At 67.9% G+C, this 111,681-nt stretch carries 107 protein-coding genes (2 of these 107 only partly in view); 64 read left to right on the top strand and 43 right to left on the bottom strand.

Going from position 1 to position 111,681, the window contains the following annotated elements:
• The 3 genes in view from E5P3_RS09835 to E5P3_RS09845 are tightly spaced (at most 31 nt apart) and all read left to right on the top strand, a layout consistent with a single transcriptional unit that may run on beyond the window.
• Positions 1-540, top strand: partial view of a tripartite tricarboxylate transporter substrate-binding protein gene (locus E5P3_RS09835; RefSeq protein WP_162585799.1) — the 3' portion only. The gene continues 432 nt to the left of window position 1, outside the view; the window shows 540 of its 972 coding nt (coding positions 433-972); its start codon lies beyond the left edge, outside the window; its stop codon occupies positions 538-540.
• Between the two features lie 14 nt (positions 541-554).
• Complete coding sequence (locus E5P3_RS09840; RefSeq protein ID WP_162585800.1) at positions 555-905, top strand: hypothetical protein; 351 nt, start codon at positions 555-557, stop codon at positions 903-905.
• Positions 906-936: 31 nt separating this feature from the next.
• Positions 937-2,412 carry a hypothetical protein gene (locus tag E5P3_RS09845; protein WP_162585801.1) on the top strand — a complete coding sequence of 492 codons (1,476 nt, stop codon included), beginning with the start codon at positions 937-939 and terminating at the stop codon, positions 2,410-2,412.
• A gap of 6 nt (positions 2,413-2,418) precedes the next feature.
• Here the strand turns inward: E5P3_RS09845 and E5P3_RS09850 are convergent, their stop codons facing one another.
• Positions 2,419-2,910: a YybH family protein gene (locus E5P3_RS09850; protein ID WP_162585802.1), complete on the bottom strand. Its 492-nt coding sequence runs from the start codon at positions 2,908-2,910 to the stop codon at positions 2,419-2,421.
• The gene (locus tag E5P3_RS09855; RefSeq protein WP_162585803.1) at positions 2,900-3,382 is read right to left on the bottom strand and encodes a hypothetical protein; all 483 of its coding nucleotides are present in this window, start codon (positions 3,380-3,382) and stop codon (positions 2,900-2,902) included. The genes E5P3_RS09850 and E5P3_RS09855 overlap by 11 nt, the downstream gene beginning before the upstream one ends.
• A gap of 276 nt (positions 3,383-3,658) precedes the next feature.
• Between E5P3_RS09855 and E5P3_RS09860 the strand changes: the two genes are divergently transcribed.
• The 3 genes from E5P3_RS09860 (at position 3,659) to E5P3_RS09870 (ending at position 7,404) form a co-directional block, all read left to right on the top strand.
• Positions 3,659-4,228: a hypothetical protein gene (locus E5P3_RS09860; protein ID WP_162585804.1), complete on the top strand. Its 570-nt coding sequence runs from the start codon at positions 3,659-3,661 to the stop codon at positions 4,226-4,228.
• Positions 4,229-4,285: 57 nt separating this feature from the next.
• Positions 4,286-6,427, top strand: a complete 2,142-nt coding sequence (locus tag E5P3_RS09865) for a hypothetical protein (RefSeq protein ID WP_162585805.1) — start codon at positions 4,286-4,288, stop codon at positions 6,425-6,427.
• A gap of 80 nt (positions 6,428-6,507) precedes the next feature.
• Complete coding sequence (locus E5P3_RS09870) at positions 6,508-7,404, top strand: LysR family transcriptional regulator (protein WP_162585806.1); 897 nt, start codon at positions 6,508-6,510, stop codon at positions 7,402-7,404.
• An 87-nt stretch (positions 7,405-7,491) separates the two neighbouring features.
• On the opposite strand, the gene E5P3_RS09875 is transcribed toward E5P3_RS09870, so the two are convergent.
• From E5P3_RS09875 to E5P3_RS09910, 8 genes are all read right to left on the bottom strand, one after another.
• Positions 7,492-8,451 (bottom strand): CobW family GTP-binding protein, encoded by a 960-nt coding sequence (locus E5P3_RS09875; RefSeq protein WP_162585807.1) that lies wholly within the window; start codon positions 8,449-8,451, stop codon positions 7,492-7,494.
• Between the two features lies 1 nt (position 8,452).
• The gene (locus E5P3_RS09880) at positions 8,453-10,129 is read right to left on the bottom strand and encodes an amidohydrolase (RefSeq protein ID WP_162585808.1); all 1,677 of its coding nucleotides are present in this window, start codon (positions 10,127-10,129) and stop codon (positions 8,453-8,455) included.
• A gap of 53 nt (positions 10,130-10,182) precedes the next feature.
• A complete protein-coding gene (locus E5P3_RS09885) occupies positions 10,183-11,214 on the bottom strand; it encodes an ABC transporter ATP-binding protein (RefSeq protein ID WP_162585809.1) in 1,032 nt (343 codons plus the stop codon).
• Between the two features lie 145 nt (positions 11,215-11,359).
• Positions 11,360-12,418: an ABC transporter ATP-binding protein gene (locus tag E5P3_RS09890; protein WP_162585810.1), complete on the bottom strand. Its 1,059-nt coding sequence runs from the start codon at positions 12,416-12,418 to the stop codon at positions 11,360-11,362.
• A 2-nt stretch (positions 12,419-12,420) separates the two neighbouring features.
• Complete coding sequence (locus E5P3_RS09895; RefSeq protein ID WP_162589620.1) at positions 12,421-13,290, bottom strand: ABC transporter permease; 870 nt, start codon at positions 13,288-13,290, stop codon at positions 12,421-12,423.
• A 38-nt stretch (positions 13,291-13,328) separates the two neighbouring features.
• Positions 13,329-14,297 carry an ABC transporter permease gene (locus E5P3_RS09900; protein ID WP_162585811.1) on the bottom strand — a complete coding sequence of 323 codons (969 nt, stop codon included), beginning with the start codon at positions 14,295-14,297 and terminating at the stop codon, positions 13,329-13,331.
• A gap of 15 nt (positions 14,298-14,312) precedes the next feature.
• Positions 14,313-15,917, bottom strand: coding sequence for an ABC transporter substrate-binding protein (locus E5P3_RS09905; RefSeq protein WP_162585812.1), 1,605 nt, complete (start codon positions 15,915-15,917; stop codon positions 14,313-14,315).
• 227 nt (positions 15,918-16,144) lie between these two features.
• Positions 16,145-17,098, bottom strand: coding sequence for a Bug family tripartite tricarboxylate transporter substrate binding protein (locus tag E5P3_RS09910; protein ID WP_162585813.1), 954 nt, complete (start codon positions 17,096-17,098; stop codon positions 16,145-16,147).
• Between the two features lie 34 nt (positions 17,099-17,132).
• Between E5P3_RS09910 and E5P3_RS09915 the strand changes: the two genes are divergently transcribed.
• From E5P3_RS09915 to E5P3_RS09925, 3 genes are all read left to right on the top strand, one after another.
• Entirely contained in the window at positions 17,133-18,098 is a 966-nt protein-coding gene (locus tag E5P3_RS09915; RefSeq protein ID WP_162585814.1) for a LysR substrate-binding domain-containing protein, read from the top strand.
• A gap of 213 nt (positions 18,099-18,311) precedes the next feature.
• Positions 18,312-19,466 (top strand): zinc-dependent alcohol dehydrogenase, encoded by a 1,155-nt coding sequence (locus E5P3_RS09920; RefSeq protein WP_162589621.1) that lies wholly within the window; start codon positions 18,312-18,314, stop codon positions 19,464-19,466.
• Between the two features lie 30 nt (positions 19,467-19,496).
• A complete protein-coding gene (locus E5P3_RS09925) occupies positions 19,497-19,982 on the top strand; it encodes a hypothetical protein (RefSeq protein ID WP_162585815.1) in 486 nt (161 codons plus the stop codon).
• A 19-nt stretch (positions 19,983-20,001) separates the two neighbouring features.
• Here the strand turns inward: E5P3_RS09925 and E5P3_RS09930 are convergent, their stop codons facing one another.
• Entirely contained in the window at positions 20,002-21,450 is a 1,449-nt protein-coding gene (locus tag E5P3_RS09930) for an NAD(P)/FAD-dependent oxidoreductase (protein WP_162585816.1), read from the bottom strand.
• A 21-nt stretch (positions 21,451-21,471) separates the two neighbouring features.
• Complete coding sequence (locus E5P3_RS09935; RefSeq protein ID WP_162585817.1) at positions 21,472-21,879, bottom strand: nuclear transport factor 2 family protein; 408 nt, start codon at positions 21,877-21,879, stop codon at positions 21,472-21,474.
• 118 nt (positions 21,880-21,997) lie between these two features.
• On the opposite strand from E5P3_RS09935, the gene pdxR reads away from it, so the two are divergent.
• From pdxR to E5P3_RS09960, 5 genes are all read left to right on the top strand, one after another.
• On the top strand, positions 21,998-23,533 hold the full coding sequence (gene pdxR, locus E5P3_RS09940) for a MocR-like pyridoxine biosynthesis transcription factor PdxR (RefSeq protein ID WP_162585818.1): 1,536 nt from the start codon (positions 21,998-22,000) through the stop codon (positions 23,531-23,533).
• Between the two features lie 111 nt (positions 23,534-23,644).
• Positions 23,645-24,400, top strand: a complete 756-nt coding sequence (locus E5P3_RS09945; RefSeq protein WP_162585819.1) for an SDR family oxidoreductase — start codon at positions 23,645-23,647, stop codon at positions 24,398-24,400.
• 151 nt (positions 24,401-24,551) lie between these two features.
• A complete protein-coding gene (gene tauA, locus E5P3_RS09950) occupies positions 24,552-25,568 on the top strand; it encodes a taurine ABC transporter substrate-binding protein (RefSeq protein ID WP_162585820.1) in 1,017 nt (338 codons plus the stop codon).
• A 16-nt stretch (positions 25,569-25,584) separates the two neighbouring features.
• Positions 25,585-26,373, top strand: a complete 789-nt coding sequence (locus tag E5P3_RS09955; protein ID WP_162585821.1) for a taurine ABC transporter ATP-binding protein — start codon at positions 25,585-25,587, stop codon at positions 26,371-26,373.
• Positions 26,366-27,271 (top strand): ABC transporter permease subunit, encoded by a 906-nt coding sequence (locus E5P3_RS09960; protein ID WP_162585822.1) that lies wholly within the window; start codon positions 26,366-26,368, stop codon positions 27,269-27,271. The genes E5P3_RS09955 and E5P3_RS09960 overlap by 8 nt, the downstream gene beginning before the upstream one ends.
• Before the next feature lie 7 nt (positions 27,272-27,278).
• Here the strand turns inward: E5P3_RS09960 and E5P3_RS09965 are convergent, their stop codons facing one another.
• From E5P3_RS09965 to E5P3_RS09975, 3 genes are all read right to left on the bottom strand, one after another.
• Positions 27,279-27,992 carry a glutathione binding-like protein gene (locus E5P3_RS09965; protein WP_162585823.1) on the bottom strand — a complete coding sequence of 238 codons (714 nt, stop codon included), beginning with the start codon at positions 27,990-27,992 and terminating at the stop codon, positions 27,279-27,281.
• Positions 27,993-28,410: 418 nt separating this feature from the next.
• Positions 28,411-29,739: an MFS transporter gene (locus E5P3_RS09970; protein WP_162585824.1), complete on the bottom strand. Its 1,329-nt coding sequence runs from the start codon at positions 29,737-29,739 to the stop codon at positions 28,411-28,413.
• A gap of 62 nt (positions 29,740-29,801) precedes the next feature.
• Positions 29,802-31,445, bottom strand: a complete 1,644-nt coding sequence (locus tag E5P3_RS09975; protein ID WP_162585825.1) for a GMC family oxidoreductase — start codon at positions 31,443-31,445, stop codon at positions 29,802-29,804.
• Between the two features lie 93 nt (positions 31,446-31,538).
• Here E5P3_RS09975 and E5P3_RS09980 point away from each other — a divergent pair, with 93 nt between their 5' ends.
• Entirely contained in the window at positions 31,539-32,384 is an 846-nt protein-coding gene (locus tag E5P3_RS09980; RefSeq protein ID WP_162585826.1) for an IclR family transcriptional regulator, read from the top strand.
• 19 nt (positions 32,385-32,403) lie between these two features.
• On the opposite strand, the gene E5P3_RS09985 is transcribed toward E5P3_RS09980, so the two are convergent.
• Positions 32,404-33,309 carry a LysR family transcriptional regulator gene (locus E5P3_RS09985; RefSeq protein WP_162585827.1) on the bottom strand — a complete coding sequence of 302 codons (906 nt, stop codon included), beginning with the start codon at positions 33,307-33,309 and terminating at the stop codon, positions 32,404-32,406.
• 106 nt (positions 33,310-33,415) lie between these two features.
• Here E5P3_RS09985 and E5P3_RS09990 point away from each other — a divergent pair, with 106 nt between their 5' ends.
• From E5P3_RS09990 to E5P3_RS10035, 10 genes are all read left to right on the top strand, one after another.
• Positions 33,416-34,198 (top strand): enoyl-CoA hydratase-related protein, encoded by a 783-nt coding sequence (locus tag E5P3_RS09990; protein ID WP_162585828.1) that lies wholly within the window; start codon positions 33,416-33,418, stop codon positions 34,196-34,198.
• Positions 34,199-34,243: 45 nt separating this feature from the next.
• Positions 34,244-35,452, top strand: coding sequence for a thiolase family protein (locus E5P3_RS09995; protein ID WP_162585829.1), 1,209 nt, complete (start codon positions 34,244-34,246; stop codon positions 35,450-35,452).
• Between the two features lie 2 nt (positions 35,453-35,454).
• The gene (locus E5P3_RS10000) at positions 35,455-35,898 is read left to right on the top strand and encodes a Zn-ribbon domain-containing OB-fold protein (RefSeq protein WP_162585830.1); all 444 of its coding nucleotides are present in this window, start codon (positions 35,455-35,457) and stop codon (positions 35,896-35,898) included.
• Between the two features lie 47 nt (positions 35,899-35,945).
• Positions 35,946-37,124, top strand: coding sequence for an acyl-CoA dehydrogenase (locus tag E5P3_RS10005; RefSeq protein WP_162589622.1), 1,179 nt, complete (start codon positions 35,946-35,948; stop codon positions 37,122-37,124).
• Between the two features lie 34 nt (positions 37,125-37,158).
• Positions 37,159-39,303, top strand: a complete 2,145-nt coding sequence (locus tag E5P3_RS10010; protein WP_162585831.1) for an acetate--CoA ligase family protein — start codon at positions 37,159-37,161, stop codon at positions 39,301-39,303.
• 52 nt (positions 39,304-39,355) lie between these two features.
• A complete protein-coding gene (locus tag E5P3_RS10015; protein ID WP_162585832.1) occupies positions 39,356-40,366 on the top strand; it encodes a Bug family tripartite tricarboxylate transporter substrate binding protein in 1,011 nt (336 codons plus the stop codon).
• Between the two features lie 591 nt (positions 40,367-40,957).
• Positions 40,958-41,599, top strand: a complete 642-nt coding sequence (locus E5P3_RS10020; protein ID WP_162585833.1) for a hypothetical protein — start codon at positions 40,958-40,960, stop codon at positions 41,597-41,599.
• Entirely contained in the window at positions 41,596-42,114 is a 519-nt protein-coding gene (locus E5P3_RS10025) for a GTP-binding protein (protein ID WP_162585834.1), read from the top strand. Before E5P3_RS10020 ends, E5P3_RS10025 begins: the two co-directional genes overlap by 4 nt.
• 10 nt (positions 42,115-42,124) lie before the next feature.
• The gene (locus E5P3_RS10030; RefSeq protein ID WP_162585835.1) at positions 42,125-42,538 is read left to right on the top strand and encodes a roadblock/LC7 domain-containing protein; all 414 of its coding nucleotides are present in this window, start codon (positions 42,125-42,127) and stop codon (positions 42,536-42,538) included.
• A gap of 69 nt (positions 42,539-42,607) precedes the next feature.
• Positions 42,608-42,967, top strand: coding sequence for a hypothetical protein (locus tag E5P3_RS10035; protein WP_162585836.1), 360 nt, complete (start codon positions 42,608-42,610; stop codon positions 42,965-42,967).
• 19 nt (positions 42,968-42,986) lie between these two features.
• On the opposite strand, the gene E5P3_RS10040 is transcribed toward E5P3_RS10035, so the two are convergent.
• Positions 42,987-43,583 (bottom strand): VOC family protein, encoded by a 597-nt coding sequence (locus E5P3_RS10040; protein ID WP_162585837.1) that lies wholly within the window; start codon positions 43,581-43,583, stop codon positions 42,987-42,989.
• On the bottom strand, positions 43,580-44,461 hold the full coding sequence (locus E5P3_RS10045; protein ID WP_162585838.1) for a fumarylacetoacetate hydrolase family protein: 882 nt from the start codon (positions 44,459-44,461) through the stop codon (positions 43,580-43,582). Before E5P3_RS10045 ends, E5P3_RS10040 begins: the two co-directional genes overlap by 4 nt.
• Positions 44,462-44,600: 139 nt before the next feature.
• Between E5P3_RS10045 and E5P3_RS10050 the strand changes: the two genes are divergently transcribed.
• Entirely contained in the window at positions 44,601-45,491 is an 891-nt protein-coding gene (locus E5P3_RS10050) for a LysR substrate-binding domain-containing protein (protein WP_162585839.1), read from the top strand.
• Positions 45,492-45,599: 108 nt separating this feature from the next.
• Here the strand turns inward: E5P3_RS10050 and E5P3_RS10055 are convergent, their stop codons facing one another.
• From E5P3_RS10055 to E5P3_RS10075, 5 genes are all read right to left on the bottom strand, one after another.
• The gene (locus E5P3_RS10055) at positions 45,600-45,977 is read right to left on the bottom strand and encodes a helicase SNF2 (protein ID WP_162585840.1); all 378 of its coding nucleotides are present in this window, start codon (positions 45,975-45,977) and stop codon (positions 45,600-45,602) included.
• Between the two features lie 183 nt (positions 45,978-46,160).
• Complete coding sequence (locus tag E5P3_RS10060) at positions 46,161-47,684, bottom strand: AMP-binding protein (protein ID WP_162585841.1); 1,524 nt, start codon at positions 47,682-47,684, stop codon at positions 46,161-46,163.
• The gene (gene sauS, locus E5P3_RS10065; RefSeq protein ID WP_162585842.1) at positions 47,681-49,126 is read right to left on the bottom strand and encodes an acylating sulfoacetaldehyde dehydrogenase; all 1,446 of its coding nucleotides are present in this window, start codon (positions 49,124-49,126) and stop codon (positions 47,681-47,683) included. Before sauS ends, E5P3_RS10060 begins: the two co-directional genes overlap by 4 nt.
• Before the next feature lie 131 nt (positions 49,127-49,257).
• Positions 49,258-50,268 (bottom strand): tripartite tricarboxylate transporter substrate binding protein, encoded by a 1,011-nt coding sequence (locus E5P3_RS10070; protein WP_162585843.1) that lies wholly within the window; start codon positions 50,266-50,268, stop codon positions 49,258-49,260.
• Entirely contained in the window at positions 50,265-51,062 is a 798-nt protein-coding gene (locus E5P3_RS10075) for an IclR family transcriptional regulator (protein WP_162585844.1), read from the bottom strand. The genes E5P3_RS10070 and E5P3_RS10075 overlap by 4 nt, the downstream gene beginning before the upstream one ends.
• A gap of 265 nt (positions 51,063-51,327) precedes the next feature.
• On the opposite strand from E5P3_RS10075, the gene E5P3_RS10080 reads away from it, so the two are divergent.
• From E5P3_RS10080 to E5P3_RS10150, 15 genes are all read left to right on the top strand, one after another.
• Positions 51,328-51,546, top strand: a complete 219-nt coding sequence (locus E5P3_RS10080) for a hypothetical protein (RefSeq protein ID WP_162585845.1) — start codon at positions 51,328-51,330, stop codon at positions 51,544-51,546.
• Between the two features lie 326 nt (positions 51,547-51,872).
• Positions 51,873-52,019 carry a hypothetical protein gene (locus E5P3_RS10085; RefSeq protein WP_174263060.1) on the top strand — a complete coding sequence of 49 codons (147 nt, stop codon included), beginning with the start codon at positions 51,873-51,875 and terminating at the stop codon, positions 52,017-52,019.
• A 59-nt stretch (positions 52,020-52,078) separates the two neighbouring features.
• Positions 52,079-52,663: an A24 family peptidase gene (locus E5P3_RS10090; protein ID WP_162585846.1), complete on the top strand. Its 585-nt coding sequence runs from the start codon at positions 52,079-52,081 to the stop codon at positions 52,661-52,663.
• Positions 52,664-52,706: 43 nt separating this feature from the next.
• Positions 52,707-53,552 carry a Flp pilus assembly protein CpaB gene (gene cpaB, locus E5P3_RS10095; protein ID WP_162585847.1) on the top strand — a complete coding sequence of 282 codons (846 nt, stop codon included), beginning with the start codon at positions 52,707-52,709 and terminating at the stop codon, positions 53,550-53,552.
• Positions 53,553-53,599: 47 nt separating this feature from the next.
• Positions 53,600-55,081, top strand: a complete 1,482-nt coding sequence (locus E5P3_RS10100; protein ID WP_162589623.1) for a type II and III secretion system protein family protein — start codon at positions 53,600-53,602, stop codon at positions 55,079-55,081.
• A 12-nt stretch (positions 55,082-55,093) separates the two neighbouring features.
• A complete protein-coding gene (locus tag E5P3_RS10105; protein WP_162585848.1) occupies positions 55,094-55,372 on the top strand; it encodes a hypothetical protein in 279 nt (92 codons plus the stop codon).
• Positions 55,373-55,479: 107 nt separating this feature from the next.
• The gene (locus E5P3_RS10110) at positions 55,480-55,680 is read left to right on the top strand and encodes a Flp family type IVb pilin (RefSeq protein WP_162585849.1); all 201 of its coding nucleotides are present in this window, start codon (positions 55,480-55,482) and stop codon (positions 55,678-55,680) included.
• A gap of 84 nt (positions 55,681-55,764) precedes the next feature.
• Entirely contained in the window at positions 55,765-57,042 is a 1,278-nt protein-coding gene (locus tag E5P3_RS10115; protein WP_162585850.1) for a pilus assembly protein TadG-related protein, read from the top strand.
• 5 nt (positions 57,043-57,047) lie between these two features.
• A complete protein-coding gene (locus E5P3_RS10120) occupies positions 57,048-57,497 on the top strand; it encodes a TadE/TadG family type IV pilus assembly protein (protein WP_162585851.1) in 450 nt (149 codons plus the stop codon).
• The gene (locus tag E5P3_RS10125) at positions 57,494-57,925 is read left to right on the top strand and encodes a TadE/TadG family type IV pilus assembly protein (protein WP_162585852.1); all 432 of its coding nucleotides are present in this window, start codon (positions 57,494-57,496) and stop codon (positions 57,923-57,925) included. Before E5P3_RS10120 ends, E5P3_RS10125 begins: the two co-directional genes overlap by 4 nt.
• Positions 57,926-57,942: 17 nt before the next feature.
• Positions 57,943-59,094, top strand: coding sequence for an AAA family ATPase (locus E5P3_RS10130; RefSeq protein ID WP_162585853.1), 1,152 nt, complete (start codon positions 57,943-57,945; stop codon positions 59,092-59,094).
• A gap of 36 nt (positions 59,095-59,130) precedes the next feature.
• On the top strand, positions 59,131-60,504 hold the full coding sequence (locus tag E5P3_RS10135; protein ID WP_162585854.1) for a CpaF family protein: 1,374 nt from the start codon (positions 59,131-59,133) through the stop codon (positions 60,502-60,504).
• A gap of 24 nt (positions 60,505-60,528) precedes the next feature.
• Positions 60,529-61,521, top strand: a complete 993-nt coding sequence (locus E5P3_RS10140) for a type II secretion system F family protein (protein ID WP_162585855.1) — start codon at positions 60,529-60,531, stop codon at positions 61,519-61,521.
• 12 nt (positions 61,522-61,533) lie between these two features.
• Positions 61,534-62,445: a type II secretion system F family protein gene (locus E5P3_RS10145; protein ID WP_162585856.1), complete on the top strand. Its 912-nt coding sequence runs from the start codon at positions 61,534-61,536 to the stop codon at positions 62,443-62,445.
• Positions 62,446-62,882: 437 nt separating this feature from the next.
• Complete coding sequence (locus E5P3_RS10150) at positions 62,883-63,365, top strand: hypothetical protein (protein ID WP_162585857.1); 483 nt, start codon at positions 62,883-62,885, stop codon at positions 63,363-63,365.
• A 12-nt stretch (positions 63,366-63,377) separates the two neighbouring features.
• Here the strand turns inward: E5P3_RS10150 and E5P3_RS10155 are convergent, their stop codons facing one another.
• From E5P3_RS10155 to E5P3_RS10175, 5 genes are all read right to left on the bottom strand, one after another.
• A complete protein-coding gene (locus E5P3_RS10155; protein WP_232073069.1) occupies positions 63,378-64,067 on the bottom strand; it encodes a response regulator in 690 nt (229 codons plus the stop codon).
• A 9-nt stretch (positions 64,068-64,076) separates the two neighbouring features.
• Positions 64,077-65,765: a sensor histidine kinase gene (locus E5P3_RS10160; RefSeq protein ID WP_162585858.1), complete on the bottom strand. Its 1,689-nt coding sequence runs from the start codon at positions 65,763-65,765 to the stop codon at positions 64,077-64,079.
• Between the two features lie 142 nt (positions 65,766-65,907).
• Entirely contained in the window at positions 65,908-67,641 is a 1,734-nt protein-coding gene (locus tag E5P3_RS10165) for a cobaltochelatase CobT-related protein (protein WP_162585859.1), read from the bottom strand.
• 157 nt (positions 67,642-67,798) lie between these two features.
• The gene (locus E5P3_RS10170; RefSeq protein ID WP_162585860.1) at positions 67,799-68,755 is read right to left on the bottom strand and encodes an AAA family ATPase; all 957 of its coding nucleotides are present in this window, start codon (positions 68,753-68,755) and stop codon (positions 67,799-67,801) included.
• A gap of 12 nt (positions 68,756-68,767) precedes the next feature.
• Positions 68,768-69,598, bottom strand: coding sequence for an IclR family transcriptional regulator (locus tag E5P3_RS10175; RefSeq protein WP_162585861.1), 831 nt, complete (start codon positions 69,596-69,598; stop codon positions 68,768-68,770).
• A gap of 157 nt (positions 69,599-69,755) precedes the next feature.
• Here E5P3_RS10175 and xsc point away from each other — a divergent pair, with 157 nt between their 5' ends.
• Complete coding sequence (xsc, locus tag E5P3_RS10180) at positions 69,756-71,567, top strand: sulfoacetaldehyde acetyltransferase (RefSeq protein ID WP_162585862.1); 1,812 nt, start codon at positions 69,756-69,758, stop codon at positions 71,565-71,567.
• 20 nt (positions 71,568-71,587) lie between these two features.
• Positions 71,588-72,550 carry a bifunctional enoyl-CoA hydratase/phosphate acetyltransferase gene (locus tag E5P3_RS10185; protein WP_162585863.1) on the top strand — a complete coding sequence of 321 codons (963 nt, stop codon included), beginning with the start codon at positions 71,588-71,590 and terminating at the stop codon, positions 72,548-72,550.
• Between the two features lie 30 nt (positions 72,551-72,580).
• On the opposite strand, the gene E5P3_RS10190 is transcribed toward E5P3_RS10185, so the two are convergent.
• A complete protein-coding gene (locus tag E5P3_RS10190) occupies positions 72,581-73,483 on the bottom strand; it encodes a LysR family transcriptional regulator (protein ID WP_162585864.1) in 903 nt (300 codons plus the stop codon).
• An 85-nt stretch (positions 73,484-73,568) separates the two neighbouring features.
• On the opposite strand from E5P3_RS10190, the gene E5P3_RS10195 reads away from it, so the two are divergent.
• The 6 genes from E5P3_RS10195 to E5P3_RS10220 all read left to right on the top strand — a co-directional run bounded on the left by E5P3_RS10195 (position 73,569) and on the right by E5P3_RS10220 (position 81,956).
• Entirely contained in the window at positions 73,569-76,487 is a 2,919-nt protein-coding gene (locus tag E5P3_RS10195; RefSeq protein ID WP_162589625.1) for a molybdopterin oxidoreductase family protein, read from the top strand.
• Complete coding sequence (locus tag E5P3_RS10200; RefSeq protein WP_443083283.1) at positions 76,487-77,374, top strand: 4Fe-4S dicluster domain-containing protein; 888 nt, start codon at positions 76,487-76,489, stop codon at positions 77,372-77,374. Before E5P3_RS10195 ends, E5P3_RS10200 begins: the two co-directional genes overlap by 1 nt.
• Positions 77,371-78,294 (top strand): dimethyl sulfoxide reductase anchor subunit family protein, encoded by a 924-nt coding sequence (locus E5P3_RS10205; protein WP_162585865.1) that lies wholly within the window; start codon positions 77,371-77,373, stop codon positions 78,292-78,294. The genes E5P3_RS10200 and E5P3_RS10205 overlap by 4 nt, the downstream gene beginning before the upstream one ends.
• 217 nt (positions 78,295-78,511) lie before the next feature.
• Positions 78,512-79,369 (top strand): hypothetical protein, encoded by an 858-nt coding sequence (locus E5P3_RS10210; RefSeq protein WP_162585866.1) that lies wholly within the window; start codon positions 78,512-78,514, stop codon positions 79,367-79,369.
• Positions 79,370-79,579: 210 nt separating this feature from the next.
• A complete protein-coding gene (locus tag E5P3_RS10215) occupies positions 79,580-80,770 on the top strand; it encodes a hypothetical protein (protein WP_162585867.1) in 1,191 nt (396 codons plus the stop codon).
• 49 nt (positions 80,771-80,819) lie between these two features.
• Positions 80,820-81,956, top strand: coding sequence for a zinc-binding dehydrogenase (locus E5P3_RS10220; protein ID WP_162585868.1), 1,137 nt, complete (start codon positions 80,820-80,822; stop codon positions 81,954-81,956).
• A 68-nt stretch (positions 81,957-82,024) separates the two neighbouring features.
• Here E5P3_RS10220 and E5P3_RS10225 read toward each other — a convergent pair whose 3' ends face one another.
• Both E5P3_RS10225 and E5P3_RS10230 read right to left on the bottom strand, forming a co-directional pair.
• Entirely contained in the window at positions 82,025-82,798 is a 774-nt protein-coding gene (locus tag E5P3_RS10225; protein WP_162585869.1) for a class I SAM-dependent methyltransferase, read from the bottom strand.
• 49 nt (positions 82,799-82,847) lie between these two features.
• Positions 82,848-83,582, bottom strand: coding sequence for a response regulator (locus tag E5P3_RS10230; RefSeq protein WP_162585870.1), 735 nt, complete (start codon positions 83,580-83,582; stop codon positions 82,848-82,850).
• A gap of 164 nt (positions 83,583-83,746) precedes the next feature.
• Between E5P3_RS10230 and E5P3_RS10235 the strand changes: the two genes are divergently transcribed.
• A complete protein-coding gene (locus E5P3_RS10235; protein ID WP_162585871.1) occupies positions 83,747-84,712 on the top strand; it encodes a hypothetical protein in 966 nt (321 codons plus the stop codon).
• 69 nt (positions 84,713-84,781) lie between these two features.
• On the opposite strand, the gene E5P3_RS10240 is transcribed toward E5P3_RS10235, so the two are convergent.
• Positions 84,782-87,751, bottom strand: coding sequence for a PAS domain S-box protein (locus tag E5P3_RS10240; protein WP_162585872.1), 2,970 nt, complete (start codon positions 87,749-87,751; stop codon positions 84,782-84,784).
• A gap of 263 nt (positions 87,752-88,014) precedes the next feature.
• On the opposite strand from E5P3_RS10240, the gene E5P3_RS10245 reads away from it, so the two are divergent.
• The 4 genes from E5P3_RS10245 to E5P3_RS10260 all read left to right on the top strand — a co-directional run bounded on the left by E5P3_RS10245 (position 88,015) and on the right by E5P3_RS10260 (position 93,425).
• Positions 88,015-89,724: a phospholipase D-like domain-containing protein gene (locus tag E5P3_RS10245; protein WP_162585873.1), complete on the top strand. Its 1,710-nt coding sequence runs from the start codon at positions 88,015-88,017 to the stop codon at positions 89,722-89,724.
• 173 nt (positions 89,725-89,897) lie between these two features.
• Positions 89,898-90,092 carry a hypothetical protein gene (locus E5P3_RS10250; RefSeq protein WP_162585874.1) on the top strand — a complete coding sequence of 65 codons (195 nt, stop codon included), beginning with the start codon at positions 89,898-89,900 and terminating at the stop codon, positions 90,090-90,092.
• 276 nt (positions 90,093-90,368) lie between these two features.
• Positions 90,369-91,151: a hypothetical protein gene (locus E5P3_RS10255; protein WP_162584101.1), complete on the top strand. Its 783-nt coding sequence runs from the start codon at positions 90,369-90,371 to the stop codon at positions 91,149-91,151.
• Positions 91,152-91,478: 327 nt separating this feature from the next.
• Positions 91,479-93,425 carry a WD40/YVTN/BNR-like repeat-containing protein gene (locus E5P3_RS10260; RefSeq protein ID WP_162585875.1) on the top strand — a complete coding sequence of 649 codons (1,947 nt, stop codon included), beginning with the start codon at positions 91,479-91,481 and terminating at the stop codon, positions 93,423-93,425.
• Between the two features lie 60 nt (positions 93,426-93,485).
• Here the strand turns inward: E5P3_RS10260 and E5P3_RS10265 are convergent, their stop codons facing one another.
• The 4 genes from E5P3_RS10265 to E5P3_RS10280 form a co-directional block, all read right to left on the bottom strand.
• Positions 93,486-93,902: a GFA family protein gene (locus tag E5P3_RS10265; RefSeq protein WP_162585876.1), complete on the bottom strand. Its 417-nt coding sequence runs from the start codon at positions 93,900-93,902 to the stop codon at positions 93,486-93,488.
• 29 nt (positions 93,903-93,931) lie between these two features.
• Entirely contained in the window at positions 93,932-94,390 is a 459-nt protein-coding gene (locus E5P3_RS10270; protein ID WP_197893953.1) for an SRPBCC family protein, read from the bottom strand.
• Positions 94,391-94,392: 2 nt separating this feature from the next.
• Positions 94,393-94,707, bottom strand: a complete 315-nt coding sequence (locus E5P3_RS10275; protein WP_162585878.1) for an ArsR/SmtB family transcription factor — start codon at positions 94,705-94,707, stop codon at positions 94,393-94,395.
• A 189-nt stretch (positions 94,708-94,896) separates the two neighbouring features.
• Positions 94,897-97,098: a phosphocholine-specific phospholipase C gene (locus E5P3_RS10280; protein WP_162589627.1), complete on the bottom strand. Its 2,202-nt coding sequence runs from the start codon at positions 97,096-97,098 to the stop codon at positions 94,897-94,899.
• 167 nt (positions 97,099-97,265) lie between these two features.
• Between E5P3_RS10280 and E5P3_RS10285 the strand changes: the two genes are divergently transcribed.
• Positions 97,266-98,177: a protein NO VEIN domain-containing protein gene (locus tag E5P3_RS10285; RefSeq protein ID WP_162585879.1), complete on the top strand. Its 912-nt coding sequence runs from the start codon at positions 97,266-97,268 to the stop codon at positions 98,175-98,177.
• An 18-nt stretch (positions 98,178-98,195) separates the two neighbouring features.
• Here E5P3_RS10285 and E5P3_RS10290 read toward each other — a convergent pair whose 3' ends face one another.
• The 3 genes from E5P3_RS10290 to E5P3_RS10300 form a co-directional block, all read right to left on the bottom strand.
• Positions 98,196-99,401, bottom strand: a complete 1,206-nt coding sequence (locus E5P3_RS10290; protein WP_162585880.1) for a PAS domain-containing sensor histidine kinase — start codon at positions 99,399-99,401, stop codon at positions 98,196-98,198.
• 151 nt (positions 99,402-99,552) lie between these two features.
• Positions 99,553-100,590, bottom strand: coding sequence for a VWA domain-containing protein (locus E5P3_RS10295; protein WP_162585881.1), 1,038 nt, complete (start codon positions 100,588-100,590; stop codon positions 99,553-99,555).
• 173 nt (positions 100,591-100,763) lie between these two features.
• On the bottom strand, positions 100,764-101,738 hold the full coding sequence (locus tag E5P3_RS10300; RefSeq protein WP_162585882.1) for a serine hydrolase domain-containing protein: 975 nt from the start codon (positions 101,736-101,738) through the stop codon (positions 100,764-100,766).
• 292 nt (positions 101,739-102,030) lie between these two features.
• Between E5P3_RS10300 and E5P3_RS10305 the strand changes: the two genes are divergently transcribed.
• Positions 102,031-102,330 (top strand): hypothetical protein, encoded by a 300-nt coding sequence (locus E5P3_RS10305; RefSeq protein ID WP_162585883.1) that lies wholly within the window; start codon positions 102,031-102,033, stop codon positions 102,328-102,330.
• Between the two features lie 107 nt (positions 102,331-102,437).
• Positions 102,438-102,767, top strand: coding sequence for a DUF1090 family protein (locus tag E5P3_RS10310; RefSeq protein ID WP_162585884.1), 330 nt, complete (start codon positions 102,438-102,440; stop codon positions 102,765-102,767).
• Positions 102,768-102,823: 56 nt separating this feature from the next.
• Here the strand turns inward: E5P3_RS10310 and E5P3_RS10315 are convergent, their stop codons facing one another.
• The gene (locus tag E5P3_RS10315; RefSeq protein ID WP_162585885.1) at positions 102,824-103,768 is read right to left on the bottom strand and encodes a LysR family transcriptional regulator; all 945 of its coding nucleotides are present in this window, start codon (positions 103,766-103,768) and stop codon (positions 102,824-102,826) included.
• Between the two features lie 138 nt (positions 103,769-103,906).
• Between E5P3_RS10315 and E5P3_RS10320 the strand changes: the two genes are divergently transcribed.
• Entirely contained in the window at positions 103,907-104,890 is a 984-nt protein-coding gene (locus tag E5P3_RS10320; protein WP_162585886.1) for a Bug family tripartite tricarboxylate transporter substrate binding protein, read from the top strand.
• Between the two features lie 8 nt (positions 104,891-104,898).
• Entirely contained in the window at positions 104,899-106,446 is a 1,548-nt protein-coding gene (locus E5P3_RS10325) for an amidase (RefSeq protein WP_162585887.1), read from the top strand.
• Positions 106,447-106,452: 6 nt separating this feature from the next.
• On the opposite strand, the gene E5P3_RS10330 is transcribed toward E5P3_RS10325, so the two are convergent.
• From E5P3_RS10330 to flgA, 3 genes are all read right to left on the bottom strand, one after another.
• Positions 106,453-106,902 (bottom strand): flagella synthesis protein FlgN, encoded by a 450-nt coding sequence (locus tag E5P3_RS10330; protein WP_232073070.1) that lies wholly within the window; start codon positions 106,900-106,902, stop codon positions 106,453-106,455.
• A gap of 14 nt (positions 106,903-106,916) precedes the next feature.
• Positions 106,917-107,213 (bottom strand): flagellar biosynthesis anti-sigma factor FlgM, encoded by a 297-nt coding sequence (gene flgM / locus E5P3_RS10335; protein ID WP_162585888.1) that lies wholly within the window; start codon positions 107,211-107,213, stop codon positions 106,917-106,919.
• Positions 107,214-107,298: 85 nt separating this feature from the next.
• Entirely contained in the window at positions 107,299-107,997 is a 699-nt protein-coding gene (flgA, locus tag E5P3_RS10340; protein WP_162585889.1) for a flagellar basal body P-ring formation chaperone FlgA, read from the bottom strand.
• A 161-nt stretch (positions 107,998-108,158) separates the two neighbouring features.
• Here flgA and flgB point away from each other — a divergent pair, with 161 nt between their 5' ends.
• From flgB to flgF, 5 genes are all read left to right on the top strand, one after another.
• A complete protein-coding gene (gene flgB / locus E5P3_RS10345; protein ID WP_162585890.1) occupies positions 108,159-108,566 on the top strand; it encodes a flagellar basal body rod protein FlgB in 408 nt (135 codons plus the stop codon).
• A gap of 9 nt (positions 108,567-108,575) precedes the next feature.
• Positions 108,576-108,992 carry a flagellar basal body rod protein FlgC gene (gene flgC / locus E5P3_RS10350; protein ID WP_162585891.1) on the top strand — a complete coding sequence of 139 codons (417 nt, stop codon included), beginning with the start codon at positions 108,576-108,578 and terminating at the stop codon, positions 108,990-108,992.
• 28 nt (positions 108,993-109,020) lie between these two features.
• Positions 109,021-109,704, top strand: a complete 684-nt coding sequence (locus tag E5P3_RS10355; RefSeq protein ID WP_162585892.1) for a flagellar hook assembly protein FlgD — start codon at positions 109,021-109,023, stop codon at positions 109,702-109,704.
• A 71-nt stretch (positions 109,705-109,775) separates the two neighbouring features.
• Complete coding sequence (gene flgE / locus E5P3_RS10360; protein ID WP_162585893.1) at positions 109,776-110,987, top strand: flagellar hook protein FlgE; 1,212 nt, start codon at positions 109,776-109,778, stop codon at positions 110,985-110,987.
• Between the two features lie 22 nt (positions 110,988-111,009).
• Positions 111,010-111,681, top strand: the 5' portion of a protein-coding gene (flgF, locus tag E5P3_RS10365; protein WP_162585894.1) for a flagellar basal-body rod protein FlgF. It continues 72 nt past the right edge of the window; 672 of the gene's 744 nt are visible here — the first part of the coding sequence; it begins with the start codon at positions 111,010-111,012; its stop codon lies beyond the right edge, outside the window.

The following is a 111,681-nucleotide window of genomic DNA, read 5'->3' on the forward strand; positions in this document are numbered from 1 at the left end:
CGCGGCAAGATCAACATCGCCAACGCCGGCGTCGGCTCCGCCTCGCACCTGTGCGGGTTGATGTTGCAGAACGCGCTGAAGATCGAGATGCAAACCATCTCCTACAGAGGCACCGCGCCGGCGATGACCGAACTCATCAGCGGCCAGGTCGATGTCATGTGTGACCAGACCACCAACACCACCGCGCAGATCGAAGGCAAGATGGTCAAGGCCTATGCGGTGACGACGCAGCAACGCCTGAAGACGCCGGTTCTGGCCGCGCTGCCGACGCTCGACGAGAGCGGCCTGAAGGGCTTCAACGTCAGCATCTGGCATGGCCTCTTCGCCCCCAAGGGCACGCCCAAGGCGATCACCGACAAGATCAATGCGGCGCTCAAGGTGGCGTTGAAGGATCCAGCCTTCGTGAAGAGCCAGGAGGGGCTCGGCGCGGTCATCATCAACGACGCTCGCATGAATGGGCCGGAGCACAAGAAGTTTGTCGAAGCCGAACTGGAGAAGTGGGGCTCGGTCATCAAGACCGCCGGCCAGTACGCGGATTGAGCATGAGAGCCGTCATGATGAATCGGTCGCGCCTGCGTGTGATCGCACTGGTCGCGATGGCGACGATCGCAGGCACCGCCGCAGCGGCCGCCTCACAGTCCTTCTCGGTCGAGCTTGCGGGCGGCCGGGTCAAGGGCGACGAGACGCTGAAGGTGCAGCAGGGCGACCAGGTCCAGGTGCGCCTGAGCAGCGACAAGCCGATGGTGCTGCATCTGCATGGGTATGACATCGACACCAAGGTCGCGCCGCCCGCGCAGGCGCTGATGACGTTCAAGGCCAATCTGGCCGGGCGCTTCCCCGTTCACGAGCATCGCGAGGGCGCGGGCAATCACCGCGCCGTGCTGTTCATCGAAGTCCGCCCGTAGGTGCGCTCTGAGCAGATCCGGATCTGAGCGCATGCTGCGAGCGCTGGCCAGGGCCTTCCCGGTTCTTGCCATGGCGTGCATGGCCGCCGGTGCGCATGCACATGGCTTCGGCCAGCGCTTCGACCTGCCACTGCCCTTGTGGCTTTGGCTCACCGGGGCCGGCGCGACCATCGTGCTGACCTTCGTGGCCCTGGCGCTGTTCGCGCGGCAGCGCGACTTCGGCACGGCATTCCTTCGCAGCATGGATCTGCTGCGGTTCTCGCCGCTGCGCCGCGTGGCGCATCCGCTCGCGATCGTGTTGCGCACCATTTCCTGCGTGCTGTTCGTGCTCACGCTGGCGGCCGGCTTCTTCGGCAATCCCGACGCGTATGCGAACCTGATCGTCACGATGGTCTGGGTGCTGTGGTGGGTCGGCATGGCCTTCTTCTGCGCGCTCGTCGGCGACCTGTGGGAAGTGGTCAACCCGCTGCCCGCGATGTATCGCGCAGCCGTTCGCCTGATCGGCTGCCGGGAGTCGCTGGGGTGGGCCTACCCGGCGCGGCTGGGGGCGTGGCCGGCGGTCGCACTGTTCTTCGTCTTCGCGTGGGTCGAGCTGGTCTGGCAGGACAAGGACGTGCCACGCGCCATCGCCACCGCCTTGCTGGCCTACTCGGCGTTGAGCTGGGGCGGCATGCTGCTCTTCGGCGTGGAGACCTGGCGCAGCCAGGCCGATGCGTTCGCGATGGTGTTCCGGGTACTGGGCCGCTTCGCACCGTTCGAGCTGCGCAGCTCGACACCGGCCGAGCGGGCGCGTCTGCGCCTGCGGCCCTACGCCGCCGGCTTGCTGGCGAGCGAGCGGGTGTCGAATTCGATGGCAGCGTTCGTGCTGCTGATGCTCGCGACCGTCACCTTCGACGGCTTTCACGAGACGCCGCTGATGGATCGCATCGGGACCGCCGCGCAGACTTCGCGTCCCGTGGCAGAGACGCTGTTCGCGCTCTCCTCCGCGACAGGCCTGGACGAGACGCAATGGCTGAACACCGTCGTACTGCTGCTGTTCCCGTTCGTCTTCGTGCTGATCTTTCGCGGCGTTGGCGCGTGGATGTTGCGCCTGGCGGGCCACGCACGCAGCGAAGGCAGTGCCGATGCGGACCTGAACGCCATGGTCTGGAGCCTCGTGCCGATCGCCGTGGCCTACCACCTCGCGCACTACGTATCGCTGCTGCTGACCACCGGGCAGTTCATCATCCCGCTCGCGTCGGACCCGTTCGGCTGGGGCTGGAACCTCTTCGGCACGCGCGGCCGTGCCGTCGATCTCGGCATCGTCAGCCCGGCCGTGTATTGGTACGCCGCTGTTGCGCTGATCGTCGTCGGCCATGTGCTGGCGGTCATCGTCGCCCACATCGAAGCGGCGCGGCGCTTCGTGAGCCACCGTGCAGCGCTCTTGAGCCAGTTGCCGATGCTCGCGCTGATGGTGGCCTATACGAGCCTGAGCCTGTGGATCATGGCCCAGCCCATCGTAGGCTGATGGCGGTCAGGGGGCGGGACGCTGCTTCGTCTGGGCCCAGGACTGGAAGTCGTTCTTGTCGCTCGACCAGTGCAGGTGGACGATGCGGAAGCTCTCGCCCACGCGCCGCACGATCGCCGTCTCCAGCATCACCTGATCGATCGCCTTGCCATCGGGCCGCTTGCCGCTGATGCGGTAGGTGCTCAGCACCCAGCGCTCGTTGCCGCTGCCGCCGACGCGCCGGGCCTGCAGTGTCCAGTCGGCGATGGCGGCCATGTCCATGTCGCCCGGCAGATGGCTCAGCGCATAGGCCTCGACCGTCGGGTCCGTGGTGCCGAACTCGAACACGACCAGTGCACGGTCCAGGTGGGACAGCGCACCGGCTGTGTCCTTGCGCTTGAGCGCCGCGTGGAAGCCGTCGACCGCATCGGCCGGCAACTTCCCGACCTGGCCCCACGCGGCGCCGGCAATCGCCAGGCTCGCGGCGACGAGCAGCGGGCGGACCCGCTCAGACCGCACGCTGCAGCCCATCCTCGTCGCGGCGGGAGGTGGCTGACGGCGCATTCGGGTCGAGCTGCTCGGCGACGAACAGGTCGCCCGCGATCATCCCGTCGAGCCAGCCATCCTTGCCGCGCACGGTGATCTCGTTCGCGGTGTTGCCGTGCACCCAGAAGACGCTCCCGAAGCGCGCGCCCTTCAGCACGGTGAGTCGCCAGCCGCGCAGTTCGTTGCGCGCCGGCGGAACCATCCTCGGGCCGATCGGTTCGACGCGCAGCGTGTAGATATGGCCCGCCTTGCCGGCCGCGCCGAGACCGATCACCTTGCCGGTGAAGCGCCGCAGCACCGGGTCGACGAGCGGGTCGTGGCCGGCGAGCCGCATGCCATCGCGCGACAGGGGGTCGGCCGAAGCATGAAGCGCGAGCAGCAAGGCCCCGGCCATCGCCGAGGCCCGGGCACCGGCCGAGAACCATTTCAACAACATCGTCGTCATCCTTCTTGAGAAGCCCGGCAGTATCACCAGCGTTGCAGCCGTGTGCAAGGGATGGCGGCGGCACCTCGAGCGCCGCTCGTGCGCGAAGCAGGCATGGCTCGCGTGCCGCAACGCAAGCATCCGTGCGGGTTTGCGCTGGGCGCGGCGCATCGACGTCAGGGCTTGTGTGCTCACCTGCGATGAACGCATTGACCGTTGATCGTCTTCCGCGCCGCGGGGGGGCGCGACTAACCTACGCCGCTTCCGAATGTGCTGGCGAACCCCGACAAAACCGACATGCAACTTTCCCAGGGACATCGCGCTCGCTGGCCGTGGTGGCTCATGATGGTGCTCGCCGGCGTGCTGGCGGTGATGTGGTGGCAGCACGAGGACGCCGTCATGCCGGTGGCTGCGGCCGCGCCGCCTCCGGTCGCGCAGATCGCGGACCGCGCGCCCGCACCCGCGCCCCCATCCGACGTCTGCAGCGTATCCACCTCCGCACCGATCGAGGCCGCGACGCCCGTGTCCGCGCCGGCGCTCAAGCTCGAAGGGACGGTCATGGCCGGCACCCGCAGCTTCGCGATGGTGCGCCGCACGACGGACTCGCAGCTTCTGCAGCTTCGCGTGGGCGACCGAGTGGAAGGCTTCGTCGTCATCGCGATCGAATCCGACCGTGTCGCGCTGGCCGGCGCGGGGCGCTCCATCGTGATCGAAGCCCAGGCCCAGGCAGCAGCTGCTGCGCCCGCGGTTGTCGCGCCGCTGGCGCAGGCGGTTGCCGCCGTGCCGGCGCCTCACCTCATTCCCATCGAGCAACTCCCCGCAGCGTACCGGGGACCCGCGCCCGAGGAGGAAGTCCTGGGGCATTGACGCGAGATGCCCGCCGCACCCTGCTCATCCATCACTATTCCAAAGAGGAGATAACGCGTGAACATGAAACTTCAGCTGTCGATGGCCGCCCTGGCCACGGCTGTGCTGCTCGCCGCTTGCGGCGGCGGCAGCAACAATTCCGCGGGCGTGCTGCCCATCGCAGGCACCGGGACGCCTGGCACGGAGTCACCTGTCGCCGCCGAGCCCATCCCGGCTCGCAAGATCGACTACTGCGAGGCAGGCCCAGGCGACCAGCCGGAGACCGGACTGCGCGGCGGGATTCCGTTGACGGAGATGAGCCCGACCGGGGTCGTCTCCGGGGCGAGCGCGAACGTCACCTTCAAGGGGTTCTGGTGCGGCGCGCGCAAGGTCGCCCAGCACAAGCTGTTCGACCGCGGCGCCTTCGGCGACTTGCAGCTCAAGGACCGTTGCGCCTACGCCTCCCGGCGCGACGGCACCACCGATGCTCTCAGGAAGGCGATCAATGACTCGGTGCCGTACGTGGGCACCATCGTGTTCGACATGAAGACGCCGACGAAGATGGCGATCACGCCCGATGACGACCAGGTCGGTCACGCCTCCTTCGACCCGGCCGGCCCGAACCCCTACGGGAAGGTCCTGCGCACGCCCGCGATGATCCGCGCCTACTCGGCGCTCGAACTCCAGGGCAACATCATGGTCGGCGCATACAAGGACAACGGTCCCGCCGGTACCAACCCGCTGGACGTCTATGACGTCAGCGACTGCCTGCACCCGGTCCCGCTGAGCACCACCTACAACACGCCCCAGGGCAACCACGACGGCTGGCTCTCGCCCGACGCCAAGACCTACTATGGCATCCCGTTCAGCGGCACGGCGATCATCGGTAGCGGCAACACTGTCAACGGCAACAAGAACCAAGTCGTCGCGGGTGCCGAGAATCGCATCGACATGCACGTGACCGACCTGTCGGACCCGAAGAATCCGAAGCCCCTGCTGACCTGGAACCGGCTGGAACTGCCCCCGGAAGTGCAGGACAACCCCAAGTGGAAGATCCTGAACACGACCCACTTCCACGACGTCAGCACCAACAATGCCGGAACGCGCGTCTACATGGCGCTGTATGGCGGTACCAACTCGCTGGGTGGCGGCAACAAGACCGCACCCGAGGAGCGGACCCAGAGGTGCGGCAACGGCCTGCTGGTCATGGATTCGAGCGACATCGTCAACCGGGTGGCCAACCCGAAGCTGAAGTACGTCAGCTTCACCTCGTGGTGCGACGAGAAGCAGATGATCAACCCCGAGTTCGGCAACGGGGAGACGGCCTCGGCCCACGCCACCGAGTGGGTGAAGCACATCAACGGCAAGGAGTACATCCTCTCGACCGAAGAATCGGGCGGCGGCCTGGGCGGTACGCCCTCGGGCGTCTGCAGTCATCGCTCGTACGCCCGCATGATCGACCTCTCGGACGAGAAGAACCCGCAGGTCGTCGGCACCTATGTGTCCGACGCCAACACGCAAGCTGGCTGCGAGAAGAACCTGGCAACGGGCGACTGGGCCGGCATGACTCACTACCTCAACTTCGACGACCGCAACAACATGCGCCTGGCGATCTACGCGAGCGCCTATGCCGGCATGCGCTTCGTCGACTGGAAGGACCCGACCCACCCCGTCGAGATTGCCTACTACGTCAAGGAGACCAACTCGAACGACCAGATGGACTTCACCCGCCCCGACCCGCGCTATGACGCCGAGAACTGCCTGTACTACACGGGCTGGAACCAAGGCGGCCTGGTGTCCCTGGAGCTGACCAACCCCGAATACAACCCCTGCATGAGCCGCAGCACCAGCGTCAAGGGGCAAGTGGTTTCGGACAAGGGCACGCTGGATGTCACGGTGGAAGCCGGCCGCAACGGCAACGGCGCCCCCGCAGTGGCGAGCATGACGTTGAAGGGCCAGGGCCATACCGCGGAACTGAGCTCGGTGACGCGACTCGGCTCGGCCATCGATGCCGATGGCCAGGTCACGGCGACCAGGAACTCGGTGCAGATCGACGGCGAAGGCACCTTCGACGGCCAGCCGGCGTCGTTCCGCGTGATGGTGCAGGACAACGCCAGCAACAACGGCGTCTTCTCTTTCGCCTGCACGTCGGGATGCTCGTTCAAGTCCAGCGGCTACATGAGCGGCGGCGGCAAGCTGGTGGTGAGTCAGAAGAGCTGACGCACTCCAGCAGTCAGATCATCGTTGCGCCTGTTAGCGTGTGACAATCGAAAGAATTCGGATAACAACAACGGGACAAAGTGCGCAATGCTCATCTGCGAGACCTGATTGCAGTCGTCGAGACCGGCAGTGTTCGATCTGCTGCGCGCAAGCTGGGCCTCGCGCAGTCTGCCGTCAGCAAGAACCTCACCGCACTCGAGAAATCGGTGGGCGTGCCGCTGCTGATGCGCTCCGTGCGGGGTGTCGAGCCCACCGAACTCGGCCGCCTCGTGCTGCGCCGCGCGCGCGTCGTCGATGCGGAGCTGCGCCACCTCCAGGAGGAGATCGAGCGCTTCAGCGGCCAGTGCCAGAACCTGATCACGGTCGGCCTGTCGGCCACTGCCGAGGCGATGCTGCTGTCGGAGGCCGTGGCGCGCTTCCGCGAGTACACGCCGGATGCGCTGATCAGCGTGCTCGGCGGCCGCTCGTCGTCGACGATCGCGGCGCTGCGCGAAGCCCGGATCGATTTCGCGGTCGGCCCGCTGCCGACCGACCAGAGCGTCACCGATCTGCACACCGAGCAACTGTGCAGCTCCGACCTGGCCATCTTCGTGCGCGCGGACCACCCGGCTGCCGGCGCCCGCGACCTGGCCAGCCTGGCGTCCTACGGCTGGGTGTACAGCGTGCGGCAGGCCGGCGAGCCGGCGATCGTCTCGCTGATGCGCAAGCACGGCCTGCCCGATCCGAAGCTGGTGGCGCATTGCGATTCGTCGAGCGCGCTGGTCGACATGCTGCTTCAGAGCGACTATGTCGCGCTGAACAGCCTGGGGGCGCTGGAGCCGCTGCGGCAACGAGGACTTCTGAAGATCCTGCCCATCGATCTCGATCTGCCGCCGGCCGTGCAGTACCTCCTGACTCCGACGATGCGACCGCTGACGGCACCGGCCGCGGCGCTGGCGGCTGAATTCCGGCGCGCCTCGCGCAGGCTGCGGCGGTGAACAGCGGCAGGCGCGCAATGCGCGCGCGGTGCTCGTCGCCATGGCGCACCGGGCTTCCTGCGGGAACCTTGTCCCGGGACTTCACAGTCATGCCGGTGCGGCGAAAGCTGCCTCCAACGCCGCAACGGGCAAGTGCCCCCGCAAGCCGATCGCCACCACGGCCGCGCCGTCCGACGGCGCGTCGGCCTTGCGCAGCGCGCCGTGCCGTCCCGCGAACTGGATCTCCGACCAAGCGGCCTCGCCGGTGCGCAGCACGCCCTTGAGGCGCAGCAACCCGGGTGGCGTGTCGCGCAGCCAGGTGCGCAGCGCATTCGCATCGAAGACCTGCGCGGGCCGGCAGGACCAGGTGTCGAACAGCTCGCCGTGGTCGTGCGCCTCGTGGTGCGAATGATCGTCATGGTCGCAGCCCGGCTGCGGGCAGCCACGGGCCTGGCGCTCCTCGCGCGCCTCGGTCAGGGACAAGCCTTCGCGCAACACCCTCGGCAGCCGTGACTGCGAGGTCTCGTACTGCGGCGTGCGGCCCGCGACGGACGACACCCACTCGCGCACGCGCGCCAGCTCGTCGGCCGTCACGCTGTCGACCTTGTTGATCGCCACCAGGTCGGCTGCCCTGAGCTGGCGCTCCAGCGTGTCGGCCAGCAGCGGATCGCGTGCCTGCGCCATCGCGGCGGCTGCGTCGACCAGCACGATCACGCCCTCCAGCGCCAGTTCGGGCGCCGCCATGCCGAGCTGCGCGATGCGCCAGGGGTCGGACACGCCGCTGGCCTCGATCACCACCGCATCGAAGCGCGTGCCCGATTCCAGCACCTGGATCAGCGCACGCGAGAGATCGTCCCCGATCTGGCAGCACACGCAGCCGTTGGTGAGCGCGATGGTGTCGCCGCGCGCGCCGGCAATCAGCGCCGCGTCGATGTTGAGCGCGCCGAAGTCGTTGACCAGCACCGCGATGCGCTGGCCCTCGGCCTCGCGCAGCCAGCGGTTGACGAGCGTGGTCTTGCCGGCGCCCAGGAAGCCGCCGATGACGGTGAGCGGCAGCCGCGGCTTCACCTCAGCCCTCGCGCGCCTCGGCCTCGAACACGCGGCCCGACAGCACCGTGCCCCACACGCGAACGTCCTTGAGCTTCATCGGATCGACCGCCAGCGGGTCTTCCTCGAGCACGCAGAAGTCCGCGCGCTTGCCGCATTCGATGCTGCCGATCTCGCGGTCGAGCTTCAGCGTCCAGGCGGCGCCGAGGGTGATGGCGCGCAGCGCCTGGGGTACGCCGATGCGCTCGGCCTCGCCCAGCACGCGGCCCTTGGGCGTGACGCGGTTGACGGCGCACCAGGCGGTGAAGAGCGGCCCGAGCGGCGTGACCGGGGCATCGGAATGGATGGCCAGCGGCACGCCGGCCGCCAGCGCGCTGCCGCAGGCGTCGAGCCGGTTGGCGCGATCCGGGCCCATGGTCATCTCGTAGTGCTGGTCGCCCCAGTACCAGATGTGGTTGGCGAAGAGGTTGGCGCACAGGCCCAGCGCGGCCATGCGGCGGAACAGCGGCGCGTCGATCATCTGGCCGTGCTGCAGCGTGTGGCGGTGGTCGGGCCGCGGCGCGCGGGCGAGCACGCGCTCGATGGCGTCGATGGCCGCCTCGCTGGCCTCGTCGCCGTTGGTGTGCGTGTGGATGGTGAGGCCGGCGCGATGGTAGGCCTCGAAGTCGGCCTCGTACTGCGCCGGCGCCGTGACCCAGATGCCGTTGGGCGCGCCGTTGAAGTGGCCGGGCCAGCGCAGCCGCGCCGAGAAGCCCTGGATCGAGCCGTCCAGCATCATCTTCACCAGCCCGTAGCGCAGGCGGTCGGTGTTGCGGGGCATCAGGCTCTTCACATGTTCGGCGCCCATGGCCGCGCCGTGCGTGCCGTGGAAGGCCTGGAAGGCGGGCAGGATGCGCACGCCGAAGCCTTCGTCCCCCGTCACCGTTTCGAGCACGCGGCAGTCTTCCTCGGTCAGCTTGTTGACCAGGTCGGTGGCGGTGGTCACGCCCTGCATGCAGGCCAGGCGGCCGAAGGAGCGCACGCCCTCTGCGGTCATCGGCGCCAGCAGGCCGGCGTTGCCGATCTTGCGCAGCACGAGGAACATCGCGGCGGGCTCCTGCAGCTCGCCGGTGGGCTCGCCGGCCATCTCGCCGCCGGCGAACTTGACCACGCCCTCGACCTCGTTGTCGCGGGTGATCTCGGCCAGCCGCAGCATGGCGCTGTTGACGTTCATCAGGTGGCCGTTGGCATGGCCGATGACGATCGGGCGGGTGCTGCTCGCGCGGTCCACGTGTTCGACCGTCATGCGCTCGCCGCCGAAGTAGATCGGATCGAACCCCCAGGCGATCAGCGGCTCGGTGGCGGGCCGGCCGGCCGCGCTCATCTGCGCGTCGACTTCGGCGAGGCGCCGGACCACGGCATCCATCGAGCGCAGGCCGCTCCAGGTCTTGCCGTCCGGGTCGCGGCGGTCGAACCAGCCCAGGTACGTCCAGTCCCACATGCTGCCTTCCTTCAGGTGGCAGTGTCCCTCGACCAGGCCGGGCATCAGCACCTTGCCGGCAAAGCGTTCGTCCAGCGTGAAGGCGCCCCAGGCCTGCATGTCTTCCAGCCTGCCGACTGCGAGCACTCGCCCATCGCGCACCGCGACGTGCGTGGCCTCTGGCTGCATCGGATTCATGGTGATGATCTTGCGGGCGGGGTAGACGGTGGTGGCGCTCATGAAGATGTGTCGAAGCGAAGGAAAGGGGACGAGGAACGGATGGTGCGCCGGTTTCAGCCCGGCTGCATGCGCAGGGGCGGCTGCGGCTGGCCCTGCAGGATCTCGACGCGCCGGCAGCGCACCCAGTGGTCCGGCGCGACTTCGCGCAGTGGCGGCAGCTCGGCCTCGCAGGCTGGCTCGGCCACCGGGCAGCGGCCGGCGAAGCGGCAGCCTGCGGGCGGGTTGATGGGGCTGGGCGGATCGCCGGTGAGCTTGATGCGCTGCGCCGCCCGCCGGCGCCCGCCGCTGACCGTCGGCACCGCCGACATCAGCGCCACGCTGTACGGATGCAGTGGCCGCGCGAAGAAGCTGCGGCGCGGCGCGCGCTCCACGATCTGGCCCAGGTACATCACGGCGATGTCGTCGCAGATGTGCTCCACCACCGCCATGTCGTGCGAGATGAAGAGGTAGGTCAGCCCCAGCTCGCGCTGCAGCCGCGCCAGCAGGTTGAGGATCTGCGCGCGGATCGCGATGTCCAGCGCCGACACGGGCTCGTCGCACACCACCAGCTCGGGGTTGGTGGCCAGGGCGCGCGCGATGTTGATGCGCTGGCGCTGCCCGCCCGAGAACTGGTGCGGGAAGAGCTGCTGCTGCTCGGGCCGCAGGCCCACCGCCTCGAAGAGCTCGGCCACGCGCTGCGTGCGCTCGGCGGGCGTTCCGATCTTCATCAGGTCCAGCGGCGCGCGCACCGTGGCGCCGGCGCGCTCGCGCGGGTTGAGGGAGGAGAAGGGGTCCTGGAAGATGATCTGCATGCGCGAGCGCGCCTTGCGCAGCGCCTCGCCCTCCAGCGTGCCGAGCTGGGTGTCGCCCAGCTGCACATGGCCGCCGGTGATCGGTGCGAGCCGCATGACCGCCAACGCAGTGGTGGTCTTGCCCGAGCCGGATTCGCCGACCACCGCGAGCGTGCTGCCGCGTCGGACCTGGAAGGACACGCCGTCGACCGCCTTCACGACTTCGGCGGCGCGGCCCCAGGCGGGCTTGCCGCGGGGGAAGTGGACCTTGAGGTCGTTGACCGACAGGAGCGTGTCGGTGTCTATGAGGCTCATTGCTTGATCTCCCTTGCGCTTGTCGCTGCGAGTGAGGGGGGTGGGGTGTCGATTCGTACCTTGCTGTTGGTTCGAGTCCGGGGCCGGGAGTTCGCCCCGGCTCCAGCCTCAAACCAGGCGCAACGCAACAACGACCCAAGACACATCACGCAGCATCCCTCAGCTTGTGTGGCTGCGGCGCCGCATGCAGCCAGCAGGCCGCCCCATGCGGCATCGCCGCGTGCAGCGGAACGAACGCGCTCGGCAGCTCGAACATCGGCGGCACTTCGGTGGCGCAGCGTTCCATCGCATGCGGGCAGCGCTCGCGAAAGGCGCAGCCGCTGCCCAGCTCCCAGATCGAGGGCACCATGCCGGCGATCTCGGGCAGCGCCTCGCGGTCCTCGCCGATGGCGCTGCTGCCGAGCTCGGGCAGGCATTCGATCAGGCCGCGCGTGTAGGGGTGGCCCGGTTCGCCGAGCACCTGCGCGGCAGTGCCTTGCTCGATCACGCGGCCGGCATACATCACCATCACGCGGTCGGCCATTTCGGCCACCGCGCCCATGTCATGGGTGATGAGCAGGATGGCCGTGCCCTTCTCGCGCTGCAGCTCGCGCAGCAGGTCGAAGATTTGCGCCTGCACCGTGACGTCGAGCGCGGTGGTGGGTTCGTCGGCGATCAGGATGTCGGGGCGGCAGGCCAGCGCCATCGCGATCATCACGCGCTGGCGCATGCCGCCGGAGAGCTGGTGCGGGTACTCGTCGACGCGCCGCTCCGGCGCCGGGATGCCGACCTGCCGCAGCATCTCGATGGCGCGCAGCCGCGCCGCGTGCATGTTCATGCCAGCATGCAGCTGCAGCGATTCGGCGATCTGGTCGCCCACGGTGAACACCGGGTTGAGCGAGGTCATCGGCTCCTGGAAGATCATCGAGATGCGGTTGCCGCGCACCTCGCGCATCCGGGCGTCGCCGGCCTTGAGCAGGTCCTCGTCCTGGAACAGCACGCGCCCGCTGCTGATGCGCCCGGGCGGGGAGGGGATCAGGCGCAGCAGGGCCAGCGCGGTCATGCTCTTGCCGCAGCCGGATTCGCCGACCACGCAGAGCGTCTCGCCGCCGCGAATCTCGAAGTCCACGCCATTGAGCACCTGGGCCTGGCCGCGGCGGGTCCGGAACTCGACGTGCAGGTCCTGCACGCGCAGCAGGGGCTGGTTGGAGGAAGTCGCGGGCATGGTCAACGCTCTCTCAGCTTGGGGTTGAGTGCATCGTTGAGGCCGTCGCCGATCAGGCTGACGGCGAGCACGGTGAGGAAGATGGCCGCGCCCGGGAAGGCCACGGCCCACCAGCAGGACAGCACGTACTGGCGGCTCGATCCGATCATCAGGCCCCAGCTCATCTGGTTGGGATCGCCGAGCCCCAGGAAGGACAGGCCGGCCTCGAACAGGATGGCCGCACCCACCGCCAGCGTGGCCGACACCACCAGCGGCGGCAGCGCGTTGGGCAGGATCACCTTCCAGATGATCCGTGCGTTGCCGGCGCCGATCGCGCGCTCGGCACGCACGAACTCCAGGCTGCGGAACTTGAGGAACTCGGCGCGCGTGAGCCGCGCGGTGCCGGTCCAGCTCACGATGCCGATGGCCAGCGTCACCGTGACCAGCGAAGGCGAGAACAGCGTCACCACCACCATCGCGAAGAGCAGGGCGGGCAGCACCTGGAAGAACTCGGTCAGGCGCATCAGCGCGGCATCGACCTTGCCGCCGTAGTAGCCGGCGAAGGCGCCCAGCGTGATGCCGATCGCCACCGAGAGCAGCGCCGCCACCGCGCCCACCAGCAGGGTGGCGCGGCCGCCGTAGATGAGCGTGGTCAGGATGTCGCGGCCGAGGTAGTCGCTGCCCAGCCAGGCCTCTTCGCTGAAGGGTGGGGTGAGCGGGGCGGAGCGGATCTCGAAGGGGTCGGCCGGGTAGACCCAGGGACCTGCGATCGCGACCAGCAGGATCAGCAGCAGCATCGCCATGCCGGCGATGGCCGAGGGGTTGCGCAGGAACATGCGCAGCGCCTCGGCCCCGGGATGCTCGACCTTGGGCGCGGGGCGGGCCGCAGGCATGGCCGCCGCAGTTGCAGCGTGCACGGTGGCGCTCTTGTTCATGAGGACTTGATCCGCGGATCGATCAGGCGATAGCACAGGTCGGTGAGCTGGTTCATCACGACGACCACGATGGAGGAGAACAGCAGCACGCCGAGGATGGTCGGATAGTCGCGGCGCAGCACCGAGTCGAAGGCGAGCCGCCCGAGGCCGGGCCAGTTGAACACCGTCTCGACCAGGATCGCCCCGGCCAGCACGTTGCCGAACTGCAGGCCCAGCACCGTCACCACCGGCAGCAGCGCGTTGCGCAGCGCATGCTTGTAGAGCACCACGCGCTCTGCCAGGCCCTTGGCGCGCGCGGTGCGGATGAAGTCCGCGCCCAGCACGTCCAGCATCGAGGAGCGCGCCAGCCGGCTGTACTGCGCGAGGTAGACCAGGCCGAGCGTGACCGTCGGCAGCACCAGGTGATGCAGCACGTCGAGCACGTCGGCGATGCCGCCGCCCGAGCTGTCGGCCGAGCGCATGCCTGCCACCGGCAGGATGGGCAGGATGGAGGCGAACAGGATCATCAGCATGATCCCGACCCAGAACACCGGCGCTGCGAAGCCCACCATCGACAGCACGGTGATGAACTGCGACAGCAGCCCGTTGGGCTTGCGCGAGGAGAGCACGCCCAGGGCCGTGCCGACCCCGAAGGCCAGCAGCACCGCGCTCAGCACCAGCAGCAGCGTGGCGGGCACGCGTTCGGCGATCAGCGCGGTGACGGGCAGGTTGAAGAAGTAGGAATAGCCGAGGTCGCCCTGCAGCACCTTGCCGAGGTACACGCCCAGCTGCACCGGCAGCGGGCGATCGAGCCCGTACTGCCTGCGCAGCTGCGCCATCATCTCGGGCGACATGCCGCCGCTGGCGCCGGCGATGGTCTCTACCGGATCGCCGGGCGCGGCGTGCACCAGCACGAAGTTGAGGATCACCACCGCCAGCACCAGGGCCAGGCCCTGCAGCAGGCGCGACGCGATGTAGCGCGGCATGGTCGTCGCTCCCGCCTACTTGAAGTACACCTCGTCGTAGGGCGACATCGGGCCCCAGATGGTGGCCGGCACGTTGCCCAGCTTCTTGCTCGCCACCGTGTGGTAGGGCACCTGGTTGATGAAGACGATGGGCAGCTCGTCGGTCACGATCTTCTCGAAGGTCGCGTAGTAGGCCTTGCGCTTGGTCGGGTCGATGATGCCGCCGGCGGTGTTGAGCAGCTCGTCGACCTTCGGGTTGCTGTAGGACTGCGTGTTGGTCCAGACCACCGGCTTGATGTTGGTCGAGAGGTAGGTGCGGTGCACGCCGATGATCGGGTCGCCCCAGTTGAACACCAGGTCCATCGACATGTCGAAATCGTGCGAGGCCATGCGCTTGGCCCAGGCCGGGAAGTCGGCCGAGGCGCGCACCTCGACCGCGATGCCGATCTTCTTGAGCTGACCGCGGATGTACTCGGCCACCGTCTTCTGCTGGTCGTCGGCACCGGGCAGGTAGTCGATGGTGAGCTTGAAGCGCTCGCCGTTCTCGCCGGCCTTGTAGCCTGCCGCGTCCAGCATCGCGGCGGCCTTCTTCAGGTCCACCGGGTAGCGCACCAGGTCCGGCACGGCGAAGGGGCTGCTGGCCACGATCGGGCCGTCGGCCGGCGTCGCGAAGCCGCCCATCAGCGCCTTGGTGATGAAGTTCTTGTCGATGGCGGTGGCGATGGCCTTGCGCACCTGCACGTCGGACAGCGGCTTCTTCGTCAGGTTGAAGGCCAGCCAGTTCAGCGCGCCGATGCCCTCGTAGCCCTTGGGAGTGAACGTGACCTGAGGGTTGTTCGCCAGGCGCTTAAGGTCTGTGGGCACGCTGGCGAAGGGCAGCATCTGCATGTCGCCGCGCTCCAGGCCCAGCATCAGGCTGGACATGTCGGGCGTGATGTTGACGATCACCTTGTCGAGGTAAGGCTTGCCCGGGAGGAAGAACTTGTCGAATCGCTCCATCACGATGCGCTGGCCGGACTTGAACTCGACGAGCTTGAAAGGGCCCGAGCCGACCACGTCGGTGCTGTTGCGAGGGTGGCTCTTGAGGTCCTGCCCGTCACCGTAGATGTGCTTGGGCAGGATGGGGCACAGGGCAGGCGACATCGCCAGCACGATCGCCGGGTGCGGCGTGCTCATGCGGATGATGGCGGTGTGCGGGTCGGGGGTGTCCACCTTTTCGACCGGGCCCATCATGGTGGTGAACGGGTGGTTGGCCTTGATCGCCATGATCGAGAAGGCCACGTCGGCCGAAGTCACCGGCTTGCCGTCGTGGAACACGGCGTTCTTGCGCAGGTTGAGCGTGAGCGACTTGCCGTCCTCGGCCAGCTTCCACGACTCGGCCAGGTAGGGCTGCGGGTTCCACTTGTCGTCGAAGCGCAGCGGGCTCGCGAAGATCTGCGTCGAAGGCACGGCGGTCGCGATGCCCGACTGCACTGCGCCGTTCAGGTGCCGTGGGATCTGGGTGCTGCCCAGCACCAGCGTGCCGCCGCGCTTGGGGGCTTCGTCGGCGATGGCGGCAGGAGGCATGGAGAGGAGCGCGCTGGCGGCGAGCAGGGTGGCGGACAGCAGCGCGGCGCGGCGCGTGGTCGGGAGTTGGGGCATGCGAGACCTCGTGAAATGCGACAGATGAGCCGGCTGTTGCCGGCCGCGAGGTCGACGATAGGCGTACGCGGTGCCGCGGCGAAGATCCAACGGGGCGCGACATGCAGAGCCAGAAGGCTCGGGTTTGCCCGGGGGTGCACCATGAAAACGCGCGCGCCCCAATCTGGCCACCGGGTCGGAGGCCGCGCAAGCTCGCTGCAGCGGGCTGCCGGGCCCGCAGTGCTGCGCTACTGAAGCGAGATTCCCCCGCGTCGCAGGACTTCGGTCCAACGGCGGGTCTCGTCGTCGACGAAGCTGCGAAAGGCGGGCGGGCCGGACGCGCCCACGGGTTGCACCCCAGCCGACTGCAGGCGTTGGCGAACGCTTTCGTCGGCCAGGACCTTGCCGATCGCGGTCGAGATCTGTTCGATGCGTTCGGGCGGGGTTCCCGCGGGCGCGACCAGTCCGTGCCAGTCAACCAGGCTGGCGTCGGCGTAGCCGAGCTCCACCAGGGTCGGCACGTCAGGCAAGGTCGGGAGTCGTTGCGGGGAGGTCACCGCCAGTGGCCTCAACTTGCCGCCCTTGATGAGCGGCAGGGAGGCAGGCGCCGTTGCAAACATCGCATCCACATGCCCACCGGCCAGCGCGGTGAGTGCCGCGATCGGCCCATTGAAGGGAACGTGCCGGATCTGCGTCTTGACATGCTGCGCGAACAACTCGGCAGCGAGGTGTGAAGGCGTGCCTGTTCCGCCCGAAGCATAGGCCAGCCTGGACTGCGGGTCGCGGCGCAGCAGGTCGGCAAACTCCACGGCTGTTCCTTCCGACCTCACGACCAGGACGTTGGCGACGGTCGAGATCTGTCGAACCGGAGCCAGGTCGCGGGCGGTGTCGTACGGCAAGGACTTGACGGTGTGCGCGGCGACGGTGGACTGCAGGGCGAAGACGCCCAGCGTGTTGCCATCGGCCGTGGCGCGCCTGACCGCGCCAAGTGCAATGCTTCCTGCGGCTCCTGGCCGGTTCTCGACCACGATCGGTTGGCCGAGTTCCTTTCCGAGCGGGTCGCTGAGTACCCGGGCGACGATGTCGCCCGGCGTGCCCGGAGGCCCGCCGACGATGATCGTCATGTGGGGAGGGCTGCCGGTTTGCGCGGCGGCGGCAACGGCTGCAAGCAGGCCAATCAGAAGGTACAGAAGTCTCTTCATGGTGCGTTCCTCTTCGAACTGGACGCAGTAAAGCATGTGGACCCGCCTGCCCGTAAGATGCCGAAGCTTCTCCGGGATAACCTTTGGCTATCACTTCATGCAACTCGGGCAACTGAAGGTCCTCTGCGCGATTGCGGAGACAGGCAGCATCCGCGCCGCCGCCCGAACCCTGGGCTTGTCACAGCCTTCGGTGACCAAGAGCCTGCGCGTGCTGGAGCAGGATCTCGATGTGGTCCTGGTGCATCGAAGCAGCCAGGGCATCGTCTTGACTGAAGCCGGGCGAGCCCTGCTTCCACGAGCTCGCGGCATTCAGGCCGAGGTACAAAAGGCCCGCGAGGACATGGAGCGGCTCGCCGGGCGTGCGAGGGACTCGGTCACCGTGGGCGTTGCTTCCGTGATCGGTGCCTGGCTCGTCCCTCCGGTACTCACGCGCCATGGCCGCGAGCACCCCGGAACGATCGTGCGCGTGATCGAGGGCACCCAGGAGACTTTGCTGCCGATGTTGCGCGACGGGTCGATCGACTTTGCGGTGTGCCTGCGCCTCGACGATGAGTCCACCAGTGGGTTCACGGTTCGGGCATTGGCCCGGTTTCGCCTGACGGTGGTGGGCCGCAAGGGGCACCCGCTTCGGAGTGCGCGCAGCTTGCAGGAACTCGGATCGGCCCATTGGATCATGACGCGCCCCCGGGGCAAAGGCGGGGTGCTGGAGCAAGCGTTCCGGGCCGAGGGGCTGTCCATTCCCCGATCGGCGGCAGAGTGCGACTCGCACGCCATCAAGATCTCGACACTCGCCCAAAGCGATGCGCTTGCGCTCGTCGCCAAGCCGATGCTGAACGAGCCCGCTGTCGCAGCCCTGCTGGAGGAGATCCCGTTGTCGAAGCCCTTGCCGCTCCTGACGGCTGGCCTCTACACGCGCAGTGACGTTCGCCTGGCTCCGGCATGCCGCGCGCTCTCCCTCGCACTCGAGGCGGAGTGCAAGAAGATCCTGCGCCTCAACTGACGAAGGGTTGCGGCGACAGCGTGGCAGCCGAGGCGGCTGAGCGGCTGCGCAAGCGCACGTCGCTCTGTAGGCGCGCAGCGCCGGCGAAGCCCGCCTCTCACCTACGCACCACGCGCCGAACGCGGCCAACCTGTCGGATCTTCCAGGGCCTCGAACGCGAGCGCGGTGGCCCTGTCATCCACCTTGCAGATCATGGATCGAAAGGACAACACGATGCTAGCCATGGACTACCGAGGCCCCTATCGCATCCGGGCCGTCCACAAGCCCGACCCGGTGATCGAGCATCCGAACGATGCCATCGTGCAGGTGACGCGATCCTGCATCTGCGGCTCGGACCTGCACCTCTACCACGGGCTCGTGCCCGACACGCGCGTGGGAAGCACCTTCGGCCATGAGTTCGTCGGCATCGTGGCGGACGTCGGCAGCTCGGTGCGCAACCTGAAGCCGGGCGATCGGGTGCTCGTGCCCTTCAACATCTTCTGCGGCACCTGCTACTTCTGCCAGCGCGAGCTCTACAGCAATTGCCATGACACGAACCCCGAGGCCACCGCGCTCGGCGGCATCTACGGCTATTCGCACACGGCCGGGGGGTACGACGGAGGGCAGGCCGAGTACGTGCGCGTGCCCATGGCCGACGTGGGCCCCACCCGCATTCCGGACGACCTGCTGCTGGAGGACGCCGTCATGCTCACCGACGCCTTCCCGACCGGGTACCAGGCGGCGGAGATGGGCGAGATCGAGGAAGGCGACACGGTGGTCGTGTTCGGCGCGGGGCCGGTCGGCATCTTTGCGGCCAAGTCCGCGTGGCTGCTGGGTGCTGGCCGCGTGATCGTCGTGGACCACCTCGACTACCGGCTGGACTTCGTCAGGAACTTCGCCCAGTGCGAGACCTTGAACCTGCGCAGCGTGAACGACATGGCGATCCATATCAAGAAGATGACCGATGGGCTGGGCGCGGACGTCTGCATCGATTGCGTGGGCTGCGAGGCCACCGGGAACTTCCTGCAGCAGCTCACCGGCGTGAAGCTGAAGCTGCAGGCCGGCGCGGCCACCGTGCTGCACTGGGCCATCAACTCGGTGCGCAAGGGCGGCGTGGTGTCGATCGTCGGCGTGTACGGCCCCACCTTCAACTTCGTGCCGATCGGCAATGCGATCAACAAGGGGCTGACGCTGCGCATGAACCAGGCGAGCGTCAAGCGCCATCTGCCGCGCTTGATCGAGCACATCCAGGCGGGCCGCATCCAGCCGCACAAGATCATCACCCACCGCATGCCGCTGGAGGAGGTGGCCGACGCCTACCACCTCTTCTCCAGCAAGCTGGATGGCTGCATCAAGACAGTGCTGATCCCCCCAGGCGCGCCGCACTGAGAAGGTGAGCCGGCAAAGAAAGGAGCCCACATGACAACGCCCGAGAAGTACGCGCATATCCAGGGTTGGGGCGCCGACCTCGACCACGCCAACCGCCCCGCCTACCCGCGCGAGCGCCATCCGCCTCGCCTGGAAGGCGTGCACTGGGACCACCCCGAGCAGCAGTCGCGCCATGTCGAGGTGCTGCACTCGACGGAGCGGCCGGGCATCACCTCCGTCTTCGGCAGCACGGTGCCCCCGAGCGGGCTGAGCGGCCACTTGCGCCGGCTGGCATTCAGGCACAGCGAGAACGACTTGCGCCATTGGCTGCTGCTGCTCTTCGCCGACCGGGTGAATGTCGGCGAGGGGCTGGTCGACGACCTGTCGCGTGGCCACGTGCCGCGCCTGTACGCCGAGATGGGCGGGCGCGCCGAGCTGCGGCACAACCCCGTGGGCGCGGCACGCAAGGCGCTGATCCTTGCCGGCACGATCGGGCTGTGCTGGCTGGCGCTCAGGCGGCGAAGCCGGCGCCATTAGTCCCGGCTGGGCGGCCGGGCTATTTCTCGTCCCGCAGCCAATACCACTTGTAGAGCACCCGCTGCCCGATCCGCCTGAAGGGCGCGAAGGCCGGCGACTCCACAAGGCCCAGCACGTTGGGGAAAGGCAGGGGCGAGCGGTAGATGGGCAGCTCGAAGACCTCTCGGCCCGCGTCCTGGCCGGCCACCCGCTCGGCCAGGCGCTTGCCGGCCCAGGTCGAGAAGGAGACGCCATTGCCGCCGTAGCCGACCGCGTACCAGATCTTTTTGTCGGGCTCGGGCTGGGTGATGCGCGGCATCATGTCGTGGCTTACGTCCACCCAGCCCCACCACGAATAGTCGATCTGGATGCCGGCCAGCGGCGGGAACTTGCGCGCGATCGCATCGGTGAGCAGCTTCAGGTGCACCGGGTCCTCGGCGTCGGCGCCGCTGACGGAGCTGCGGCTGCCCAGCTGCAGCCGGTTGCCCTTGAGCAGCCGGTAGTAGAAGCGCAGCGTGCGCGTGTCGGTCAGGAAGGTGAGCGACTTGAAGTTGGTGGCCTGGAGCTCGGCCTCGGTCAGCGGGCGGGTGACCACCGAGTTCGACAGGATCGGCATGATCTTGTTCTTGAGCAGCGGCGAGAGCGCCTGCCCGGTGTAGCCGCCGGTGCACACCGCCACGCGCCGCGCGCGCACGATGCCGCCGGGGGTGCGCAGGTGGTGCACGCCGTCGATGGTCTGCCAGCCCTGCACCGGGCTCGAGGTGTGGACCTTCACGCCCAACGCGCGCGCCTTGCGCATCAGCCCGAAGGTGAACTTGAGCGGATGGATGCCCACGCCCTCCGACTCGAAGAGCGCGCCCACGGCCTCGCGCTCGTCGCAGAAGTCGCGCCGCACTTCCTCGGCGCTGAGCATGCGCGTGTCGTAGCCGAACTGCTCGCGCATCAGGCGCGCCTCGGCCTCCAGGCCGGCGAGCTTCTCCGGCCGGTGGGCCAGGTAGAGATGGCCGCCGTCGTAGGCGTCGCAGTCGATCTGCGTCGTCAGGTCCCTGAAATTCTCGAAGCCGGCGCGGATCTCGGCATCGAGGCGCCGGGCCGTGTCCAGGCCCCAGCGCTGGATCCACTGCGAGCGCTTGAGCCGGCCGCTGGCGTTCTGGCCCTGGCCGCCGCTGCGGCTGGAGCAGCCCCAGGAGGCCTGGTTGGCTTCCAGCACCGTCGCCTGGATGCCGTGCTCCTGCGCCAAGTAGAGCGCGGTCGACATGCCGGTGGCGCCGGAGCCGATGATGGCGACGTCGACATCGATGTCGCGCAGCACCGGCCCGTCGTCCTCGGGCGGCGTGCCCGCGCTGGCCACCCACCAGGTGGGCGCGTAGGCGCGGCCGGCGCCCGGGTCGGGCGCCACCAGGGGGTCGTAGCGGGGGTCGTAGGGCTTGGCCGCGGGCGCGGCCCGGCCGCCGGTCGAGAACTGCGCGGTGCCTGCGGTGATCGTCATGGCGTTTCCTTGAACCAGGAACTACTTCGCCGCGGGCAGGTTCGGCCGCGTCTTGCGGAACACGTTCTTGAGCGCGATCTTGCCGTCCTTGAAGCCGAAGACATCGATGCCATCGGTCTCGATGCGGCTGCCGTCGGCCGCGGTGCCGGTGAAGGTCCACTGCGAGGTGCCGAAGTCGCCGGCCACGAAATGCTGGCCGTTGCGCCACTGCGCGTCGGGCACCGTCTCCCAGGCCGCTTCGAAGGCCTTGCGCACCGCCGCCGTGCCGCTGTGTCGGGTGCCGCAGGCCTCGGGGCCGGCGGCGGTCTGGAACACGCAGTCCTCGTGCATGAAGCCCATCAGGGCCTCGATGTCGTGGCGGTTCCAGGCCTCGCTGAAAGCCTCCAGGGTGGCGATGGTCACGGGGGCGGGCGATGCTGCTGCGGTCACGCGGAACTCCTGTCTTGTCGATGAGCGCAAGCGTAGAGAGCCGGCGCGCGGCGCGATAGGGCCAGATGCGGGGATTCGACCGAGCCAGTCGGCCCGATCGGCCTAAACTTTGCGCACCATGCCCAACCCCCGATCCATCCAATGGGCGCAGCTTTTCGCGCTGCCCGAGCAACCCGGCTTGCCGCTGCAGGGCCGCCTGCGCGCGGCCGTCGTGCAGGCCATCCTCGAGGATCGGCTGAGCCCCGGCGCGCCGCTGCCCTCGTCGCGCGAGTTGGCGGCGCTGCTGGGCCTGAGCCGCAACACCGTGACCTCGGCCTACCTGCAATTGATGGACGAGGGCTTCCTGGAAGCGCGCCCGCGCAGCGGCGTCTTCGTCGCGCACAACGCGCGGCCGCTCACGGCCGAGCTGGCCGAGCCGCTGGTGGGCCGCAGCGGCCAGTCCGGCCAGCCGCCCGAGTGGTCGGCGCGGGTGCTGCGCTCGCAGGTGGACCGGCCCACGCTCTCCAAGCCCGACCGGTGGCGCGACTACCCGTACCCCTTCGTCTACGGCACCTACGACCCGCAGCTGTTTCCGACCGAGGACTTCCGCGAATGCTGCGCGCGCAGCCTGGCGCGCTCGCAGCTGCCGCACTGGACGCCGGACTTCGAGACCGACGACGTGCCCGACCTGATCGAGCAGATCCGCACGCGCCTCCTGCCCCGGCGCGGCGTGTTCGCGCTGAAGGAGGAGATCCTCGTCACCCTCGGCGCCCAGCACGCCTGCTACCTGCTGGCCGAGGCGCTGTTCGACGAGCACACGCGCGTCGGGCTGGAGGAGCCGGGCCATCCGCATGCGCGCAACAGCTTCGCGATGCGCAATCCGAAGTGGGTGGAGATCGAGGTCGACGAGGAAGGCCTGGTGGTCGATGCGCTGCCGGCCGCCGACTACCTGTTCTGCACGCCTTCGCACCAGAGCCCCACCACCGCCACGCTGAGCCTGGAGCGGCGCCAGTGGCTGCTGCGCAAGGCCGAACTGCAGGACTTCGTGATCATCGAGGACGACTACGAGGCCGAGAACCTCTACGAGGGCACGCCGATGCCCGCGCTCAAGAGCCTGGACAAGACGGGGCGGGTGATCTATGTGGGCTCGGTCTCCAAGAGCCTCTCGCCGGCGCTGCGCCTGGGGTTCATCGTGGCACCGCGCGCGCTGATCAAGGAGCTGCGGGTGATCCGGCATTCGATGGTGCGGCATCCCAGCGCCTTCCTGCAGCATGCATATGCACTCTTCCTCTCGCTGGGGCATCACGAGTCGCATGCGCGGCGCGTCAACCATGCGATGCAGGAGCGGCTGGCGCTGGCGGCGCAGGCGCTGCGCGAGCATCTGCCGGACTTCGAGTTCACGCTGCCCTCGGGCGGCGCGTCGATCTGGGTGCAGGCGCCGTCGTGGGTGGATGCGGCCGAGCTGGCGCTGATGGCGCGCAGCCATGGGGTGCTGATCGAGGCAGGGGATGTGTTCTTTGCGAAGCCGCCTTATCCGTGTCCCTTCTTCCGGCTGCGGCTGTCGTCGATCGCGGCGGCGCAGATTCCGGCGGGGATCAGGGCGTTGGGGGTGGCGGTGCAGGAGTTGGCGCAGGCGCGGGGGGAGAGCCTGAGCGCCGCCCCCCGCACCCATTGACTCGGTGTCACAAACCCGCGCGCCGGGACGTCTTGCATGTAGGAACCGGACAGCCGCACGGGGTGACTGTCCGGCAGTCGGCAGACAAACCCTGGATGCAAAGGAATTCATATGAAGATCGTCGTTATCGGTGGCAGCGGGCTCATCGGATCGAAACTGGTGCAAAAGCTTCGCCAGGAGGGACACGAGGTCGTCGCCGCCTCGCCGTCGACCGGCGTCAATGCCCTCACCGGCGAGGGATTGGCCGAGGCGCTGAAGGGCGCCCAGGTCGTCGTGGATGTCGCCAACGCGCCCTCCTGGGAGGACGCCGCGGTCATGAACTTCTTCGAGACCTCGGGGCGCACCCTCTTGGCCGCCGAACAGTTGGCGGGCGTCAAGCACCACGTCGCGCTGTCGGTCGTCGGCACCGAACGGCTCCTCGCCAGCGGCTACTTCCGCGCCAAGATGGCCCAGGAGAAGCTGATCGAGGCGTCGCCCATCCCCTACACCATCGTGCGCGCGACGCAGTTCTTCGAATTCGTCGCCGGCATCGCGCAGTCGGGCGCGGAAGGCGACAAGGTCCGGATGTCCACTTCGCTCATCCAGCCCATCGCGGCTGAAGACGTCGCGCAGGCGCTGTCGGAGATCGCGCTGGAGGCGCCGATCAACGGGATGCTGGAGGTCGCCGGTCCGGTCGCGCTGGGGATGGACAAGCTGGTCGAGCAGTTCCTGCGCGGCACCGGCGATGCCCGCCAGGTCGTCTCCGACCCCGAAGCGTCGTATTTCGGCACCCCGGTCGACGACCGGTCGCTCACGCCGGGCAAGAATCCGCGCCTCGGCAAGATGACATTCGCGGACTGGCTGAGGACGGCTGGCAGCAAGCAATAGGCAATGCGCGAGCGCACCGCGCTCGTGCGCCCCGCACCACAACAAGGGTAAGTCCCCATCCCCTGGCTCCATGCCCTTTTCGCGGCTGGCACTTCCGGCTGCGCGCCGATGGGTGCAAAGTCCCATTCGATTCACCACCCAGGAGAAACGAATGAACATGTCCCGGCGCTTCACCCTCTCAGGCGCGGCCTTGGCCGCCGCGCTGACCCTCGGCGGCGTTGCCGCCCAGGCCCAGACCAAGGAGCTGACCTTCGCCCACCAGGACATGCTGGTGCCGCTGCGCCTGGTCATGGAGTCGGGCGAGGTCGAGAAGGCCACCGGCTACAAGATCAACTGGCGCATGTTCTCGGGCGGCGGCGACGTGATCCGCGCCATGGCCTCGGGCGACGTGCAGATGGGCGAGACGGGCTCCAGCCCCCTGACCGCCGCCGCCAGCCAGGGCCAGGACATCAAGCTGTTCTGGATCTCCGCCGACATCGCCGACGCCGAGGCGCTGGTCGCGCGCAACGCCGCCGGCATCACGAGCATGAAGGACCTGAAGGGCAAGAAAGTCGCCACGCCCTTCGTCTCCACCGCCCACTACCAGCTGATGGCCGGCATGAAGATGGACGGCGTGGACCCGAAAACCGTCAACGTGATGAACATGCGCCCGCCCGAGATCGCGGCCGCCTGGGAGCGCGGCGACATCGACGCCACCTTCATCTGGGACCCGGTGCTGTCCAGGATCCGCTCCACCGGCAAGACCATCGCCACCTCCGGCAGCATCGGCAAGCGCGGCGCGCCCACCTTCGAGGGCATCGTGGTGAACGCCAAGTGGGCCGCCGCCAACGAACCGTTCATGGTCGCCTTCGTGAAGGCGCTCAACCGCGCCAACGAGGAGTACAAGGCCTCCGGCAAGAGCTGGACGCCCGATTCGCCCCAGATCAAGGCCATGGCCAAGTGGACCAAGGCCGACCCCAAGGACGTGGGCGCGGCGATGGCGCTCTACAGCTTCCCGACCCTGGCCGAGCAGGTCTCGCCGACCTGGCTGGGCGGCGGCGCGGCCAAGGCGATGGCGAACACGGCCGTGTTCCTCAAGGAGCAGGGGCGGGTGCAGGAGGTCAAGCCCGACTACAGCGGCTTCGTGACCACGGCCTACGTCGAGAAGGCGATGGCGGCTGCGAAGTAGCAAGAAAGGCACCCCGATGCCCACGCTCGATATCCGCGACCTCACGGTCAACTACGCCGTCACCGGCGGCACGCTGCAGGCCCTGGCCCCGGTCAACCTGCAGATGCACGACGGCGACTTCGTGGTCGCGCTCGGCGCTTCCGGCTGCGGCAAGACCACGCTGCTCAACTGCATCGCCGGCTTCCTGCCGCCCTCCACCGGCGAGATCCTGCTGGACGGGAAGCCGGTCGCCGGCCCCGGCGCCGACCGCGGCGTGGTGTTCCAGAAGCATGCGCTGATGCCCTGGCTCAACGTGCGCGACAACGTCGCGCTGGGCCTGCGCCTGGCCGGCGTCGGCAAGGCCGAGCGCGACCGGATCGCCGACGACAAGCTGGCCCTGGTCGGCCTGCAGCAGTACGCCGGCCGCGCCGTCTACGAGCTCTCCGGCGGCATGCAGCAGCGCGTGGGCATCGCCCGCGCGCTGGCCAGCGACCCGGCCGTGCTGCTGATGGACGAGCCCATGGGCGCGCTCGATGCCTTCACGCGCGAGCAGGTGCAGGAGATCCTGCTGAAGGCCTGGTCGAAGTCGAACAAGATGGTGTTCTTCATCACCCACTCGGTGGAGGAGGCGCTGTTCCTCGCCACCCGGCTGATCGTGATGAGCCCGAGCCCGGGGCGCATCTCGCATGTCTACGACCAGGTTCCGTTCTCGCGCCAGTACCTCTCGCATGGCGACTCGCGCAAGGTGAAGTCGGAGCCCGAGTTCATCCGCATGCGTGAAGAGGTCCTGGCGATCATCCATCATCGGGAGGCCGTCCATGCCTGACGCCATCATTGCTTCGCCCGTGGCCATGACGCCACCTGCCAACAGTCCCGCGCAGCCGGCCGTCGTCGCGGCGCCGGCCGCTGCCACGAAGGGCGGCGCCAAGCTCAAGACCAGCGCCTTCAAGGTGCCGGGCGCGGGCTCCAGCGTCACGATCAGCGTGATCACCGTGACCGTGCTGGTGGCGCTCTGGTTCGTCGTCACCAACATGGGCTGGGTCAAGCCGCTGTTCCTGCCCTCGCCGCAGGCGGTGGCGCAGCAGTTCTACGAGTACGTGACCGGCCAGGCCAACGACAAGCCGCTGTGGCAGCACTTCCTGGCGAGCATGTTCCGCGTGTTCTCGGCCTTCCTGCTGGCTTGCGTGACGGCCATTCCCATCGGCATCGCCATGGGCATGAGCCGGGTGGCGCGCGGCATCTTCGACCCGCCGCTGGAGTTCTACCGGCCGCTGCCGCCGCTGGCCTACCTGCCGCTGATCATCATCTGGTTCGGCATCGACGAGCTGCCCAAGGTGCTGCTGATCTTCCTGTCCTGCTTCGCGCCGCTGGCCCTGGCCGCGCGCTCGGGCATGCGCAGTGCGTCGCAGGAGCAGATCAACGCCGCCTACTCGATGGGCGCCAGCTACATGCAGGTGATCCGGCACGTGATCCTGCCCTCGGCCTTGCCCGACATCCTGGTGGGCATGCGCATCGCGATCGGCTTCGGCTGGACCACGCTGGTGGCGGCGGAAATGGTGGCGGCCAACATGGGGCTGGGGCAGATGGTGCTCAACGCCTCCAACTTCCTGCGCACCGACATCGTGATCATGGGGATCATCGTGATCGGCGTGGTGGCCTACCTGTTCGACCTGCTGATGCGCTGGCTGGAACGTCGGCTGGTCCCGTGGAAGGGACGCATGTAGCGGGCGTTCAGGGTGCCGCGGCGCGGCTGGGAATGCCCAGGCCGCGCACGACCGCGGGCCGCGCCACGAAGGCCTCGAGCGCGCGCTTCACATGCGGGAAGGCGTGGAATTCCACCAGCTCGCCCGCCTCGTAGAAGCCGACCAGGTTGCGCACCCACGGGAAGGTGGCGATGTCGGCGATGGTGTACTCGTCGCCCATGATCCAGTCGCGTCCCGCCAGCCGCTTCTCCAGCACGTGGAGCAGCCGTCGGGCCTCCGCCACGTAGCGGTCGCGCGGGCGCTTGTCGTCGTAGTGCTTGCCGGCGAACTTGTGGAAGAAGCCGACCTGGCCGAACATCGGGCCGATGCCGCCCATCTGGAACATCAGCCACTCGATGGTTTCGTAGCGCGCGGCGGGATCGGTGGGCAGCAGCTGGCCCGTCTTGTCCGCCAGGTAGATCAGGATCGCGCCGGATTCGAAGAGCGGCAGCGGCTTGCCGCCGGGGCCGTCGGGGTCGAGGATGGCGGGGATCTTGTTGTTGGGACTGAGTGAGAGGAACTCCGGGGACATCTGGTCGTGCGTCTCGAAGTTGACCAGGTGGGGTTCGTAGGGGAGGCCGGTCTCCTCGAGCATGATCGAGACCTTGACGCCGTTGGGCGTTGGCAGCGAATAGAGCTGCAGACGGTCGGGGTGGGCAGCAGGCCACTTCTTGGTGATGGGGTAGGCGGACAGATCGGCCATGGGTTCTCCTTGTTCTCTTGAAGAGGGCATAAGGGCGGATTCTGCCTCTGGTTCGGACTTTTGCTCCCTCTCTCCCTATCCCTGGGATGAGGGTTGGGGGAGGCGCGCGCCATGGCGCGTTGAGTTCCAAGTCCCCTCTGCGCGTGCCGAGGAGCGGAGCTTTTCGCGGATCAGGGCCGCGCGTGTTTGAGCCGAAGGCGAGTTTGCGCGGACCCCGCGAAAAGCGAGCACCGCAGGTTGCCCGCAGCGAAGCGGAGGGACGCGCGCAGTGGGGTCGCCTTTTCTTTGGTTACTTTCTTTTGGCGAGACAAAGGAAAGTGACTCGGCTGCCGGGACGACGCCCCGGCTCCTGCCTCAAACAAGGCGCACCGTACAAACAGAGCCCATAGAGCCCCCCGGAGGGAAAGAGAGCAATACCTCAGCGCCCCGCCCCACCAGCACTGAACGACCGACCCTCCATCTGCCCCGCCCGCTCCGATCTCCCGATCAACCAGGCGCACCAGGCCGACACCGCCCCCGCGAACAGCACGTACATGCAGATCTGCCAAGGCTGCCCCCCACCCGACTTCAGCAGCGCCGTCGCAATGATGGGCGTGATGCCGGAGGCGAAGATGCCCGAGAACTGGTAGACGAATGAGATCCCCGTATACCGCACCTTCGCATCGAAGAGATCGCAGAAAAGCGCCGCCTCGGGCCCGTACACCGAGGCGTAGAGGATGCCGAAGGGCACGATGATCGCGAGCCAGATCAGCAGCACGTTGCCGCCGCTGTGCGTCATCAGCCAGAAGCCGGGAAACGCGGCGATGGCCGTGATCAGCGAGCCCCACATGTAGACCTTGGGCCGTCCCAGCCGGTCGGACAGGCGCCCGAAGAAGGGAATGGTGAAGATCATCACCACCGCCGCTGCCATCACGCCCAGCAGCGCCTCGGTGCGGCTGATCTTGAGCGTGCTGGTCAGGTAGTTGATGGAGAACACGCCGAAGACATTGAAGAACACGCCGTCGATGTAGCGCGCGCCCATGCCCTTGAGCACGTTGCCGGGGTAGCGCCTGATCATGTCCATGAAAGGGATGCGCAGCTCGGCGTTGCGCGCCTTCACCGCGGCGAACTCCGGCGTCTCCTGCACATGCAGGCGGATGTACATGCCCACCGCCACCATCACGCCCGAGATCAGGAAGGCAATGCGCCAGCCCCAGGCCAGGAACTGCTCGTCGGTCAGCAGGAAGGACAGCAGCGCCACCACGCCCGAGGCCATGCACAGCCCGATCGCCAGGCCGATCTGCGGCAGCGAGGCGTAGAAGCCGCGCTTTTCCTTCGGCGCGTACTCGTAGGCCATGAGCACTGCGCCGCCCCATTCGCCACCCAGGCCGATGCCTTGCGCCACGCGCAGCAGGAGCAGCAGGATGGGCGCGGCGACGCCGATCTGCGCATAGGTCGGCACCAGCCCGATGAGGAAGGTGGCCACGCCCATGATCATCAGCGTGAGGATCAGCATGCTCTTGCGGCCGATCTTGTCGCCGAAGTGGCCGAAGATCACGCCGCCCAGCGGCCGGGTCACGAAGCCGACCGCGAAGGTGGTGTAGGCCAGCAGCGTCGACACCACCGGGTCGCTGCCCGGGAAGTAGAGCTTGTTGAACACGATGCCGGCCACCACCCCGTAGAGGAAGAAGTCGTACCACTCGATGCTGGCGCCCACCAGCGCCGATGCCACTACGCGTCGAATCGCCTTCTCGTCGGTTGCACTCATGTGTTGTCTCCAGTGAAGTATGTCGTTGTGGATGCCCTTTCTGCGAGGGCTGGGAAGGGAACTCAGCGGGCGAGGGCGGTGGCGTCCTCGCGGATCAGGTCGACGGCTTTCTCGGCCATCATCACGGCCGCCGCATTGGTATTGCCCGAGACCAGCGTGGGCATGACCGAGCAGTCGACCACGCGCAGGCCGCCGACGCCGTGCACGCGCAGGCGCGCATCGACCACGGCCAGCGGGTCGCTGCCCATGCGGCAGGTGCCGCTCGGGTGGAAGATGGTGGCGCCGTTGTTGCGGCAGAACTCGAGCAGGTCGGCGTCGCTCGTCGCGTCCGGCCCCGGCTTGACCTCGCGCCTGACGTAGGGCTGCATCGCCGGCGAGGCCGCGATGGCGCGCGCCGCCTTCACGCCGGCCACCGCGGTCGCGCGGTCCCGCTCCGTCGACAGGTAGTTGGGTTGCATCTCCGGGGGCTCCGCCGGGTCACGGGAGCGGATGCGGATGTGGCCGCGCGACTCCGGCCGCAGTTGGCAGATCGACAGCGTGAAGCCCGACCAGGGATGCACCTTGCCACCCGCCATGTCGGCGGACAGCGTGGCCACGTGGAACTGGATGTCGGGTGTGCTTGCCACCGGCTGCCCGCTTGCATCGGTCTGCGCGCGCATGAAGCAGCCGCCCTGGTTGATGCCTACTGCCAGCGGGCCGGTGCGATGCATCAGCCATTCGAGGCCCATTTTGGCCTGGCCGATCCAGGAGTTGAGCTGGTCGTTGGTGGTGATCGGCTTGGTGCACTCGTAGCCGAGGCGGATCTGCAGGTGGTCCTGCAGGTTCTCGCCCACGCCCGGCAGCTCGTGCACCAGCGGCACGCCGCGCTGCTCCAGTAGCGCCCGCGGCCCGATGCCCGAGAGCTGCAGCAACTGCGGAGACTGGATAGCGCCGGCGCACAGCAGCACCTCCGCGCGGCAGCGCGCGGTCTTCGCCACGCCGGCATGCGTGTAGCGTACGCCGACCGCGCGGCGGCCCTCGAACACCAGGCCGGTGGCCAGCGCCTCGGTCGCGATGCGAAGGTTGCCGCGACCCTTCGCCGGCCCGAGATAGGCCTTGGCCGTGCTGCAGCGCCAGCCCTGGTGGGTGGTGAGCTGGTAGTAGCCGGCGCCCTCCTGGTCGGCGCCGTTGAAGTCGTCGGTGCGCTTCACGCTGAGCGGGCCGATCTGCTGCGCGCCCTCGATGAAGGCCTCGATCAGCTCGTGCTCCGCGCCGATGTCCGAGACCTTGAGCGGGCCGTCCCCGCCATGGAACGCATTGGCACCGCGCTGGTTGCCTTCGGACTTGATGAAGTAGGGCAGCACGTCGTCATAGCCCCAGCCCGTGTTGCCCAGCGCGGCCCAGTGGTCGTAGTCCTCGCGCTGGCCGCGGATGTAGATCAGGCCGTTGATCGAGCTGGAGCCGCCCAGCGTCTTGCCGCGCGGCCAATAGATGCGCCGGCCGTTCATGTTCGGGTCCGGGTCGGTCTCGAAGCGCCAGTTGTAGGTAGAGCTCCACATCGTCTTGCCGTAGCCGATGGGCAGGTGGATCCAGAGCGAGTTGTCGGCCGGCCCCGCCTCCAGCAGCAGCACCCGCGTCGCCGGGTCTTCGCTGAGCCGCCCGGCCAGCACGCAGCCGGCCGAGCCGGCACCCACGACGATGTAATCGAACTCTTCTTCAAAGGGCATGCAGGGCTTCCGGCAATGGAACAATCGCTTCGGCTGCCGATCCTAGGCGATGGATTTTCGGAACGCAATGTTCCACTTTAGAGGTTTACCCGTATGACGCGTCCTGCGCGAAGCGCTGTTGCTGCACCTGCTGTTGTCTCCAAGAAGCGCCCCGCGGCGCGCGCGTCGGCGCCCGCGGCCCAGGCCGAGGAGCCGGCGACGGGCTCATCGGCCGAGCGCAGCCTGCGCCTGCTGGCCCTGCTGGCCAACGAAGGTCGCGCGCTGTCGCTGGCCGAACTGGCGGCGCAGCTGTCGCTGCCCAAGGGCACGGCGCATCGCATCTGCACGCAGCTCCTGGCGACGGGCTTCCTGGCGCGCGATGTGGACGAGCGCATGTTCAGCGTCGGGCCCGCGCTGCGTCAGCTGGCCTTCGACACGCTGAACCACGGCGTGGTGCGCGGGCTGCGGCACGAGGTGCTGTCGGAGCTGGTGCACCAGGTCGGCGAGACCTGCAACTTCACGACGCTCGATGGGGTGCAGGTGCTGTACCTCGACCGCGTCGAGGCGCAATGGCCGCTGCGGCTGACGCTGGATGTGGGCTCGCATGTGCCGCTGCATTGCACGGCGAGCGGCAAGCTGTTCCTGGCGCAGATGGAGAAGAAGGAGCGCGATGCGGTGATCGGGCAGATCACGCTGGCGCGGATGACTGCCAACACGATCACCGATGCGGACCAGCTGCGGGCCGAGTGCGAGGCGATCGTCAGGCAGGGCTATTCGACGGACCGGGAGGAGTTCATCGCGGGCCTGGTGGCGGTGGCGGTGCCGGTATTCGATGCGGCGGGCAAGCAGCGCGCCGCCATTGCCGTGCATGCGCCGACCGCGCGGATGACGATGGAGGATGCGATCAAGAGGATCGGGGCGTTGAGGGAAGCGGCGGGGAGGATGGCGGGATTGCTCTGAGACATAAGGCGGCGAGACCTCACAGCCGCTCGCAGAAATCCATCAGGTGGTTGCGAAACCAGCGGTGGCTTGCATCGCGCTCGGCCACCTCGTGCCAGATGAGGTAGACGGGAAAGCTGGGCATGCGCAGCGGCACCGCGTGCGATTTGAGGCGGAAGTGATCGGCATACAGGTGTGCCATGCGCCGCGGCAGCGTGCAGATCATGTCGGAGGTCTGCACCATCACCGGCATCGACAGGAAGTGCGGGACGGTCACCGCGATCTTGCGGGCGAGGCCGCGCTTGGACAGTGCCAGGTCGATCATGGGCATGGCGTTGGTGCGCGGCGCGAGGACGACGTGGCGCAGCCCGAGGAAGGTCTCCAGGCCGAGCTTCTCGCCGATCTCCGGGTGGTCGCGCCGCGACAGGCTCAGCAGCGTCTCGGTCAGCACGCACTTGTTCCGGTAGGCCGGCTCCTGCGGCACGAAGTAGTCCAGCGCCAGGTCCACGGCACCGTCGCGCAGCTCGCCCTTGAGCTGCGCACTGGGCTCGGGGCGGATCCTGATGCGGATGCGCGGTGCCACCTTGGCCAGCCAGTCCACGAAGCGCGGCAGGATGATGGTTTCGCCGTAGTCCTCCACCGCGACCACGAATTCGCGGTCCGAGTGCGCGAAGTCGAAGTCGCCGTCCCCGCGCAGGCCGCGTTCCAGCGCATCCAGCGCCTGGCGGATCGGCTCGGCCAGCGTCTTGGCGCGCGAGGTCGGCACCATGCCCTGGCCGCTGCGCTCGAACAGCGGATCCCCCAACCGGTCGCGCAGCCGGCCCAGCGCGTTGCTCACCGTCGGCTGCGAAAGGTGCAGCGTGCGCGCGGCCTTGGAGATGCTGCGCTCCTTGTAGACGGCGTCGAAGATCACCAGGAGATTGAGGTCCAGCGAGCGGAGGTTCATGGTTCGCAATGCTATTTGGAATATGAATATTCGCAATTCAACAATGAAAGTAGCCGAATGACCTGACCCTCTGAACAATGCGCTGCATACCCAAGGAGACAAGCGCATGACAGAGGCCGCAGCCACCGTGCTGATGGACCGCCCGCTCGATGGCGTGGCGCGCCTGAAACTGAACCGCCCCGAAGCGCGCAACGCGCTGAACCAGGCGTTGCGTCGCGCGCTGGCCGAGGCTTTCGCGCAACTGGACCAGGACGAGAGCGTGCGCTGCGTCCTGCTGTGCGGCGGCAGCCATTGCTTCGCCGCCGGCGCGGACATCAAGGAGATCGCCGCGCTCGGTGCGAGCGAGGTCTGGCGCCTGGCGGTGCCGCGCTATTGGAAGCCCATCGCCGAGTTCTCCAAGCCGCTGATTGCGGCCGTGGCCGGCCCTGCGCTGGGCGGTGGCTGCGAGCTCGCGCTGCATGCCGATGTGATCGTGGCCGCGCGCAGCGCCCGGTTCGGCCAGCCCGAGGTGACGGTCGGCATCATGCCCGGCGGCGGTGCGACCCAGCGCCTGATGAAGACGGTCGGCAAGTACCGCGCGATGAAGCTCATGCTCACCGGCGAAGCGGTGGGCGCCGACGAGGCGCTGGCCATGGGCATGGTCAGCGAAGTCGTCGACGACGAGGCGCTCGAAGCGCGCGCGCTCGAGCTCGCCGCGCTCATCGCCGCGCGCCCGCCGATGGCGCTGCGGTTGCTCAAGGAGGTCGCGCTGGCCGGCGCGGACGCGCCGCTCTCGGCCGGGCTCCTGCTGGAGCGTCGCGCCTTCGAACTGCTGTTCGACAGCAGCGACCAGAAGGAAGGCATGCAGGCCTTCTCCGAGCGCCGCGTCCCCCGCTTTGCCGGGCGCTGAGCCGCTCCCCGCCGAATTTCACTGACCGACAAAGGAAAAGACTTCATGCGTGCAGACGTTGCGATCGTCGGCTACGGGCGAACGCCCTACAGCCGGGCCAAGCCGGGGGAGCCGGTGCTTACCGTGGACGAATACATCGCCTGGGCGGCTGACCTCGCCCTGCAGAAGGCCGGGATGTCCAAGAACGACTTCGATGGCCAGGGGCTCGGGGTCTCGCATGCCGAGGTCGCCCACACCGTCAACTGGTCGGCCGCCACTGCCGAGAATCTGGGCATCAGCCCGCAGGTGCTGCTGCGCGGCGACCAGGGCGGTGCGTCGGCGGCGTCGATGCTGATCCGCGCGGCGGCGATGATCCGCAGCGGCATCGTCGACCGGGTGCTGGTGGTCGGCGCCGATACGCCGCTCAACATCCCCTCGCTGGCGCCTGGGCTGCCGCTGTCGCCGGAGCGCACGCGCGGCGTGTACTGGGACTTCCAGGGGCCCTTCGGCGTGATGGGGGCGAGCGCGCAATTCGCGCTGGTGCAGACGCGCTACCAGCACCAGTACGCGCTGAAGTCCGAACAGCTCGGCAAGATCGCGGTGACCAACCGCTTCCACGCATCGCTGCATCCCGGGGCGATCTATCGCCAGCCCTTCACGCTGGAGGACTACATGCGTTCGCGCGTGCTGTCCGACCCGATCCGCCTGCTGGACTGCGTGCCGATCGTCAATGGCGGCCTGGCGTACATCGTCACCTCGGCAGAGACCGCCCGCACGCTCACCGACCGGCCGGTGTACCTGCTGGGCGCCGGCGAGGCGAACAACTACTACCACGGCTCGCGCGCGCTGCCGGACATCACGACCACCGGCTATGCGGTGGCCGCGCCGCTCGCCATGCAGCGTGCCGGCGTGCGGCACGAGGACATCGATTTCCTCCAGCCCTACGACGACTATCCCTTCATCGCGATGATGACCATCGAGGACCACGGCTTCTGCCGGAAGGGGGAGGGCGGCCGCTTCGTCGAGGAGCACGACCTGCGCTTCGACGGCGACTTCCCGATGTCCACCGACGGCGGCCAGCTGTCGGGAGGGCAGCCCGGGGGGGCCATCGGCGGCTTCATGCCGCTGGTCGAGGCGGTCACGCAGCTGCGCGGCGAGGCCGGCGACCGGCAGGTGCGCGACGCCCGCATCGGCATCGCCTGCGGCTTCGGCGGCATTCCCTACGGCAGGCCCGGCCGCAGCTGCATTTCCCTCATCCTCGGAACGGAGCCCTGAACATGGCAGACCTCTACCCGGACAAGCCGCAGCCCACCATCACCGACCTCACGCGACCGTTCTGGGCCGGCGCCAGGGAGGGCCGGCTCATGCTGCAGAAGTGCCGGCGCTGCGCCACCTTCAACTTCCATCCCAAGCCCTGGTGTATCGAATGCGGCAGCCGCGAGCTGGACTGGACCGAGGCCAGGCCCTTCGGCACCGTGTACTCGCACACCGTGTCGCGCTCGGTCGCGATGAACTACCCCGGCTGGGAAGCCGAGCTGCCGGTCGTGATGTGCCTGATCGACCTGGATGACGGCGCCCGCATGTACGGCCAGCTGACCGACTGCGCGCCCGCTCTGGTGCGCGTCGGCATGCGGGTCGAGGCGCATTTCCAGGCGATCGGCGAGGAGGCCGGCATCCCGCGCTTCCGGCCCCTGCGCGAAGGCGCAGCCGGGGAGCGCTGAACATGGCGCATGACGTCCCCGACGCGCAGACCCTGCGAAAGGCGGCTATGCGCGACGTGCCCTTCGACTGGAAGGATGCGCTGCGCTTCGACGATCTGCTGACGCCCGAGGAGATCATGATCCGCGACGCCGCCCGCGACTATGCGCAGGGGCAGCTGATGCCGCGCATCCGCGAGGCGCACCGGCACGAGACCTTCGACGTCGGCGTGATGCGCGAGATGGCCGAGCTCGGCTTCCTCGGCGCCACCATCGAGGGCTTCGGCTGCGCCGGCATCAGCTACGTGGGCTATGGGCTGATTGCGCGCGAGTTCGAGCGGGTCGACACCTGCTTCCGTTCGGCGCTCGGCGTGCAGACCACCCTCAGCATGACGCCGATCTACCTGTTCGGCAGCCAGGAGCAGCGCGAGCGCTACCTGCCGGCGATGGCGCGTGCGGACAAGCTGGGCTGCTTCGGCCTCACGGAGCCGGACCACGGCTCCGACCCCGGCAGCATGAACAGCCGGGCGCGCAAGGTCGACGGCGGCTATCTCCTGTCTGGCACCAAGACCTGGATCACGCATGCGCCGATTGCGGACCTGATGGTCGTCTGGGCCAAGGACGACGATGGCCGCGTCCGCGGCTTCATCCTCGAGCGCGGGATGAAGGGCCTCGCCACCAGCAAGATCGAAGGCAAGTTCTCGGTGCGTGCATCGCCCACCGGCCAGATCATGATGGACGACGTCTTCGTGCCCGAGTCGCAGCGCCTGCCCGGCGCCAGCGGCATCGGCGCTCCCTTCGCCTGCCTCAACAACGCGCGCTTCGGCATCTGCTGGGGCGCGCTGGGCGCGGCCGAGTTCTGCTGGCATGCGGCCCGGCAGTACGCGCTGGACCGCAAGCAGTTCGGCCGGCCGCTGGCGGCCAACCAGCTGGTGCAGAAGAAGCTGGCCGACATGCAGACCGAAATCGTGCTCGGCCTGCACGCCTGCCTGCACCTGAGCCGGCTGCGCGACCAGGGCCGCGCCAGCCCGGAGATGGTGTCGCTGCTCAAGCGCAACTGCGCGGGCAAGGCGCTGGACATCGCGCGCGCCGCGCGCGACGTGCATGGCGGCAACGGCATCTCCGACGAATACCACGTGATCCGCCACGTGCTCAACCTCGAGACCGTCAACACGCTCGAGGGCACGCACGACATCCATGCGCTGGTGCTGGGCCGGGCGCAGACGGGCATCTCCGCCTTTTCCAACTGACGCCCACTGAACACCAACCGACCGATCTTCAGCCATGACCCTTTCGAACCTGGACCGCGCCGAGGTGGTGAAACGCCTGATCCACCCGCGATCGATCGCCGTGATCGGCGCCTCGGCCGACTTCGGCAAGATCAACGGCCGCCCGCTCAAGCACCTGCTGGAGAAGGGCTACGCCGGCCGCATCCTGCCGGTCAATCCCAAGTACCGCGAGATCGCGGGCATGCGCTGCCATCCGGACATCGAGAGCCTGCCCGAGGCGGCAGACCTGGCGATCATCGCGGTACCGGCCGCCGAAGTGCTCGGCGCCGTCGAGGCGCTGGGGCGGCGCGGCATCCGCGCCGCGGTGATCTTCAGCTCCGGCTTCGGCGAGATGGGCGCCGCGGGCCGCGCGAGGGAGGAGGCGCTGGCGCAGCGCGCGCGCGAATGCGGCGTGGTGCTGTGCGGGCCCAACTGCCTGGGCTTCATCAATGCCTTCGACAAGGTCTACGCCACCTTCAGCCAGTACGCCGACGGCGAGACCGGCCCGGGCCCGATCGCCTTCGTCACCCAGTCGGGCGCCTTCGGCACCGCCATCGCCGCCCTGGTGCGGCAGCGCGGCCTCGGGCTGGGCTACTTCATCAACACGGGCAACGAGGCCGACCTCGGCTTCAGCGAGCTGATGGGGAGCGTCATCGAGGATCCGCGCATCCGCGTCGCCGCCGGCTACCTCGAGGGCCTGGAGGATGGCGCATCCCTCGTCCGCCTGGCGCAGCGTTGCCAGGAACTGGGCAAGCCGCTGGTGCTCACCAAGGTCGGGAGGATGGCTTCGGGCGCGCGCGCCGCCGCTTCCCACACCGGCGCGCTGGCGGTGGAGGACGCGGTGTTCGACGCCGTGATCCGCCAGTACGGCGTGCTGCGCGCGCGCAACGAGGAGCAGATGCTCGACATGCTCGAGGCGCTGAGCCAGCCGCGCACCGCCGCCGGCAACGGCCTTGGCATGGCCACCCAGTCGGGCGGCGCCGGCGTGATGATGGCGGACCGCGCCGAGGAGATGGGGCTTGCCGTCCCCGAGCTCGCGCCGGCCACGCGGGCGCGGCTGACCGAGGTGATGCCGGCCTTCGGCGCGATGGGCAATCCGGTCGACGTGACCGGCCAGTTCGTCGCTCGCCCGGAGCTGCTGCGCGAGTCGGTGGTGGCGCTGATGGACGACCCGGGCGTGCATGTCGGCATCGTCTGGCTGCAGCTGATGACCGCCCACGTCGACGTGCTGGTGCGCATCTTCGGCGAGATCCAGGCCCGCACCGACAAGCCCTTCTTCGTCTGCTGGGTGGCGGCGCCGCAGGAGGCGCTGCGGCGGCTGCGCGCACTCGGCATCGTGGCCTACACCGCCGGCGAACGCGCGGTGGAGGCGGCAGCTGCGCTGGCGCGCTGGAACGCCTTCCGGCAGCGCGCCGCTGCCGCTGGCCGGCAGGCCCTTCGACCGGCCGCTTTGCCGGCGTTGCCCACGGACCTGCGCGACGGCGTGCAACCGACCGTGCAGGCCACCGAGTGGCTGCGCGCGGCCGGCGTGCCCATGGCCCCGGTGGCCCTGGCGCATGACGAGGACCAGGCCGTCGCGCTGTGGCGCGCCGCGGGCGGCCCCGTGGCGCTGAAGATCGAATCGCCCGACATCACCCACAAGACGGAGGTGGGCGGCGTGCTGCTCAAGCTCGATGACGAGGCGGCTGTGCGCGGGGGCTTCGCCACCTTGATGCAGCGTGCCGCCGCGGCCGAGCCGGCGGCACGGCTGCACGGCGTGGTGGTGCAGGGCATGGCTCAGGGCCACGTCGAGCTGGTGGTCGGCGTGCAGCGCGATTCTGTGTTCGGCATGGTGGTGATGGTCGGCATCGGCGGCGTGCTGGTGGAAGTGCTCAAGGACGTCGCCTTCCGCCGTGCACCCTTCGACGAGCGCGAGGCGCTGCAGATGCTGTGTGAGCTGCGCATGGGCGCGTTGCTCGATGGCGTGCGCGGCCAGAGCGCGGTCGATCGCAATGCCATCGCGCAGATGCTCGCCGGCCTGTCGCGCTGGGCCGCGGCGATGCAGCAGCGGCTGGCCGAGCTCGACCTCAACCCGGTGCTGGTCGGCCCTGACGGGCCGGTGGCCGTGGACTGCGTGATGGTGCTGCGCGAGCAGCACACGGGCAGCGAGGCCGGCGGCTGAATCTGCCACCGGCCCGTCATCTCAGGATTCCAACGACAAAGGAGACACAGGCATGCGCTTCACTTCACGAATCATCGAGGGCGTCGGCACCGCTGCTGCTGCGGCGGCGCTGCTGCTCGGGGGCAGCCAGGCCCTTGCGCAAGACCCCTATCCGAACCGCCCGGTCACCGTCATCGCGCCCTACAGCGCGGGCGGCGATGCCGACCTGGCGGCGCGCAACTTCGCGGCCGCCGCGCAGCGCGCGCTCGGGCAGGCCGTGGTGGTCATGAACAAGACGGGCGCCAGCGGCGTGATCGGGTCGGCCCAGGTCATCGCGGCGCCGCCCGACGGCTACACCCTGCTGCTGGCGCGCACCGGCTCGCAGGCCATCCTGCCGGCCATCATGCCGTCGACGACCAAGTACAAGTGGGACGACTACACCTTCATCGGGACGCTGGAGCTCAATCCCTACGGCTGCATCGTCAACGCCAAGTCGCCCTACAAGACCTTCGAGGACCTGGTCGGCGCCATGCGCACCAAGGGCAAGAGCATGAACTTCGGCACGGCCGGGGTGCTCACCACCAACGACATGGGGCCGCGGCAGCTGTTCAGGATGCTCAAGCTCACCGACCAGACGCCGACCCAGATCCCCTACAAGGGCACCGGCGAGGCCTCGATGTCGCTGGTCGCCGGCCAGACCGAGTTCGCCTGCGGCAGCCTGGGGTCCTTCATCTCGCTGATCAAGAGCGGCGCGCTGAGGGCGCTGATGGTCACCAGCGCAGAGCGCATGGCCTCCATGCCCGAGGTGCCGACCGCGCGCGAGCTGGGCTATGCCGAGATGGAGGGCATCGTGGGGTGGAGCGCGGTCTTCGGCCCGCCGAAGCTGCCGGCCGAGGTGCGCGACCGGCTGGCGGGTGCGCTCAAGACCATCGCCGCGGACCCGGCCTGGATCGCAGCGACCGAGCAGACCGGCTCGGTTCCCTTCGTCCGCCCGGCGGAGGAGACGCGCGACTTCGTGCGCAAGCAATACCAGCTCTACCGGTCTCTGGGCGAGCAGCTCAACATCATCGACTCGAAGATGTAGGGCACGCTTCTGGTGCGAGGCCGGTCGCTCGACGCGATGGGCCTCGCCCGCGAAGAATGCATCGGGGTCGACTGCTCTAACAGAGATTCTCGCTTTTTGTCGCCGCACCGGCGATGTCTTGCTTGGTTAAAGATAAAGTCGTGCGAGTCGGATTGAATTGTATGGAACTGCATAAAAAATAATGCATTGGAATGATTTTAAAAATTGATTCCCTGCCAGAATTCGCCGAACTTCCTGAATAACCAAGGCTGAATCGCGCGAAATAAACGTTTGTAGAATTGGCTGAATTTTAATCAACAGAGTGACTCTTGCCAGGTCGATCAGAGGGGATTCGTCCGCGTATATGCAGATGCCTCTGATCTTCGTTCAATTGCAGTTTCTCGAATCCTCGCGTCGCTTCGTAAAAAATCAAGATATCGAGGCGCAATGATTGGATTGCGAATCGGGAATTTTTCTCATTGCGTAGTCTTTTGGCAGATCGGTACTGATTTGTGACGTGCGGATCTGCGCCATGCCGTTATTCTGGAAAAAATCAATCTTCCATTTGGAAGTCATTGCATGCCTATAGGGCGTTCGATTTTTGGATAGCGCATGAAGAAGACGGTCTCAATCAGCCCCGCATCCCTGTCGCAACTGCTCAAGGAGCGCTTCGAGGCCATGCTGCCCGTGGTCGCCGGGCGCAGCATCGTGCAGTGGGAGCTTTGCGACACGGCCGATGCGGACGTCGTCGTCCAGGAACACGGTGACCGGCTCAGCCTGTGCATCACGCACGAGAGGGGACTCCTTGCAGATGCCGGCACCTTGCCGATCGAGCGCGACTTCCGCGTCGCCACCCTGATGCAGACGCTGGACCTCGCCGCCGTACGCGTGCTCAATCGCCGCGACTCGGCCGTGCGGACCGCGCAGGGCTCCATCGCCGATCAGGGGGCGCCCCTGTACCAGCTCAAGTACTGGGACGTGCCTGGACACCGCACGCCGATGAAGGTCCTGCGCACCCTCGCCGCCATGACGCGGCGGCCGGTTTCGCGGGAGTGGATGACGACCGTGGGCGGCCTGAGCCCTCCCGAGGCGGATTCGCTCCTGGCGGGCCTCGAACTCCGAGGCGCGCTGCGCAGCAGCAGCGCGCAGCGTGTTCCGCAGGCGGCACCGAGGGCGCAGGCGGGCTTCGTGTCCCGTCTCAAACATTGGCTGCGCGGAGGGCGGGCCACTGTCCCTACGGCGGCGCCGAGATGACACCCCGCATCGTGCTGTTCGGTCCCATGGGCATCGGCAAGACCACGGCCATCCGCACCTTGTGCGGCGACACCGCCGTCGATTGCGATGTGCCCAACCTGGACGTCGAAGCCCACGACAAGGAGACCACCACGGTGGGCGCCGAGTTCGGGATCGTCTGCCTGTCCAACCACGACGAGCTCCACGTCTACGGCAGCCCGGGACAGGATCGCTTCGGCTTTCTCCGCCAGTGGCTGCTGAGCCTTGCCGTCGGGACGATGGTGCTGGTGGACGTCAATCAGCCCGATGCCTTGCCGTACGCCGCCGAACTCGTCGCGCAGTTCCAGCGGCTTGCGCCCGGCGCTGCCGTCGTCGTGCTGTCGGCGCGGCCGTCGCCGCCGGCGACGCTGAGAAGCTTTTCGCGCCAGTTGGCGGATCACGCCGGGATGGCGATCCCCGTGCTCGCGGTCGACGTTCGCGAACCGGACCAGATGTTCAACGCCCTGGAACTGCTGGTTGCAGTCCTGCCTGACTGAGGTAACGCCCATGCCCGCCCTGAAGAGCCGAGCGCAGGCGCTGGCCGCGCACCAGGCCAAGGCCCTGCACTACACCGTGATCCTGCGCCGGTACACGGAAGAGACCATCGACCTGAGCGCCGCGGTGATTGCCACGGTTGACGGCATCCAGGTCGCGTCGCTGAGCATCAAACCGGGTCTCCGGCCGGACCATCTGGCGGCCATGGCCAGTTCGCTGCTGGCGGTGGCCGGCGCTGCCGGGCGCGAGGTCGGCCACAGCGCATGCGACCGGCTCCTCATCGAATCCCGCACCGGCACCCTGCTCATCAAGCCCCTGGGGACCACCGGTGAGCTGGTTCTTTGCCTCGCGATGTTGCCCGGGAGCGTGCTCGCCAAGGCGCTGTGGTCCGCCGACGAGATCGCCAAGGCCCTGGCGTCCAGCTGATGTCGCGGCGCGCAGTCCCCGGTTCGTCACCTTCCTCGATTTCCTCAACCTGAAAGAAAGCAAGCTCCTATGGCTTCCATCAACGATTCTCTCTCCACCCTCATGGGCATCGACGGCGCACTTTGCTGTGCCCTCGTCGACAGCGGCTCCGGCATGATCCTCGGCCAGGCCGGCTCGGGCATCGACATGGAGCTGGCGGCAGCCGGCAACACCGAAGTCGTGCGTGCCAAGATGCGGACGATGAATTCGCTCAAGCTCAACGACAGCATCGACGACATCCTCATCACGCTGGGAAAGCAGTACCACATCATCCGCCCGTCGGTTGCCAGCGCCGGCCTGTTCTTCTACGTCGTGCTGGACAAGGCCCGCGCCAATCTCGCGCTGGCGCGGCGCAAGGTGCAGGATGTCGAGACTGCGGTGAAGCTGTAGGGGGACGGCTCGCGCCTTCTCAGGGCACGAACATCGTCCAGGGCGACTCGCCCTCGCGCAGCGCGCGCCGCGCCGTGATCCCGGACAGGGGCTCGCCGGCTTCGAAGCGGGCGATCATCTCCTCGGGATCGAACACGATCCCCATGAAGTTCTCCGCGTAGGCCGCGCCCGCGAAGAAGGCCTCCAGTTCCTCGGCGCGCTCGAACACGTCGTACTGCAACTCCAGGCGATGGCCGTCGGGGTCCTTGTAGTAGAGCGAGATCGTGGGGCCGTGGTTGATGCTCCAGTAGGGCTGGATGTCCTGCGCGTGCAGGCGCCGGTAGGTGGCCATCAACTCGCCGAGCGAGGCATAGGTGAAAGCGATGTGCTCCAGTCCGGTGTGCGCATCGCCTGCAGCCCCAAGCTCGGGCCGCGCGATCAGGCCGATGCGGTGATGCTCCTCGTCGTAGGTAAGGAAGCACACCATCGCGTTCTCGAAGGCCGGCCTCGCTTCCAGCACCTTCAGATACCAGGCGCGCGAGCGTTCGAGCTCGGACACGCGCAGCACCACATGGGCCAGCTTCACGGGGCGCACGGGCGTGGCCTGCGCGTCGGGCAGTCGTCGTGGGGCGTTCATGTCTTGTCTCCAGCAGGTTCGTGAATGACCAGGTTCTCGATTGCGCCGATCGATTCGATCTCCACGCGCACCACGTCGCCGGTGCGCAGGTAGCGCGGCGGCGACATCAGCCCGCCGCAGCCGGCCGGACTGCCGGTGGACAGGACGTCGCCGGGCTCCAGCGTGAAGGCGGTGGTGAGCTCGGCGATCATTTCGCCGATGCGATGGAGCATCTCGCCGGTGCTGCCGTCCTGCCTCAGCTCGCCGTTCACCCAGGTGCGCAGGCGCAGCGCATGCGGATCGGCGATCTCGTCGCGCGTCACCAGCCAGGGGCCGAAGGGACCGTGGGTGTCGAAGGACTTGCCCAGCGTGTGGGTGGGTGCGCGCAGCTGCCAGTCGCGCACGCTCAGGTCGTTGACGACCACGTAGCCGGCGATGACCGCGTCGGCTTCATCGGCGCGCACGTGGCGGCAGCGTTGCCCGATCATCACTCCCAACTCGCCTTCGTAATCGAGTTGATCGGAGACCCGGGGCTTGTGCACCGGGTCATAAGGACCGGCGACACACGAGACCTGCTTGTTGAACCAGACCTGGCCTGTGGGGCGTGCAAGCCCGAGCCTGGCCGCTTCCTCGAGATGCGATGCGTAGTTGCCGCCCAGGCCCAGGAACTTGCGCGGCGCCGGCACGGGCGCGCACAGCTGCACCTGCGCCAGCGGCAGCCGCGGGCCGAGACGCGCGGCCTGCCGCACCCAGGCGAGGCCTTCGGCGCTGCGCTCCAGCAGTTCGCGCAGGCTCGCCGGCGCGCCGGGCAGGGCCGACACCTCGACGACGTCGTCCCCCTCGACCACGCCGTACTTCAGCGTGCCCTGGTGTTGGGGGCGGAAGGTGGCCAGCTTCATCCTTTGTCTCCTTCGAATCCGAGGCTTTCGATGATGTGGATGGAACGGTGCGCCGACAATCGGGCCGCGAAGAACGCAACGTTCCACCGGGAGAACGCCGGGCCGGCGATCATCGCGGGCACAAGGAGACACCGAAGACATGGAAGACCTCAATGACCTGGTGTTCTTCGCCAGGGTGGTCGAGCACCAGGGCTTCTCGGCCGCGAGCCGGCAGCTGGGCGTGCCCAAGTCGCGCCTGAGCCGGCGCATCACGCTGCTGGAAGAGCGCCTGGGCGTGCGGCTGCTGCAGCGCAGTTCACGCCGGCTGGTGCTGACCTCGGTGGGCGAGCGCTTCTACGAACGCTGCCAGGCGATCGTGGCGCTGGGCGAGTCGGCGCATGAGCTGATCCAGGAAGCGGTGGCGCAGCCGCAGGGGGTGCTGCGCGTGAGCTGCCCCCTTACGCTCGCGCAGTTCTGGCTCACGCCCTTGCTGCCGGCATTCATGAAGGCACATCCCCGGGTGCGGCTGCTGCTCACGGTAAGCAACCGTCGCGTCGACCCGCTGGAGGAGCCGATGGATGTGGTGCTGCGCGTGCGCCGTCCGCCGTTCGATGATTCGAGCCTGGTGGTGCGTCCGCTCGGCCGCACGCACGACGTGCTGCTGGCCAGCCCCGCGCTGCTGCGCGAGCGGGGCATGCCGGAGGACGTGCCTGGACTCCAGGCGTGGCCGACGCTCTCGCTTCCGGCGGAGGGCGAGCGCCATGCGTGGCTGCTTCGCCGCGATGCCGATGCGGCCGAGCTGGTGCACGCGCCGCGGCTGGTCTGCGGCGACATGTTCGCGCTCAAGCGCGCGGCGCTCGAGGGTTTGGGGGTGGTGCTGCTCCCCGGGATCCTGTGCCGCGAAGAGCTGGGCGACGGGCGGCTGGTCCGCGTGCTGCCTGAATGGGGCTGTACCGAGAGCGAGATCCAGGCGGTCTTCCCGTCGAGGCGCGGCATGCTGCCGGCGGTGCGGGCGCTGGTGGACTTCCTGGCCGCGCATCCGGCGGGCTGAGCAGCGAGCGCATCGTCGACGCGCCGCCACGGCCGCCGGTGTCGCGGCGCCTGCGCAGACGTCCGATCTCGTGGGGCGGGGGCCCGGCGATCGGACGCTTCGGCTGCGTTACAGCGGCAACTGCTCGCCGCGGGCGGCGCCAAGCGCCTGGGCGCGAACCGTGGTGCGCTCGACGCTGCCGCCCGACATCCGCGCCACGCCTTGGCCGTAGCCTTCGGCATAGGGGTTGGCGCTGTGTGCAGCGGCGACGGCCTCGCTGCGCACGCTGCCGCGGTCCATCGAAGTGACCAGGACAGGCGCGACGCGCGACGAGACGCCTTCCGCGTACGGGTTCTCGCTGCGTGCGGCGACGATGGCTTGTGTGCGCACGTCGGCACGGCTGTTGGCCGAGACCGGCGCATGCACGCCATGGTAGGTCTCGGCCTGTGCGCCGGCAGCGGCGAAGAGCGAGAAAGCGGCTGCGGCAATGATCTTCGAGGTGTTCATGTCAGTTCCTTCAAATGGATGGGATGTCGAATCGGTCGGGGGGATCGTCATTCCCGCCTTTCGAGCGGGTGTCGCTATTGCAGCGCGCCGATGTATCGACGATGTGTCGCCCCAGCCGGACTTTTGAACTGACGTGTAATCGCCAAGGCGACGAACACACTGGAATACAACTGCCGGTGCGCTCTACTCGAAGAGCGGCAGCAGCTTGAGCCGCTGAACCTTGCCCGAAGGCCCCCGCGGCAGCTCCTCCACGAAGCGGTAGTGCCCCGGCGCCTTGTAGCGCCCGAGCGCGCCCGCGCAGTACGCGCGCAGCTCCTCCTCGGTGCAGGCGGTGCCCTCGCGCAGGATCACGCAGACGCCGATCTCCTGTCCGTAGTGGCGGTCGGGCACGCCCACGGCGGCCGCGTCGCGCACCGCGGGATGCGCGAGCAGCGCCTCGTCGATCTCGCGCGGCGCGATGTTCTCGCCGCCCTTGATGATCAGCTCCTTGATGCGTCCGGTGACGAAGAAGAAGCCGTCTGCATCGCGGTGCCCCAGGTCGCCGGTGCGCAGCCATCCGTCGGGCGTGAAGCTGGCGCGCGTGGCCTCGTCGTTCTTGTAGTAGCCGAGCATGACGTTGGGCCCGCGGATCGCAAGCTCGCCGGTGGTGCCGTCGGGCACTTCGGCGAGCTGCGCGTCGATCACACGTGCTTCGCACCCGGTGGCGCGGCCGACCGAGCCCAGCTTGCGCTTCGCAGGGTCCATGGGGTTGGAGAAGGAGGGCGCGGCGGTCTCGGTCAGGCCCATGGTCTCGACGATGCCGATGCCGAACATCCGCTCGAAGGCGCGGTGGTGCTCGGGTGGCAGCGCGGCGGAGGCCGAGCGGCAGAAGCGGATGCCGGCGGTCTGCGCCGCCGGCGGCTGCGGGCCTTCGAGCAGGTAGGAGATCATGGTCGGCACCACGTTGATCCAGCTGCACCGGGCCTGCGCGGCCTGTTCCCAGAAGCGGCCGGCGGAGAACTTCGGCGGCATCGCCAGGCTGCCACCGTGCGCGAGCGGTGCCAGCATCGTCACGGCAAAGGCGTTGATGTGATAGAGCGGCAGCACCGCGAGCACGCGATCGGCCGGGCCCAGGCCATGCTCGGTGCTGATGGCTTGCGCATTGGCTGCGAGGTTGCCCTGGCTCAGCATCACGCCCTTGGGCATGCCGGTGGTGCCGGAGGTGTACATCAGCAGGGCGATGTCCTCGGGCGCCGGGGCGGCATCTTCGCCGAAGGCGCCGATGTGGGGCGCTTCGGCCTCACCCGGCAGGGCCGCGGCCTCGGGCTCGACCACCATCATCGATACCTGGCGCTCGATGCCCTGCAGCATGGCGCGCACGTGTTCTTCCCACTCGGGCGAAACGCACACCACGCGGCAGTCGGAATGCGCGAGCACATAGCGCATCTGCTCGGGCTGCGACAGCAGGTTGACGGGGTTCACGCACAGCCCGGCATGCATCGCGCCCAGCAGCACGCGCAGGGTCTGCAGGCCGTTGGGCATGACGAGCGAGACGGTGTCGCCCGGCTTCGCGCCATGCTGGCGCAGCACCGCCGCGACGCTGCGGCATCCTTGCGCCAGCTCGGCGTAGTGCAGTGGCGCGCCGCCCTCGGTGGACAACGCGTAGATCGCCTCGGGCCGGCGCGCAGCCTGCTCCTCGATCAGGGCGCGAACGGTTGAGCCGCTCACTCGGCACCATGCCTGGCGAAGAACTCGCCGAAGATCTCCTCCTGGCTCGGCACGCGCTCGGGAATCGGCCGCGACACGCGCGTGATGTTGAGGAAGTGCCGGTAGTTCATGTTGTCGGAGAAGTTGTTCTTGCCCCAGGTGCCGCAACCCATCGACAGCGAGAAGGGCAGCCCGTTGTTGAAGCTGCCGCCGGTGGCGATGCAGTGCGCCTGATCGACGATCACCCGGGACACCTTCAGCGTCAGGCCCAGGCGCATCGCGCGCTCCGGCTCGGCGCTGTGCAGCCCCACCGAGTGGCCCGCACCCTCGTAGGCGTAGATGCGATCGACGATGGCAGCGGCTTCATCGAAGTCCTTCGCGGCATAGACGGCGAGCACGGGGCTCAGCTTCTCGCCCGAGTACGGATGCTCGTGGCCGACGCCGTCCTCGGCCACCATGAGGATGCGCGGATGGCGCTCGGCGATCGCGAGCCAGCCGGCGCGGCCCGCGGCGTCCTGCGCTGCCGCGCGTTCGGCGATCTCGCCTGCCGACTTGCCGATCACCGCGGCCGAGAGCTTGCCCTCGGGCCACATCAGCGACTGCAGGGTCTTCTTCTGCGCCGCATCGAGCATTACCGCGCCGCGCGCCTCGAGGGCGGCGATCATGGGCGCACGCACCGCATCGACGACGATCAGGCTGTTCTCGGACGAGCAGCTGGTCGCGTTGTCGAAGGTCTTCGACAGCACGATGCGATCGGCCGCCAGCGCGGTGTCCGCAGTCTCGTCGACGATGCTGGCCACGTTGCCCGCGCCCACGCCGAAGGCCGGCGTGCCGCTTGCGTACGCAGCGCGCACGTTGGCCTGCGAGCCGGTAGCCACCACCAGGTCGCACAGGCGCATCAGCTCGCTCGTGGCCTGCTTGGTGACCGGGGAGGGCAGCAGTTGCACCAGGTCGCGCGGCGCACCGATGCGGTCGAACTGCGCATGGATGAATTCGATGAGGCGTGCGGCCGTCGACCAGCCCTTGGGGGAGGGCGCGACGATCACCGCGTTGCGCCCCTTGAGCGCGTTGATGATCTTGTTGGCCGGCGTCGCGCCGGGATTGGTCGACGGTGTGACGGCGCACACCACGCCCACCGGGCGCGCGATCTCGACGATGCCGCGTGCCGGGTCTTCCGAGATCACGCCCACCGATCGCGCGCCGCGCAGGTCGCGCAGCAGGCCGAAGGTCTTGCGATGGTTCTTGCTGACCTTGTCTTCCACGTTGCCGATGCCCGTGTCGGCAACCGCCAGCTCGGCGAGCTCGCGGTTGCGCTTCGGCTCGATGATGGCCCAGCCGGCGGCGGCCACCGCCATGTCGACCTGTTCCTGCGACCAGGTTTCGTAGATGCGCTGGGCCGCGCGCGCGCGGGCCACGAGTTCGGCGATGGGGCCGGTAGCTTTGGGGGATGCTGAGTGTTCCATGGGCGTCAATCGGGGTAGTTGCTTTCTCATTCGGGGAACACCGCGGAACCGGCTTTGCCGGGCCGCTGGTGTTGCCCCCGGAGAGGGGGTGGGCGGCCACACGAAGTGGGCCAACCTGGGGGAGAACTATTTCAGTCCACCTTGATGCTGGCTTCCTTGGCGAGCTTGCTCCAGCGAACCATCTCGGTCGACACCACCTTGCCGAGCTGCTCCGGCGTGCCGCCGACGCCTTCGCTGCCCTGGGCCAGCAGCTTGTCGCGGATCTCTGGCTCACGCACCACCGTGTTGACCACGCGGTTGAGCTTCTCGATCGCGGCCTTGGGCGTTTTCGAAGGCACGAACATGGCGTACCAGGAATCGACCTCGAAGTCGGCGATACCCGCCTCCTGCATGGTCGGCACGTCGGGGAAGGCGGCGCTGCGCTTGGTGGTGGAGACGGCGAGCGCCTTGAGTTTGCCGGCCTTGACGAACTGCGCCGCCGCGGGAATGGACACCCACAGCAGCGGTACCTGGCCGCCCATCACGTCGGTCACGGCCGGCCCGCCGCCGCGGTAGGGCACGTGCGTCATTTCGGTGCCGGTGCGCAGCTTGAACAGTTCGCCGGCCAGGTGGCCGGGCGAGCCGTTGCCCACCGTCGCGAAGGAGAGCGAGCCCGGCTTGGCCTTGGCCACCTTCACCAGCTCGGCCACGTTGTTGGCAGGGAAGTTGATGTTGGCCACCAGGATCTGCGGCAGCGAGGCCACCATCGCGACCGGCTCGAAGTCCTTCAGCGTGTCGAAGGGCAGCTTGGTGTAGATCGCCGGATTGATGGTGTGCGAGGAGAGCGTGAAGAGCACCGTGTAGCCGTCCGGCGCCGCCTTGGCCGCAATGTCCGTGCCGATCGAGCCCGCCGCGCCGCCGCGGTTGTCGATGAGCACCGGCTGGCCGAGCTGGGCCTGGAAGCGCTCCTGCACGATGCGCGCGATCACGTCGGTGCCGCCGCCGGGCGGGTAGGGGACGATGAACTTGATGGGCTTGTTCGGGTAGTCGGCGCCGTTGCTGCCGTTGCTCCCGCTACTGCCTTGTGCCTGCGCGGCGAGGGGCGCGGCGAGCGCAGCCGCCGTGAGGACCGCGGTGCGCAGCCAGGGGGCGAAACGATTCATTCCAGTCTCCTTTTCTTGGGGGTCGTCGTCATCGGCCCCGGGCCAACCCGGTAGCCCAGCGTGGTGCTGGCATCGCGCGCGCAGGCCATGACCTGCTCGGCGAGCCCGCGTGCCTGGGTGCGCGCGAAGCGGATGGAGGGCACGCTCATGCCCAGGGCGGCAATCGCTTCGCCGCGCGCGTTGAAGACCGGCGCCCCCAGCCCGCAGACGCCGAGCCGCCATTCCTCGCGGTTCTCGGCGTAGCCACGGATGCGGGTGCGCTCGAGCTCGGCATGGAGCGCGTCGAAGACGGTGATGCTGTTGGGCGTGTGCGCAGCCAGCTGGCCGAGGCGCGCGCGCAGCGCGGCGGTGTCGAGCTGCGCCGCAGCCAGCAGCGCCTTGCCCGAAGCCACGCAATAGGCAGCAGCCCGGCCGCCGACCCGCGAGTAGGCCGCCACCGGCAACGGGCTGTCGAATTTGTCGAGGTAGACGATCTCTGCGCCGTCGAGCACCGCGAGGTGGATGGTCTCGCCCGTGGCCTGCGCCAGCGCCGCGAGGTGCGGGCGCAGCAGCGCGCCGATGTCCGCCACCTCGGCCACCAGCGAGCCGAGCTCGAACAGGCGCAGGCTCGGCCGGTACGCGCTGGTCGTCGGGTCCTGCACCGCCCAGCCGCATTCCACCAGCGTCTGCAGCGTGCGGTGCGCATTGCTGCGCGCCATGCCGAAGGCCTGGGCCAGGTCGGTCACGCGGCAGTCGCGCTGCTGGCGCACCATCCATTCGAGGGCGGCTAGGCCCTTGGCGAGCGTGGAGTCCAATGGGGTTCCTGGGTCTGATGTTCTAAATTATGGAACATCGTTCGCACATTTGGAACAACTCTATGTGTCGGAGCCGAGCCTGTCAACCGGGCTCCCCCTGAGCTTGAGGATTAATCACTGTGCAAAGCTTCTCGGAATCGGTGGATTTGTAAGTCGAAAGACCCTCTCTACGACCAAAGTCGCAATTGGAACTGCCGCAGAAGCGGGCACACTCGCGCGCTCGTCCGGCGACATCCGGGCCGAAAACGAACCGGAGGGATCGCAAATGGAAATGATGCATTGGCACTACTTGGGCGCCCTGGGAGGCGTGATCGGTATCGGCTGGCTGGTCGTGGTGCCGATGTATCGCGGCTGGAAGCCCTTGAACGAGCGCATGAGCGAGCGGGTGAGGGAGTCCACCACGCTGCTTGCCACGCTGGAGGATTCCGACCGTGGCCACGCCGGATCGCATCACTCGCGAACGTACGGCGTCAGCATTCGCTGAACTCGCCGCTGCAGCGGCTCCGCCCTGACGGGCCTGCGCCCGATGCCCCGCGGGCGCCCATCTCTCCCCCTGCGCCTCTTCCATCGCGTCCGCCCGGCCCGCCCGTCGCGCCGGGGCTGCGCGCTGCGTGACCGATCCAGCCTGAATACTTAAGTAGGCGTTTTGTCATGACCGGCAGCCCTGCTGCCGCGGGCGATCTGTCCTGCGCAAGTCAGGACGTCACGCTCATGTAGACCTTTGTTTGCATATCTACAGTCATTCCCAAGGCAAGACATCGGCCGGTGAAACCGGCGGATGGGCTGTCGAGGAATGGCTTGGAGAGATGCATGCGAATCGGCGAATCACTGTCGTCCATGGGCATCGAGCTGCTGACAAGCGAGGCAGGCGCCTCCTTCATGGAATGCGCCCTGGTCGGCTCGCTGGTGCTCGTCTTCTGCATGTTGCTGGTCCTGGCCTGGAACAAGAACACATGAGGCCCGGTCGCCGGGTCTCCTGATACGCCGTCGATCGGACGAGAGAGAGAAGTCGCCAAATGCAGGAATTTCACGCGCTGCTCGAGCTCCTTGCGATGCTGGTGTTCGACCCGCGCACCGCGGTGCTCATTGCCTTGCTGGTCATTGCGGGCGTTACCGACTACCGCACCTACCGCATTCCCAACTGGCTGACCTTCGGCGGCGCCGCCTTCGCGCTGGTCTACAAGACCGTCATCGCCGTGTCGCCTGGCTCGGCCCTCCTGATGGCCTCGGGGGGGCTGCTTCTCGGATTCTTGCTGCTGCTGCCGCTCTACATGCTGCATGCGATGGGGGCGGGCGACGTGAAGCTGATGGCGATGGTGGGTGCGTTCCTGGGGCTCGACGAGACCTTCCAGGCGGTGCTGTGCGCCTTGATCGCCGGCGGCGTCGGCGCCATCGGATTTGCGCTGCTCAAGGGCCGTGTCGGCCGGATGCTGGCTAACACGCGGGATGTGCTCCGCGACCTCGTGACCCTCAGCCTGGCGGGCGTGCGGCCCGACGCCCGGATGCACGCGGGCCAATCCATCGGAAAGCTCCCCTACGGCGTGTGCATCAGCGCCGGAACGATCGGCTACGTGCTGAGCCGGCAACTGGGCTTCGTCTAGACCGGCGCGCCGTCTGCAATCCATTTTTCAAGCGAGGCATCCCATGAGGAACATCAAGGCAATCGCACTACTCGTCCTGGCGCTGCTGGCCGGCCTGGCCGCCGCCGTGTACGCGACCGGCTGGGTTTCCCGGCAAGGCGGCGTCGCGTCGAACAAGGTGGTGGTCGCGGCCGTCGACATCGAGCTGGGCAGCCGCGTCAACGCCCAGATGTTGACGACCGTCGACTGGCCCAGCGGCTCGGTGCCGCCAGGGGCCTTCACGGATGTGCAAGCGCTGCAGGACCGCGTGGTCAAGGTCGGCGTGCTTCGCGGCGAAGCGCTGATGGAAGGCAAGCTCGCGCCTGTCGGCACGCAGGGCGGCCTCTCGGCGGTGATCGCCGCAGGCAAGCGCGCCATGACGGTCCGGGTCAACGAGGTGGTGGGCGTGGCCGGCTTCGCGCTGCCCGGCAACTACGTCGACGTGGTGGTCAACGCCCAGCAGGACAAGGTCAAGGGCGAGGACAGCGTGCAGATCAGCAAGACCGTGCTGGAACACGTGCTGGTGCTGGCGGTCGCGCAGGAGGCCGGGCGCGACGACACCAAGCCGAAGGTGGTCAGTGCGGTGACGCTCGAGCTCTCGCTCGAGGACTCGGAAAAACTCGACCTCGCACGCAGCGTCGGCACGCTGTCCCTGGTGCTGCGCAACCAGATCGACAAGGAGAAGGTCGCCACCGCCGGCATCACCAAGAGCCAGCTTTTCGGCGACAAGGCCATCGTGCCCGTGTCGCTTGCCGCACCCGCGCCCGCACCGGCCAGGCCGCGAGTTTCCGTCGTGAGGCCCGCGGTCCGCCAGCCGGTGGAGTGCGTGGAGGTCATACAGGGCGCCAGCCGCGCGCTCAGCTGCTTCTAACAAGGTATCGAGGAGAAGACCAAGTGCACAAGAAAAGCCAATTCGCCATGGTGCTCGCGGCTCTCGCGTGCACCGCCGTCCCGAGCCATGCGGCAGACGGCCCCTTCGCCGCCCAGGTGCCGGGCGCAGCCACGGTGGCGCCCGTCCCGGCCGCCCCGGCGACGAGGCGCTGCACCTCCGTGATCTCCGACGAGCAGCCCACCTATGTGATGCTGGGCAAGTCCGCCGTCATCCCGCTCAAGTCGCGGGTGACGCGCATTCTGGTCGGCGGCCATTCGGGCGGCGGTAGCAGGGCGCCAGCGGCAGCACCGATGTCCGCGCCGGGTACCGCGATGCCTGCCGGCGCTCCGGCTTCGCCGGGAAACGCCAACGATGGTGTCGGCGACCTCGAGGTCATGCTGCTCAGCCCCACGGACCTGTTCTTCAAGGGCCGGACCGCCGGTTCCATGAACGTCGTGCTGCAGAACGCGGAGGGCACCTGCTTCATCAAGGACATCGTCGTCACCGTCGATCCGCTGGCGCTGCAGGCGAAGCTGGCGGAACTGATGCCGGAGGAGAAGGGCATCAAGGTGCGCGGGGCGGAGCGGGCCATCGTGCTCACGGGCGAGGTCAGCGACGCGCTCCGGCTCCAAGACGTGATGAGCCTGGCCGCGTCTTATGGCGATGGCAAGAAGGTGGTCAACCTGCTGCGCGTCATGGCCCCGCAACAGGTCATGCTCGAGGTCAAGATCGCCGAGGTCAGCAAGACGCTGCTCGATCGGCTGGGTTCGCGCCTCGCGCTGGCCCGGTCGAGCAGCGCCGGTGCGAACCAGTATTCACTGATCTCCAGCTTCCTGAGCGAGGGCGGTGGCTTCGTCGAGGCGCTCCGGGTCGGCCGGACCCGGATCGGGCTCGACGGCCAGAAGGACGACGGCCTGGTGCGGGTTCTGGCCGAGCCCAACATCATGGCCATCAGCGGCCAGCAGGCGAGCTTCCTCTCGGGCGGCAAGATCTACATTCCGGTCTCGCAGAGCAACCTCGGCGGCATTCCGACCATTACGCTGGAAGAAAAGGAATTCGGCATCGGAGTGAAGTTCACTCCTACGGTGCTGGACGGCGGCCGCGTCCATCTGAAGATGGTCTCAGAAGTCTCGGACCTATCGCAGACCGGCTCTCCCTTCACGACCGTCGGTGGTGTGACTTCGGTCCTGCCCTCGCTCACGGTTCGGCGGGCCGACACGACTGTTCAACTTAACGATGGTCAGAGCTTCGTCATTGCCGGCCTGATCAAGAGCAACGTCACCGAATCCGTCAAGCGTTTCCCTGGGCTGGGCGAGGTGCCGGTGGTTGGTGCGCTGGCGCGCAGCACCGAATTCCAGAATGACCAGACCGAACTGCTGTTCGTGATCACCCCGCGCATGGTCAAGCCGCTGACCGAATCGCCGCGGCTGCCGACCGACAACCACGTCGTTCCCAGCCGCGCCGAGGTCTATTTCAACGGCGCACTCGAGAGCTCGACACCTGCGCCGTATGCCCCGCAAGACCACTAAATGAGGACCGCCATGACCAAGAAATTTCTCGCCATCGCGGCGCTCATCAGCCTTGTCACAGGTTGCTCGACGACGACACCGCACTACGACGCACGCTTCGGCGATGCAGTGCGCGACGCCAAGAGAAAGATGACCATCAATCCCGAAGCGGGGAAGAAGCGCGACGAAGCGCTCGGACTGGACGGCCGGGCGTCGCGGGAAACGATGCAGCGCTACCAGGACAGCTACAAGGAGCCACCCCCGGCGGTGAACGTCATCAACATTGGCGGGAGCATCGGCTCTTCGCGTTGATTCGAAACGGCCGCGACAGCAGCCATCTACTTGGAAAGGAGCCGATATCGAGCGAGACGTCAGCCATTCACCCATTCCTTTATCAATTTCTCTTCAAAGGTAATCACATGAACAAGCTTCTCAATTCCGCCCGTTCCTTTCTCAAGGATGAAGAAGGCGCGCAAGTGATCGAGTACGCACTGATCATCGCCGTGGTGTCGATCGCCCTGGTGGTCGCTCTCTCCACGCTGCTGACGGCAGGCAACGGCCCGTTCGCGGCCTTCGTCACACGCGTCATCACCTGCCTGACAGGCCCGGCCTGCACCTGAGCCCACCCGGACGCAACGGTGGCCGCGACCTCAGGGGAGGTGCGGTCCCATCGTCCACCCTTCATCGACCATTTGGGACTGACCATGCGCAGCGCAGCAATCCGTCGACGCCAACGCGGGGCCTACATCGTCACCGCCGCGTTCCTGCTGCTGTTCCTGCTCGGTTTCATGGGCATCGCATTCGATTTCGGTCATCTGTTCGTGGTGAAGACCGAGCTGCAGACGGCCATGGACAGCTGTGCCCTGGCCGCAGCGCAGGAGCTTGACAGCCAACCCACTGCACTTGACCGCGCACGCAGCGCCGGCATGACGGCGGGCAATCTCAACCGGGTCAACATGCAATCGGGAACCTGGGCCAACCAGGGCCAGATCGTCGTGGCCAACATCAGCTTCCGGGATGCCGCGTACGCGGCGACCACTTCGCCCGCGGCGGCGCGCTATGCGCAATGCCAGCACACCCAGCCCAACATCAACGGCTGGCTGCTGAAGGCCATGGGCGCCTTCTCCGGCGGCGGGGCCGCCTTCCCCGCCACCCACAGCGTGGTTGCGAACGCGGTCGCCACCCGCGCAAGCGCACAGACCACCTGCCCGGTGCCGGTGGCGCTCAAGCCCAAGCCCGGTGGCACCGCGCCGAACTACGGCTTCGCGGTGGGCGAGTGGATCACCCTCATCAACGCGCAGAACGCAGCCCAGGGCGGCGAGATCGGCTGGGCCAACCTCGATGGGTCGAACAGCGCCTCCGAGACCGAGGCCGAGCTCAACGGACATTGCGGCACCCGCGTGGGCGACACACTGGGCACGCCCGGCGTCCAGAGCTCGGTGGCCGATGCGTGGAACTTCCGCTTCGGCATCTACAAGAACACCGGCGATCCCTCGTCCCTGATCGGAAACCCGGATTTCACGGGCTATGCCTACACCGCGAGCAACTGGCCGGCCCAGCAGAACGCCTACGACGGCCCCGCGCCGGGCGCGGCAGCGCCGACCGCGCAGAACTTCGTCACCAAGCGGGCGGCCTTCGCGTCCTGTGCCGACACGGGCACGCGGGTGAGGGGCGCGAACAGCTGCGAGTCGATCACCGGCTTGTCCATGAACAGTTTTCAGAAACTCGCCGCGCCGGGCAACGCTACCGGCGGCCACAAGCAATACGGTCGCAACCGCCGGATCGTGACGGTGCCGGTCATCAACGGCGCGAACCAGGTCGTCGACTACGCCTGCATGCTGATGCTGCAGCCGCTGTCGATCCCGATGTCGAACGTGCAGCTCGAGTTTCGCGGCAATGCGGGGGCCGCGAACAGCCCTTGCGTCACCAGCGGCCTGGCGGGCGGTGGGGCCGGGCCGCTTGTGCCCGTCCTGGTGAGGTGAAGGCCATGCGATCCGCACAACGAGGTGTCGCGCTGGTCGAGCTGGCGTTGATCATTCCACTGCTCCTGCTGCTGACCTTCGTCACGACCGAGTTCGGCCGCGCTCTCTATGAATACAACGCGGTCACCAAGTCCACGCGCGATGCGGTGCGCTACCTCTCGTACCAGACGCCCGGCACTCATGTCGCAGAGGCGCGCAACCTCATCGTCTACGGCAACATCGCCGGCAGCGGCACGCCGCTCGCCCGCAGCCTCTCGCTCGCCAATGTACCGGTAGGGACCTGCTGCACCTGGCAGAGCGCCGGGACCAATCCGGTCATCAACACGGTCACCGTGCGGGTGAGCAACTACACCTTCCACTCCCTGTTCACGAGCGTGCTTGGCATCGCCTTCGGCAATGCCAACGGCGACATCGTGTTCGGCAACATCACCGCCACCATGCGAGCTGCGACATGAGAAACAGGCACAGCGGCGCCACCACGGTCGAGTTCGCCTTCGGCCTCCTGATCTTCCTGACCTTCACGCTGGGCATCACGGACTTCAGTCGAATGCTCTTCACCTGGAGCGCGGCCCAGGAAGCGACCCGCGCCGGCGCGCGCTATGCCGTGGTGTGCGACGACACCGGCCAGCAGGCGCAGGTGCTCGCGCGGATGCGCACGCTGCTGCCGCAGATCAACACCATCAACGTAGCCTGGACGCCGGCGGGTTGCACCGCCGCCACCTGCCAGGGGGTGACGGTGACGATCACCGGGCTCAACTACCAGTGGATCTCGCCCATCGCCGGCGCCGCCGCGATCGCACCCATCCCGATGCCCACCTTCTCGACTTTCCTGCCGCGGGAAATCATGCGGCAGGACCCCAACAGCGCTGCCATTTGCTCGTGAAACCTGGACTGCCGACCATGAAAATCTCCATCATCTCGCCCAACAAGAACCATCTCCAGGAGATGAGCCGACTGCTCGAGGCCCAGGCGCACACCGTGAGCGTGGTGGACGGCGGCAAGAGCAAGATGCACGTGGTCGCCGAGCGGGACAAGCCGGACCTGATGCTGGTCGATGGCATGTGCTGCGATCCCGAGGAGCTCACCCTGGTCGAGTACGTCACGACCCACCATCCCCAGGTCGCGGTGATCCTGCTGTGCGCGACCCAGACGCCCGAGTTCCTCATCCGCTCGATGCGCGCCGGCGTGCGCGAGGTCCTGCCATCGCCGGCGAGCCCGGACGCGCTGGAGGCGGCGATCGGCCGCGTCGCGGCGAAGCTGCAGAAGGTGAAGCGCCCCGAGGCCGGCAAGGTCCTGGCCTTCATCCCCTGCAAGGGCGGCAGCGGCGCGACCTTCGTGGCGACCAACCTGGCCTGCCAGCTGGCCGAGACCAGCTCGGTGCTCCTGATCGACCTGAACCTGCAGTTCGGCGATGCGCTTGCGTTCGTGAGCGACGGCAAGCCATCCTCCACGGTGGCGGATGTCGCGCACGACATCAGCCGGCTCGATGCCTCCTTCCTCGTGGCCAGCACGGTCAAGGTCGCCCCCAACTTCAGCGTGCTGGCCGCGCCGGAGGACCTCACGAAGGCCATGGAAGTCAAGGCCGAGCATATCGACGCAATCATCGGGCTGGCCGTGACGCTGTACGACTTCGTGCTGCTCGACATCGGCCGCAACCTCAACAACCTGGCGATCCGGGCGCTCGACCGGGCCCACTGCATCTACCTTGTCCTGCAGCCCGGCCTGCCGGCCCTGCGCAATGCAACCAAGCTGATGGCGGTGTTCAAGTCGCTGGGCTACGCGGCGGGCAAGATGGAGTTGATCGTCAATCGCTTTGAGAAGGCCGGCGAGATCGGCATTCCGGAGATACAGCGCTCGCTGAATGCGACCCCGGTGCTCGTGTTGGGGGAGTCCGCCAAGGAAATCGACGCCTCGATCAATCGGGGTGTTCCGCTGGTGCGGATGTCCCGCGGCCATCCGGCGAGCCGCTGCCTGGCCGAGTTCGCCTTGTCGCTGGTGCCGCGGCAGGAGCAGAACACGAGCTTCTTCGCGCGACTCTTTCGCAGGGCGTAGTGCGCCCCCATTCCTCTCACCACAAGGCAGTTCACCATGTCATTCCGGGAACAACTGGACGCGGTCGCGATGGAACCCATCGTGGGCGCCTCGCTTTTGACGGCCTCCGATTCCTTGGGCAATCCGATCGAGGCCAGCTCGTACAAGATGCTCAAGAGCAGGATGCACCTGAAGCTGCTGGAGAAGTTCGACCTGGCGGCGCTGGAGACGCTGCCGCCCGAGGAGTTGCGGCAGGAGATCTCCGCCATGGTGGGCCGCCTGCTGCTGGAGGAGCAGACGGCGGTGAACGACATCGAGAAGCGGACGCTGATCCGCGACATCCAGCACGAGATGCTGGGCTTCGGGCCCATCGAGCTGCTGATGGCGGACCCCACGGTCTCGGACATCCTGGTCAACTCCTACGACCAGATCTACGTCGAGCGCAAGGGGCGGCTCGAGCGCACCAACGTCGGCTTCACCGACGAGAAGCACCTGCTGCGCATCATCGACAAGATCGTGTCGCTGGTCGGGCGCCGCATCGACGAGTCCAGCCCGATGGTCGATGCGCGCCTGCCCGACGGCTCGCGCGTCAACGCGGTCATCCCGCCGGTCGCGCTAGACGGGCCGATGATGTCCATCCGCCGCTTCGCCCACATCCCGCTGAAGATGGAGAACCTGGTGCAGGACCTCAAGAGCCTGACTCCGCAGATGGCCTTCATGCTCGAAGGCCTGGGCAAGTCCAAGGTCAACACGCTCATCTCCGGCGGCACGGGTGCCGGCAAGACCACGCTGCTGAACATCCTGTCGGGCTATATCCCCGAATCCGAACGCATCGTGACCATCGAGGACGCGGCCGAGCTCCAGATGCAGCAGCCGCACGTGATCCGCATGGAGACCCGGCCGGCGAACATCGAAGGCAAGGGCGAGATCACGCAGCGAGCCCTGGTGCGCAACGCGCTGCGCATGCGGCCTGACCGGATCGTGATCGGCGAGGTGCGCGGGGCCGAGGCCTTCGACATGCTGCAGGCGATGAACACGGGCCACGAGGGCTCGCTCACCACCATCCATGCCAACACGCCGCGCGACGCGCTGTCGAGGCTGGAGAACATGATCGGCATGGCCAACCTGAACCTCCCGCACAAGGCGGCGCGCTCGCAGATCGCCTCGGCCATCACGGTGGTGATCCAGGCGCTGCGGCTGATCGACGGGCGGCGCAAGATCACGAGCATCCAGGAGATCACGGGCATGGAGGGCGATGTCATCACCATGCAGGAGATCTTCGCGTTCAAGCAGACGGGCGTCGGCACCGACGGGCTGGTGCAGGGCCATTTCCACGCGACCGGCGTGCGGCCGAAGTTCGCCGAGCGGTTGCGCGCCTTCGGCATCGTCCTGCCCGATGCCATGTTCGATCCGACCCGGCACTACGAATAGCAGGAACAACCAGGAGCCACGGCCATGCTGCAGAACTTCGGCGGGAATGTCTTCGTCATCATCTCGGTGCTCGTCTTCGTGGCCGTGCTGCTGCTGCTGGAGGGGCTCTACCTCATCTGGAAGTCCTATAAGGGCCCGGAGGCCAAGAAGGTCGAGAAGCGCCTGCGCGCATTGTCGGCTGCGCACGACTTGAGCGATCAGGCCCATCTGGTGAAGGAGCGCCTGATGAGCGAGGTCCCCGCGCTGCAGCGCTTCCTGCTGAAGGCGCCGCGCGCGCAGGTACTCGACAGGTTCATCCTGCAGGCGGGCCTCGACACGACCGTCTCGATGCTGCTCCTGTGGTGTGCAGCGGGCGGCGTTCTCGGCCTGAGCGTGGTGGCCGGCGCGCTGCACCAGCCGTTGGCGTGGGGACTGGCCTGCGGCGCGGTCCTCGCCGTGCTTCCGCTGCTGCTGGTGCAGTACCTTCGGGCCCGTCGGCTGGGCCGGCTCGAGCGGCAGTTGCCCGAAGCGCTGGACCTGATGGTGCGCGCCTTGCGCTCCGGCCATTCCTTCGCCTCGGGGCTGCAGATGATCGGCGAGGAAATGGCGGAGCCGATCGCCAACGAGTTCCGCATCGTCAGCGACGAGGTCAATTTCGGCGTGTCGCTGCAGCAGGCCCTGACGAACCTGAGCGAGCGCGTTCCGCTGACGGACCTGCGGTACTTCGTGGTGGCCGTCATGATCCAGCGGGAATCGGGCGGCAACCTCACCGAGGTCCTGGCCAACCTCAGCCGCCTGATCCGCGAGCGGCTGAAGCTCTTTGCGCGGATCAAGGTGCTGTCGTCGGAGGGGCGCCTGTCGGCCTGGATCCTGGGTGTCATGCCCTTTGCGCTGGCGGCCTTGCTGAATGCCTTCAACCCGGGGTTCATGTCGCCACTGTGGAATGACCCGATCGGTATCACGATCGTGAAGTACATGCTGGTGCTGATGGCCGCCGGCGTCGTGGTCCTGATCAAGATCGTCAAGATCCGCGTCTAGAAGGAGCTGCAAATGCTGCTGTTTCCCCTGTTGGTATTCCTGGCCGTCACGCTGGCGATTGCCGGGCTCTTCGTATGGCTGACGCCCACCCGGGCGCAGCAGCGGCTCCAGGTCATGGCCGGCCAGGACGGCAAGTCGCCATGGACCGAGTCCGTGGTGAAGATCCTGGCGCCCTTCGCCCAGCTTTCGACGCCGCCGGACATGGAGCGCGCCTCGCCGCTGCGCATCCGGTTTCTCAATGCCGGCATACGGCATCCCGACGCCTACCTGGTGTTCTTCGGCGCAAAGACGCTGCTGCCCTTCGTATTCGGGGCGGCGACCTTTCTCGTGCTGAGGGCGTCGACCCAGCTGTCCGGCATGTCGCTGCTGCTGAATATTGCAGTGGCGGCACTCCTGGGGTGCTATCTGCCGAACATCGTTCTCCTGTTCATGGCCCGGTACCGCAAGCGCGAGATCTTCGAGAGCTTCCCCGATGCCGCGGACCTGATGCTGGTGTGCGTGGAAGCCGGGCTCGGCCTGGACGCCGGGCTGACCAAGGTCACCGACGAGATGCGCGTCAAGAGCATGGCCCTGGCCGAGGAACTGCACTGGACCAACCTGGAGATGCGCGCCGGCGGCACGCGCGAGAAGTCGCTGCGCAACCTGGCCACGCGCACCGGCGTGGAGGAGATCCGGACCTTCGCCACCATGCTGACGCAGGCCGACCGTTTCGGCACCAGCATCGGCGAGTCGCTGCGGGTCTTCTCGGACGATCTGCGCCACAAGCGACAGGTCCGGGCCGAAATGCTGGCGGCCAAGGTGCCGACCAAGATGCTCATCCCGCTGGTCCTGTGCATCTTCCCGTCCATCCTCATGGTCATCCTGGGCCCGGCGGCGATCCAGATCATCCGCACGATCCTGCCGATGATCGCAGGGCGAGCTTAGGAAAGGCCGGTCACCCCCATGAAAGCAATGATCAACGCCGGCGCGGCGCTGCCTGCCGTGCGAACCTGGGGCCTGTCGTGGCCGCTTATCGTCTGCGTCTGCACGATTGCGGGTTGCTCGGGTACCTCGCACGCCCCCACGTGATGGCCTGGCTCTTGCGGGCGCTGTGGATCTCCGCGCTGGTGAACGCCGCGGAGGCGCGCCGCGGCCGCCCTGGTGGGCGCTCGGCCTGATGGTCCTGTGGGCCAACATGCACGGCAGTTTCCTCCTGGGCCTGCTGCTCGGCGCCGGGATGGCGCTGGACGCCGTGGTTGCGCATCCGCGCGGGCGCGCGCCTGGCGGCCGCCAGGCCATGGGGTCTTTTCGTCGTGCTGTCCCTGGGCGCTGGGATGTTGACCCCCAGTGGCTGACAGGTGTTCTGGCACGCGGTCCACATCATGGGGATGAAGTTTTCGCTGGCCCGGATCGGGGAGTGGCTGTCACCGGACTTCCAACAACCGAGCGCGACGGAGCTGTGGTTGCTCCTGGTGCTGGCCCTCGGGCTCAGCGGGCGGGTACGCTCGCCGTTGCTGCGCCTGGTCCTGCTGCTGAGCCTCGTGCACCTGGCGCTGAAGCATCAGAGGAACATCGCAGTCCTGGGGCGCGTTGCGCCGTTCCTGATCGCGGCGCCGTCCGCGCCAGCGCCCATGATCACGCCCAGGGCCGCGGTCGAGGCCGCCATGGCCGCCGGCGGCAAGGGCAAGGTACTCAACGAATACGCCTTTGGCGGCTTTCTGGGCGAGCATGGGTTCGGATGGTCCCTGCTCGCGCCCGGGACGTCCGCCATCGCCGTGCTCGACGAGTTGCCAGGCTGGCGCCGGGTGTACGCGGACGACACGGCCGTGGTCCATGTGCGTGCCGACACGGCACCGGCGCGTTAGGCACGCAGCCCCTCAAGACAGGGGCCTGCCCAACTGGTGCTTCATCGCATACACATACAGCTCCAGCCGATTCGCCACATCGAGCTTCTGGTAGATCGACGTCAGGTGGTTGCGCAGCGTGTGCTCGGTGATGAAGAGCTGCTTGGCCAGCGACTTGTTGCAGGCGCCGCCCCCCTGGACCACCGCGGAGATGATCTTGTGCTCCTTGGCGGTCAGCGTGGCCTGCTTCTCGGCTTCGGGGTCCGCGTGGGGGCTCTGCCGCGCGGCCATGAATTCCGAGAACACCCGGCTCATCGTCTCGGCGTCCATGCAGAGTTCGCCGCGATGGACCCGCTCGATCGCCCGCAGCACCTGCTCGGCGGAGGCATCCTTGCGCAGGACGCCGCGGGCGCCTTGCAGGACGGCCATGTCCAGCGTCTTCTGCTCGCGTTCGCCGGTCAGGATGAGGGCGCGCGACGCGGGGTTCGACAGAAGCCCGGGCAGGATGTCCAGGGCGTTCTTGCCGTCGAGGTCGAGGTCCAGGAGGATGACGTCGGGCGTGAGGTGACTGGCCTGCTCCAGCGCCTCCTCGCAGCTCCTGGCCGTGCCGATCACCTGCATGCGCGGCTTCTCGCCGTCGATCAGCTTGGACAGGCCCCACAGCATCGTCTGGTGGTCGTCCACCACCATGACTCCGATCGGTTTTGTCGCTGGTTGCATCATCTCCGCCTCCTACATGGGTATTTCGACGTGCACCGAGGTGCCCCCGCCGGTGCCGCGCTGGACGCTGGCATTGCCGCCCAAGGCGCTGGCGCGCTCGGCGATCGAGCGCGGCAGGAATTCGATCGACTGCGTGCCATCCGCCTCGTTCTCGATCTCCACCCTGATCAGCCCGTCCGCGCAGGCCAGCTTGACGGCGCCGCAATGAGCGAGGGTGTGCTTGCAGATATTGTTCAGGCCCTCACGGACGATCTGCAGGATCTCCGCGGCCATGCGGTCGTTCACATTGAGATCGCCCTCGACGCAGACCGCGATGTCGATGCCGTAGAAGTCGCGCACCTGCGCCACCTGTTGCCGCAGCAGCATCGGCACCGCCTGCTCCGACCGGTCCAGCCCGTTGCGCACCGCGCCCGCGTACCGGCGCAGGTCGCCGATGACGCGGGCGGCCATGTCCTGCAGCTTGTCGAGGTCCTCGACCAGCGGGTTGTCCGCGGCGGCCTTGTTGCGCAGCGCGCTGAGGCCCATCTTCAAGCCGATGTAGGGCTGGACGGCGGTGTCGTGGAGGTCCAGCGCGATCTTCTGCCGCTCCTGCGATGCCGCGTCCGAGGCCATCCGGTCGAGCAGCTCGATGTTTTCAATCACCGGAAAGGCCTGGGCGACCACGTGCCCCAGGAACAGCGCATCGGGCCGGTGGAACACGCCGCACCGGGACAGGACGTACAGCCGGCCCTCGCTCTTGCGCAGGGTGACCGGCACGCTGATGAAGGCATCGGCTTCCAGCAGCTCGGCCAGGCCGTCGCACGCGGGATGGGTTTCCTTCATCCATCGCCCCTTCTCGCCGTCGTAGGTGGCTGCGCAGGCGAGGCCGGGCAGGCGCAGCCAGGGCACGCGGCGGTAGATCACCGCACGATGGGGCGCGAGCGTCATCAGCAGCGCAGCCAGTTCGGGGGCGATCCGCTCGGCCTGGGGGGAACGATGGGCATCGCCCTGCCGGATGGTGCGCAATGAGCAGGCGCCGGACTCCTTGTCGCGCACGACCAGCAGGCAGCTGCTGCTCTCCAGGAAGAAGCGCTGGATCTTCTCGAGGATGCCGGTGACCGTGTGGTCGACGCCGAAGCGCGGATTGGACAGCCGGCTGACGGCGCGCAGCAGCGCGAGCCGCCGCTTGAGCTCCACCTTGGAGCGGCCCCAGTAGATGATCATGTAGCCGAGCGCGAGGATGAAGGTGGAGCGCAGCAGCAGGCGCGGAAGATCCTGCTCGGTGGCGGAAGCCATGGCGCAGATCGCGAAGAGGGCGACCGAGGCCAGCGTCACCCGCGCGCCTTCTTCGAAACCCCAGCGGAAGGAGGAGGTGAGGATGGCGAAGAAGAAGAACAGGAAGAAGGCGCTGTGGACGCCGTCCGTCAGCAGCACGATCAGCGCGTACCAGCAGATGTCCAGCCAATGGATCACCCGGCTTTGCGAGAGCGGCGCCTCCAGTTCCGAATAGACGCACACCACCACGCTGTGCAGGATATAGCCGCAGAAGAGCAGCCAGGTCGAACCGTCCACGCCCCGCAGGCTGGCCGGGTCGACGAACACTGCGAGCAGGGCCGAGACGGAGAGCACCAGCCGCATCCGCGCCACCATGCGGGCGTCCCCGGCATCCGCCGCAAGGCTCGTGTCGATCTCCAGTTTCCGCTCCAGCCCCTGCACCCGCATCCGTTGTTCTCCTCGCGCCGGCCCGCTTCGCGCGCTACATGTGAATTGTTCACAGGTTACTACTTTGGTAAGCAGGTGTATGGGGTTTTGCCAGGGCGAGGAGCTCTTTCGTGCGAAATATCACGCACCGGGGCGGGCGGTTTCAGCGTCGATGGAACCCGGCCATCAGGGCGATCAGCTCGCGGAACATCGCCGGACCGCCCGCGGCCGCGAGGTCCAGCACATGGCTGCGGCTGTAGTACGGACTCAGGTCCAGCCCAACGCCGACGCCCGCGATGCCGATGCGGCCGGCCTGCTCGTGCCGCGCCACCACGTCCTGCAGGTGGTGGTCGAGGTAGTGGTCGTCGTTGGCGAGGTTCGTGGCGCTGTCCATTGGCGAGCCGTCTGACAGCACGAGCAGCAGCTTGCGTTCCTCGGCGCGTGCGTCCAGGCGCTCGCAGGCCCATTCCACCGCCTCGCCATCGCAGCCTTCGCGGAACAGGTCGGGCTTGAGGAGGGCGGCGATCGCCGGGCGCGCGCGGCGCCAGGGCGTCTCGGCATCCTTGAAGACCAGGTGGCAGCGCTCGTTGAGGCGGCCCGGGTGCGCCGGCCGGCCGGCGCGCAGCCAGTCGCGCCGGGCCCGCCCGCCGTTCCAGGCGCCCGTGGTGAAGCCGAGGATCTCGCTGGCCACGCCGGCCTGCTCCAGCGCGCGCGCCATCACGTCGACCAGCATCGCCACCGATTCGGCATGCGCCTTCATCGAGCCCGAGCAGTCGATCAGGAAGCCGACGACGCAGTCCGCCACCGGCTCCAGCCGCTCGGTGCGGAACAGCCGCCGCTCGGTAGGCGAGGCGACCAGCTGCGCCAGGCGGCGGCCGTCGATGCGGCCTTCCTCCTGCGCACCGTCCCAGCCCTCGCGCTGGGGCTCGGCGAGCAGGGTGCGCAATTCGCGCGCGAGGCGGGCGATATTGATGCCTTGCGCGGCGATGCGGCGGTCCAGCGTCTCGCGCAGCTCGACGAGCAGTTCCCGGCGCACCAGCGAGGCCGCCTCGTGTTCGCGGTCGTAGTCGGTGGTGAAGACGCGGTAGGCATCGCCTTCGCCCTCCAGCAGCGCGCTGCGGCCGGCGTCGGCGGTGGTAAAGGCTTCGACGATCTCGCGGTCCATGTCGGCGACCAGGCTGAAGACATTGCGCTTGTCGTCGGGCTCGGCTTCGCGGTCTTCCTGGCCGTCCTCGCTTTCCTCTCCTTGGCCGGCGGCATGCAGCATTGCCGCCACCGTGCGCGCGATGGCGCGGGCATGCACCGCATAGGCCGCCTGGTCGGTGCGTTCGCGGCGCAGGCCCGCGAGCGCATGGCCGATCAGCGGCGAGAGCGCGAAGCGGGTGGCTTCCAGCATGTCCTCGGTCTCCTCCACCACCTGCTGGCCGCTGACGCGCGCGCGGCAGATCTGCGCGACCGCGTAGAGCAGCAGGCCGCGCGCGGTATCGGTCAGGCCGGAGTGGTGGAAGGACAGGGACCACTGTTCATGGCGATGCCGCAGGTTGCGCCGCATGCCCGGCATGGCCTCGGGCGCGAGCGACTCCACGCGGAACTGCTCCAGCATCTCGAACAGCATGCGCTCGACCGGCTCTTCGGGGCGCAGGCGTTCGTGCAGGGCGGCGTCCGATGCGCTGAGCCGCAGCGCCAGGCCGTCCGCCGTGCCGCGGAAGGATGCGAAGTCGTCGCTCTCCGGCGAGGGATGCAAATGCGGCGCGTACCAGGGCAGGGGCTGGCGGCCGCGGTGCAGGCGCTGGCCGCGGAAATGCAGGTTGGGCTCACCGCTGTAAGCGCGGATGAAGGCGGCGCAGAGCTCGCCGATCTGCTGCGCATGCCGCACCTGTTTCTGTGTATTGCTCACGGCACTCTCTCAGTTCTTCAGCATGGCGAATGCAGCATGCGGCGCATGGAGCCACTCTGTTCGGGGAACACCGCGGAACCGGCTTTGCCGGGCCGCTGGTGTTGCCCCCGGTAGGGGGTGGGCGGCTACACGAAGTGAGCCAACCTGGGGGAGCGCGTCATTCCTCCTTCAGCTCCAGATCGAAGCAGCGCTGGAAGTACTCCGCCACCAGCGGCCGCTCGGCCTCGTCGCACTTGTTGACGAAGGAGAGGCGGAAAGCCAGCGCCGGGTCGCGGAAGATCTCCACGTTCTCGGCCCAGGTGATCACGGTGCGCGGTGACATCAGCGTAGAGAGGTCGCCGGCCGCGAAGCCCTTGCGCGTGAGATCGGCCACCGCCACCATCGCGCGCACCATCGCGTGGCCGGCCTCGTTCTTCATCGAGGGCACGCGCGCCTGCACGATCGCGATCTCTTCCCCGGCCGGCAGGTAGTCGAGCGAGGCCACGATGTTCCAGCGGTCGATCTGCGCATGGTTGAGCCGCTGCGCGCCGTGGTAGAGCCCGTTGAGGTTGCCCAGGCCCACGGTGTTGGCGGTCGCGAACAGGCGGAAGGAGGGATGCGGATGCAGCACCCGGTTCTGGTCCATCAGCGTGAACTTGCCGCCATGCTCCAGGATGCGCTGGATCACGAACATCACGTCGGGCCGCCCCGCGTCGTACTCGTCGAAGATCAGCGCCACAGGCCGCTGCAGCGCCCAGGGCACGATGCCTTCCTGGAACTCCGTCACCTGCTGGCCGTCGCGCAGCACGACCGCGTCCTTGCCCACCAGGTCGAGCCGGCTGATGTGGCCGTCCAGGTTGAGCCGCACACAGGGCCAGTTCAGCCGGGCCGCCACCTGCTCGATGTGTGTGGACTTGCCGGTGCCGTGCAGGCCCTGGACCATCACGCGTCGGTCGCGCATGAAGCCGGCCAGGATGGCCAGCGTCACGTCGGGGTTGAAGCGGTAGACCGCGTCGACTTCGGGCACATGGTCGTCGCGCTCGGCGAAGGCGGGCGCCATCAGGTCGCTGTCGATGCCGAAGACCTCGCGCACGCTCAGCAGGCGCTCGGGCTTGAGGGAAGCGATGTCGGTCATGTCGGTGGTCCTTCAGGCCTGCGCGCGCGCGTCGGTCTCGGTGTCTGCGTCGATGCGCGACAGGGCGAGCGCGGCCCGCTGCAGCGCGGGCAGCAGCTTCTTGGCCTTCTCCATGTCCATGCGCATCACCGGTGCCTGCACCGCGATGCACAGGTTGGAAGGCCCGCTCTCGCTCGGCACCAGTGCCGCGATGCACAGAAGGCCGGGCAGGAACTCCTCGTTGTCGAAGGCGCAGCCGTCCTTGCGCACGCGCTGGATCTCGCGCTCCAGCGCGTCCAGGTCGGTCAACGTCCTGGGCGTGTAGGCCTCCAGCGGTGCGTGGGCCAGCAGGCGCCGGCGCTGCGCCGGGCTCATTTGCGCGAGGAATACCTTGCCGCTGGCCGAGCAGTGCACCGGCACCCGCGAGCCCGGGTGCAGGTAGAAGCGCAGCGGCGCCGCCGTCTCCACGCGGTCCAGGTAGACCACCTCGCTGCCCGAAAGCGCGGTGAGGTTGCAGCTCTCGCCGATCTCCTCCACCAGCTGGCGCAGCACCGTGTGGCGCGCGCCATGGTGGCTGTCGTTCAACAGCAGGTTCTCGGCCAGCCGCCGCAGCCGCGTGCCGATGCCGTAGAGCCGGCTGTCGCCCTCGCGCTGCAGCAGGCCTGCGGTCTCCAGCTGCTGGAGCATGCGGTGCAGCGTGGGCTTGGGCAGGCCGGTGGCTTCCACCAGGTCTTGCAGGGCGTAGCGCTGGTCCTTGGCGGCGATCACCTCCAGCAGCGCGAACAGGCGCATGGTGGGCGTGTCGCCGTTCAGCTCGGCGGTTTCGGGTTTCAGGGCATTGACGACTTCCATGGCCCGGATCATAGTCGTTTCACTAAAAAACGGGACAACCTGTACCGATTTCCGGAATTTTGTTTGACGCAAGCCGGACAGGGCCCTATATTTCGCCAACACGAATTCCGGAACTATCGGTTCCAACTTTCGAGAAACCTGCGACTTCGCCGACCCTAGGAGACCTTCCATGACCAAGCAACCCCCCGCCACGCCCGCCCGCGCCGCCGTCACCGGCGTGCAGAAGATGACGCCCTCCGAGGCCTTCGTCGAAACCCTGGTCGCCAACGGCGTGACCGACATGTTCGGCATCATGGGCTCGGCCTTCATGGACGCGATGGACATCTTCGCGCCCGCCGGCATCCGCCTGATCCCCGTGGTGCACGAGCAGGGCGCTGGCCACATGGCCGACGGCTATGCGCGCGTCTCCGGCCGCCATGGCGTGGTGATCGGCCAGAACGGCCCGGGCATCAGCAACTGCGTGACCGCCATTGCGGCGGCTTACTGGGCGCACAGCCCGGTGGTGATCGTCACGCCCGAGACCGGCACCATGGGCATGGGCCTGGGCGGCTTCCAGGAAGCCAACCAGCTGCCGATGTTCCAGGAGTTCACCAAGTACCAAGGCCATGTGAACAACCCCAAGCGCATGGCCGAATACACGGCGCGCTGCTTCGACCGCGCGATCTCCGAAATGGGCCCGACGCAGCTCAACATCCCGCGCGACTACTTCTACGGCGAGGTCGAGTGCGAGATCCCCAAGCCCATGCGCGTGGAGCGCGGCTCGGGTGGCGAGAACAGCCTGGCGGCTGCGGTCGAGCTGCTGGCCACCGCCAAGTTCCCCGTCATCCTCTCGGGCGGCGGCGTGGTGATGGGCGACGCGGTCGAGGAATGCAAGGCCCTGGCCGAGCGCCTGGGCGCGCCGGTGGCCAACGGCTACCTGCGCAACGATTCCTTCCCCGCCAGCCATCCGCTGTGGGCCGGCCCGCTGGGCTACCAGGGCAGCAAGGCCGCGATGAAGCTGATCGCGCAGGCCGACGTCGTGCTCGCGCTCGGCTCGCGCATGGGCCCGTTCGGCACGCTGCCGCAGCACGGCATGGACTACTGGCCCAAGAACGCCAAGATCATCCAGGTCGAGGCCGAGCACACCAACCTGGGCCTGGTGAAGAAGATCACCGTCGGCATCCACGGCGACGCCAAGGCGGTGGCCAAGGCGCTGCTCGCGCGCCTGGCGGACCGCACGCTCGCCTGCGACGCCACCAAGGCCGAGCGCGCCGCGAAGATCAAGGAAGAGAAAGACGCATGGGAGAAAGAGCTCGACGGCTGGACCCATGAGCGCGACCCCTACAGCCTCGACATGATCCAGGAGGCCGAGAAGGAAGGCGGCAAGTGGCTGCACCCGCGGCAAGTGCTGCGCGAACTGGAGAAGGCGATGCCGCCGCGCGCCATGGTCTCCACCGACATCGGCAACATCAACGCCGTGGCCAACAGCTACCTGCGCTTCGAGGAGCCGCGCAGCTTCTTCGCGCCGATGAGCTTCGGCAACTGCGGCTACTCGCTGCCCACCATGATCGGCGCCAAGCTGGCCGCGCCGGACCGCCCGGCCATCGCCTACGCGGGCGACGGCGCCTGGGGCATGAGCATGGTCGAGATCATGACCTGCGTGCGCCACGAAATCCCGGTGACGGCGGTGGTCTTCCACAACCGCCAGTGGGGCGCGGAGAAGAAGAACCAGGTCGACTTCTACAACCGCCGCTTCGTCGCCGGCGAGCTGGAGAGCGAGAGCTTCGCAGGCATCGCCAAGGCCATGGGCGCCGAGGGCATCGTGGTCGACCGGCTGGAGGACGTGGGCCCCGCGCTCAAGAAGGCGGTGGACATGCAGATGAACCAGGGCAAGACCACGGTGATCGAGGTCATGTGCACGCGCGAACTGGGCGACCCCTTCCGCCGCGACGCGCTCGCCAAGCCCGTGCGCCTGCTCGAAAAGTACAAGGACTACGTCTGAGCGCAGGCCGCAGCAGCGACATGGCTTCAGCAGCACAGCAGCTGGCGACCGAGCCAGCTGCGCATCCCCGGCTCGACGCCCTGGTGGCCCGGGCGCGCGAGCGGGCGAGCAGCCGGCGGGTGCGCGTCGGGCTGGTCCATCCCTGCGATGCGGCGGCGCTCGACGCGGCCGCGCGCATCCGCGACGAGGAGCTCGCGCAGCCGGTGCTGATCGGCCCGCGCGAGGCCATCCTGCACGCGGCCGGCGCGGCCGGCGTCGATGCCAACGACTTCGAGATCATCGACTGCAGCGACACCGCCGCCGAGAGCGCGCGCCGCGCCGTCGCCATGGCGCGCCAGGGCGTGGTGGGCGCGCTCATGAAAGGCTCGCTGCACACCGACGAGCTGATGTCGGCCGTGGTCGACAAGACCATCGGCCTGCGCGGGGACACGCGCATCAGCCACCTTTTCCTGTTCGACCTGCCGCGCTACCCCAAGCTCCTGGGCGTGGCCGACTGTGTGGTCAACATTGCGCCTTCGCTGGAAGCCAAGCGCGACATCCTCGGCAACGCGATCGCGCTGCTACGCAAGCTGGGCATCGAGCAGCCCAAGGTCGGCATCGTGGCCGCGGTGGAGACGGTGAACCCGGCCATCCCGGCCACCGTCGATGCGCAGGCGCTGGTCGCGATGGCACACGCCGGTGCCTGGCCCGGGGCCGTGGTCGAAGGCCCCTTCGGCTTCGACAACGTGATCTCGGCCGAGGCCGCGCATATCAAGAAGATCGAGTCGCGCGTGGCCGGCGATGCCGACCTGCTGCTGGTGCCGGACCTCAACGCCGGCAACATGCTCTACAAGAGCTTCACCTACATCGGCGGTGGCGAATGCGCCGGGCTCGTGCTGGGCGCACGCGTGCCGATCGTGCTGACCTCGCGCGCGGACTCGCTGCCTTCGCGCATCGCCTCGGTGGCGCTCGCGGTGCTGGGGGCCGCGCAGGACTCGGTTTGAGAAGGACATCCGAATGCGGATGTCCGATTTCTACCCAGTCGCGCTTTTGCAGAAGTCGATGAACCCCTGCATCGTCCGCCCCGGCCGCCGCTCGCGATGCAGCACGATCGAGAGCGCGCGCGAGTTCTTCGGCAGCGTTGTCTTCAGCTCCACCAGCGAGCCATCCGCCAGCGCGTCGGCCACCGCATAGCGCGACATGCAGCCGACGCCCACGCCCGAGGCCACCACGCGCTTGATGGCGTGGCTGCTGCCCAGCTCGAGCTCGATGTTGAGCGGGCCGACGCGCCGGCCCAGCCAGTCGTTGGTCGCCTCGCGCGTGCCGGAGCCTTCCTCGCGCAGCACCCATCCCGCCTCGGCCAGCTCGCGCACGCCGGCCGTGCGTCCCGCCAGCGGGTGTGTCGGCGCGGCCACGATCACCATCTCGTCGCTGAGCCAGCGGTGTACCGCCAGGTCGGGATGCGTCTGCCGGCCCTCGATGAAGCCGACGTCGGCGTCGAAGCCGACCACCGCGGCGATCACGTCGGTGCTGTTCCCGATGATCAGCCGCGCGCGCGCCTGGGGGTTCTCCTGCTTCCAGCGCAGCACGATCCCGGGCAGCAGGTACTCGCCCGTGGTGAAGCTGGCCGCGATGCGCAGCGGCGTCTGCTGCTCGGTGAAGAACAGGGCCTGCAGCTCGGCGGCCTGGTCCACCAGCGAGACCGAGCGCGCCAGCAACGCGCGGCCGTTCTCGTTGAGCACCAGGCGGCGGCCGATGCGGTCGAACAGCTGGGCGCCGAGCGCGGCTTCCAGGTCGGCCAGCGCGGCGCTGGCGGCCGACTGCGAGCGTGCGACACGGCCGGCCGCGGCGCGCGTCGAGCCCTCGCGCGCCGTGGCCGCGAAGACCTCGAGCTGGCGCAGGGTGAGGCGCAGTCGATGATCGGTTTTTTCGGTCATGATGAACTGAATTAACTGCTTTTTTGTTCAGAAGCAGAACCCTATCATGGGTAGAGAAACCCCCACGACAACCGGAGCCAGCGCCTTGCTCAACTTCCTTTCGCGCGAGCCCATTCACGACCCGCTGGCGTCGCCGACGCCCACGGCCGACACCGAGGTCAAGACCACCACCTGCTACATGTGCGCCTGCCGCTGCGGCATCCGCGTGCACCTGCGGGACGGCGAGGTGCGCTACATCGACGGCAACCCGGACCATCCGCTGAACCAGGGCGTGATCTGCGCCAAGGGCTCCTCGGGCATCATGAAGCAGGTGTCGCCGGCGCGGCTCACGCAGCCGCTGCTGCGCAAGCCCGGCAGCGAGCGCGGGGCGGGCGAGTTCGAGCCGATCAGCTGGGAACGCGCCTTCGACCTTCTGACCGAGCGGCTGCAGAAGATCCGCTCGACCGACCCGAAGAAGTTCGCGCTCTTCACCGGCCGCGACCAGATGCAGGCGCTCACCGGCCTGTTCGCACGCCAGTTCGGCACGCCCAACTACGCGGCGCACGGCGGCTTCTGCTCGGTCAACATGGCCGCCGGCATGATCTACACCGTGGGCGGGAGCTTCTGGGAGTTCGGCGGGCCCGACCTCGATCGCGCCAAGCTCTTCGTGATGATCGGCACCGCCGAGGACCATCACAGCAACCCGATGAAGATCGCCATCAGCAAGTTCAAGCGCAATGGCGGGCGCTTCATCTCCATCAACCCGGTGCGCACCGGCTACTCGGCGATCGCCGACGAATGGATCCCGATCAAGCCGGGCACCGATGGCGCGCTCTTCATGGCGCTGCTGCACGAGCTGATCGCGAACGATCTCGTGGACCACGCCTCCCTCAAGCGCTTCACCAACGCCCCCCAACTGGTGGTGCTGGACGACTGCGACCGCCAGGGCCTGTTCGCCTTCGACCCCGAGCGCGGGCCGCCGGGCGACGGCCGCCATCCGCACAACAAGCTGGTGTGGGACAAGGCCTCGGGCAGCGTGATGCCGGCCTACCCGGAAGGCATTGCCGAGGGCTGCGACCCGGCACTCGAGGGCCACTACACCCTGGCCGATGGCACGCGCGTCGCGCCCTCGTTCCAGCTGCTGCGCGAGCGCGTGGCCAGCTGCACGCCGGAGTGGGCATCGGCGATCACCGGCATCGACCCCGAGCGCATCCGCAAGCTCGCGCGCGAGATGGGCGAGACGGCGCTGCAGCAGGCCTTCGAGCTGCCCATCCCCTGGACCGACGCCTGGGGCAAGAAGCATCCGACCACCCAGGCGCGCCCCGTGGCCTTCCACGCGATGCGCGGCCTGGCCGCGCATTCCAACGGTTTCCAGACCGTGCGTGCGCTCGCGGTGCTGATGAGCGTGCTGGGCACCATCGACGCGCCCGGCGGCTTCCGGCACAAGGCGCCGTACCCGCGCCACATCGTGCCCAACTACCGCGCCTTCAATTCCCCGGAGATGATCCAGCCGAACACGCCGCTCAACGCGGCGCCGCTGGGCTTCCCGGCCAACCCGGATGAGCTGGCCATCAACCCCGACGGCTCGCCGATCCGCATCGACCACGCCTTCTCGTGGGAGCACCCGCTCTCGGCCCACGGGCTGATGCACAACGTGATCACCAACGCTGTGAAGGGCGACCCCTACCGCATCGACACCCTGCTGATCTTCATGGCCAACATGGCCTGGAACTCCAGCATGAACACGATGGCGGTGCGCGAGATGCTCAACCGCAAGGACGAGCAGGGCGAGTACATGATCCCCTTCCTCGTCGTCTGCGATGCCTTCCAGAGCGAGACCGTGGCCTTCGCCGACCTGGTGCTGCCCGACACCACCTACCTCGAGCGGCACGACGTGATGAGCATGCTCGACCGGCCGATCTCCGAGTTCGACGGGCCGGTGGATTCGGTGCGCGTGCCGGTGGTGCCGCCTACCGGCCAGTGCAAGCCCTTCCAGGAGGTGCTGATCGAACTGGCCTCGCGCATGAAGTTCCCGGCCTTCACCACGCCGGAAGGCGAGCGCAAGTTCAGCGGCTACCCGGACTTCGTCGTCAACTTCCAGCCGCAGCCTGGCATCGGCTTCCTGATGGGCTGGCGCGGCAAGGACGGCGACCAGCACCTGCGCGGCGAGCCGAATCCGAAGCAGTGGGAAGCCTACGCGCAGAACAACTGCGTGTTCCAGTACCACATGCCGGAGACGATGCACTACATGCGCAACTGGAACCGCGAGTACCTGGACTTCGCCAAGGACAAGGGCTGGCGCCAGAAGAACGACGTGGTGCAGCTGGCGCTGTACTCCGACACGCTGCAGAGCTTCCGCCTCGCGGCCCAGGGCAAGAGCGCGGGCCGCCAGCCGCCGGATGCGCTGCGAGAGCGCATCGACACCTACTTCGATCCGCTGCCCTTCTGGTATCCGCCGCTCGAGGAGGCGGCGACCGAGCTGGAGGCCTATCCGCTCAATGCGATCACGCAGCGGCCGATGGCGATGTACCACTCCTGGGATTCGCAGAACGCGTGGCTGCGGCAGATCCACAGCCACAACTACCTGCATGTGAATCCGCTGACCGCGAAGGCGGCCGGCATTGCCGATGGCGGCTGGTGCTGGGTCGAGAGCCAATGGGGCAAGGTGCGCTGCATGCTGCGCTACAGCGAAGCCGTGGAGCCCGGCACCGTGTGGACCTGGAATGCCATCGGCAAGGCCGACGGCGCGTGGCAGCTCGCGCCCGGCGCCGACGAGGCGCGCAAGGGCTTCCTGCTGAACCACCTGATCTCCGAGGAGTTGCCCTTCGCCGGCAAGACCATCAGCAACTCCGATCCGATCACCGGCCAGGCCGGCTGGTACGACGTGCGCGTGCGCATCCGGCCTGCCGAGCCCGAAGAGCCGCACGAGAGCTTCCCGCAGATCGCCACCGTGCCGGCCGCGCCGGGGGTGCTGGGGAAGGCGGCCAACGTGCTCACCTACTTCGCGGGGAGGAAAAGGAAATGATGCAATGGCTGAAGGACCTGCTGGCCTCCGCCGGGCAGCCGGTGCGCGAGCCCGCGCTGGCCGTCGCGGGCGGCGCTTGCGGCGAGGGGTGCGGTTGCGGCACGGCGGCAGTCCCCGCGGCTGCGCGGGAAGCCGAACTGGAGCCGCCAGTTGCGCGGCGCAGCACCGAGCGTCGCAGCGGGCACGACAGCGTGCGCGCCGAACCGGGCGAGACGCTGGCCAAGCAGCTCGCCCTCGTCATCGATCTCAACGTCTGCGTCGGCTGCCACGCCTGCGTCACGTCCTGCAAGCAGTGGAACACCTCCGGCAGCGCCGGCCCGCTGGCCGACGAGAAGCCGTATGGTGCCGACCCCACCGGCACCTTCTTCAACCGTGTGCAGACCTACGAGGCCAACACCTTCCCCGGCACCGAGACCATCCACTTCCCCAAGAGCTGCCTGCATTGCCAGGACCCACCCTGCGTGCCGGTGTGCCCCACCGGTGCCAGCTACAAGCGCAAGGAAGACGGCATCGTGCTGGTCGACTACGACAAGTGCATCGGCTGCAAATACTGCGCCTGGGCCTGCCCCTACGGCGCGCGCGAGCTCGACGAGGAGCGCCAGGTCATGACCAAGTGCACGCTCTGCGTCGACCGCATCTACGACGAGAACCTTCCCAAGGAAGATCGCCAGCCCGCCTGCGTGAAGGCCTGCCCGACCGGCGCGCGCCTGTTCGGCGACGTGAAGGACCCGGACTCCGAAGTCTCGAAGGCCATCCGCGAGCGCGGCGGTTATTCGCTGATGCCCGAGTGGGAGACCAACCCCGCCAACCAGTACCTGCCGCGGCGCGTGACCGACGAGGCCGGCGGCCCGACCAAGGTCCAGCCCCGGCTGGGAGGCATGTCGTGAACCCGGCGTTCTCGGTCGTCGTCTTCACCACCGTGGCCGGCGCCGCGCAGGGACTGGTCGTCACGCTGGCGCTGGCCGTGCTCGCCGGCATGCCGCTCGCGCCGGGCTTCCTCGGCTTGTCGCTGATCGTGGCCGAGGCGATGTTGCTGGTCGGCCTCGGCGCCTCCTTCGGCCATCTGGGCCGGCCCGAGCGTGCCTGGCGCGCGGTGCTGATGTGGCGCACCTCCTGGCTGTCTCGCGAGGTCATCGTGCTGCCCGCCTTCATCGCTGTGGTGGCGCTGTGGTGGCTGGCCTTGCGCAACGGCATCCAGGCGCCGTGGCTGCCGCTGGCTGCCATCGCCGTCGCCGCCTTGCTCTGGTACTGCACCGCGATGATCTACGCCTGCCTGCGCTTCATCCAGGAATGGGCGCAGCCGCTGACGCTGGTCAACTTCACGCTGATCGGGCTGTCCTCGGGCCTCATCCTCGCCAGCGCGCTGGCGGCGCTGATGGGCGAGTCGGCTTTGCTGCGAGTGAGCGGACCGTGCGCGCTCGCTGTCACGCTCGCCGCGTGGGGCACACGGGCGATGTCGCTGCGTCGCAATGCCGCGCTGGTGCCGCGCTCCACGCTGCAGACGGCCACCGGCATCCGCGCGCCGAAGCTGGTGCAGAAGTCGATGGGGATGTCGGCGGGCTCCTTCAATACGCGCGAGTTCTTTCATGGCGCCAGCCGCGCTGCGTTGAAGCAGGTCAAGCTGGGCTTCCTCGTGCTGGGCTTCGCGGTTCCCGCCTTGTTGCTGCTGTGGGGGATCGCCTCGCACTCGACGCTTGCGTTCGTGCTGGCGTTGCTGGTGCAGGTGCCGGGGCTGGTTGCGGAGCGGTGGTTCTTCTTCGCGCAGGCGCGGCATCCGCAGAACCTGTACTACCAGGTGGTGTCCTGAGCGGTTGGGGAAAAAAAATGCCGGCAGTTTTATGCCGGCTTTCTTTTGCTCGATCGATATCACCGGGTGGCCGCGCGAAGTCATGAACGATCAATGAGCTAGCAAATTTCCAGTGCTGGCACAACTACTAGATATGGTAGTTGTGGGGCCGAGCAGGCAACGCCTAGCATCGGCCGCCGCCCCACGTCCGGGACGGGGAACCAGCCAAAGGAAAAAAATGAGGGAGTTGATTCCAAGGGTCATCGCCGCGACCCTGTTTTTCATTGCCGAGCTTGCCAGCGCCGCAATCCTGGCACCCGGCTCCGCGATGTATGCGGGGCAAAGCATCTATTCGGACAATCAGCAGTACATGCTGATCATGCAGGGCGACGGGAATCTCGTGTACTACCGGGTCGCCGATGGCGCGGTGCGTTGGAACACCGGCACGTCGAATCTGCCCGGTGGATTTCTTGTCATGCAGGACGACGGAAATGCTGTCACCTACTACGACCCGCCGCCCCTTCCGATTCAAAAAGGTGAACCCATCTACTACAAGGAACCGCCGGCCCGCTACGCCACCTGGTATTCCGCGACTTCGGGAAATGCGGGCGCGTACCTGAAACCGCAGGACGATGGCAACCTTGTCGTGGTGGCGGCCAACGGGCAAACGATCTGGGGTATCGGGGCCGATCCGGATCTGAACAAGCCGGAGCCGAAGCGGGCCGGCGATGTGATAGGCCGTGAACTCGTGGGTTGGCTTGCTGCGCCTGGGCATGTGGGCTACTTCAATGGCTCCAATGTTTACCAGGTCATGAACGAGTCACTCGTCGTTCAGTACGTAACGGTAGAAAATTTCAAATCACCTGTGCGAGCGCAGGGGCCAAACGCGTACTGGGGGGCGGGCTACCCGGAAATTCCGGACTTTTATGTCAAAGGATGCTTCGAAACCAATTGCACAAACAATCTGGGGCAAGTATTAAGAAGCCGGGATGCCATGAATGCGCGTGCACTCCAGATTTACAGGCTGGGCGCCACTTACACGCTTTCTACTGCCGCCAAACCTGCATTGCCGAAGACCGCGACGACCGATTTTTAAGTGGGAGCCTATCGTTGCGACACTTTTGTGATAGATATCTACAACATCTTCTCCGCTGGAGGCCAGGTGGATGCGAAGGGCAATCCAATTCAAAGAGTGTCCCTCGACTCGCCCTATGCACGCTGGGATTTCTTCAAAACTAACATCTTGACAGCTACGATCATTCCTTCGGTCGTGTTCCAAGCGTTGAAGAATTTCAGGGGATAATGAATGAAAAGTCTTCATTGGACCTTGCTCGGGATTGCGGGGCTCGCGGGTTGCTTTGCTCTCTATTACGACCTTACGGAAGCGTCTCAGGCCGGTGCGCGAGCGGAGCAATCTGGTAGTGCATCGGCGTCCGCGTTCGGCACTCCCAGTAGCGCGTTGGCGAACGGAGCGGCCGAATATCGAGCCAACCTGGCGATTGCTGCCTCCAGGATCGACGAAGAGAATCCACTGCGCTCCTATCAACCAACCCCTGGGATACCAGGGCGCATTGCGTTGGAAGAAATGCACGCAAAAGGTATTCCCGCGACGCCTCTTTCGGCAACGTTGGCCGTCGGGCTTTCACGTAGTGGTCGATTAAGCGAAGAGGAAAAAATCGCCATGCCTTCTGTCCTTTTTGCGATCTATAACCGGGAGAACACATCCGGCGCGAACCAGGATATCGCACTTGAATTGAAGAACTTTGTCGCAGGCTCAAACAAGCAGGCCGCAGCTTATGCGGCCACGTATTACGCAAGATTGGGCTACCTGCCGGACACCAAGCAAGTACTCGATCAGGCCCTTCGAAACGGTGCCTTGCCTACCGATTCCTACTTTCGCGAGATCGCGCACCTTATCCCTGAAGCACCGCCGGAAAAGCAAAAAGAATTCATGGCGGAAGTGCTGGCATCGTCCAATCGACTCGCTTCCGACATCCTGGCGTCCGGACTCAACAGTGGCCAGGACTCCAGTGCCGCACCTTTCCTGAAATCTTCCGAGGACATGGCCAAACTGCTGCGCAACACAGAGCCGGACTTCGGTCCGGAGGTGGGTCTGTACCCTGGGACCGATGCGCTCCGCTATTGCACGTGGTTGCGCGCGAGCGCCACCATCGAGAGCGCGAAATCAGGCCGCAACATGAACGAGATCATCGTCGCCAAGCTGAGCGAGCCGGGCACCGATCCGCGCAAGGTCTTGGCATATCTCTCGTCGTGGGATGCGATGCCTTTGATCGCGGAGGCCATGCCGGGATCGCAGGTTCAGAAGCTGGCGGCCATCGCTAGGCGCCAATCCGACCAGAACCCTGGCAACAGAGATATGCGCGATCTCGTGCACACCATCGAGGCGCGGATGAAGCACCCGCCGCCCGCCGCGCCCAAGCCCGTGTTCACGATGCCCGCCGGACCTGCCGTGCCCCCGGCGCCGAAGCATCCATGAACGGAACCGACTCCTATACTGGCAACCCTCAAATCCGGGAGACACGCGCATGACCCAGCCCCGCACGACCCTTCAACTCCGCTCGCTGATCCGGCGCAACGGCGAACTCGAACTCTCGTTAGCCGAGGAGCCGGTTCCCGAGCCCAAGCCTCACGAAGTGATCGTGCGCGTCGAGGCCTCTCCCATGAACCCCTCCGACCTCGGCCTGCTGTTCGGCGCGGCCGACATGAAGACGGCCAAGCCGAGCGGCACGCCCGAGCGCCCTGTGATCACCGCCACCGTGCCCGAAGCCGCCATGAAAGCCATGGCCGGCCGGCTCGACCAGTCCATGCCGATCGGCAACGAAGGCGCCGGCGTGGTGGTGGCGGCCGGCAGCTCGCCCGAGGCGCAGGCGCTGCTGGGCAAGACAGTCGCGATGCTCGGTGGGGCGATGTACACGCAGTACCGTTGCCTCCCGGCGGCCCAGTGCATGGCGCTGCCCGAGGGCACGACGCCCGCCGAGGGCGCCTCGGCCTTCGTCAATCCGCTCACCGCGCTGGGCATGGTCGAGACCATGAAGCGCGAAGGCCACAAGGCACTGGTGCACACGGCGGCGGCCTCCAGCCTCGGCCAGATGCTCAACCGCATCTGCCTCGCGGACGGCATCGAACTCGTGAACATCGTACGCAGGAAGGAGCAGGCCGAGATCCTGCGCGCGATCGGCGCGAAGCATGTGTGCGACGCGAGCGCACCGACCTTCATGGAAGACCTGACCGAAGCCCTGGCCGCCACCGGCGCCACGCTGGCCTTCGATGCCATCGGCGGCGGCAAGTTGGCCGGGCAGATCCTCAATGCCATGGAGGCCGCGCTGCTGCGCAAGGCGACCGAGTACAGCCGCTACGGGACGCCGATCCACAAGCAGGTCTACATCTACGGCGGCCTCGACCGTGGCCCGACCGAGTTCACGCGCGGCTTCGGCATGACGTGGGGCATGGGCGGCTGGCTGCTCTTCAACTTCCTGCAGAAGGTCGGCCCCGAGGGCGCGGCGCGGCTCAAGGCGCGCGTGGCGGCGGAGCTCAGGACGACCTTCGCGAGCCGCTACACCAAGGAGGTGTCCCTGCGCGAGGCCCTGCGGCCGGAGGAGATTGCGGTGTACGCGAAGCAGGCGACGGGCGAGAAGTACCTGCTCAACCCGAATCGCGCTTGAACGAGCTGCCTCCTGCAGGCATCCGGGGTGGGACGATCATGAAGTCCGACTGGGAAAGTCGCGGGCCTTCAGGCACGAGGATTGACGGCGCTGTACTCGGAGAAGATCCCGAGTTCCGTATGCCGTCGAACCGCTTCGAACCCGGCCGCCTCCATGGCGGCGAGGATCTGAGCGGGTGCGATGCAGGATTCAATGGTGTCCCAGTAGTAGCGCCATAGCTCCGGCGTGGCGCGATCGCGCGCGACCAGGCCCGCAATGACTGGAACGATCGTGCGCATGTAACCCTTGAGCAGCGCGTTGCCAACACGGCTCTGGGGCCGGCTGATCTCCAGGATCAGCAGCCGGCCTCCGGGGCGCAGCACGCGGCGAAACTCGGACAGGGCCTTGCTGACGTCCGAGACGTGCCGGAATGCATAGCCCAGGCTCAGGAAATCCGCTTCGGCGTCGACGCATGGCAACTGCTCCGCCCGACCCATCCGCAGCTGTACACCGGGCACATCGACATGGTCGAGCATGCCCGGGCTCGGATCGACGCCGACAAGGCTTCCCTCGGTGCCGATGAGGGCGAAGGCCTCGCGTGCCAGCAGGCCCGTGCCGATGCCGACGTCCACGACCTTGTCGCCCGGCTTCAGGCCTCCTCGTTGCAGTGCCATCTTGCGGTACCGGCGGCCGCTGCCCATCGCCAGGACACGTTCGATGCGGTCATAGTCGCCCGCTGTCTCGTCGAAGATGCGGCGCAGGTAGCGCTGGTGCTCGGCTTCGTCGCGGTAGTAGGCGGGCAGCAGGCCATGCGGCAATTGCTCGACAGCAGGGGGGGCTTGAGGTTCCGGGGTAGACGTCATGAAGCATCTTAGGCGCAGCCCGGGCCGCATCGCGCAAGGCGGGTCGCGATCAGGCGTCCGGCACGTACATGTAGCCTGCGTTGCGCACCGTCCTGATGCAGCGCGGCTCGCCCGCAGGGTCGGGCTCCACCTTGCGCCGCAGCCGGCCGATGCGGATGTCGATCGAGCGGTCGAAGGGCTCCCACTCGCGGTTGCGGGTGTGCACCAGCAACTGGTCGCGGGAGAGCACGCGGTTGGGGTTGGCCAGGAACACGCGCAGCAGCTCGAATTCCATCGCCGTCAGCGCGACCTCGGCGCCGCCCTGCTCGAACAGGCGGCGCGCCTCCATGTCCACCTCGCAGCGGCCGAAGCGCTGGCGGCCGCCGCCCAGCGGTGCGGGCGCGGAGGCCGGCGGCTCGGGCGCGCCGGTCCGCGCCCGGGTGCGGCGCAGCACGCTCTTCAGGCGGGCCAGCAGCTCCCGCGGGTCGAAGGGCTTGGCGATGTAGTCGTCGGCGCCGATCTCCAGGCCGACCACGCGGTCGATCACGTCGCCCGAGGCCGTCACCATGATGATCGCCAGGTCGTGGCGCTCGCGCAGGTATTTCGCCAGGCTCAGGCCGTCCTCGCCGGGCAGCCGGATGTCGAGCAGCACCAGGTGCGGCGGCTCGCGCTCGAGGCATTCGCGCATCTGCGGGCCGCTGGACGCCTCGCTCATCGCGAAGCCGTGCCCACCGAGGTATTCGCGCAGCATGGCGCGTACCGAGGCATCGTCGTCGACGATGAGGACGCGGGTGGGCTCTTCCATTCGCGGAATTTTGCGCGACACCGTGGCGCTACACAACCACAACACAGGCGATGACGGCTGAAGCGCGCTGGTTACCTGCGGCTTCGAGACTGCAGGGCAGGGTCGGGCATACCCGCCGAGGCTGTGCCGGCCCTGTGTCTTCATCCAACCTGAGGAATCGAGCCATGAACAGCACCAGCACCGAGCGTTACGCCAAGGTCATCGAGGTCTCCCAGCGGGTGCGCTGGGAGATCGATCGCGACATCATCCGCGGCCGCGGATTCGACTACGGCCGCCATTTCCTCCCCGACGGACTCTCGCTCGTGGACGAGCTGCCGTTCCTGAGCCGCGAGGAGCAGCGCCTGCTCAGCCAGGTCCAGGGGCGCAGCTACGCCTACATGTTCGGCCTGGTCGAACGCTTCATCGCCGCGAAGGTCATGGAGCTCGGCCGGGCGCAGGCCCTGGGCGACCAAGTCGCCATGGAGGCGCTGGTGCGCATGACGGACGAGGAGCTCAAGCACCAGAAGCTGTTCCGCCGGCTGGAGTCGATGATGGAGCAGGACATGCCTTCCGGCTACGTCAGGCGCGCCGATCCCGATGCCGTGGCGCAGGAGGTGCTCGGCAGCGGCAACTGGGCCGTCCTGGCGCTGACGCTCTACATCGAGCTCTTCTCGCAGGCCCACTATCGCGCCAGCATCGCGTCCGACGAGCACATCTGCCCGCTGTGGAAGGACGTCTTCCTGTACCACTGGCGCGAGGAATCCCAGCACGCGATCCTGGACGAGATGGAGTTCCTGAAGGAGGACGCCCGCCTCGACCCCGCCGGGCGCGACGTCGCGGTCGGCGAGCTGATCGCGCTGGTTGGCGCGGTCGATGGCACCGTGCAGGCGCAGGCCATGGCCGATGCGGGCTACTTCTGCGCGATCACCGGGTTGTCCGGGCATGCAGAGCGCGCGGCGGCCATCCATGCGCTGGTGCTGAAGGCCTATCGCTGGCAATACATCGTCTCGGGCCTGCTGGAGCCGCGCTTCAACAAGATCCTGTTCTCCTGCCTGGATGCAGCCCAGGCCACCCGCATCCGCAACGCCACCGCGCCGCTCGGCTATGCGATGCCGAAGCAGCCGGGCGTGGCAGAAGCGATGGCGGCCTGAGTTGGGCGATGCAGGCCACCATCGACGTCGCCTACGCACCAGCGCTTCTTGAAGTCCGGTCTCCGAGCTTCAAACCGTCGACGCGAGCACCTCGCGCAGCACCGTGCGCAGGCGCTCGGCGTCGATCGGCTTGCGCAGCAGCGCATGCACGCCGCAGCGCGCCAGTTCCTCCGGATCGAAGCCGCCGGCGTTGCCGCTGACCAGCACCACCGGCAGCGTGGGGCGCAGCGCGCGGGCCTGGGCGGCCAGCTGCAGCCCGGTCATGTGCGGCATCGTCTGGTCGGTGACCAGCAGGTCGGTCTCGTGTGCCGGCTCCGCCAGCCAGGCGGCCGCGGTCTGCGGCTCGCGCTGCAGCCGCACGCGCAGGCCCCAGCTGGCCAGGCGCTCGACCAGGAAGTCGCCCACCATCGGATCGTCCTCCACCACGAGCACGCTGCCGCGCAGGGCGGGCGCGCCGGCCGTAGAGCGCGGCGCCGGGTCGGGGGCGGCGTCGGGCGCGGTCGCCGCCCGCGGCAGCATCACCGAGAACACCGAGCCGACGCCGCGCGCGGTGCGCAAGCGCAGATGCCCGCCGTGGCCGTGCACGATGCCATGCACCATCGCCAGGCCCATGCCCGAGCCGCTGCCCGGCGCCTTGGTGGAGAAGAAGGGGTCGAAGATGCGCTCCTGCAGCTCCGGCGCGATGCCGCCTCCGCTGTCGGCCACGCTCAGCTCGACCCAGGGGCCGCCATCCACAGGCGCGCGGCAGGAGGCGCATTGCCAGCGCTCCTGCGCATGAGACAGCAGGTGCACGCTGATGCGGCCGGCACCGTCCAATGCGTCGCGCGCGTTGATGCACAGGTTGAAGAGCACCTGCTCGAGCTGCACCGGGTCGACGGCCACGCACAGCGGCGAGGCGGCCATGTCGTCGACGCCCGCATTGCCATCCAGCGTGACCGAGGAGGGCAGGGTCGCGCGCAGCAGGCGCAGCGTCTGGCGCACCAGCGGCGCCACGTCGAGCACGCGCGCCTCGCCGCGCTGGCGGCGCGCGAAGGCCAGCATCTGCGCGATCAGGTCACGCGCGCGCTGGGCCGCCAGGTGCGCCTGGCCCAGCTGGCGCAGCAGCACTGCGTCGCCGGTCGCCTCCGCGCGCTCCTCGGCCAGCACCAGGTAGCCGATGACGCTGGTCAGGATGTTGTTGAAGTCGTGCGCAATGCCGCCGGTGAGCTGGCCGATGGCCTCCATCTTCTGCGCCTGGCGCAACTGCGCCTCCAGCGCGAGGCGGGCCGCCTCGGCCTCGCGCCGGGCGCTGATGTCGCGCACGTGGCCGACGAAGATGTTGCCCTCGGGCGCCTCGGCCACGCTCACCGCGAGCTCGACCGGGATCTCGTCGCCGCTGGCGGTCAGCGCGGTCGATTCGACCAGCCTGCCCAGCATCGGCCCGCTGCCGGTGATCGGGAACTCGCGGATCCACCGCCGGTGCGCCTCGCGCCGACGCTCGGGCACGATCACCTCGGCCACCGGCCGCCCCATCACCGCCTCGCGCCGGTAGCCGAACACGCGCTCGGCGGCGGCGTTGAACTCGACGATGCGGCCTTCCGCGTCCATGCCGATCACGCAGTCGAAGGCCGCTTCCACTGTCGCGCGCAGCCGCGCCTCGCTGCGCTGCAGGGCCCGCTCGCGCTCGCGGCGCTCGGTGATGTCGCGGGTGAAGGCCAGGATGTGGCGCCGGCCGTTGAAGGTCGCCGGCTTCAGTCGTACCTCGTCCCAGTGCAGGCTGCCGTCCTTGTTGCGGCGTTGCCATTCGAAGGAGGGGCAGTGACCCTGCTTGGCCAGCTCGATCCAGCGCAGCGCGTCTTCGGCGGTGTAGGGTGGCACGCCGGAACTGACGTCGCCCACCGAAAGGCGGACCAGCTCCTCGTGGGTGTAGCCGAAGGTCTCGCAGGCCCGGCTGTTGACGTCGATGAAGCGGTCCGAGTCCCAGTCGTGGACGAAGATCGCGTCCTCCGCGGTCTCGAAGATGGTGCGGTAGCTCGCTTCGGAATGCTGCAGGGCCTCGCTGGCAGCCAGCCGCTCGACCTCGGCCGCGGCGCGCATGGCGAAGATCTTGAGCATGGACTCCACCCGGTCGACCTGGGTCAGCGGGCGCCGCGAGGCGATCGCCACCACGCCCAGCGGTGTGCCGTCCAGCGCGGTGAGCGGATAGCCGGCGTAGCTGATGGCACCCTGCGTCTTCGCATCCTCATCGTCGGGAAACAGCACCTGCAGGTCGTTGGGGTACGCGCGGAACTCCTGCCCCAGCACGGTCTCGCACGGCGTGCCGGCAATCGCGTAGCGGATGTCGTGCAGCACCTGGCCGTCGCACTGCATGGCGAGCATGGCCAGCTGCTTCGGCTCGTCCTCGGCGCGGCGCGCGATGAAGGCCACCTCCACGCGCAGGATGGTCGCCAGCAGCCGCACCAGCTCGTCGAATACCGTGCCGCTGCGTGCGCTCGACACCGCCAGCGCCGCCGAACGCAGCGCCTCGTCGGTGCGGGTGCGCTCGATCTCGGCGGCCGCGCGGCCGGCGACGATCTTCAGCATGGCCTCGGCGTGCTCGGCATCGCCGCCGGCGATCGGCACGCGGTCCATCGCCACCAGCAGGCCCAGCGCCTCGCCCTGGCTGTCGCGCATCGGGAAGGCGGCATAGGAATCCATGCCCTTGGCCGCGAACAGCGAGCCGCGCGGGAACTCCGCCGCCACGCCGCTCGGCACGTAGCGGAACTCGCGCCCGACCACGTGCGCGCAGGGCGTGCCCTGCAGGACATAGTCGAAGTTCTTCAAGGCCCGGCCGTCCAGCCGCACGGCCACGGTTTGCATCAGGCTGCAGACGTCGTCGGAGAACACCGCAATGAAGACGGTCGGCACGGCCAGCGCCTCCGCCAGCTCGCGCACCAGCGCATCGAACAGCCCCGGCCCGCCGGGGTGTGCGACCGCCAGCGCCACGCGGCGCAGCGATTGGAGTTGCGCCGAGAGGCCGGCGAGCGTGGCGCCGTCGCTGGTGGTTGCGGTGGCTTGCATGGCGCCAGTCTAGGCCTGCCTGGCCGGGCCGTGGCCCTCATTGCCTGTTCGATACACGCCGGATACATGGCGATTGCAGTGGTCCGGCAGCGCAGCGAAACGGCTACGGATGCGCAGGCGTGGGATATCAGGCGAATACCCGCGGCGGCCATCCTTGCGCCATCGGCCTGACATGAGCCGCAGGGCCGCTCCCAAGACGAATCCTGCAGCCGAAGGCGAGGCCGTCCAGTGAAGCCGCTTGTTCGAGTCCCCGAGGAGCCGTGATGTCCGATCTCCCGCTTGCCCCGTCTGTCGCCCTGTCCGTTGCTTTCCTGGTCCGCCTCCGCGAGCGGCTGCAGGCGCTGCTGGTGCTGCTGCATTGGCAGATGCGCGCGCCGCTGGCGCGCGAGCTGCGGCGCCTGCGGCCAGGCCCGGCCTCGCTGCTGGGCCACGCGCTGGCGGCCCTGCTGACCGGGGGCTGCGCCAGCCTGCCGCCGCCGGATGCCGCCCGTGCGCGCTCGACGGCGCTGGAGGAGGTGGCTCACACCCGCCTGGCCCAGGCGGCACGCGCCTCCGCGGCGGGCGTCGATCCGGCGCTGTCCGGCTTCCGCCTGCTGCCCGACGGCGACCAGGCACTGGACGCGCGCATCGCGCTGGCCCGCCGCGCCCAGGTCTCGCTCGACATCCAGTACTACCTGGTGGCGGCCGACGCGACCGGCCGGCGCTTCCTGCGCGAGCTCGGCGCGGCCGCCGCGCGGGGCGTGCGCGTGCGCCTGCTGGTCGACGACCTGTACGCCAACGACAGCCGCCTGCTGCTGGCCGGCCTGGCGGCCCAGGCGAACGTGGAGGTGCGCCTGTTCAACCCGCTGCCCCAGCGCGGCGGCAAGGTGGGCACGCGCGTGGCGCTGTCGCTGCACGAGTTCGAGCGCATCAACCGGCGCATGCACAACAAGCTCTTCATCGCCGACGGAACGTTCGCCGTGATCGGCGGGCGCAACATCGCCGACGACTATTTCGAGCGCGGCGAGCCCTCGAACTTCATCGACATGGACGTGCTGTGCTCCGGGCCGGTGGTGGATGGCTTCGAGACCGTGTTCGACCGCTTCTGGAACAGCGAGCAGGCCTGGCCCGTGCGGGCGCTGCTGCCCGAGGCCGATGACGCGCAAGCCTCCGCGCAGGCGTACGCGCAGGCGCTGCAGGGCCTGCGCGGCGACCCGCCGGTGGCGCCGCTCGACCGCTTGGGCTACCGCCCCGTGGCGGCCGAGCTCGACGAGGGGCGGCTGACCCAGCATTTCGCGCCCGCGCGGCTCTACGCCGACCGCCCGGAAAAGGCGGCCACCGAAGGCCGGCCGGCGCCGGAGGCCTTCGCCCTCGAAGGCGCGCTGCAGGCGATGCGCGAGGCGCGCTTCCAGGTGCTGGTCGCCACCCCCTACCTGGTGCCGGGCGAGCGCGGCCTGGCGCTGATGCGGCGCGCGCGCGACAAGGGCCTGCGCGTGATCGTCATGACCAACGCGCAGGCCGCCACCGACGAGCCGCTGGTGCACTGGGGCTATGCCCGCTATCGGGCCGAGATGGTGCGCCTGGGAGTGGAGCTCCACGAGCTCAGCCCGGCGCTGGGCCGCCGCGCCGACGCAGCGCCCGGCGAATCCGCCTCCTCGCTCGGCCGGCTGCACGCCAAGCTGGCAGTGATCGACGGGCGACGCCTGCTGATCGGCTCGATGAACATGGACCGGCGCTCGATGCGCGCGAACACCGAACTGGGCGTGCTCATCGACAGCCCGGCCCTGGCCGTCGAGGTGACGCAGACCCTGCAGCGCGACCGCGACGTCGGCAGCTACCGCCTGCGGCCGGCTGCACGCCGCCCCGGCAACCTCGAGTGGGTGGCGCAGGAGGCGGGGCGCGAGGTGGTGCACCCGCGCGAACCCGGCCTGGGCTGGGCCGAGCGGCTGCGGCTCGGGCTGATGTCGCTGTTCGTGGCGGAGGAGTTGCTTTAGGCTGCGGGCAAGGCCGGGAGCCGGGGCCGCTCATGACAGGCCAGGCGCGCCCTCGCTGACGAATAGCCGTCCAAAGTGTGGCCTTTTACCCGCATCCAACGCCGTTGCGAGGGCCAGGATCGGTCTGAATTGAGTACCTTCGGTTTAGCATTTGTCCGCCAAAGAGGGACCTCATGAATACCTACCGCACGCTCAACCAGGCCACCGGCGTCGCCCGCACGCTCAGCGCGCAAGACCGCACCGTCATCGTGTACCGGACTTCGGACGAGCGGTACGTAACGGCTTCGCCCAAGGACCCGGTCGCCGGAACGATCGAGGGCGTGTACCGCAACGGCTATGCGGTGCGGACGGTGCTGACGCGGGGGTAGGGGCCTTTTCGACTTCCTGGCTGCGTGGCCCTATGAGGCCCTGAGGCCCTGAGGCCCTGAGGCCCTGGGACACAGGACCAGCCGGGGGCGGCATTGCTCTGCCGTCCGGCTCGCCGCTGCGCGCCGCATGGCGTCGGCGCTTTCCTACATGGCATGTCCGCGCGCTCCGATCGGGCGTTGGCCGCCGAGGTTCTTTGATCGTCCCTCGATCCAGGCTTCGGACGGGAGTGACCCATGGCGCAGACCTGTGGCGCATGCCAGACCCTCAACAGGGATGTGGCGATCTACTGTCGCCGCTGTGCCGGAAGGCTCTCGGCCGCTTCGTGTGATCCGGGCGTGCATCCGGGCGTGCGCAATGCGCCGCTGCCGCCGCGCCGGTTGCCGGCCGCGCCGCAGCGCCTGCTGCCCCGGGTAGGCATGAGCCTTGTGGCGCTGGCGAAGGGACTGGACCCACCCGCGGTGTGGGTGTCGCTCCTGCTGCTCCTGTGGTCCGCCGCTTTCGTGCTCTGGCATGTGAGCCGTACCCACGCGCAACGCCCTGTCCCCGCGCGACCCGCGGCGGTCGCTGTCGTGCATCCGCCGCCCGAGCCCCTGGTCCAGGCCACAACGACCCAGGCACCACCTCACCGCGATACCACCCCGATCACCATTGCCGCAGAGCCCGCAGAGCCCGCAGAGCCCGCAGAGCCCGCAGAGCCCGCAGAGCCCGCAGAGCCCGCAGAGCCCGCAGAGCCCGCGAAGCGCGCGAGCGATGTTCCCCTGGAGACCGTCGTGCAGTTCTATCGCGCGCTCTCCATCGGCGACGGCCATGCCGCTGCCGCCCTGGTCGCGCCCGCCAAGCGAGGCGTCGGCGCGTTCGACCCTGTCGGCATGTCGAGGTTCTACGGCTCGCTGCGGCAACCGCTCGTCCTGCGGTCCGTCCGCCGTCTCGATGGCAGCCGCATAGAGGCTCGCTACAGCTACAGGGCCACGATTGCCCGCTGCGAGGCGACTGCCATCGTGGAAACGGAGCGGGTCCGCGATGCGGCGGTGATACGCGGCATACGCGCCAATTGCTAGTTGCCCACCAACTCCGGAATCCAGGCACGCCGTCGGCCACGTCGACGCGCTGGAGCGTATCGAGGGCGGCTGTGGCCTTTCCCGGCAAGGCGGCGGGCGATCTGACGGCGCGCCTGGTGCTGCTCGATCGGCGCTGATCGACTCGCCGCAAAGAAGTCATTCGCGGCGCGGCAGAAGCCCGAATCGAGATTCTCGTTTTTTGTTGCGCATCAGGAACAGATCCGTCAGGGATCGCGAAACTTCGCCTGGGAACTGCGGGCGGCACTGGGCTGTGCATGTTGGCGCAAATGGATGCGTCGCCGCAGGTTCCGCTTACAGGAATTCATCATGCCAGTCCCACATCTCATCATCTCGGCCACGCTGATGCTGTCTTTGCTGTTGAGCGCATGTGGCGGCGGTGGCGACGATGGAAGCGGATTCGCCCGGCTGGCTGCTCTTGGAGCTGCGGGCCCGGTCACCGACGCCACGGAGCCAGGGACCCACACCACCGGCATGACCGATACCCCTGGCACAGGGACCGATATCCCTGACACAGGAACGGGTGCCGCGGGGACAGGCACCGATCTCGCGGGGACCGGCACCGCTGGCGCAAGCACAAGAACATTGGTGGCAATAAAGGCTGAGGCTCCCGGCACTGGCTGCGCCAGCGGTGGCATACGCATCGACGCGGGGCTGGACAGCGATGGCAATGGCGCGGTTTCGGCCAGCGAGGTCAGCAGCACCCAGTACGTGTGCGCTGGTGCTGCGGATTCCTCCGCAACGCTGGTGCAAATGCGCGACGAACCCAGCAGCGCATATTGCACGGCTGGAGGCAAGGCGATCAAGGTGGGGATGGATGGCAACGCCAATGGCCAGCTCGAAGCGGCCGAAACCAGCAGCACGGGCTACGTGTGCAACGGCACGGACGCCGGCAACGTCGCGAGCGCGCTCAACATGCTGGCGAGCATCGCCAGCGAGGCCGCGGGAGCGACTTGCGCCTATGGCGGCAACAAGGTCATCACGGGGGTCGACAGCAATGCGAACGGCGTTCTGGATGCGGACGAAGTCAGCGCCACGGGCTACGTCTGCAACTGCGCGGCCGGCGCCTGGGTCGGCGTCACCGGCGCGGCGGTGCAGGCGCAGTCCAACACGTGCTACATCGCCCGCAGCGATACGGCGCAGCTGGTGGTGACCTTGCCTGCCAACCCCGCCGTCGGCGATCTGGTGCGTGTCAAGGGCGCCGGGCTGGGTGGCTGGAAGATCGCGCAGAACGCGGGGCAGGCCGTCAACGCGAAGAACCTGGGCGCCGTCGCTGGCGTGCACTGGGTGGCCCGCGATTCCAGGCGGGATTGGCGAGCGGTGGCTTCCTCGGCCGACGGCAGCAAGCTGGTGGCGGTAGTGGCGGATGAGCAGATCTACACCTCGACCGACAGCGGCGTGAGCTGGACTGCGCGCGAATCCGGCAGCCGGGATTGGAATTTGGTGGCCTCCTCAGCCGACGGCAGCAAGCTGGTGGCAGCAGTGTCGTTTGGCCGGATCTACACGTCGACCGATAGCGGCGCGAGCTGGACGGCGCGCGAATCCGGCAGCCGGAATTGGTCCGGGTTGGCCTCCTCGGATGACGGCAGCAAGCTGGTGGCGGTGGTGCGCGGGGGCTATATCTACACTTCGACAGATGGCGGCGCAAGCTGGACAGAGCGCCATTCCACGCAACCGTGGGAGTCGGTAGCCTCCTCGGCCGATGGCCGCAAGCTGGTAGCGGCCGTGGACGGCGGGCAGATTCATACCTCGACCGACAGCGGTGTCAGCTGGACAGCACGCGAGTCTTACCGAGTCTGGATTGCAGTCGCCTCGTCGGCCGACGGCAGCAAGCTGGTGGCATTGGATTGGCTCGGCCTGATCTATACCTCGACCGACAGCGGAGTGACGTGGCAAGAGCGCCAGACCAACCAAGGCTGGTCGACGGTGGCCTCCTCGGCCGATGGCGACAAGCTGGTGGCGGGGCCGAGATGGCGCGACAGTCCGATCTACACCTCGATCGACAGTGGCGCGACTTGGAGGGCGAGCGAATCCAGGGGGTTGTGGAGGTGGGTGGCCTCCTCGGCCGACGGCAGCAAGCTGGTGGGGGTGGCGGCGGACTCAAGTCTTGCGACGATCTACACCTCGACTGCATCGACCACCCCTGGTGTCGGCGGCTCGATCAGCGGCACCTCGTCCGACACCATCGAGCTGCAATACGTCGGCGACGGCATGTTCACCGTGCTGGGCCACGTGGGTAGCCCGACTGTTCAATGAAGCATGCATGCAATGCATGCAAGCGCCGAGCGGTGCGCAGCTATTTGCGGGACAGTACAACTAGCCGGGTGGCATCCGCTCGAATGCCTTCAGCGAAGGATCGATGGGGTCCCACGTCAACGCGCGCACGCTGTAGGTGAGCACCTGCGGCGCGAAGCGCTCCGGCTCATCCAGGCTGCCCGCATGGACCGCGATCAGCTCCGGCGTCTCTGAGAAGCTCAGGTAGACCGGCGTTCCGCAGACGGGGCAGAAGGCGTGATCCTTCACGTTGCCGCTGTCGGCCGAGACTTTCCAATGCGTCGCCTCGCCGGTGATCGTCATCTCCGCCCGCGCGGGAAAGGTCAGGTAGGAACCGTGGCCCGTGCCGCTGCGTCGCTGGCAGTCGAGGCACTGGCAGTGGTTCTGGAAAATGGGCGCGTGCTTCGTTGCGTAGCGGATCGCGCCGCACGCACATCCGCCGGTGTAGGGCAGGCTCATACGAACAACTCCCGGTTCAGGCCAATGAATCAAGCCGCCTTGGGCTTGGCGAAGACATCGATGCCCTGCCCGGTTTCCAGCAGGGACTTCAGGCTGGAAAGGACGATCGGCCAGCCCTGCTGGACGCCCTTGGCCATTCCGCTGCCGGCCTCGAGTTCGTCGTGGGTGACTGTCAGGCGCACCATCTCCTCGTACGCCGCGACGTCGAAGCTCACGCGGCTGTAGCTGGCCGGATCGGCCGCCTGCGAGGGGCTCGCCCACGTGATGACCAGGCGCGCCGGCGGCACGACCTCGACCACCTTGCCGACCACCTGGACCGTGCGTTGCTCGTCGGCGCGCACGTGCTCCCAGGTCGATCCGGGCTTCCAGTCGGAGACGTTCTCGTGGCCCCAGTAGCGCCGCGCGATCTCCGGTTTCATGATGGCCTCGAACACCTTTTCCGGCGTCGAGCGGATGTAGGTCACATAAACGAAGCTGGTCTTGCTCATCGTCACTCTCCTTCGAGTTGTTTCTTCAGGTCGTGCAGCAGGCTGAGCCGCTGGCGTTCGAATTTCCGCACCCACCGCTCGTAGACCTCGTGCAGCGGCACCGGGTTGATGAAGTGCAGCTTTTCCCGGCCACGCCAGACCGTGCTCACCAGGCTTGCCGCCTCGAGAAGCCCGATGTGCTGCGTGACCGATTGCCGCGCCATGTCCAGGTGCTCGCAGAGCTCGCCCAGCGTCTGCCCGTTCCGCTCGCAGAGCAGGTCGAGCAGCTTTCTGCGCGTCGGGTCGGCCAGCGCCTTGAAAACCTTGTCAGCGTCCATTCGTGTGTTTGTGCGTGAGCGGATTATGCAGGTAAATGCCTGCATGTCAAGCGGGGCATCGGTCTGCGTGCCGCGGCCGCGGCACTACCACCCATGTGCGCGGCAAGGACGTTTTTGCGCGTCCTGACCGGCACCGCCGCACTGCTGCTCCAGGCTGAGCAGCGCACGAATCTGGAGCCCGGCCGGCCCTCAGAGATCCGGCTGTCCCATCGCCGGGTCGCTCACCGAATGCCGGCCGGTCTCGACGCGGCCGGCAATGCGGCGGTAGTAGGCCGGGTCGGCATCGCAGGTCACCTCGAAGTCGTACCAGTAGCCGCTCGCCTCGATGTCCCAGTGCTGCTCCTCCTCGCTGCCGCCCTTCACGCGCACGGTCCAGGGGCCGTCGTTGCGATAGGCGCGCGACTTGATCGTGAAGACGCAGGCGCGCTCGCCGTCGTTGCGCAGCTTCAGGTGCAGGTCGCCGCGGCGCCGGTGGTAGCCCACGCGGATCTCCGGCTCGGGCGCCTTGCCCGCGCGCAGGCGGTTCAGGTCGCCCTTAAAGTGGCGATGAAAGCCGTTCGGCCCGAGCACCCACAGGTCGTAGAGGCCGGCGTTGTCCGTCATCGCGGCCCAGTCGTCATCCAGCCGCTCGTTGGGCTCCACCATGTAGCGGCGCGGCAGCCGCTCCAGGTGCAGCGTGTCGTAGACGTGGAACACGGCCCCTTGCTCGCCGCTGTTGGCGAACACCAGCTTGATCGTGCCCTGCCGCGAGTTGCTGCGCGCGCTCACATGAAGCTCGTAGGGCAGGGCGCGCGAGGGCCGCGTGCCGGTGGCCTGCACCGGCAGCAGCGGGCTCGCGGGCGGGACGATCTGGGGCAGTTGCTGCTGCGCGGCGCGCAGCGCGTCGGCCTGGCTCAGGGTCTTGCGTCCCTGCAGCGTCGGCAGCGGCTCGTTGTTGGGCCGCTCGAAGTTGAAGCAGCTCGTGAGGTCGCCGCACACCGCGCGGCGGTAGCGGCTGATGTTCGGCTCCTTGACGCCGAAGCGCTTCTCCAGGAATCGGATGATCGACGTGTGGTCGAAGACCTGCGAGTTGACCCAGCCGCCGCGGCTCCAGGGCGAGATCACATACATGGGCACGCGCACGCCGGGGCCGTAGACGCGGCCGTCGGGCTTCGGCTGGCTCGTGGTGCCGGGCGGGTTGGGGTGGACGAAGCGTTCGAAGGCGATGTCCGATTCGCGCAGCGTCGTCTTGCCGGCAGGCGTGCCATCGGGGTTGAGCGAGGGCGCCGAGGGCGAGGGCACGTGGTCGAAGTAGCCGTCGTTCTCGTCGAAGTTGACCAGCAGCACGGTCTTGCTCCAGACCTCGGGCACGGCGGTCAGCGCGTCCAGCGTCTCCTGGATGTACCAGGCGCCCTGCACCGGGCTCGAGGGGCCGGGGTGCTCGGAGTAGGTGGCCGGCGCGACCACGAAGGACACCTGCGGCAGCCTGCCGTTCTTGATGTCGTTGCGGAAGGACTCGAAATAGGCGTTCGCATCGCCCAGCGGGCCCGGCATCGTATTGGCGATGCCCTTGTACAGCGGGTTGCCGGCGTCGTCGCTCGCCGGATCGTAGGCGGGCGAGAGCGCCTCATTGCTCACTGGCTTGCCCGAGGCCTCGTTGGCCTTGCGGTACTGCCTGAAGCCGGCCAGCGCGTTGTCGCCGAAGTTGTCCGGCATGTTCTGGTAGACGATCCAGCTGACCTTGGCTTCCTGCAGCCGCTCGGGGTAGGTCTTCCAGTCGTAGCCCAGCGCCGAGGAATCGATGGAGTCCCATTCGTTGTTCACCGTGGCCACGCCTGCGCCCGTCGGGCCGTTGGTGCCGGCCCACATGAACATGCGGTTGGAATTGGTGCCGGTGTGCATCGAGCAGTGGTACGCGTCGCACAGCGTGAAGGCATTGGCCAGCGCGAACTGGAAGGGCAGCTCGGCTTCCTTGTAGTAACCCATCGAGGCCGGCGTCTTGTGGCGCACCCATTGCTCGATGCGGCCGCCGTCCCAGGCGTTCTGGCCGTCGTTCCAGCTGTGCGGCGTGCCGCTGACGCGCTGCGCGTTGCCTTTGGTGAAATCGAGGTGGTAGGGCAGCACCGGCTGGCCGGCAGCGTTGTTCTGCTGCCAGACCTTGCGCCCGCCGGGCAGCGGGATGGTGAAGCGGTCGCCGAAGCCGCGCACGCCGCGCAGCGTGCCGAAATACTGGTCGAACGACCGGTTCTCCTGCATCAGGATCACCACGTGCTTGACGTCTTGGATGGTGCCGGTCTCGTGGTGCGCGGGGATGGCGAGTGCCTTGCGGATGCTGGGCGGGAAGGCGGCCAGCGTGGCGGCGGCGATGCCGGTGGTGGCGGTGCCCTGGATGAATTGGCGGCGCGAGCTCATGGGGTTCTTCTCCTCGTCGATGGGGTTGTCCGGCGCAGCGGGCGCGCGCCGCTTGTTGTGGGTGGCAAGACTAGGCATCGCCGATGTCAGCGCCGTGAAGGAGCGGTGACGTGCATGCGACGCGGGGGCATACTCGAAAAGTTCTCAACTCGCCTGAATCACTTCGAATGGACAAGGAAGTCGACCCCGACGTACTCGCGGTCATCAACGAAAAGCGCCTGACAGGGGAGAAGCGCACTCCCGTCGACATCATCGCCAGGATGGGCGTGCCCGATGCGCGCCAGAAGGCGTCCGACCACGCCTGGCTGGCAACGGGCGACAAGGTCATCACCACGATCTGGGCGGAGCTCGTCAGCGTCGCTGCAGACGGGCGTTGGTTTTGCCTGGAGTCCCTCGATGCCGAACACCGCATCGGCGGCGGCGATCGCAGCGCGACGCAGGTGCAGCGAGCCACCAACCGCCTCGACCTGCTCAAGCGCTCGCTGAATGCGGGCCAGGGCGTGCGGGCCGTGTTGCAGACGAACCGCGTTCCCATTCGCGAGCTGGAGACCGACAGGTCGGCCAAGGTGTCGATACGCGTGCCGGACGACCAGGAGTGGCACGTCGCGTCCTGGGATGCCGACCTGAAAATGGCGGTGCTGGCCCGCGGCCCGCGCGGATGGCTTCCGACCGATGACGACGTGCAGGCTGCACGCGCGCGGGGCGGCATTCCTGCCCCGCCGCCGCCTGCCTCCGGCCCGGCCTCCCTCGAAGAGGTCCAGGCGGCGGCCATGGACCACCTGACGCGGCACTTCTCGGGCTATGGATACAAGACCGAGAACGTGTCGGGCCAGGCGCTCGGCTACGACATCGAGGTCTCCGACAAGAAGGGTGCCAGCTTGCTCAAGCTCGCAGTGAAGGGAACTGCGCCCGGCTTCGCCGGCTTCAGGCTTTCGGCCGAGGAGCGTGCGTGCGCCAAGCGGGGAGATCCCTGGCGCCTCGCGGTGGTCACGGACGCAGGCGGACCGGCACCCCAGCACAAGATCTACAAGCCTGCCGAGATCGACCAGGTGCCCGGACTCGACCCCTCGGACGGATAGGCGCCCTGACGATGTTTGTCAGATGCTTCGCCCGGGCTCGATGGGCGAGCCGCTTTCGGGTGATCGCTCGTCGACGTCCGTGTCGCGCAGGGGCAGTCGCACGGCGAACATCGAGCCCTTGTCCTTGCCGTCGCAGCGGACCTCCACGAAGCCGTGGTGCGCGTCGATCAAGTCCTTGACGATCGACAGCCCGACGCCGAAGCCGCCGGAGGACTGACCCGGGTTCTCCTGAGTGAAGAGATCGAAGATGACCGGCAGCAGCTCAGGCGCGATGCCAACGCCGGTGTCCTGAACCTTGATCACCGCATAGTCTGCCTCCACGGTGCAGTGCGCCCATATCTGGCCGGCCTCGGGGGTGTACTTGATCGCGTTGTGCAGGAGGTTGAAGACGATCTGGTGGACCCGCTGGCGATCCGCGCGAATGCGCACGGGCGACGGCGGAACGATGACGAAGAGTTCCTGCCGCTTGCTGGCGGCCTGGCTCCGTATCGTTTCGACAATCTCGACCAGCTCGGCGCCGACATCGAGGTCTTCCTTGAAGAGCTGGAGCCTGCCTGCTCCGATCCGTGCCACATCCATCAGGTCGCGCATCATGCGTTCCATGTGGGCGACCTGGCGCTTGACGATGGCGAGGGGCAGCTTGTTGCGGCCGCTCGTGTCCGTCTGCTCGAGCAGGCTGGCGACGTTCAGGATCGGCGCCAGCGAATTCCGGACCTCGTGCGTCAGGCGGCCGAAGAACATGTCGCGGCCTTCCAGGTCGCGTTTAACTGCGTCCAACCGGTTCTGCAGCGTTTCGACGTGCGAGCGCTTGTTCGTTCGCTCGCTCACGACCTTGGCGAAGCCGACCAGCTGGCCGTCTTCCTTGAGCGACACCAGCGAGCCGAACACCCAGATCAGCGCGCCGTCCTTGCGCAGGTGCCAGCGGTCATCCTCCGAGCGGCCGGCGGACACCGCGATGTCGCGCTCGTGCTGCGGCATGCCGAGTGAGCGGTCATGCTCGGTGAACAGGAAGTCCAGCGGCTTGCCCAGCACCTCTGCCTCGGCGTAGCCGAACATGGCTTCGGCAGCGCCCCGCCAGCCGGCGATGTTGCTCCGCCGGTCCAGCATGATGAAGGCGTGATCCGGCGCCTGGTCCCAGAGCAGCTGCAGCAGTCTTTCCGAATCGGGTTCGGCGCTGTCTGCGTCTCCAACGGGAGTCTGTGCGCGCTTTGGTGGTGCGTTCATGAGCCACCGCGCGCCGCCTCGTTCGTTGCTGTCATCGTGCTTCAACCATGCCGGCGCTGCGTTGTAAATGCTCCAGCCTGTGTCGCCCGGGGTATGCGCGCTGTCGGACTGACTCTCCCCGTCGTGTGGGATCAGTGGGCCGGCCGGCGTCTCAGGCGATTCGTCCGAACCAGAGCAGGGACAGCGTCGCCGCCGCCATCGCCAGCAATGCCGAGAGCAGCGCCAGCACGCCGGCGAGCTCGGTCTCCCGCGTCAGCACCTGCACGCGGGAGCCGAGGTTTTCATAGACGCTGCGCAGCTTCTCTGCCGTGCCGGCGTGGTGGTACTCGCCGCCGGTCATCCGCGCCACCTCGCGAAGGGTCGGTTCGTCCAGCTTCATGTAGATGGCCATGCCATCCGGCGTCGAAGCGTCGCCTTCCAGCGTCCCGAGCCCCACCACGTAGATGCGGACACCGCGATCCGCGGCCATCTTCGCCGCCGCCAGCGTATCGACGCCGGTGGTTCGACGGCCATCGCTCAGCAGGATGATCGCGGCCGAATCGTACGAGCCCGGCGCCACCGCCGTGAAGGCCCGGGGCGGCGGCTTCGCCTTGTCGTCCAGGCTGCGACCCTGCGGCTTGCTGCCGAAGTTGATGTCGCCGAGTTCGATGCCCTGGTCCGGAAACAGCTCCGCCAGGCACAGCACGATGGCGTTGCCCACCGCCGTGCCCATCTGCATCTGGAAGCCGTCGATGCCCGCGATCACGGACGCGCGGTCCAGCGTTGCGCGCTGGGCGACCTGGCTGCTGCCGGCGAAGGTGACGAGCCCGACCTCGATCTCCCTGGGCAGGTCGCGAAGGAACAGCTTGGCCGCCTCCTGCGCGGCCACCAGGCGGTTGGGCTTGACGTCGGTCACCCGCATGCTCAGCGACACGTCCATGGCCAGCATGATCGATGACCGTGCCCAGGGCAGCGGCACCCGCGCCACGGGCCGCGCCGCGGCGATCAGCAACCCCGAGCAGGCCAGCAGGAGCAGCGCAGGCGGCAGGTGCCGCCGCCACTGGCGGCCGGCCGCCGCCTCGCGCACGATGCCCACGCTGCTGTAGCGCAGGGCTGCATGACCACGGCGTTTCAGGAGCCAGACGTACACCGCAGGCAGCAATGCAAGCGCCAGCAGGAACCAGAGGTACTCGGGCCAGAGGAAGAACATGGTGGTGCGGCCAGCGCCGGCGTGCGGATGCGCAGGAATTCTCCGCAGTGCAGCAGCATCGTGCCTGCGACGGGTCGATTTCGCAACCGCGCGGCGCTGCCCCGGTCATCGCAGCGCGTGATGGCGCCATCGTTCCTCACTGGGTGCGCTCCCGCGAAACGTTCAGGGACAGCTCAACGGTCGCTGGCCGTCGAGCGCGCCTGCGCAGCGTCGTAGATGCGCGTACGCATCAATTGCAGCGCCTGGCCCCTGCCTTGGACTGCGGGAGACACAGTCGACGTCGCCGCGACAACCAGCTCCAGGCCGGGAAAGACCCAGATGAACTGTCCGCTGTACCCGCTGGCCAGGAAGGTCTGCCGCTGCGCCTTCGAGGGCACCACCCACCACCCGTAGCCATAGGACAACCCTACTGGAGCACCGCCCGCGTTCTGGGCGGCGGTGGCGTCGGCGGCAAAGGACGACGGAAGCAACTGTCGTCCCTCCCACACGCCGTTCTGGAGAAACAGCTGGCCGAGCTTGGCCATGTCTTCGGTACGCAAGCTCAAGCCGCGCTGATACGACGGCTCTTTCATCCCGAGCGGCTTCACCAGCTGTTCGTGCGCGTAGTCTGCGAAGCCGGTGCCGACTGTCTTCTGAAGAACCTCCAGCACGAGGGCCTGCGCTGCGTTGTCGTACGCGAAGCTTTGCCCGGGTGCACTGGCCATGGGCCGTGCCCAGGCATCCCCTGCGCGGCCCGGAGAGGCGGTGCCCGTCGGGTCGTTCACCTGGAAGCCGGCGGTCATCGTCAGCAGGTGACGCAGCGTGATGTCTCTCGCGCGAGGGTCCGGATTGAGCGCATCCCACTCGGGCACCAACGCCGTCACTCGCTCGTCCAGGGTGGCAATCCGGCCTTGCTTGATGGCAATCCCCACCAGCGCAGAGACGGCGCTCTTGGCAACCGACTGCACGTTGCGCAGCACCTCGGGATTCCCGTCTCGGTGGTACTGGAAGACCAGGCGGCCTCGCAGTGCGACTGCGGCACTCTGCACATCTGGAAACTCCTCGCCGATGGCCGAAGCAACGCCCTGGAACGCGGCCGCATCCAACGCCTGTTCCTGCGGTGTCGAGCTTCTCCACTGTGCGAGAACCGACGCCGGGGAAAGCAACATGGCACCTGCCAGCGCCAGGCAACCCAAGGCCGGCGGACCGAGCCAGCGTGCGGATGGGCGAGAGGGCGTCCTGCTGCAGTCTTGCTTCATTCGGTGGCCGGGCAAGGGGGCTGGCAATGCCATCGATCTTAAGCGCGGGCTCTCTTGCAAGGCCATTGCTTCGGACCTTCCGACCAAGGATCCAACTCCGAGCCTGGCAGAAGAGTTCATCGAACTTCGCCGCAGCCTTACACGTGCTTCACCTTGGGCCTGCAGTATCGGGGCTCCTGAACAACTCCTCCAAGGAGCCGCCATGAAGAAGATGTTTTTCGCAGTGGGCACCGCAGCCGTGGTTGCATTGGCCGCATTGAGCGCTCCCGCACAGGCGCAACCCCACCATGGGGACCGCGGCTATCGCCCTCACGTGATCGTCGTTCCGCCTGCACCGCCGCGGCCCATCGTCCGCCATGGCTACCACCCGCGTCATGACCATCGCGCCGACTACTATCGGCACGACCGTCGTGCCGGCTACCGCCATGCGCGCCGGGACAGCGACGGTGACGGCGTGCCCAATCGCTACGACCGCAACCCGCACAACCCGTATCGCCGCTGAGCGGAGGGGGCGGGGGCAGCCCCCGGAGGCAGAATCCGGTGTGCAGGGCCGGGCGCAGGGAAGTTGCTGGCAAACTCGGCCCCACCCCCTCCACCACCGGTACCGGCATGCGCGTCAAATCCTCTTTCCTGGCCATCGCGCTCGCGGTAGCGGCGCCTGCAATGGCGCAGCCGGCAGGCCAGGTCGACACCGCTGCCTGCAAAGCCGAGGAGGAGGCACTCGAGCAGGAAATGGCCGTGGCCCGCTCCAGGGGCCAGATGCTGCGCCGGCGGGAACTTGCCGAGGAATTGGCCGCACTGCAGGCCCGTTGCAAGACGCTGGCACCGGCACAGAGCCGGGCGGCGCGCATCGAGAGGCTGGAGCGGGAAATCCGGGGGTTGCGGCTCGAGCTCGAGCGAGCCGAGGAGGAGCTTCGCGAGCTGACGCGCGGCGGTTGACGTCGCAAGACCGGAGGGGCAACGACCCTCACGCTGCCGGACTGCCTCCCCGCGTGCTATCGGGATTTCGAACGAGCTGCGGGCAGCAACGTTTCAGCGCGGATCGCGTCGATCAGGAAACGCACGAAGCCCTTGGCCGCGTCGGACAGCGCCCGCCCGGCCAGCGTCTCCACCTCGAAATGGCGTTCGTTCATCTCCCGGTCGCGCAGCGGAACCGCCACCAGCGTCCTGGCTAGAAGCCGGGTCCGAATGGACAGCTCGCCATAGAACGCGATGCACTCGCGTGCTGCACCCGCGAAGCTCACCAGCGCATCGGCGTGGTTGCTCGACATGGCGATCCGGTACTGCAGGCCCTGCCTGCTGCAGCTGATGTCGAGCAGTTGCCGGATCGAGCTGTTGGGCAGCGGAAGTGCCAGCGGGTACGCGGCCACCTGGCTCAGGGAAAGTTGGCCCTGCCCGGCCAGCGGGTGCTCGCGGGACATGACGGCAAGGATGGGACTCGGATGGCGCAGTTCCACCTGGATGCCAGCCTCCGGAACCGAGCTCAGGGTGACGCCGACGTCCGCCTCTGCGTCGCGGATGCGGCGCGGGATGTCTCGCTGGCCGCAGACCTCCAGGTGGAAGCGGATGCCTTCGTACTTTTCCTGGAAGCGGGCGATGAGCGTCGGAATGAAATCGAAGGCGAACCCCTCGGCGCTGACCACGCGCACGAAGCCGCTGCGCAGGCCGCGTAGCGCGGAGATGTCGTTCAGCACGCGCTCGTTGTCCTGCTGCGCCCGCTTGGCGTGCGCTGCCAGCAGTTCCCCTGCGGCGTTGGGCACCATGCCGCGGGCGTGGCGTTCGAACAGCAGGCTGTCCATCTCGCGCTCGAGGCGCGCCACCTGGCGGCTCACCGCGGACGGGGCCACGTTCAGCTTCGAGGCCGCTTCCTTGACCGAGCCAGTCCGCACGACTTCGAGGAAGTAGCGCACGGCGGTCTCCTGGAGCAAATGGCCAGCCATGGGTGTGGATTGCGATTTCGGCAACGAAAGATTCTAAACATGGCGCTTGATGCAACGCATGCTCACTTCTACGATGAATGACAACTGCTCCGCGGCGCTTTCTTCCAATCCCTCTTTCTTCCGATCTGCAAGAGCCCGATGAAGATCCTCTCCCTCCTGGCCGGCTGTGCGCTGGCTTCCTGTCTAGGCATGGTCGGCACGAAAGTCGTCGCTGCCGAAGGCGACTTCCCATCGCGGCCGATCTCGCTGGTGATCCCCTTCCCGCCCGGCGGGGCCACCGACGTGCTGGGCCGTGTGATCGGAGCGCGCCTGGGCAGGGAGCTGGGCCAACCGGTGGTGATCGACAACCGCGCGGGCGCCGGGACCATCATCGGCGCGACCTACGTCTCCAAGGCCGCGCCGGACGGCTACACGCTGCTGGTGAGTTCGGGCACCACGTTCACGGTCAACCCGGCGATCCGCAGCAACCTGCCCTACGACCCGGTCAAGGGCTTCGACCCGATCGGGATCGCCGGTCGCACCGCCCTCATCCTGCTGGCGAACAAGGACGTTCCCGTGCAGAACTTCAAGCAGTTCGTCGACTACGTGAAGGCCTCGCCGGGCAAATACGCCTACGGCTCGTTCGGCAGCGGCACTACCGCGCACTTCGCCGGCGAGACCCTCCTGAATGCCGCCGGGCTGAAGATGACGCACGTGCCCTACAAGGGGAGCGCGCCGGCCATGACCGATCTCATCGGCGGGCAGATCCCGTTCAGCGTCGACACGGTGAGCGCCGCCATTCCGCAGCTGGCCGGAGGAAAGGTCAAGGCGATCGTGGTGACGACTGCGAAGCGCTCGGCGCTGCTGCCGGCCGTGCCTGCGATGGGCGAGAGCGGCTACCCCGGCATCGACATGGACACCTGGCTCATCGTCGCCGGACCCAAGGGCCTGCCGCCCGCCACCAAGGCCAGGCTCGAGAAGGCGCTGGCGGTCACCATGGCCGATCCGGACACTCGCGCGAAGCTGGTCGCGGCGGGACTGGAGCCGGCCTACAGCAACGCGGCCGCGGCCAGCGAACTGATCAACAGGGAGCTGCCGCTGATGCGTGCCGTGGCCGCCCGGTCCAACATCACGGCGGACTGAGCATGGCCATGTTCGTGCCTACGGCTGCCGGCGAACTCGTCGAGACCTCCGCGGTCGAGCTGCGCCGCCTCATCGGTACCAAGGCACTCTCGCCGGTGGAGCTGCTGGAGGCATGCATCGCGCAGATCGAGAAGGTGAACCCGTTCGTGAATGCCATCACCGCCACCTGCTTCGAGCGCGCGCGTCGCGAAGCACTCGCCGCCGAGGCGGCCGTCATGGCCGGCGACCCCCTCGGGCTTCTGCACGGGTTGCCCCTGGGCGTGAAGGATCTCGAGCCCACGGAGGGCCTTCTCACCACCTGGGGCTCGCCCCTGTTCCGCAACCATGTGCCGGCCGAGGACATCGAGCTGGTGGCGCGTCTGCGCCGGGCCGGGGCGATCGTGGCCGGGAAGACGAACGTCCCCGAGATGGGCGCGGGCGCCAACTCACGCAACGCGGTCTGGGGCGCGACCGGCAATCCCTTCAATCCGGATCTCAATGCGGGAGGATCCTCCGGCGGGTCCGCCGCCGCCCTGGCCTGCGACATGCTGCCGGTCTGCACCGGCTCCGACACCGGCGGGTCCCTCCGCATCCCCGCCGCCAAGTGCGGCGTGGTGGGTTTCAGGCCCTCCCCCGGTATCGTGCCCAGCGTGCGCAAGCTGCTGGGCTGGACGCCGATCTCGGTCGTGGGCCCGATGGGGCGAACCGTCGAGGACGCCTGCCTGCAACTGGCCGCATCGGCCGGCATGCACCCGGGCGACCCGCTGAGCTATCCGCTCGACGCGCTTTCCTTCCAGAAGCCCGCCGACGTCGACCTGAGCCGGCTGCGCGTGGCATGGACAGAGGACTTCGGCACCTGTGCGGTGGACGAGAACATCCGCATCACCTTCCGCCGCAAGATCGAGAGCATGCGGCATCACTTCCAGCGCTGCGACGAGATCCGGCTCGACCTCGGCGAGGTTCACAAGTGCTTCGACGTGCTGCGCGCCGAGGCCTTCGTCGCTGGCATGCAGGCTGCGTACGAGAAGGACCCGAACAACCTCGGCCCCAACTCCCGCGCGAACTACGAGATGGGCCTGCGGATGAGCCTGCTGGACAGCGCCTGGGCGCAGGCCGAGCAGACCCGCCTGATCCGGAAGTTCCAGGACGTCTTCGCGGATGTCGACCTGATCCTGTCGCCCACCACGCCCGTCTCGCCCTTTCCGTGGACGCAGCTCTACGCGGACACGATCAACGGCGAACGGCAGGAGAACTATTACCGCTGGCTGGCGCTGACCTACGTGGTGACGCTGGTCACCCATCCCGCGCTCTCGCTGCCGTGCGGTGTCGATCATGCGGGCATGCCCTTCGGGCTGCAGATCGTCGGGGGCTTCAGATCAGACCATCAGGTCCTGGGCGCCGCGCACGCGATGGAGCGGGCGTTCTCGTCGAGCGCCGAGCTTCGCCGCCCGCGCCCGGACCTGCACGCACTGGTGAAGTCGCGGCCGCAGCCGCCACTCCGATCCATCGTCACCGCCGCGCCCGATGCGCAGCCTGCTGCGAGTGCCTCGGACCGGGCGTCGGTTTCGGTGGTCTAACGTGAACTAGCCCAGCGCCAGCCGCGTCCCCATCCCGCCCACCGCCTTGCGGATCCCGTCCGGCCCGTAGAAGGGCAGGGCCGCCGCTTGCAGGTAGTGCAGCGCGTTTCGCGTGAAGTCGAGGTGGCCATGGACCATGGCGCCGTTGCGGCGGTTGCCGGCCTTGGCGCGCTCGGCGAGCTGCAGCAGGGCGGCCCAGGCCTCCTGCGCGGTGGTCCCGGCCGCCGTCGCGGCGGCGTCGGCTCCGGCGCGGCCGGGTTCGAAGCCCATCGCCACCTGGGCCGATTCGCGGGCCCGGTCCAGCGCCGTCATGCGGTCGAGCAGGGCGGCCTTGCGTTCGGTGAGCGGCGCCAGGTCGTTGAAGAGGCCGTCCTGCATGGCCCGCTCCTCCTGCGCCAGCACGCCGAGGAACTCTTCCACGCAGGCCTTCTCGGCCAGCAGATGGGGCAGCAGCATGGCACTCATCTTTCTCAGCCCTCGTTCTTGCCGCTGAGCAGGTCGCGCACGTTCTTCAGGAGGCCGTCGGCGATGCGCTCGGGATGCACCGTGTACTCGCCGGCGAGGATGGCCTTGCGGATGTCGGCGACGCGCGCCGCATCGAAGTCGGTGTTCGGGCCGCTGGGCAGCGAATGAACCTGGGCCGAGGACAGCTGCACTGCGTCCTTGGCCTGTTCGGCGGCCTCGGCGCCGGCGGCCGGCTGGGCCTTGGCGCCCTTGGCGGTGCGGGAGATGGAGGTGGCCGAGGAGGCGGGTTGGTCGATTTTCAAGATGGTTCCTCAAAGGGCTGATCGCTTTATCGGCAGGCCAGGCACGAACTTTAGGGTCGAAGTACGGGAGGGTTGTAACGGCCCCTCATTGGGCCAGCCGGATCTGGCCCTCCTCGTCGGCCACCCCGCTGACCAGGCGGCCGTCCCGGGTCTTGGCCCGGACGGCGGCGCCGATCTCCGCGCGGCTCAGGGCGCGCGCCTCGGTGCTGACGGTGAAGCCGACCCCTTCCGCGACCACCTGCACCGTCTGGCCCTGCTGGATCACGACCGTGCCGCGCAACTGCTCGCGCCGCAGCGGCGCGCCGGGCGCGATGCGGTTGGCGGCCACCAAACCCTTGAGCTCGGCGGGGTCGCCCAGGATCGACTTCGGCAGCGCCGTCAGGTCCCCGGTGCGCGCCGCCACGTCGCCGGCACGCAGCGGCTGGCCGGCCTCGATGGCGCGTGCGGCCACCAGGTAGCGGCCTTCGAGCGCGACGTGCGCCTGCACGTAGCGCGTCCAGGGCCGCTCGCCCGGGCAGCGCAGGCCGACCGAGACGCGGCCCCAGGCGGAGGCTCCGTTCGGCAGGAATGCTTCGAGCGCCTCGCAGGCCGGCAGGGGCGAGCGCAGCGTCACGCGGATGCGGGCCTGGCCCGGCAGGCCGGCGGTCTGTGTCTTCAGGAACTGCTCGACCACGCCGCGCGCATCGCCGCCGTCCGGCGGCGCGGCCGAGCTGGCGCCGGCGCTCAGGCCGCCAGCCAGGACGACCGAGAGAAAGCGAAGGAATAGGCGGGTCTTGTCCATCATCGGTGGGTCAGATTCTAGGAACCGAAGGGCTCGCGGCAAGGTGCGAAGTGCACGCCAAATGCCCCTTTGTTCGACCCATTGCAAAAGCGGGTCGTGCATAGACTCGCTTTCCATCTGTCGCCACGCCTTCCCCTGGCCGCGACGCCAACGATGGAGCTCCCATGATCGACAAGCTGGATGCAGCGCTTCGGTTCAGCCGCGAAGCCCTGAACCTCCGGGTCCAGCGCCAGGAAGTGCTGGCCGCCAATATCGCCCATGCCGACACGCCCAACTACAAGGCACGGGACTTCGACTTCGCGAGCCGGCTCAGCCAGGCCGTGGAGCAGGGCCGCGGCGGCGCCTCGATGAGCATGGCCACCACCTCGGCGCGCCACCTGCACGGTGAGGCCTCGGCGATGCCCGATGCCGACCTGCTCTACCGCGTGCCGGCGCAGTCCAGCATCGACGGCAACACCGTCGAGATGGATGCCGAACGCATCGCCTTCGCCGACAACGCGATGCGCTACGAGGCCAACCTCACGGTCATGAGCGCCAAGATCAAGTCGCTGCTGGCGGCGGCGCAGCAATAAGGAGCCGCGATGCCATTGCCCAGCGCCTCCATGAACATCTTCGACGTCGCCGGCTCCGCGATGGCCGCGCAGTCGCAGCGCATGAACGTGACCGCGAGCAACCTGGCCAACGCCGAGAGCGTGGCCGGCCCCGACGGCCAGCCCTACCGCGCCAAGCAGGTCATGTTCGAGGTCGCGGCCTCGGGCCAGCAGGACATCGGCGGCGTGAAGGTCTCCGGCGTGGTCGAGGACAGCTCGCCCCCCAGGATGGTCTACGACCCCAAGAGCCCGCATGCCAACGCGCAGGGCTACGTGAGCATGCCCAACGTGAACGTCGTCGAGGAGATGACCAACATGATCTCCGCCTCGCGCAGCTACCAGGCCAACGTCGAGGTGCTCAACACCGCCAAGACGCTGATGCTCAAGACCCTGACGGTCGGCCAGTAATCCTTCGACAACAAGCAAGCCCCCCGCCATGGCCATCAACGACGCCCTCTCTTCCCTCAACGGAACCAGCTCGACCACCCAGAACAGCAACACCGTGAGCGGCTCCGACAGCGAACAGCGCTTCCTCAAGCTGCTGGTGACGCAGCTCAACAACCAGGACCCGCTCAACCCCATGGAAAACGCCGAGCTCACCTCGCAGCTTGCGCAGATGAGCACGGTCAGCGGCATCGAGAAGCTCAACAGCACGCTGTCCGGCCTGGTCAACCAGACCGGCTCCAACCAGGTGCTGCAGGCCGCGTCCCTGATCGGCTACAACGTGCTCTCGCCCGGCAACCAGATCGGCACCTCCGCGCCCAAGGACGGCGAGGAGCCCGCGCCCGTGCCCTTCGCGGTGCAGTTGCCCGGCACGGCCGGCGACGTGCAGGTCAAGATCGTCGATGCCGCAGGCCATACCGTGCGCACCCTCGAACTCGGCTCCATGACCGAGGGCGTCAACGCCGTCACCTGGGACGGCAAGGCCGACGACGGCTCCGCGGTGCCGGCCGGCAACTACAGCTTCTCCGTGGTCGCCACCAACGACGGCACGAACGTCGAGGCCACCGCGCTCACCTTCGCGCAGGTCGCGGCCGTCAAGCAGGGCGCGAACGGGGTCACGCTGGAGTTGGCCAACGGCCGCAGCATCAGTCTCGACGACGTCCGCATGTACCTCTGAACTCTTCTCTCCCGGGCCTCTCGCGTGGACGCAGGGGCCGCTTCATCCACGCACAGCAACAAGGATCGATCATGAGTTTCTCCCAGGGCATCAGCGGCCTGAACGTGGCCGCCGCCAACCTCGACGTCATCGGCAACAACATCGCCAACTCGGGCACCGTGGGCTACAAGTCGGCGGCCGCCACCTTCCAGGACATCTACGCCGGTTCGCGCATCGGGCTCGGCGCCTCGGTCTCGGGCGTGGTGCAGAACTTCACCCAGGGCGTCACGCAGACCAGCAGCCGCCCGCTCGACGTGGCCATCCTCAACGGCGACGGCTTCTTCCGCCTCTCCAGCCCCAGCGGCGAAGTCATGTACTCGCGCAACGGCCAGTTCACCCGCGACAAGGAAGGCTTCATCGTCAACAGCCAGGGCCTGCGCCTCACCGGCTACGGCGTGACGGCGGCCGGCGGCCTCTCCGGCGGCACGCCCACCGCACTGCAGGTGCAGACCACCTCGATGAACCCGAACGCGACCACCGGCGTGCAAGCCGAGTTCAACCTCGATTCGCGCCTGGCCGTGCCGAGCAAGACGCCCTTCGATGCCGCCGACTCCGGCACCTTCAACTACTCCAACTCCATCGGCCCGGTGTACGACTCGCTGGGCAACCCGCACGAGCTCACCGCCTACTTCGTGAAGACCGGGCCCAACGCCTGGAGCGTGTACGCCCAGGGCGACGGCGCGGCCATCGGCGCCGGCGCCATCACCAATCTCACCTTCGACACCAACGGCAATCTCACGGCTCCTGCCGGCGGGACCTTCAACATCGCGGGCCTGGACTTCGGCAACGGCTCGGCCGTCATGAACATGGCCGTGGACCTGTCGGGCACCACCCAGTTCGGCAATGCCAACGGCATGACCAAGCTCAGCCAGGACGGCTACACCTCCGGCACGCTGACCGCCTTCTCGATCAATCCCGACGGCACCATCACCGGCAAGTTCTCGAACGAGCAGACCAAGCTGATGGGCCAGGTGGTGCTGTCCAGCTTCGCCAACCCCAACGGCCTGGAGCCCAAGGGCGGCAACGCCTGGGCCGAGACGCAGGCCTCGGGCTCGGCGCTCACCGGCACGCCGGGCGAGGGCACCAAGCAGGGCTCGCTCGAATCGGGCGCGCTCGAGGCATCCAACGTGGACCTCACCTCCGAACTGGTGAACCTGATCGTTGCCCAGCGCAGCTACCAAGCCAACGCGCAGACGGTGAAGACGCAGGACCAGGTGGTCCAGACGCTCATCAACATCCGCTGAGCGGCCGCAGGAGTAGCACCCAGTGGACCGCATGCTCTATGTCGCCATGAGCGGCGCCAAGCAGGCCATGGAACAGCAGGCCTCGGTCGCCAACAACATGGCGAACGTCTCGACGCCGGGCTTTCGCGCGCAGGTCAACAGCTTCCGCGCGGTGCCGGTGGTGGGCGAGGAGCCGACCACGCGCGCCTTCGTGGTCGCCACCACGCCGGGCGCCGACTTCAGCCACGGCCCGCTGACGCAGACCGGCCGCGAGCTCGATGTCGCGGTCCAGGGCGACGGCTGGCTGGTGGTGCAGACGCCGGACGGTGGCGAGGCCTACACCCGCGTGGGCAACCTGCAGGTCGGCGCCGACGGCCAACTGCTGACCATGGGCGCGCGTCCTGTGGTGGGCGAGGGCGGCGCGCTGGTGGTGCCGCCCGGCTCCCAGGTGCAGATCGCCGCCAACGGCGCCATCACCGCGCGTGGCGCGGGCGATCCGCTGGTGGGCGTGGCCGAGGTCGGCCGCCTCAAGCTGGTCAACCCGCCGACCGCGGACCTGGTGCGCGGCGAGGACGGCCTGTTCCGCATGCGCGAGGGCCTGCCGCCGGCCGAGGCCGACGCGGCCGTGGCCGTGGTCAGCGGCGCGGTCGAGGGCAGCAATGTCAATCCGGTCGAGGCCATGGTTTCCATGATCGCCCAGGCGCGCAGCTTCGAG

This window comes from Variovorax sp. RA8, from assembly GCF_901827175.1.
Classification (GTDB): domain Bacteria; phylum Pseudomonadota; class Gammaproteobacteria; order Burkholderiales; family Burkholderiaceae_C; genus Variovorax.

Bases quoted from the DNA above. Each gene is read 5' to 3' on its own strand.
- E5P3_RS09840 (WP_162585800.1), top strand. From the start codon at position 555: ATGATGAATCGGTCGCGCCTGCGTGTGATCGCACTGGTCGCGATGGCG.
- E5P3_RS09845 (WP_162585801.1), top strand. From the start codon at position 937: ATGCTGCGAGCGCTGGCCAGGGCCTTCCCGGTTCTTGCCATGGCGTGC.
- E5P3_RS09855 (WP_162585803.1), bottom strand. From the start codon at position 3,382: ATGACGACGATGTTGTTGAAATGGTTCTCGGCCGGTGCCCGGGCCTCG.
- E5P3_RS09860 (WP_162585804.1), top strand. From the start codon at position 3,659: ATGCAACTTTCCCAGGGACATCGCGCTCGCTGGCCGTGGTGGCTCATG.
- E5P3_RS09880 (WP_162585808.1), bottom strand. From the start codon at position 10,129: ATGAGCGCCACCACCGTCTACCCCGCCCGCAAGATCATCACCATGAAT.
- E5P3_RS09885 (WP_162585809.1), bottom strand. From the start codon at position 11,214: ATGAGCCTCATAGACACCGACACGCTCCTGTCGGTCAACGACCTCAAG.
- E5P3_RS09890 (WP_162585810.1), bottom strand. From the start codon at position 12,418: ATGCCCGCGACTTCCTCCAACCAGCCCCTGCTGCGCGTGCAGGACCTG.
- E5P3_RS09895 (WP_162589620.1), bottom strand. From the start codon at position 13,290: ATGCCTGCGGCCCGCCCCGCGCCCAAGGTCGAGCATCCCGGGGCCGAG.
- E5P3_RS09900 (WP_162585811.1), bottom strand. From the start codon at position 14,297: ATGCCGCGCTACATCGCGTCGCGCCTGCTGCAGGGCCTGGCCCTGGTG.
- E5P3_RS09905 (WP_162585812.1), bottom strand. From the start codon at position 15,917: ATGCCCCAACTCCCGACCACGCGCCGCGCCGCGCTGCTGTCCGCCACC.
- E5P3_RS09910 (WP_162585813.1), bottom strand. From the start codon at position 17,098: ATGAAGAGACTTCTGTACCTTCTGATTGGCCTGCTTGCAGCCGTTGCC.
- E5P3_RS09915 (WP_162585814.1), top strand. From the start codon at position 17,133: ATGTGGACCCGCCTGCCCGTAAGATGCCGAAGCTTCTCCGGGATAACC.
- E5P3_RS09920 (WP_162589621.1), top strand. From the start codon at position 18,312: ATGCTAGCCATGGACTACCGAGGCCCCTATCGCATCCGGGCCGTCCAC.
- E5P3_RS09925 (WP_162585815.1), top strand. From the start codon at position 19,497: ATGACAACGCCCGAGAAGTACGCGCATATCCAGGGTTGGGGCGCCGAC.
- E5P3_RS09930 (WP_162585816.1), bottom strand. From the start codon at position 21,450: ATGACGATCACCGCAGGCACCGCGCAGTTCTCGACCGGCGGCCGGGCC.
- pdxR (WP_162585818.1), top strand. From the start codon at position 21,998: ATGCCCAACCCCCGATCCATCCAATGGGCGCAGCTTTTCGCGCTGCCC.
- E5P3_RS09945 (WP_162585819.1), top strand. From the start codon at position 23,645: ATGAAGATCGTCGTTATCGGTGGCAGCGGGCTCATCGGATCGAAACTG.
- tauA (WP_162585820.1), top strand. From the start codon at position 24,552: ATGAACATGTCCCGGCGCTTCACCCTCTCAGGCGCGGCCTTGGCCGCC.
- E5P3_RS09955 (WP_162585821.1), top strand. From the start codon at position 25,585: ATGCCCACGCTCGATATCCGCGACCTCACGGTCAACTACGCCGTCACC.
- E5P3_RS09960 (WP_162585822.1), top strand. From the start codon at position 26,366: ATGCCTGACGCCATCATTGCTTCGCCCGTGGCCATGACGCCACCTGCC.
- E5P3_RS09965 (WP_162585823.1), bottom strand. From the start codon at position 27,992: ATGGCCGATCTGTCCGCCTACCCCATCACCAAGAAGTGGCCTGCTGCC.
- E5P3_RS09970 (WP_162585824.1), bottom strand. From the start codon at position 29,739: ATGAGTGCAACCGACGAGAAGGCGATTCGACGCGTAGTGGCATCGGCG.
- E5P3_RS09975 (WP_162585825.1), bottom strand. From the start codon at position 31,445: ATGCCCTTTGAAGAAGAGTTCGATTACATCGTCGTGGGTGCCGGCTCG.
- E5P3_RS09980 (WP_162585826.1), top strand. From the start codon at position 31,539: ATGACGCGTCCTGCGCGAAGCGCTGTTGCTGCACCTGCTGTTGTCTCC.
- E5P3_RS09985 (WP_162585827.1), bottom strand. From the start codon at position 33,309: ATGAACCTCCGCTCGCTGGACCTCAATCTCCTGGTGATCTTCGACGCC.
- E5P3_RS09990 (WP_162585828.1), top strand. From the start codon at position 33,416: ATGACAGAGGCCGCAGCCACCGTGCTGATGGACCGCCCGCTCGATGGC.
- E5P3_RS09995 (WP_162585829.1), top strand. From the start codon at position 34,244: ATGCGTGCAGACGTTGCGATCGTCGGCTACGGGCGAACGCCCTACAGC.
- E5P3_RS10000 (WP_162585830.1), top strand. From the start codon at position 35,455: ATGGCAGACCTCTACCCGGACAAGCCGCAGCCCACCATCACCGACCTC.
- E5P3_RS10005 (WP_162589622.1), top strand. From the start codon at position 35,946: ATGCGCGACGTGCCCTTCGACTGGAAGGATGCGCTGCGCTTCGACGAT.
- E5P3_RS10010 (WP_162585831.1), top strand. From the start codon at position 37,159: ATGACCCTTTCGAACCTGGACCGCGCCGAGGTGGTGAAACGCCTGATC.
- E5P3_RS10015 (WP_162585832.1), top strand. From the start codon at position 39,356: ATGCGCTTCACTTCACGAATCATCGAGGGCGTCGGCACCGCTGCTGCT.
- E5P3_RS10020 (WP_162585833.1), top strand. From the start codon at position 40,958: ATGAAGAAGACGGTCTCAATCAGCCCCGCATCCCTGTCGCAACTGCTC.
- E5P3_RS10025 (WP_162585834.1), top strand. From the start codon at position 41,596: ATGACACCCCGCATCGTGCTGTTCGGTCCCATGGGCATCGGCAAGACC.
- E5P3_RS10030 (WP_162585835.1), top strand. From the start codon at position 42,125: ATGCCCGCCCTGAAGAGCCGAGCGCAGGCGCTGGCCGCGCACCAGGCC.
- E5P3_RS10035 (WP_162585836.1), top strand. From the start codon at position 42,608: ATGGCTTCCATCAACGATTCTCTCTCCACCCTCATGGGCATCGACGGC.
- E5P3_RS10040 (WP_162585837.1), bottom strand. From the start codon at position 43,583: ATGAACGCCCCACGACGACTGCCCGACGCGCAGGCCACGCCCGTGCGC.
- E5P3_RS10045 (WP_162585838.1), bottom strand. From the start codon at position 44,461: ATGAAGCTGGCCACCTTCCGCCCCCAACACCAGGGCACGCTGAAGTAC.
- E5P3_RS10050 (WP_162585839.1), top strand. From the start codon at position 44,601: ATGGAAGACCTCAATGACCTGGTGTTCTTCGCCAGGGTGGTCGAGCAC.
- E5P3_RS10055 (WP_162585840.1), bottom strand. From the start codon at position 45,977: ATGAACACCTCGAAGATCATTGCCGCAGCCGCTTTCTCGCTCTTCGCC.
- sauS (WP_162585842.1), bottom strand. From the start codon at position 49,126: ATGGAACACTCAGCATCCCCCAAAGCTACCGGCCCCATCGCCGAACTC.
- E5P3_RS10070 (WP_162585843.1), bottom strand. From the start codon at position 50,268: ATGAATCGTTTCGCCCCCTGGCTGCGCACCGCGGTCCTCACGGCGGCT.
- E5P3_RS10080 (WP_162585845.1), top strand. From the start codon at position 51,328: ATGGAAATGATGCATTGGCACTACTTGGGCGCCCTGGGAGGCGTGATC.
- E5P3_RS10085 (WP_174263060.1), top strand. From the start codon at position 51,873: ATGCGAATCGGCGAATCACTGTCGTCCATGGGCATCGAGCTGCTGACA.
- E5P3_RS10090 (WP_162585846.1), top strand. From the start codon at position 52,079: ATGCAGGAATTTCACGCGCTGCTCGAGCTCCTTGCGATGCTGGTGTTC.
- cpaB (WP_162585847.1), top strand. From the start codon at position 52,707: ATGAGGAACATCAAGGCAATCGCACTACTCGTCCTGGCGCTGCTGGCC.
- E5P3_RS10100 (WP_162589623.1), top strand. From the start codon at position 53,600: ATGGTGCTCGCGGCTCTCGCGTGCACCGCCGTCCCGAGCCATGCGGCA.
- E5P3_RS10105 (WP_162585848.1), top strand. From the start codon at position 55,094: ATGACCAAGAAATTTCTCGCCATCGCGGCGCTCATCAGCCTTGTCACA.
- E5P3_RS10110 (WP_162585849.1), top strand. From the start codon at position 55,480: ATGAACAAGCTTCTCAATTCCGCCCGTTCCTTTCTCAAGGATGAAGAA.
- E5P3_RS10115 (WP_162585850.1), top strand. From the start codon at position 55,765: ATGCGCAGCGCAGCAATCCGTCGACGCCAACGCGGGGCCTACATCGTC.
- E5P3_RS10120 (WP_162585851.1), top strand. From the start codon at position 57,048: ATGCGATCCGCACAACGAGGTGTCGCGCTGGTCGAGCTGGCGTTGATC.
- E5P3_RS10125 (WP_162585852.1), top strand. From the start codon at position 57,494: ATGAGAAACAGGCACAGCGGCGCCACCACGGTCGAGTTCGCCTTCGGC.
- E5P3_RS10130 (WP_162585853.1), top strand. From the start codon at position 57,943: ATGAAAATCTCCATCATCTCGCCCAACAAGAACCATCTCCAGGAGATG.
- E5P3_RS10135 (WP_162585854.1), top strand. From the start codon at position 59,131: ATGTCATTCCGGGAACAACTGGACGCGGTCGCGATGGAACCCATCGTG.
- E5P3_RS10140 (WP_162585855.1), top strand. From the start codon at position 60,529: ATGCTGCAGAACTTCGGCGGGAATGTCTTCGTCATCATCTCGGTGCTC.
- E5P3_RS10145 (WP_162585856.1), top strand. From the start codon at position 61,534: ATGCTGCTGTTTCCCCTGTTGGTATTCCTGGCCGTCACGCTGGCGATT.
- E5P3_RS10150 (WP_162585857.1), top strand. From the start codon at position 62,883: ATGGGGATGAAGTTTTCGCTGGCCCGGATCGGGGAGTGGCTGTCACCG.
- E5P3_RS10155 (WP_232073069.1), bottom strand. From the start codon at position 64,067: ATGATGCAACCAGCGACAAAACCGATCGGAGTCATGGTGGTGGACGAC.
- E5P3_RS10160 (WP_162585858.1), bottom strand. From the start codon at position 65,765: ATGCGGGTGCAGGGGCTGGAGCGGAAACTGGAGATCGACACGAGCCTT.
- E5P3_RS10170 (WP_162585860.1), bottom strand. From the start codon at position 68,755: ATGACCGACATCGCTTCCCTCAAGCCCGAGCGCCTGCTGAGCGTGCGC.
- E5P3_RS10175 (WP_162585861.1), bottom strand. From the start codon at position 69,598: ATGATCCGGGCCATGGAAGTCGTCAATGCCCTGAAACCCGAAACCGCC.
- xsc (WP_162585862.1), top strand. From the start codon at position 69,756: ATGACCAAGCAACCCCCCGCCACGCCCGCCCGCGCCGCCGTCACCGGC.
- E5P3_RS10185 (WP_162585863.1), top strand. From the start codon at position 71,588: ATGGCTTCAGCAGCACAGCAGCTGGCGACCGAGCCAGCTGCGCATCCC.
- E5P3_RS10190 (WP_162585864.1), bottom strand. From the start codon at position 73,483: ATGACCGAAAAAACCGATCATCGACTGCGCCTCACCCTGCGCCAGCTC.
- E5P3_RS10200 (WP_443083283.1), top strand. From the start codon at position 76,487: ATGCAATGGCTGAAGGACCTGCTGGCCTCCGCCGGGCAGCCGGTGCGC.
- E5P3_RS10210 (WP_162585866.1), top strand. From the start codon at position 78,512: ATGAGGGAGTTGATTCCAAGGGTCATCGCCGCGACCCTGTTTTTCATT.
- E5P3_RS10215 (WP_162585867.1), top strand. From the start codon at position 79,580: ATGAAAAGTCTTCATTGGACCTTGCTCGGGATTGCGGGGCTCGCGGGT.
- E5P3_RS10220 (WP_162585868.1), top strand. From the start codon at position 80,820: ATGACCCAGCCCCGCACGACCCTTCAACTCCGCTCGCTGATCCGGCGC.
- E5P3_RS10225 (WP_162585869.1), bottom strand. From the start codon at position 82,798: ATGACGTCTACCCCGGAACCTCAAGCCCCCCCTGCTGTCGAGCAATTG.
- E5P3_RS10230 (WP_162585870.1), bottom strand. From the start codon at position 83,582: ATGGAAGAGCCCACCCGCGTCCTCATCGTCGACGACGATGCCTCGGTA.
- E5P3_RS10235 (WP_162585871.1), top strand. From the start codon at position 83,747: ATGAACAGCACCAGCACCGAGCGTTACGCCAAGGTCATCGAGGTCTCC.
- E5P3_RS10240 (WP_162585872.1), bottom strand. From the start codon at position 87,751: ATGCAAGCCACCGCAACCACCAGCGACGGCGCCACGCTCGCCGGCCTC.
- E5P3_RS10245 (WP_162585873.1), top strand. From the start codon at position 88,015: ATGTCCGATCTCCCGCTTGCCCCGTCTGTCGCCCTGTCCGTTGCTTTC.
- E5P3_RS10250 (WP_162585874.1), top strand. From the start codon at position 89,898: ATGAATACCTACCGCACGCTCAACCAGGCCACCGGCGTCGCCCGCACG.
- E5P3_RS10260 (WP_162585875.1), top strand. From the start codon at position 91,479: ATGCCAGTCCCACATCTCATCATCTCGGCCACGCTGATGCTGTCTTTG.
- E5P3_RS10265 (WP_162585876.1), bottom strand. From the start codon at position 93,902: ATGAGCCTGCCCTACACCGGCGGATGTGCGTGCGGCGCGATCCGCTAC.
- E5P3_RS10270 (WP_197893953.1), bottom strand. From the start codon at position 94,390: ATGAGCAAGACCAGCTTCGTTTATGTGACCTACATCCGCTCGACGCCG.
- E5P3_RS10275 (WP_162585878.1), bottom strand. From the start codon at position 94,707: ATGGACGCTGACAAGGTTTTCAAGGCGCTGGCCGACCCGACGCGCAGA.
- E5P3_RS10280 (WP_162589627.1), bottom strand. From the start codon at position 97,098: ATGAGCTCGCGCCGCCAATTCATCCAGGGCACCGCCACCACCGGCATC.
- E5P3_RS10285 (WP_162585879.1), top strand. From the start codon at position 97,266: ATGGACAAGGAAGTCGACCCCGACGTACTCGCGGTCATCAACGAAAAG.
- E5P3_RS10290 (WP_162585880.1), bottom strand. From the start codon at position 99,401: ATGAACGCACCACCAAAGCGCGCACAGACTCCCGTTGGAGACGCAGAC.
- E5P3_RS10295 (WP_162585881.1), bottom strand. From the start codon at position 100,590: ATGTTCTTCCTCTGGCCCGAGTACCTCTGGTTCCTGCTGGCGCTTGCA.
- E5P3_RS10300 (WP_162585882.1), bottom strand. From the start codon at position 101,738: ATGTTGCTTTCCCCGGCGTCGGTTCTCGCACAGTGGAGAAGCTCGACA.
- E5P3_RS10305 (WP_162585883.1), top strand. From the start codon at position 102,031: ATGAAGAAGATGTTTTTCGCAGTGGGCACCGCAGCCGTGGTTGCATTG.
- E5P3_RS10310 (WP_162585884.1), top strand. From the start codon at position 102,438: ATGCGCGTCAAATCCTCTTTCCTGGCCATCGCGCTCGCGGTAGCGGCG.
- E5P3_RS10315 (WP_162585885.1), bottom strand. From the start codon at position 103,768: ATGGCTGGCCATTTGCTCCAGGAGACCGCCGTGCGCTACTTCCTCGAA.
- E5P3_RS10320 (WP_162585886.1), top strand. From the start codon at position 103,907: ATGAAGATCCTCTCCCTCCTGGCCGGCTGTGCGCTGGCTTCCTGTCTA.
- E5P3_RS10325 (WP_162585887.1), top strand. From the start codon at position 104,899: ATGTTCGTGCCTACGGCTGCCGGCGAACTCGTCGAGACCTCCGCGGTC.
- E5P3_RS10330 (WP_232073070.1), bottom strand. From the start codon at position 106,902: ATGCTGCTGCCCCATCTGCTGGCCGAGAAGGCCTGCGTGGAAGAGTTC.
- flgA (WP_162585889.1), bottom strand. From the start codon at position 107,997: ATGATGGACAAGACCCGCCTATTCCTTCGCTTTCTCTCGGTCGTCCTG.
- flgB (WP_162585890.1), top strand. From the start codon at position 108,159: ATGATCGACAAGCTGGATGCAGCGCTTCGGTTCAGCCGCGAAGCCCTG.
- flgC (WP_162585891.1), top strand. From the start codon at position 108,576: ATGCCATTGCCCAGCGCCTCCATGAACATCTTCGACGTCGCCGGCTCC.
- E5P3_RS10355 (WP_162585892.1), top strand. From the start codon at position 109,021: ATGGCCATCAACGACGCCCTCTCTTCCCTCAACGGAACCAGCTCGACC.
- flgE (WP_162585893.1), top strand. From the start codon at position 109,776: ATGAGTTTCTCCCAGGGCATCAGCGGCCTGAACGTGGCCGCCGCCAAC.